Genomic DNA, 113,942 nt, shown 5'->3' with positions numbered 1-113,942 from the left:
CGACCCGACGGCCACGTCGGCGCCCGCTGGCACGATCGCCCACCGCACGACTCCACCCTCCGCGACGCGCTCGCCGCCGTCTCGGGGCATTGATCGGGAAGCCGTACGCCCTATATATTGAACGCGTTCAGTTGAACGCGTTCAGGTCCAGGGGGTTTCGGTGGGGGAGCGTCAGAGAGTGTCGGCCCGGCAGTGGGCGTGGGCCGTGGCGGGGGTGGTCGTCGCCGTGTGCGTGGCGGTGTACGCGCTGATGTTCCCGTGGCACCTGCCCGGGTTCTTCGTGGTCAGCGCGGTCGCGGCCGCCCCGCCGCTCTTCCTGCGGCACCGTCCGAAGGCATTCGCCCGCGTGTGTGTCGCCATGGGGGTGGGGCTGCTGGCCTGGGGCCTGATCGGTGCCCTCGTCGGCCTGTTCCTCTTCCACCCGGCGGCGTTGCTGCTCCTCGTCGCGGCCTTCGTGGACGCCGCCAACCGCCCCGGCGCGTGGTGGCCGGTGGGCACAGCGGTCACGGCCGCAGCAGCCGTCACCTTCGTCTTCCTGCCGAACCCGCACCTGGATCCGGACAACGAACCACCACCCAGCTTCAGCGCGACTCTGGACTCCGCCGGCCGTTCCCGCGACCCGGAATTCAACCAGCGCAAGGAACGGCTGCGAGACTTCGGCGCCACCCGGACAGAGGTGTGGGAGGTGTCCGGGCAGTTCCAACTCCACGTGGGGATGCCCAGGAACTTCGCGGAGGGGCAGAGCCGGGAGGCACTCAGGGAGCAGATCGCGAGACTGCCGGGGGTCGTCGACGTCCGCTTCTGTACGTTCCACACGTGCGGCGGGTGAGCCGCCGGCCGCGCTCACTCGCCTTCACGTCCCGAGGGAGCCCGCGCCCAGCCGCCGCACCATGAAGACGTCGACCGGGTCCTGAGACTCCACGGTGAACCCGTGACGCTCGTACAGCCGCCGGGCGCCGCTGCCCTGCAGAACGTTCAGCCGGACCGGCACGCCGTCGGAGTCGACCCGCTCCAGCAGCCTCCGCAGCACGGCCGATCCGAGCCCCCTGCCCTGGATCCCCGGGTCGAGATAGAAATGCTCCAGCCACCGCCCGTCCTCGGCCGGGCGCACCGTGACGCAGCCCGCGAAGGCGCCGTCGGCCACGATGACCGAGGTGTGGTGCGGGGAGAACGAATCCCGCAGCCGCTGCCGGACCCGATGCTCGTCGAACCGCCCCAACCGCTCCAGATCCGGCCGCAACACCACCGCCCGCAGCTCGGCGATCGCCTCGACATCCGCCGCCTCCGCGGCACGCAGCGCCCACTCCATGGCCCGGAGTATCTCAAGGCCCGCAGTGGTATGACTGGCCACATGGCACTGAGCTGGAAATTGGTCATCGACAGCACGAACGCACCCGCCCTCGCCAACTTCTGGGCCGAGGCCCTGGAGTACGAGGTGGAAGACCCCAGCGCGCTCGTCGAACAGCTGCTGGCCGCCGGCCACATCGGCGAGGAGGCGGTGGTCGAGCACCGCGGCCGCAAGACCTTCCGCGGCTACGCCGCGATCCGTCATCCCGAGGACCCGTACGACCCGACGAGCGGCGTCGGCCGCGGCCGACGCCTGCTCTTCCAGGACGTCCCCGAGGCCAAAGCGGGCAAGAACCGCCTGCACATCGACATCCACAGCGAACCCGGCGGTCTCGGCGAGCTGGTGACCCGCCTGGAAGGCCTGGGCGCAACCCGCGTCCGGGAGTTCGACAAGGGCCCTGCCGGACACTGGTGGATCATGCGGGACCCGGAGGGCAACGAGTTCTGCGCGGCGTAGCCCGGCCGTCTCAGGTGGGGGGCGCCTGGCGCTCGACCGCGAGGACGAGTCGGTCCTCGATACGGGCCAGGACGCGGAGCATGGCGTCCTGTTCGTCCTCGCCCAAGCCCGCGGCGACGCTGTCTTCGAGCTCCGTCCAGACCTGCTCGACGTCCTTGCGCAGCGCGAGGCTGGCCGCGGTGGGTTCGATGATGGTGGCGCGCTTGTCGGTTTCGCTGGGGCGCCGACGGACGAAGCCCGCGACTTCGAGCCGCTTGACCGTACGGGTCATGGTGGCCGCGTCCGAGCCGAGCAGGCGCACGAGGTCCGTCTGACGCTGCGGGCCGAGGTCCCACAGCTGCATCATCACGAGCTCCTGCCCGGTGTGCAGCCCCACTCGGCGAAGGAGCTGCCCGGCGAGCATCCGGTGGAGCCGGGCGACCCGGAAGATCGCGTGGGTCATGGCTCCCGCCCGGATCGAGGGCGGCATGGGAGGGCGGGCCACGTCCGCGGGGGTGCCCGCGGAGGGTGCGGCGTCTGAGTCCTTCGACATGTGCTCACGGTCCTTCGTGCTGATTCCTGCTCGGCCAGGAAGATTCTATCGCCGCCTCTCGATCTCCGGGTGAGTGGCGCCTGCACACGGCGCAGCGTAGTTGCAGTGGCGTAGGTCACATTGAATTGGGAATCGGTCGGCGCATTTACTTGTTCGGACAAGTAATGCGCCCTGCCGGTGCATGCACTGCAACCGAGTCCGAACAGGAACCCGATCATGACCACACCCTTCGCCCCCTACGACCTCGGCGCCGTCCGCATGTCCAACCGGATCGTGATGGCCCCCATGACCCGCAGCCGCGCCTACGGCCCCGGGCAGACCCCGACCGACCTGATGGCGACGTACTACGCACAGCGCGCGAGCGCCGGCCTGATCATCACCGAGGGCGCGCAGCCGTCCGTCGTCGGTCAGGGCTACCCGGACACTCCCGGCATCCACTCCACCGAGCAGGTCGCGGCCTGGCGCAGGGTGACCGACGCCGTGCACGCCGAGGGCGGCTCGATCTTCCTGCAGCTGATGCACACCGGCCGGGTCGGTCACCCGAGCCTCATGGGCCTCACCCCGGTCGGCCCCTCGGCGGTCACGGCCAAGGGGCAGGTGTACACCCACGAAGGACCGCAGGACTTCGTCACGCCGCACGAGCTGACCGAGGAGGAGATCGCGGAGACGATCGCCGACTTCGCCGCGGCGGCACGCCACGCCATCGAGGCCGGCTTCGACGGTGTGGAACTGCACGGCGCGAACGGCTACTTGATCCACCAGTTCCTCGCCCCGAACTCCAACCGGCGCACCGACGCCTGGGGCGGCAGCCCCGAGCGGCGGATCCGCTTCGCCGTCGAGACGGCGAAGGCCGTGGCCGAGGCCATCGGTGCGGACAAGGTCGGCCTCCGCATCTCGCCCGCGAACCCCTACAACGACATCGACGAGAGCGACCGGCCGGACGTGGAGGCCACCTACACCGCCCTCGTGGACGCGCTCGCCCCGCTCGGCCTGGCCTACCTGCACCAGCTGGAGGCCGCCGACGTCCGCGACCTGGTCCTGCGCCTGCGCAAGGCATGGCCGGGCACCTTCATCCTCAACCCGTTCACCGGCGCGGACCCGACCGGCCCCGAGGCCCTGGCGCTCATCGAGGACGGCACCGCCGACCTGATCGCCTACGGGGCGCTCTTCCTCGCCAACCCCGACCTGCCGGCCCGCCTCGTCGCCGGCGGCCCCTTCAACACCCCCGACCGGGCCACCTCCTTCGGCGGCGACCACCGCGGCTACACCGACTACCCCGTCCTGACCTGATCGCGCCGGGTGAGGGTGCTCGCCGCCCGGCGGCCACCCTCACCGGCCGGGGAGGCGGCAGAGGGCCGTGTCCACCATCGACCCCCGCGGTGTACGTACGGGTGCCGCCCTCACGGCCCTTGACGCTCGCCGGCGCGGCGGGCAGGCCATCGGAGCGCACCAGAGCGCCCAGACCCTGCTGGACGCCATCCGGCCCGGCGGCGGCGAACGCCGGCGTCGGCGCCAGGGCACCCACCGTCATGACACCCGCGGCCACCGCGGCCACGGCCCGCCCACAGGGCGAACGAGCGCGCTACCCGGCCTCGGTGGCCGGGTGGCGCTGTGCTCCGGGGGAGTGGTTACTGCGCCGCCGTTGCGGCGGGGATGTCGACGCGGGCGGCCCTGTGGGCCGGCCAGAGGGAGGCGAGCAGCGCGCCCGCCAGGGCGATGAGCACGCCGAGAGCCAGGCGTCCCCAGGGCAGGACCAACGTGTAGCCCACGACGTGCTCCTGGAGGGTGCGCCCGAGTGCCCAGCCCAGGAAGACTCCCATGACCGTGCCGAGGGTCGCGCCGAGCCCGCCGAGGAGCAGGGCCTCCAGGCGGATCATCCGGGTCACTCCGGCGCGATCCAGGCCGAGGGCGCGCAGCGTGCCGATCTCCTTGCGGCGTTCGAGTACGGACATTGCGAGGGTGTTGGCGATACCCAGCGCGGCGATCGCCAGGGCCATGCTGAGCAGGGCGTAGAAGACGTTGAGCTGGTTGCCGATGTCTCCGCTGTCCCGGTCCCGGATGCCCGCCTGGTCGAGGACGGCCAGGGCGGGGTTGTCGCCGAAGGCGTGGGTGACGCCGGCGAGCGCGGCCCGGCCGGGGCCGCCGTCCGTGGCGACGAGGATCGCGTCGGTGTGCGGGGCGGAGTCGTAGCGCGCGACCAGGGAGTCGGGGGCGGTGATGCTGGGCAGCAGGTTGCTCTGCGGGTCCGCCCGGTAGATGGCTCCGATGGTGACGCTGCCCTGCTGGTCGTTCTGGCGTTGCAGCGGGAGGGTCTGGCCGACGTGCCAGCCGGCCTCCTTGGCCTTGAAGTCGGCCACGGCGATCTGGCCCTTGGCGAGGCAGTCCAGGGAGCCCTCGACCACGTCGTACCGCAGCAGCCGCCCGATGGTGGCGGGGTCGACGCCGGTCAGCACGGAGGAGATGCCGGCCAGGCGGTATTCGGTGGACTGGTTGAGCGGGCTGAACGCCGCGCCGGGCAGCTTCCTGAGGGGCTCCGCGGTGGCCGGGGTCATCCCCGTGCCGCCCCCGGCGGGCTTCACCAGGTAGTCGGCGGTGAAGTCGTGGGTGGTCGCACGGTCGAGGTACTGGGCGGCGGAGGCCCCGAGGACGGACAGGCCCGAGGCCAGGGTGAGCGCGATGGCGAGCGCGGCGGCGGTGGCGCCGGTGCGGTGCGGGTCGCGCACGGTGTTGCGGGCGGCGAGGTTGCCGTGCACCGGGTGGAGGCGGGTCAGCAGCGGCCGGAGCAGCGCGACGAACGGCCGGGACAGCAGCGGGATGAAGCCGAGGGTCCCGGTCAGGGCGAGGGCCGCGCCGAGGCCGATGACCATCCGGGCGTCCTTCCCGGTGGTGAGGGCTCCGTACAGCACGCCGACGGTGCCGGTGAGTACGAGCGCGGCGCTGAGGCCGGTGCGCAGCGAGCCGGCGCGCGCGGGCGCCGCGGGCTCGGCCGCGCCGAGGGCGGCGACGGGCGGGATGGCCATGGCCCGGCGGATCGGAAGCCACGCGGCGACCATGGGCAGGGCGGTCCCGACCAGCATCGACGTGATCACGGTGCCCGGGGTGAGGACCAGCGCGGCGGCCGGGGTGTCGGCGGGGGCGAAGAGCGTCTGCAGCAGGGCCGCGACCCCGGTGCCGACGGCGAGGCCGGCCGCGGAGGCGATCGCGCCGACCAGGAGGGACTCGGTCAGCAGGACGCGCCGCACCTGCCGGCGCGAGGCGCCGACGGCGCGCATCAGGGCCAGTTCCCGGGTCCGGCGGGCGACCAGCATGGTGAAGGTGTTGGAGATGAGGAAGGTGGCGACGAACAGGGCGACCGCGGCGAAGCCCAGCAGGATCTGGCTCATGGTGTCGCTGTCGGTCGTGGCGAGGTTCGTCTTGATCTGCGCGAGCCGGGCCCCGGTCACCGCGCCGGTGCCCTGGGGCAGCACCGGTTCGACCCGGCTGAGGAGCTGCTGCGGGTCGGTGCCGGGGGCGGCCGTGAGCTCGGCGTGCTGGTAGCGGTCAGGCTGGAGGAAGAGCCGCTGGGCGGTGGCGTTGGTGAACAGCGCCAGACTGCCCCCGGAGGGGAGCCGCATCCCGTCGGTGCGGAAGACCCCGCTGAGGGTGTAGGAGGCGGCGCCCTCGTTCGTGCCGACGCGTACGGTGTCACCGACGCGGTAGCCGCCCTGCGCGGCGGTGTTCTCGTCGAGGGCGACCGTGTCGTTGCCGGTGGGGCCGGAACCGTGGGTGAAGCGGTACGCGGGGTCCGTGCCGTCCGCTCCCGGGGCGAAGTTGCCACCCTGGTGGGACGGGCCGTGACCGATCGGCCGGCCGTCGCGGTCGGCGACGGCGGCGAAGCCGTCGACCCGGCCCGCGGCGACGGCGACGCCCGGGATCTTGGCCAGGGCGGCCACCGTGCCGGCGTCTATGCCGGCCGGCCCGCCGCCGCCGGGAGGGCCGTCGGACGAGACGTTGACGGCGATGCGTTCGTAGCCTTCGGTCGCGTGGGCGGTGGCGGAGCGGCCCAGGCTGTCGCCGTATACGAGGCTGCCGGTGATGAAGGTGACGCCGAGCATGACCGCGAACGCGGTCATCAGGAGGCGGGCCTTGTGCGCGAACACGTTGCGCAGGGCGGTACGGAACATGGGGTGCGGATCCTGGGAGGAGGGCTCGGCGGAAGCGAGCGGGTGGCTGGTTCGGTGGCGGCGAGGGCGCTACGGCGGATCAGCTGGTGCGGGCGCGGGCGTCGAAGTCCTTCATCCGGTCCAGGACCCGGTCCGGAGTCGGCCGTGTCATCTCATCGACCAGGCGGCCGTCCGCGAGGAAGACCACGCGGTCGGCGTAGCCGGCGGCGACGGGGTCGTGGGTGACCATGACCACGCTCTGGCCCAGCGCGCGCACCGAGTCGCGCAGGAAGCCGAGGACCTCCGCCCCGGCGCGGGAGTCGAGGTTGCCGGTGGGTTCGTCGCCGAAGATGATCGCGGGGCGGGAGACCAGGGCCCGGGCCACCGCGACGCGCTGCTGCTGGCCGCCCGACAGCTGCCCGGGCCGGTGGCCGAGCCGCTCGGAGAGGCCGACCATCGAGACCACGCGGTCCAGCCACTGCCGGTCGGGCCGGCGGCCGGCGATGGTCAGCGGCAGGGTGATGTTCTCCAGGGCGGTCAGCGTCGGCAGCAGGTTGAACGCCTGGAAGATGAAGCCGATCCGGTCGCGGCGCAACCGGGTGAGCTGGCGGTCGTCCAGCGTGCCCAGTTCGGTGGTGCCGATGCGGACGGAGCCGGAGCTGAACGAGTCGAGCCCGGCGGCGCAGTGCATCAGGGTGGACTTGCCGCAGCCGGAGGGGCCCATGATCGCGGTGAACTCGCCCTCGCGGAACGCCATGCTGACGCCGTCCAGGGCGACGACCCGGGTGTCACCACTGCCGTAGACCTTCGTCAGGTCGGTGACGGCGGCGGCCGCGCTCCCGGTCCCGGTCCCGGTGGTCAGGTGCGGCGTGAACGTGTCGAGCGTGTCGAGCGGGTGACGGGGATCGGCGGTCACGGGGACTCCTCTTCGGGTGCCAAGGGGTGCACGTCGAAGAGTGCCGGGTGCACGTATCGGAGCCTGGGCCGCCGTGTATCGGCGTTCGCGCGCTGCGTATCGGTTCTGTAGCGGGGGGCGAAGGGTCAGGCCGGCAGGCGCAGCGTGGCGACGGCGCCGCCGTCCGGGGCGTTGTCCAGGCGCAGCTCGGCACCGAGGAGCCGCGCCTGGCCCAGGGCGATGGTCAGGCCCAGGCCGTGGCCCGAGCCGCGCTCCGCCGCGCCCGTGTGGAAGCGGCGCGGGCCCTCGCGCAGCAGGTCCGGGGGAAAGCCGGGGCCGTGATCGCGTACGACGACGGTACGGCCCTCGACGGTGACCTCCACGGGGGTCTCCCCGTGCCGGTGGGCGTTGATGACGAGGTTGCCGACGATCCGTTCGAGGCGCCGCGGATCGGTCTCCACCGTCTGCGGGGTCCGCGCACCCCGTGCATCGGCGACGGCGACGCCGACCCGTGTCTCGAGTCCGGTGCGCGCCACGGCCTCGGAGACGACCGCGCCGAGCGGTACATGGGACCGGACCGGCTGCTCGGCGCCCGCGTCCAGCCGGGAGATCTCCAGCAGGTCCTCGACCAGGCCGCGCAGATCACGCACCCGGGCCCGGAGCAGATCCTCCGTCTCACCGGGCGGCAGCAGGTCCGCTGCGGCCAGCAGACCGCCGACGGGGGTGCGCAGCTCGTGCGCCACGTCCGCGGTGAACTGGCGTTCGGTGCGCAGCCGTCGGCTGAGGCTGTCCGCCATGAGGTCTACGGTCGCGGCGATGTCGGCCACCTCGTCGCGGCCCTTGGTGGGGCCGGTACGGGCATCCAGGTCCCCGGCGGAGATCCGGCCCGCGGTCTCGGACACCTGCCGCAGCCGGCGCCCCAGCACCCCGGCCCCGTAGACCGCCAGGGGCGTGGCCGCCGCGAGTGCGACCAGCGAGGCCACCGCCATGACCATGTCGAGCCGGCGCAGCTCGTGCAGCTCCGGGCTCATGTTGACCCGGAAGGCCAGCACCGGGCTGCCCGGGCCGGCGACCCGCTGCGCTGCCCAGGCCCTCGGGCCGACGTTCCCGTCGACGCGCCCGTCGTAGGCCGTGTGCCGGAGGCCGTCAGCCGGGCGGCGCAGTGCGGCGGGCAGATCGGCCGGATCGAGCTCGGCACCGTCCGCGAGGGTTCCGGTGCGCCGGTAGACGTCCATGGCCGAGTACACACTGTTGAAGGCCTGGGCCTCGGCCCGGTTCCGGATGTCCTGCGCGGTCCACTCGTGCACCAGCACGCCCACCGCCGCCGCGACCAGGCACGCCGTGGACGCGGCCAGCGCGGCGATCTTCCAGCGCAGGGGCACGCGGCCCGACCGCGGCCGGTGGGAGGGGCGCACCGCTCTCAGCGCCGGAGCTTGTAGCCGAAGCCGCGGACCGTCTCGATCCGGTCCCGCCCCAGCTTGCCGCGCAGCCGCTGCACACACAGGTCCACGACCCGGCTGTCCCCGTCCCAGCCGTAGTCCCACACCTCCCGCAGCAGCGTGTGCCGCTCCAGCACGATGCCCGGGTGGGCGGCGAACTCCAGCAGCAGCTTCAGCTCGGTCGGGGTCAGCGCCACCGGCCTTCCGGAGACGGACACCTCAAGCCCACCGGTGTCGATGGCCAGATCCCCGAACACGAGCACCTCACCCGCGTCCGCCGACGGCGCGGCGCCCGCGCCCTGCCCGCGATCCGGCGCCGGCGCGTACGTCGCGCGCCGCAGCAGCGAACGGATGCGGGCCACGAGCACGTACGTGTCGACGGGCTTGACCACGTAGTCGTCCGCCCCGGCCTCCAGACCGGCGACGACATCGAGCCCGTCGCCGCGAGCGGACATCATCAACACCGGCACCAAACTGCTCTCCCGGACCCTGCGGCACAGGCCGATCCCGTCCAGTCCGGGCAGCATCACATCCAGGATCAGCAGGTCGAAGCCCTCCTCGCGGAAGAGCTCCAGCCCGGCCAGTCCGTCGGCCGCGGACCGCATCTCATATCCGTAGCGCTCGAGGGCGACGGTGAAGGACCGGCGCATCAGCTCGTCGTCCTCCACCAACAGCACGCGCACAGGTCGCGAAGAGGCCGGGGCCGGGACGGACGAGGACACGGGCGCATGACTCCTGTTCGGGGGGCGTGAGGCATCGCCACCCTATGGCAGATATCGGGCGTGGCGCGTGCGCCATGGCCCGGCGGACCGAGCCGATGGACAACCAAGCGCTCCCTGATACGCGACCGATACAAACCCGCCAGGGGCCCCGGCGGTGTGATTGGCTACGCCGTATGGGTTTCAGGCGAGAGTTCCCCGGGCGTGCGGCTGTGCCCCCCTTCGACCCCGAACTGGGCGCCGCACTGGCGGCCCTGGGCGCGGAGGCGACGGAACCGATCACTCCGGACAATCTTGAGGCCCGGCAGGAGCGCGATGCCACGAGCCGGCCCCGGCCCACCGTCGGGGACCTGCGCGCCGACGGCCGTTTCGACGTGGTGGAGTTCCAGGTACCGGGGCCGCCCGGCGGGCCGGACGTCACGCTCGTGAGCGCGCGGCCGGCCGGGCTCGGCGGGCCGCTGCCCCTGCTGTACTACATGCACGGCGGCGCCATGATCATGGGCAATGCCTGGTCCGTGCTCCCGCGGATCCTCAGCGAGTGGGTCCTCCCGCTGGAACTGGCCGTCATCTCGGTCGAGTACCGGCTCGCGCCGCGCGCGCAGTACCCGCTGCCGCTGGAGGACTGCTACGCCGGGCTAGCCTGGGCCGCCTCGCACGCGGCCGAACTGGACATCGACGCCGACCGCATCGTCATCGGCGGCAAGAGCGCCGGCGGCGGGCTCGCCGCCGCCCTCTCCCTGCTGGCCCGCGACCGCGGCGGTCCGGAGGCGCTGGGCCAACTGCTGCTGTCCCCGATGCTCGACGACCGCGGCAGCACCTTCTCCAGCCATCAGATGACGGGCCTCGGCGTGGGGGACCTGACCTCCAACACGACCGCGTGGCAGGCACTGCTGGGAGAGCGCCACGGCGCCGAGGACCTGCCTCCCTACGCGGCCCCCTCCCGCGCCACGGATCTCGCCGGACTTCCCCCCGCCTACATCGAGGTCGGCTCGGCCGAGATGTTCCGGGACGAGGGGGTGGCGTACGCGAACGCCATCTGGCAGGCCGGCGGTCAGGCCGAACTGCACGTATGGCCCGGTGCCTACCACGGCTTCGACGGCATCGCCCCGAAGGCGACGCTCACCCAGGACGCCCGCAACGCCCGCACCCGGTGGCTCCGGCGCCTCCTCGCGCAGTCCCGTGCGGGGGACCGGCCGTCCTGACGGCCAACCGGGTACGGGGGCGTCACTTGTGCCAGATCTTCCGGTACGCCTCGCGGTAACCCGACGGATCCCAGGACGTGGCGCCGCCGCTGTTGTCGGCCGTGGCGATGTGGACCGGGGCGACGTAGCCGCTGGCCGGCCGGCCGGCGAACGCGCGGTTGAACTCGTCGACGATCTGCCAGCCCTGCTCGGCCAGCGGCTCGGGGACGGTGGCGGCCTGGAACTGCCCGCTGTCGATGCGCTGGAAGGCGGAGGGGTCGCCGTCGCCCGCGCCGATGTTGAAGGGCGGTCCGGAGCCCGGCTTGCCGGCGGCGCGGAGGGCCGGGGCGGCGTCGGCGAAGTAGAGGTCGTTGATGGCGACGGAGTACGTCCACTTGTCCTGGAAGCGGGACAGGAGGGAGGAGACCGCCTGGGGGGTGCGACTGCTCGCGTCCGGGATCGGGATGTTCTCGTACGTCAGCAGCCGCACGCCGGAGCAGGTGGCGAGCTCCTTCTTGATCAGGTCGGCCTTGTTCTTGGCGAAGGGGATCGAGTCGTCCGTGAAGAGGACGACTCCGGCGTCGCCGTGGGACCGGGCGATGATCCAGTCCGCGCTGATCCTCGCCACGTCCTCCACCTTCGTGGTGATGTTGGTGAAGAGCTCGGGGTCCTCGCTCGGGCCGGGGGAGTCCACCGCGTGCCACCCGATGAGCGGGATCCGCGCCGCCCGGGCCTGGGCCACCTGCTGCGAGGTCAGCCGGGGATCGAAACCGCCGATGACGATGCCCGCGGGTTTGAGGGTGACCGCCTGGCTGAGCGCGGCCTGGATGCCGGCGGGGGTGCCCTCGCCGTCGATCACCCGGAGGTCCCAGCCGATGACCTTCGCGGCTTCCTCGACGCCCTTGGCCACGCCCGCGACGCCGGGGTTGGTCATGGTCTGCGCGACGTAGACGAGGGTCCGGCTGGGCACCGCCGCGGGGCCGCTGGTCGGGCCGGTCCACGACGCGTCGGTGTTCTCGGCCCGTCGAACGGCCGTCTCGGCCTTCGCGAGTGTGGTGGGGCAGTCGGCGCTCGACGGCCCGGTGCCGGTCGATGGGCCGCTCCCGCAGCCGGCGGTCAGGGCGGCGGCTGCCGCGAGCAGGGCCGCGGCGGTGACGGTGGTCTTGCGGTTCGAGTACACGGTGCTCCTGGCGCGGGTGCGCGTACGAGGTGTTCCGGAGGCGTTCTAGCGGGGGCCGCGCAGGCGACGGCGGGCGGAGTAGCCGGCCAGGCCGACGGCGATGAGCAGGGTGCCGCCGTTGAAGAGCGGCGTGGCCCAGAACTGGGCGCCGAGCTGGCCGATGCCCGCGAGTCCGATGGCGAGGACGGAGACGGCCACAAGGGTGCCGAGCGCGTTGGCACGGCCGGGCCTGATCGTGGTGGACCCGAGCAGGGCGCCCACGAAGGCGGGCAGCAGGTAGTCCAGCCCGACGCTCGGGTTGCCGATCTGCTGCTGGGCGGCGAGCAGCACACCGGCGAAGCCGACGACCAGCCCCGATCCGGCGAAGGCGTAGACGGAGTAGGTACGGGTGGGGATGCCGATGATGCCGGCGGCGCGCGGGTTGGAGCCGATGACGTACAGGTACCGGCCGAGCGGGAGCCGCTCCAGCACCACCCAGAGGAGGGCCGCGACGGCGAGGACGTAGAAGGCGGGGACGGGCAGGCCGAGGAACCGGGAGACGTAGAGGTCGGTGAAGGAGGCCGGCAGGCCCCGCGGTCCCGGGACGATGCGGGTGCCCTCGGTGATCCAGCCGGTGCAGGCGTACATCATGCTGCCGGTGCCGAGCGTGGCGATGAAGGAGTCGATCTGCCCGAACTCGACGATGACGCCGTTGAGAGCGCCGACCGCCAACCCTCCGAAGACCACGGCGAGGCAGGCGAGGGGCCAGGGCCAGCCCGCGTTGACGATGAGCTGCATGACCATGACGTGCGCGAGGCCCAGCCCGTAGCCGATGGACAGGTCGAACTTGCCGGTCGCGATGGGGATCGTCGCACCGAGGGCCAGGATGGCGGGGATCGACTGGTTGGAGAGGATCGAGGAGATGTTGTCCCGGGTGGGGAAGGTGCCCGGCAGGGTGAGGGAGAAGACCAGGAAGAGCAGGGCGGCGAGCGCCAGGAGGCCGTACGTGCCGAGGGCGTGCCCGTGCAGGCGATCGACCAGGGACCGGGGCGAGGAAGGAAGGGTCATCGGCTCGTCGCGGGTCCGGTGACGGGGGGCATGGCCGAGGCGGTTCGGGTGAGTTCGGTGACGGTGAGGGCCGCGCCGGCCAGCTCGGCGCCCACGCCCCCGCGGACGAACACCAGAGCGCGGTGGCACACCCGGGCGACCTCTTCGAAATCGGTGGAGATGAGCAGAACCGCCAGCCCGGAGGCCAGCGCGTCGTCGAGCAGCCGGTAGATCGTCGTCTTGGCGCCGACGTCCACGCTGGCGGTGGGCTCTTCGAGGACGAGCAGCCGCAGGTTCCCGCGGAGCCACCGGCCGACCATGACCTTCTGCTGGTTGCCGCCGGACAGGGTGGCGATGGGCACCTCGCTGTCGCGGGGGTGCACCGAGAACCTGTCGATCAGGGCGGCGGCCTCGGCGCGCTCCCGCCGGGGACCGATCCAGTGCAGCGCCGGTACACGGGCTGCCCGGGGGTTCGCCAGGAAGTTCTCCCGTACGGTCAGTTCGGCGGCGCAGCCTTCCTCCTGACGGTTGGCCGCCACGAAGCCGACGCCGGAGTCGAGAGCGGCGCAGACCGTACGAGGGCGGTACGGGCGCCCGTCGAGAAGCACCCGCCCGCCGAGGATCGGCCGGGCGCCGGCGAGGGCGCGGCCCAGCTCCCTGTGGCCGGCGCCGGTCAGGCCCACCATGCCGAGGATCTCACCGGCCCGCAGGTCGAGGCTGACCCGGCCGGTGGACGCGGTCCGCACACCGTCGAGACTCAGGAGGGGCGGGCCGGCGGCGGGGCGGGCGGCGGGCGCGTAACCGGCCGGTTCGCGGCCCACGATGGAGCGCACCAGACGGGCGGGGCTGTGGCCGGTGAGCGGACCCCGGTCGACCACCCGGCCGTCGCGCAGGACGGCGAACGTGTCGGCGACCTCGTACACCTCGTCGAGCCGGTGGCTGACGTAGAGGATGCCGTGCCCCCGGTCCCGCAGGGCGTGCAGTACGTCGAACAGCCGCGCGCAGTCGGCGGCGGGGAGGGTGGCGGTCGGCTCGTCGAGGACGATGAGCTCGGCCCGTGTCGCCAGGGCGCGGGCGATGGCGACCAGCGAGCGCTCGGCCGGGGCGAGGTCGGCGATCCGGGCGTCGGGGTCCAGGTGCCCGGCGACGATCCGCAGGGCGTCGGTGCAGCGCTCCCGGGTCCGCCGCCAGGAGACCAGTCCGCGGCGGCGCGGGTATCCGGTGCCCAGGGCGATGTTCTCGGCCACGGTCATCCACTCGACGAGACCGAGGTCCTGGTGGATGAAGGACATGTTCCGCGTGGCGGCGTGCGTGCCGAGGGGGTGTCCGGCGACCGTCACCTCGCCCTCATCGGCGTGGTGCACGCCGGCCAGCACCTTGATGAGGGTGGATTTCCCGGCACCGTTGGGACCGAGCAGGGCGAGGACGCTGCCCCGGTGGATGTCGAGGTCGACCGCGGCCAGCGCGTGGGTGCCGCCGAACCGCTTGCCGAGGCCGCGCACGCGCACGAGCGGGTCTCCACCGAAGCGTGCGGGTGGGCTCATCGAGGTGTCGGGAGCGTCATGCACAGGCTTCTCCGGGGGTCGGCCTCCGAGTTCTTCCCGACTGCATGGGGGATTCTATGCCGATCTGCCCGCATAAGTACGGTATTACCTCGCCCGAACGCGCCGGTGACGGGTCACGCCGCTTCCAGTGCGCACTCGGCCCAGATCACCTTGCCGTCGGTGGTGTAGCGGGTGCCCCAGGCCTGGGCGAGTTGCGCGACGAGGAACAGGCCGCGGCCGCCCTCGTCGGTGGTGGCGGCATGGCGCATGCGCGGGGCGGTGCTGCTGCCGTCGTACACCTCGCAGATCAGGGCGCGGTCGTGGATGAGGCGTACCCGCAGGGGCCCGCTGCCGTAGCGCACCGCGTTCGTGACCAGCTCGCTGAGCAGCAGTTCCGTGGCGAAGGCGGACTCTTCCAGCCCCCACTGGCTCAGCCGGCCCACCGCGGCGGTACGGACGGCGGAGACGAGGGCCGGGTCGGCGGGCAGGTCCCAGGTGGCGATCCGCTCGGGGGGTACGGCGTTGGTACGGGCGACCAGCAGTGCGATGTCGTCGCCGGGGTGCTCGGGCGCCATGGCGTCGAGGACCGCTCGGCAGGTGTCCTCGGGGTCGCGGTCCGGGTGGGTCAGCGCGCGCCGCAGGTCGGCGAGGGCCACGTCGATGTCGCGGTGCCGGTCTTCGATGAGCCCGTCGGTGTACAGGACCAACTGGCTGTGTTCCGGGACGTCGATCTCCGCTGATTCGAACGGCAGGCCGCCCAGGCCGAGAGGGGGGCCGATGGGCAGGTCGGGGAAGGTGACGCTGCCGTCGGACCGGACCAGGGCGGGCGGAGGGTGGCCGGCGCTGGCCATCGTGCACCGCTGTGAGGTGGGGTCGTAGACGGCGTACAGGCAGGTGGCGCCGACGATGCCGGTGCTGCCGAAGGCCGGGTTGTCCCCGTCCTCCTCGCGGTCGAGGCGCACCAGGAGGTTGTCCAGGTGGGTGAGGAGTTCGTCGGGGGCGAGCTCCAGTTCGGCGAAGGTACGGGCGGCGGTGCGCAGTCGGCCCATGGTGGCGGCGGCGTGCAGTCCGTGGCCGACGACATCGCCGACGAGGAGGGCGACGCGGGTGCCGGAGAGGGGGATGACGTCGAACCAGTCGCCGCCCACTCCGGACTCGGCGGGCAGATAGCGGTGGGCGACCTCGACGGCGCCCTGTTCGGGCAGTCCGCGCGGCAGCAGGCTGCGCTGCAGGGCGAGGGCCAGGGTGTGTTCGCGGGTGTAGCGGCGGGCGTTGTCGATGCACAGGGCGGCGCGGGCGGCGAGTTCCTGGGCCAGGGAGCGGTCGTCGTCGCCGTAGGGGGCGGGGTCCTGCGAACGGTAGAAGCCGGCGATGCCCAGGAGGACGCCGCGGGCGAACAGGGGGACGGTGATGAGGGAGTGGATGTTGTGGGCGAGGAGCCGTTCGGCGTGCTCGGGGTCCTGGGCGATCCAGCCGAAGGCGGCCCTCAGGTCGGGTTCGAGAACGGGCTGTCCGGTGGCCACACTGCGCGCGTGGGGCGTGGTCGGGCTCAGGGTCACCTGTTCGCCGACCGGATAGAAGGGGCAGTCCTCGCGGATGCCGTGGACCACCGTGCGGTGCATTTCGGTGGGGTGGGCGGACTCCTCGCCGCGCAGCACCTCCTCGGGCAGGTCGATGGTGACGAAGTCGGCCAGGCGCGGGACCGCCGTCTCGGCCAGTTCCCAGGCGGTGCGGCCCACGTCCAGGGTGGTGCCGATGCGGTTGCTGGCCTCGGCCAGCAGCTCCAGGCGGCGTCGTGCGGCGACGGCGTACTTCCCGACCTCCGGCTCGCCCACCAGCACCAGCCCTCTGACCGTGCCTTTGGCGGAGGCGGCGGAGGCGGCGGAGGCGGTGGTGCCGGGTGCGGCGCGGGGGAGGCGGCCCGGCGGCGGGGCGCCGGGGGCCGGGGCGTGGGAGGGGGCCGGGGCGTGCCGCTCCGAGTCGTCGGGGAGCAGCGCCTCGATGACGACGCCCTCCACCCCGGAGGTGCTGGTCACGGGACGGCTCACGAGGGTGACCCGCCGGTCGTGGGACAGGGACACCTCGGCGGCGGCCCGCTGGGCGGCGGACATCAGCTCCGTGGCCTTCTGCTTGAGGACCATCTGGTCGTTCTGGTCCAGGTCGCTCTGGAGCAGGTCGTCCATCCCGAGGGCGTAGCCGTTGCGTGCGTCACCGCTGGTCCGGACATGGCTCCCCGCGTCGAGGTACGCCTGCAGCAGCCCGCGCTCGCGCGCCGAACTCTGCTCCATCAGCCGTCGTTCGATGGCTTCGGCCGCCCTGCGTACCAGGGGGACCAGCGCCGGATCCGCATCGGTGTAGGGATAGCCGAGGCACAGGACGCCCTCGATGTGCCCGCTGAGCTGGTCGCGAAGGGGGATGGCGGTACAGGCGCTCGACTGGGACCGCTCGGCGAAGTGTTCGGCGCCGTAGACCTGACACAGCCGCCTTTCCGCGAGCGTGAGACCGATGCCGTTCGTCCCCGCGAACTGTTCGGCGAAGACGAAACCGGGGACGCTCTGGATCGCGGCGAGACGGCTGACCATGGACTTCTCGCCGAAACGCCGTTCCAGCACCGTGCCGTGCCCGTCGGCGAGGCAGATGTTCATCTGACTGCCGGCGAACAGGGACGCCAGCCGGTCGAGCACGGGCCCGGCGGCGCGTACGATCCGGCCGTCCGGGTCGAAGTCCTCGGTGAAGGGGAGGTCGGATTGGTCCGGGGACAGCCCCAGCAGCCGGCTGCGCTGCCACGAGCTCAGGATCGGACTTCTCACGCTCCCCTCGACGGACTCGACCGATTCGCCGTGCAGGAATCGGTCACGGGAACGTACGGGGCCGATGCGGTCTCCCACGACCCCCATCTGCACCACTTCCCTCGCCGGAACCGCCCCGATCGACCGATTTGAGTATATTCCTCCCATTTTCTCGGTGGATATCCGAACGGGTGATCGGCCTGGCCGTTGATCACAGGATCGCGACCGGATTGACGGGCGAGCCCGTCCCGCCGGGGACGTTCAGTGGCGTCACGACGAGCATGAACTCGTAACGGCCCGCCTCGGCGCAGGCGGCGGAGAGCGGTTCGAGGTCGAGGTTGTCCAGCAGCGGCACCCCCATCGCGGTGACGGCGAGCACGTGGACGGGGGAGTGCAGCCCCTCGACGGGCGACGGCCGTACGTCGCTGTCCCCGTCCGCGCCGAGCAGGGCTACGGCCCGCTCGGCCAGCAGCGGCATGGCGTCCACGTGCCAGCCCGCACCGGCCGCGTCGGGATCCCAGGGGCCGAGGTCCCGGCGGCGGCGGAAGCGGCCGGAGCGCAGCAGCACCGCATCGCCGTCCCCGATCGCCACGTCGAGGGCCCTCTCCGCGGCGACGACGTCCTGCGCGCGCACCGCGTGCCCCGGTTCCAGCCAGGGCACCCCGAGGGCGGCGGGCAGGTCGAGGAGCACGCCCCGGGTGACCAGGGGGCCGAGCGCCGACACGGCGCCGAAGCGGGCGCCCCCGGCATCGATCACCTCGCGCGCCGGGTGGCCGTCGTAGAGTCGCCCTCGGTAGGCGACGTGCGACAGCGCGTCGAGATGGCTCACGCCCTTGCCGTGGTAGTCCACGGCGAGGAAGTCCTTGTAGACGGCCGGTTCGGGGGCCTCCACGTCGCCGAGGTCGGACATGTAGTGCAACGCGGGCTTCGCGTTGTCCGGCCCGGGCCGGGTGTCCCAGGGCAGCCCCATCGGCACGACCGTGCCGGACCGGATCAGGGCGGCGGCGCGCCGCACGTGGTCCGCCGTCACCCTGTTCCAGGCGCCGCGGTCGGCCGCCGCCCACCGGCCCCATGCGCGGACCGCCTCGAACAGCGCGTCGAACTCCGCGCGGGAGACCGGGGCGGGATCGGTGCTCATGTGCGCTCCGCGCCGTCGTTCAAGCGGACGGGGCCTCGCCGACCGGGCGGATGACCACCGGATACTCGGGCGACCCGTCCGGCACCGGGCACTGGGTGATCCGGGCCGCGATCTCGGTGACGCGGTCGAGGCCGGAGCACTCCAGCAGCCAGTAGCCCGCGGTCAGCAGGTCGCCGTCCGCGTACGGGTGGTCGGTGACCACCGGTTCGCGGCCGGGGGAGCCGGTGACGAACCGGGCCTCGGCCGGTGCGGTGAACCCCTGGGCGTCCAGCAGTTCCCCGGAGGCGGTGAGTTCCGAGTTGAGCTCGCCCATGAAGGCGACCATGGCCGTGATCTCGTCAGGGCTCCACCGGGGGGAAGCGGGCGAGGCCTTCCCCTCCATCGCGTCGTAGTCCGCCTGGCACGCCTGGACCGTCACGAAGTACTTCATCGGCACAGCCAACCACCTCGGAGTCGGCGCCGCCGGTCCCGAACCGGGCCCGATCGGTGTTTTCCCCCGAGAGGAGGGACCGCTTCAGGCTTGCAGTAAGTAATACGAAATCGTATAGTCCGAAATCATGAAGTCCGAATCCGTGTCATCTGAATCATCCGATTCATCCGAATGGTCGGCCCTGCTCGCGCTGCAGCGAGCCACCCACGCCACCCTGCAGGTGCTCGGGGCAGAGCTCGTCGACCTGGACCTGACCGCGTCCGAGATCAACGCGCTGGCCAACCTGGCCGACGGCCGCGGGCGGACCGTGTCCGAACTCGGCGCGGCCGTCGGAACCCGCCCCACCACGCTGACCAGCGTGCTGGACCGGCTGGAGCGGCGCGGCCACATCACCCGCGGCACTCGCCCGGGAGACCGCCGGGCGGTGCTCATCGAGCTCACCGCCTCCGGACGGCTGACCGCCACCACGATCCGGCAGGCCGTCACCGACCTGGAGCGCCGGGCGCTCGACGGCCTCCCGGCCGAGGCGATCGACAGCCTGCGCGCTGCCCTGCAAGCCCTGACGGAGGTGTCGGCATGACCCAAGGCGCCGCCGACTTCGAAGCGCTGATGGCCGAGGCGATGGCGGCCGCCGAGCGGTTCGGCCACCGGGAGCACGTCCACCTGACATGGCTGGCCGTGCGCCGGTTCGGCGTGCCGGCGGCCATCGAGCTCGTCAGCGACGGAATCCAGCGCACCGCCCGCTACGCGGGTGCGCCGCAGAAGTACCACGCGACCGTCAGCCGGGCCTGGGTGGAACTGGTCGGCCACCACACGGGCGAACACGACGAGGACGACTTCGCCTCGTTCGCCGACCACCACCCCGCCCTGTTCGACAAGCGCCTCCTGACCCGCTTCTACCGCCCGTCGACGCTCGCCGGCGCGCAGGCGAGGACCGGCTGGGTGGAGCCCGACCTCGCCCCGTTCCCGTGGCGTGGCCGGATATCCTGAGCAGCCCACGACCGAGCAAGGACAGAAGAACAGATGACGGCGAGCCTGCCCCCGTGCCCGAAGTGCTCCAGCGAGTACACCTACGAGATGAACGCCCTGATGGTCTGCCCCGAGTGCGCCCACGAGTGGGTTCCCGCCGCGGCCGGGTCGGACGACGCGGGCGCCTCTGGAGAGCGCGTGGTCAAGGACGCCGTCGGAAACGTGCTGAACGACGGCGACACCGTGACCGTCGTCAAGGCCCTCAAGGTCAAGGGCAGCCCGTCGGGGATCAAGGCGGGCACCAAGGTGCGCAACATCCGCCTGGTCGACGGGGTCGACGGCCACGACATCGACTGCAAGATCGACGGATTCGGCGCGATGCAGCTCAAGTCGAGCGTGGTCAAGAAGGCCTGACCTGCTCAGGCGGGGGTGAAGGCGTCCTCGGGTGCGCCGTCGAGGATGAATCCGTTGTCGAAACGGACGCGCACGGTGACGCGGAGCCCGTGCTCCTGGTAGGCGATCCAGTCGGGCCTGAGGCCACTGATCTCCTCTTCCAGCCGCTTCCTGCTCTCCGGCGGCATCGCCTGCCCGAAGGACTCCAGAAGTGACGCGAGCCGCTCGTACTCGCGTACCTCGTGACTCGGCCGGCCCTCGACGACCCGATCGACGGTGCCCTCGATCCCCGCCGCCAGCGCCAGCGACAGGGCCCCGGCCTCCGCCATCGCAGCGCTACCGATCACGAGGGTGTCCGCGGCCAACCTCACCCGCTGGCCTTCCTTCAAGGTCATGCTCCTTCTTCTCTCGGATGGATGCCGCTGTCCGCCCGGTGGGGCAGCGACCGTCGGCACGCGCGGGCGACAGCCCGCGTTGGTGCCATTGTCCGTGTTGACCTCGCCACTCATCGCCGACGGCTCGCGCGGCAGGTGCCCTCGGGCCACGGCCCCTGGCACGGCCCGGGATCAACGGGATCGGCCCCGCGGGCAATGGTGCGGTCACACCAGTCACACCGCACGGTCACCCGGGCGCCCGCGTCCTCAAGGCGCCCGGCGACCTCCTGCGCGACTTCGAACCACTCCGGCTCCATCACCGCTGCCGGCAGCTGGTCCAGCAGAACCCTGCTGTTCCAGAGACTGAGGCCCGTCACCGCTCGGACCGCACGGACCAGATCCAGCCGCCTGTCACCGACGTCCGTCAGCAGCACACGGAAGCCAGGCTCCTCCACACACCCTCCCCACCCGACCGAGCCGTCGGCCAAGTGAATCATTCGCCGGGTGTGCGCCACAGCGCGGCGGTCCGGCTGGTCGCCTTCCACAGGTCCGGGGTTACCGGTGGGGCGGGCCACACCTGGATCAGGTACTCCTCGACCGGGTCGCCCGCATCGCGCGGGTCGCCGTCGTCGCGGTTCCTGCCGTGGACGCGGATGCGGTAATCGCCCGGGCCGGGGAGGGTGAGACGGCCGGCCGGGTCCACCGCCGTGCCGGTCGTGGCGAAGTCGATGAACGCGGAGTGCCATGACACGGGCACCTCGGCCACGTCCTGCCACCCGTCCGGCTCAAGGGGCGGGGCCCCGTCCCAGAGTTGGGCCGTCACCGCGATGCGGCCGATCTCCTGCCCGCACAGGATGCGGGCGCTGCCGTCGTTCGGGTCGGCCTCGACCAGGCCGTTCAGCGTCCACTCGGGTTCGAACTCGGCCACGAGCTCCTCCTCCGTGAGGTCGATCGTGCCGGCGTCGACGTGGACGGTACGGGTGGTGGTGTGCTGCGGGGTGGGCATGCGGGGCCTTCCCTCGGTCTCGAATCGGAACGGGGCCGCACCCATGGTGGGTGCGGCCCCTGCTCCCGGTGTGCCGGTTCGGCGAAGTACCGGCGTACGGCCGCGTCAGTCGCTGCCGCAGCCCACCGGACCCATCGCCTGAGGCAGCGCCACCGCGCCCGCGGCCTTGAGGACGCGGACGTAGAACGCGTCGCCCTCCAGGACCCGCTGCCCGTTCAGCGACGCCTTGCGCAGGCTGCCCTCGCGGGAGTTGTCGCCCCCGTCGAGGAAGTGGCAGGAGTAGTCCGGGTTCCGGCTGGCCCCCTCCAGCGACTGGGCGAACGGGTACTCGTCACAAGCCAGCCCGCTGCCCGGCGGAGGCCGCGGCACGCCGCGGCCGCAGGCCACGTCACGGTTGGCGTCGATGATCGTGTCGTCGAAGGTGCGGTGCAGCGCGTACCGGGTGCCCGGTTTCCCCCACGGCTGGTCGAGGTTGCGCTGCGCCCAGTCGACGTGCCAGGCCACCGCGTCGACCCGCGGGTTGGCGGTGTCGAGCACCCACACGGCCGCGACGTCGGGATACACGCAGCCGCCCTTCGTGACGGGCGTGATGCGGGGCGTGCTGTCGCAGCGCGGCCGGAACGTTTCCCCGATGAGCGCGCTGCCCTCGTCGTGCCGGGGCGCGTCCAGGGTGGCGTACGGGCGGATGCTGTCCTTGGCCAGGGCCCGGCCCGGCGAGGACACGGTGAACTCGTACGTCCGCGTCTGGTTCGGGAACAGGAACTGCTCGCCCGACTCCTTCACGTCGCAGTAGTTGCACTCGAAGCCGACCCGGCCGTTGGTCAGCCAACCCGCCCACGAGGACGGGTCGGTCAGCCGCAGCTCGACCTTGTACTTCGACTCGTAGCGGTTGCGGGGGTCGAGGGTGGACGTGACCTTGGAATGCAGGGTCGCCCTCCCCGCGGGTGTTCCGTTGATCGTGTAGATCACCGGGATTTTCAGGTTCGAGCACGACTCGGTCCGGGTGAGCCGGATGAACCCTTCGGCACAGTCGATGGCCTGGGCGCTCGCGCCGCCCTCGCCGTCACCGTCGCCATCGGTGTCGGTGAGGGTGGTCGCCTTCTCCGGAGTACCCAGCGTGATGGCGAGCCGACCGGATCCGGAGTCGCTCGGTTCGGGCGCGGCGCCCGCCGGCGTGGCCACTGCCAGTGAGATCAGTACGGCCGTGCCGATGGCCGCGATGGCCGCGCGTGTCCTGCGTAACGGTCCTTTACCCATGCGGGTGAGTCCTTCGTCAGTCGAACGGATGGACCCGTGCATGCTCAAACGTTCAACAGTCGTAGGTCAACACGATGTTGAGATCTACCGGACCTCCTCACGCAAACCCCCCGAGGCGTACGCATATCCCGCACTTCGGCAGCTCGTGCCGGCGGCTGTTCGCGAATGCATCGGTAAGTGACGTGTATGTGTGGGTGGTTCGAAGAGTGTGGTCATTCCGAGGGGCCGGTGCGGAGGTCTCTTTGAGAAAGGTTGTTGAATAACGCTGACGCCCGGGGCGGCCTTGAACCAACTCCCGTAATCGGTCAGGGTTTCGAGCTGACCCCCGGAGATCTTTCGGCTCCAGCGGGGTTGCGCAGCACGCTTTGACGCCCCACACGTCAACACGAGGAGCACCCTCTTCATGTCAACTCATACGCACGCACGCACCCGTTCACGCGGCTTCCGGGTCCTTGCAGTGGCCACGGGAGTCGCCACTGCAACCGGTGTCTGCATGCTGTTGTCCCCCCTCGCCGGCGCGAACACCCCGGCCGAGGGAACGGTGTACGGGCTCGGCGCACCCGGTGCGCTCAGCGGCAGCTACATCGTCATCCTCGACAAGGACGCCGACAAACAGGCTCTCGCCAAGAAGTACGGCGGCGAGCTGCAGCGCACCTACACCTCCGCGGTCAACGGCTTCTCCGCAACCGGGCTTTCGGAGACCGACGCCAAGCGCCTCGCCGCCGACCCGGCCGTGGGCAAGGTGGTCCAGAACAAGAAGTTCTCCATCAACACCACCCAGGACAACCCTCCGTCCTGGGGCCTCGACCGCATCGACCAGACGGCGACCAAGGGGGACAAGAAGTACACGTATCCCGACGCGGGCGGCGAGGGCGTCACGGCCTACGTGATCGACACCGGCGTACGGATCAGCCACAAGGACTTCGGCGGCCGGGCCGCGTTCGGCTTCGACGCCGTGGACAACGACCAGACCGCCGACGACGGCAATGGACACGGCACGCACGTCGCCGGGACCATCGCGGGCACCTCCCACGGGGTGGCCAAGAAGGCCAAGGTCGTCGCCGTCCGGGTGCTCGACGACAACGGGTCGGGCACCACCGAGCAGGTCGTGGCGGGCATCGACTGGGTGACGCAGCATCACACCGGGCCCTCGGTGGCCAACATGAGCCTCGGCGGCGGCGCCGACGAGGCGCTCGACGAGGCGGTGCGCCGGTCGATAGCCGCCGGCGTCACCTTCGCCGTCGCGGCGGGCAACGAATCCTCCGATGCCGGGCAGGGCTCTCCCTCACGGGTCCCCGAGGCCATCACGGTGGCCTCCAGCACGGCCGACGACTCCCAGTCCTCGTTCTCCAACTTCGGCTCGGTCGTGGACCTCTACGCACCGGGCTCGGACATCACCTCCGACTGGAACGACAGTGACAGCGGTACGAAGACCATCTCGGGCACGTCGATGGCGACCCCGCACGTGGTCGGCGGGGCGGCCCTCTACCTGGCCGGGCACAAGGACGCGACGCCCGCGCAGGTCGCCCAGGCCCTGACCGCGGGGGCGACCCCCGGGAAGATCACCAACCCGAGCGCCGGAACCCCGAACAAGCTGCTGAAGGTGGACGAGAAGTAGTCGGACGCCCGTGAACGCGCCGGGGCCGTCGCACCTGAGGGGGATGCGGCGGCCCCGGCGTCATCGGCGGAGGGTCAGCGCACCCAGGGCCGCCACACCTGCTCGTTGTGCTCCACCCACTTCTTCGCCGCCTGCTCCGGGGACAGCTTCTCCTCGGCGATCATCAGCGCCACCTCGTTCTGCTCCTCGACGCTCCAGCGGAACCGCTTCAGGAACTCCGCCGCCTTCCCGCCGGCCTCCGCGAACCGCGTGTTCAGGTACTTCTGCAGCGGCGTGTGGGGATAGGCGCAGGCGACCGCCTTCGGATCGGCGTCACAACCCTCCTTGTACTCGGGCAGCTTCACCTCCGTCATCGGGACCCGCTCGAACAGCCACTGCGGCTTGTACCAGTACGTGAGGAACGGCTTGCGCTCCTTCGCGAACTGCCGGATCTGGGTGATCTGCGCGGCCTCGGAGCCGGCGAACACCACCTCGAAGTCCAGGCCCAGGTTCTTCACCAGCGCCTTGTCGTTGGTGACGTACGACGGGGAGCCGTCCATCAGCTGGCCCTTGCCGCGGCTCTCGGCGGTGCCCAGCTGGTCGGCGTACTTGTTCAGGTTCTTCCAGTCGGTGACGTCCGGATGGGCCTCGGCGAAGTACGTCGGGACGAACCAGCCGATGTGGCCGGTCACGCCCAGCTCGCCGCCCGCGGTGATGGTCTTCTTGTCCTGGACGTACCGCTTCTCCTGCTCCGGATGGCCCCAGTCCTCCAGGATCGCGTCGACCCGGCCCTGGCTCAGCGCGTCCCACGCGGGGACCTCGTCCACCTGGACGGTGTCGACGCGATACCCCAGCTCGTGTTCGAGCAGATAGGCGGCGACGGCGGTGTTCGCCTGGGCGCCGACCCAGGACTGGATGGAGAGGGTGACGGTCTTCGCGCCCTCCGCGGCGGCGTACGGAGAGGCCTGGCGGGTCATGTCGGCCGCGCCGCAGCCGGTGAGCACGGCGAGAGCGGTCACGGCGGCGAACGCGCCGAGGCGGCGACGGCCGCGCTGCTGATTGCGCCCGTTCATGTCAGGCCTCCTTCGCGGGCTGGGTAACCCGGTCGAGCATCAGACCGAGACAGACGATCGCGGCGCCGGCCACCAGGCCGGTCGCCAGGTCGCCCTGGGCGAGGCCGAGCACCACGTCGTAGCCGAGCGCGCCGCCCCCGACGAGGCCGCCGATGATGACGACGGCGAGTACGAGCACCACCGCCTGGTTGAGTGCCAGCAGCAACGCGGGCCGTGCCAGGGGAAGTTGGACCTGGCGCAGCTGCTGTGACCCGGTGGCGCCCAGGGAGCGGGCCGACTCCAGGGCCGCCGGGCTCACCCCGCGCAGGCCCTCGGCCGTGATGCGTACGACGGCGGGCAGTGCGTACACCACGGCGGCGGCCGCGGCCGGAGCCCGGCCCACGCCGAACAGCGCGACCACCGGGATGAGGTAGACGAACTGCGGCATCGTCTGGCACACGTCGAGCACCGGACGCAGCAGACGCCGCGCGCGGTCGCGGCGGGCGGCCGCGACGCCGATCGCGAAACCGAGGACGAGGGTGACGGCGACGGCGGCCAGCACCTGCGAGAGGGTGTCGAGGGAGGGCTCCCACACGCCGAGTACACCGATGGCGGCCAGGGCGAGGACGGCGGTCAGCGCGGTGCGCCACGTGCCGACGAGGAGGCCGAGCGCGCCGACCGCGAGCAGGAGCAGCCACCACGGCGTGGCCTGCAGCCCGGAGCGCAGGGGGTCGAGGACCCAGCTGGTGAACCGGGCCGCCCAGTCGGCGGTGCCGCCGACCACCGGCACTCCCGAGTAGAGGTGATCGGTCATCCAGCCGACCGCCCGGTTGACCGGCTCCGCGATCGGCACGGTCCATGACTCGGGCCACAGCGAGGTGCCCGCCATACGTCCCGCGACGGAGGCGGCGACGGCCGTGAGGACGGTGAGCAGCCGCCCGTACCAGCCCGCGAACACCCGTCGCAGCAGGGGCTGTTGATACGAGGGCACCGGCCTGGCGCCCAGCCGGGTGCCCGCCGCGTCGGCCGTGCGGTCGAGGACCACCGCGAGCAGGACGATGGGGAGGCCGGCGGCGAGCGCCGCACCGACGTCGACCGAGGCGAGGGCCTGGTAGACCCGGTCGCCGAGGCCGCCCGCGCCGATCACGGAGGCGATGACGGCCATCGACAGCGCCATCATGATGGCCTGGTTGACGCCGAGCAGGATCTGCCGGCGGGCCAGCGGGAGCCGCGCGGTCAGCAGGCGCTGGCGCCCGGTCGCGCCGAGCGAGGCCGCGGCCTCCAGTACCCCGGCGTCGGCCTCGCGCAGGCCGAGCGCCGTGAGCCGGGCCATCGGCGGAGCCGCGTACACCACGGTGGCCAGTACGGCGGCGGGGACGCCGATCCCGAAGACCATCACCATCGGCAGCAGATACGCGAACGCGGGCAGCACCTGCATGGTGTCGAGTACGGGGCGCAGCGCGCGGTCGGCCCGCGGCGACATCCCGGCGGCCAGGCCGAGGAGGGCGCCGACCACGACGGAAGCGGCGACGGCCACGACCATCAGCGCGAGGGTCTGCATCGTCGGGACCCACATGCCGAGCAGCCCGCACGCGGCGAAGGCGGCCGAGCAGGTGACGGCGAGCCGCAGGCCCGCCAGCCGCAGGGCGATGAGGCCGGCGAGGGCGGTGACGCCGATCCAGCCCGCGGCGAGCAGGACGACGTACACCGCGCGGACGGAGACCACCACGGCGTTGCTGACGTGCCCGAAGAAGTAGAGGAAGAGCGGGTGGCCGTCGCGGTTGTCGATGATCCAGTCACCGGCCCGGCCGAGCGGGCCGGAGGCGTCGACGACGAGGGCGGCGGGCCAGCTCCCGGCACCCGGGAAGGCCATCGCGAGCGGGAGCAGCACCACCGCGGCGACGGCGAGGGGCAGGACCCTGCGGCCGACGCGGTGGTCGAGCAGCAGGGCTTTCACGCGTCGGCCCGGCGCTCCGGCGGCGGACCGCCCGGGAGCTGCCTGTCCGCCCCCGGACGGCCGCCGCGGCTGTTCGGATCGGCCGCCCTGCCCGGGGTCCCGTACGGGTGTGGTGGTCGTGGTCATCGGCGCCACCTCCCCGGGCCGGGGACGGGGGCCGCGCAGCGGGTACGGCGCCTCATGCTGCCACCCCCCGCCCGGACGGGGCCGGCAGACCGGCGACCACCGCGAGCAGCCCCGCGTCGTCGACTACACCCAGGCAGCGGCCGTCGTCGACGACCCGCGCCGGGCCACCGCTGCGGGCGACGGCCTCGATGGCCTCCACCACCGTGGTCGCCGGCGTCAGTGCCGGGCCCTGACCGGCCTCGCCGTCCGTCGCGGGGCGCATCGCGCTGCGCACGGTGAGCACCTGCTCCCGTGGCACGTCGGCGACGAAGTCCCGTACGTAGTCGTCGGCGGGCGAGCCCACGATCTCCTCCGGGGTGCCGAGTTGCACGATCCGGCCGTCGCGCATCAGCGCGATCCGGTCGCCGAGGCGGAGCGCTTCGGACAGGTCGTGGGTGATGAAGACCATCGTGCGGCCCTCCTCGTGGTGGAGCCGGGCCACCTCGCCCTGCATCTCGCGGCGGATCAGCGGGTCGAGTGCGCTGAACGGCTCGTCGAACAACAGCACTTCGGGATCGGCGGCGAGGGCGCGCGCGAGGCCGACCCGCTGCTGCTGGCCGCCGGACAGCTGACCGGGCCGGCGGTTCTCGAGGCCTTCGAGACCGACCTTGCCGACCATCTCGGCCGCCTTGGCGCGCCGGTCGGGACGGCTCATGCCCTGGATCTCCAGTCCGTAGGCAACGTTGTCCAGGACGGTGCGGTGCGGCAGGAGGCCGAAGTGCTGGAAGACCATGGAGGCGCGGTGGCGGCGCAGTTCGCGCAGCCGGGCCGGGTCCATGGCGAGGACGTCCTCACCGTCTATGGCGAGGGATCCGGCCGTGGGCTCGATCAGCCGGGTCAGGCAGCGCACGAGGGTGGACTTGCCCGAATCGGACAGGCCCATGACGACGAAGACCTCGCCCTTGCGCACGTCGAAGGTGACGTCGCGGACGGCGGCGGTGCAGCCCGTGCGCTCGCGCAGTTCGGCGGCGGGCAGCGCGGCGTCCTCGGAGCCCGGCACCAGGGCGGCCTTGCGCCGGGGGCCGAAGACCTTCCACAGGCCCTGTACGGAGAACACGGGCGCGGCGGCGGTGTCCGGCACGGCGGGGGTGGTAGGGGAGGCGGTCACCGGACCTCACCGCCCAGCAGCTCGGCGGCCTTCTCGCCGACCATGAGTACTCCGATCATCGGGTTGACCGCGGGCATCGTCGGGAAGACGGAGGCGTCCGCGATGCGTATGCCGTCGAGGCCCCGCACCTTCAAGTCCGGCCCCACCACGGCGGTTCGGTCGTCGGCGGCGCCCATCCTGCAGGTGCCGGCCGGGTGGTAGACGGTGTGCGCCACCGAGCGGGCGTACGCGCTCAGCGCCTCGTCGTCGGTGATCTCCGGGCCCGGGCACACCTCGCGCTTCAGCCATCCGGCCAGCGGCTCGGCCGCGGCGATCTCGCGGGCCAGCTTGATGCCGTCCACCAGCGTCCGGGCGTCGTAGTCCTCCTCGTCCGTGAAGTAGCGGAAATCGAGGGCGGGTTTGACCTCGGGGTCGGCGCTGGTGAGGTAGAGGCGGCCGCGGCTGCGCGGCTTGGGGATGTTGGGGGTCAACGAGACGCCGTGCGCGGGGCGTTCGTAGCCGATCCGCTCCGGGTTGTCGGTGAAGGGGACCTGGTAGAAGTGGAACATCAGGTCGGGACCGGGGGAGTCCGGGTCACGCCGGACGAACAGGCCCGCGTCGCTGTCCATCGCCGAGTTCTCGGGGATCGGGCCGTTCGTCTCCCAGACGATCACGGATTCCGGATGGTCGAGGAGGTTCTCGCCGACACCGGGCAGATCGTGGACCGGGGGAATGCCGAGGGCCTCCAGGTCCTCGCGGGGGCCGATGCCGGAGTGCAGCAGCAGGCGCGGGGTGTCCACGGCGCCCGCGCACACCACCACCTCGCGGCGGGCGGTGATCAGCGACTTCGTACCGTCCGCGGCACGGACGTGGACGCCGCGCGCCCGGGTGCCCTCCAGCTCCAGGCGGTGGGCCCAGGTCTCCAGCAGGATCCGCAGGTTGGGGCGGTCGTCCATTACCGGGTGGAGGTACGCCACCGAGGCCGACGAGCGCTTGTTCGTCTCCGGGTGGTAGGCGAGGTCGAAGAACCCGGCGCCCTCGTGGAACGGCTTCCGGTTGAAGCCCTCGACGCGCGGCACCCCCAGCGCGCCCCGGGCGGCGTCGACGAAGTCGCGGGCGATGGCGTTACGGTCCGCCTCGCCGACCGGCACGATGTTGTTGAGGAGCCGGTCGAAGTAGGGGTCCATGGCGGCCGCGTGCCACCCCTCGGCGCCCGCGTCCGACCACTCGTCCCAGTCGGAGGGGAGCGGCTTGAAGGCGATGAGGGTGTTGTGCGAGGAACAGCCGCCCAGCACGCGGGCCCGGCTGTGCCGGATGTGCGAGTTGCCGCGCGGCTGCTCGGTGGTGGGGTAGTCGTAGTCGAGTTCGCCGCCGAGCAGCCCCATCCATCGGCGCAGGGTGAGCACGTCGGGGCGGTCGACGTCGCTCGGTCCGCCCTCGATCACGGCGACGGTGACGTCCGGGTCCTCGGTCAGCCGCGAGGCGATCACCGACCCGGCGGTCCCGCCGCCGACGACGACGTAGTCGTACTCGTACGCGTCCTCGTGGTGCATGGTGGTGTTGTTGCTGTTCATGTCTCTCCTGCGCTTCAGCCCGCGAACCAGCGCACGGGGCGCGGAGCGAGGTTCTGGTACACGTGCTTGGTCTCGCGGTACTCGGCCAGGCCGGACGGGCCGAGCTCGCGTCCGATCCCGGACTTGCCGAAGCCGCCCCATTCGGCCTGCGGCAGGTACGGGTGGAAGTCGTTGATCCAGACGGTGCCGTGGCGCAGCCGGCCCGCCACCCGGCGGGCGCGGTCCGGGTCGGTGGTCCAGACGCCGCCGGCGAGCCCGTACTCGGTGTCGTTGGCGAGCGCCACGGCCTCGTCCTCGGTGCGGAAGGTCTCGACGGTCAGGACCGGTCCGAAGACTTCCTCGCGCACCACGCGCATGCGGCGGTGACAGCGGTCGAGGACGGTCGGGCGGTAGAAGAAGCCGGGGCCCGGGGGCCGTTCGCCCCCGGCGCGCAGCACGGCGCCCTCGGCGAGCGCGGAGGCGACATACGACTCGGTGCGCTCCAACTGGGCGGCGGAGACCAGCGGTCCGCATTCGACGCCGGGATCGGTGCCGCGGCCGATGCGGATCTTCTCGGTGCGGCGGGCGAGTTCGGCGACGAAGCGCTCGCGCAGTGATTCCTCGACGATCAGGCGGGAGCCGGCCGAGCACACCTGGCCGCTGTGCATGAACGCGGCGTTGAGGGCCTGGTCGACGGCCGTGTCGAAACCGTCCTCGGAGGCGCAGGCGTCGGCGAAGACGACATTGGGGTTCTTGCCGCCGAGTTCGAGGGCGACCTTCTTGACCGTGTCGGCGGCCGCGCGCATGACCTTCGTACCGCTGGCGAGTCCGCCGGTGAAGGAGACCAGGTCCACATCGGGGTGGGAGGCGAGGCGGGCGCCGACCGGATCACCGGCTCCGGTGACCAGATTGGCGACTCCGGCGGGCAGGCCCGCCTCCGCCAGCAGCTCGACCAGGGCGACGGTGGTCAGCGGGGTGATCTCGCTGGGCTTGATCACGAAGGTGTTGCCCGCCGCCAGGGCCGGGGCGATCTTCCAGCTGGCCTGGAGCAACGGGTAGTTCCACGGGGTGATCAGGGCGCACACCCCGACCGGCTCGTGGACGACGACGCTGCGGATGTCGGGGGATCCGGCGTCCACGACCCGGCCCGCCGCCTCACCGGTGACGAGGTCGGCGAAATAGCGGAAGGCGTCGACGACGCAGTCCACGTCCACGCGGCCCTCTTCGAGCGTCTTGCCGGCGTCCAGGCTCTCCAGCAGGCCGATGCGCTCGCGGTCGCGCTGCAGCAGGTCGGCCGTGCGCCGCAGCAGCGCCGCCCGCTCGGCGACGGGGGTTCCCGGCCACTCCCCGCCGTCGAAAGCGGCCCGTGCGGCGCTCACGGCCGCGTCCGTGTCGGCGGTGTCACCCTGGGCGACCACGGCGAGGACGAAGGCGTCCACCGGGTCCAGGATCTCCCTGGAGGCTCCCGAGGCCGCGGACCGCCACGTTCCGGCTGTGTAGATGGTCTTCTGCTCCGACACGACGATCTGTACCTCCGGGTTCCGTCAACGCGGCGGACCCGCGGTGACCTGGCGAACACCGCGCATGCCTCCTGCCCCGGAACTCATGTCCCATCCGTCACCGGAAGTGACTGGAGTCACGCGGGAGGAGGGGGTGGCGTGAGCTCAGGCGCGACGGAACAGGTCGTCGTCGGTCACCGGCCGCGGGCCCGCCCACGACAGGCCCGGGCGGCGGGGCACCTCACGGCCCTGGGCGAGCCACTGCCGCTCCACGGCGTCGTAGATCGGTGCGTCGGATGCCTGCCAGAACTCCTGGGCCGGCCGGGTGAATCCGGCACACTCCGGAGGAGAAACGGTTTTCCGGTCCATGCTCGGATTCAACGAATCGGACCGCCCTGCGTGACGGCACGTAACCGTTCCGTCATGTAATAGAGTCGAGTGGGTGAATCGCGACAACTCCCCTGAATCCAGGGGCATACCCGACCCCCGTGTACCGTGGTCGAGCCTCGGCGGTGAGAGCGCCGAGGAACTGCTCCGCGGGACCAGTGCCCGGCTGCTGCCCGTCGAATCGCTCACCCCGGAGATGGCCGGCAACCTGCGGTACGCGCGCGTCGTGGCCGACGGGCTCGTCTTCGCCTACGCCCTCGACGGACCCACCAGCGTCCGCGTCCTCACCGACGACGACGTGGCGCGCGTCGGGCTCCAGGAGCTGGGGCAGGCGGCGTACGGGAACCTGATGCGCGTTCCCGTCACGCACGAGGACGTGCCCATCGAGGGACGCGCGACGCTGCACTCCGTCTACGGCGACTCCCACTTCGTCGCCGCCAAGGCGCTGTACCTGTCGGAACTGGCCCGACGGGTCACCGGCGAGCCCCTCCCGGCCGCCGGCGCCCTCGTCGTCGTCCCCACCCGGCACCTGCTGGCCTACCACCCGATCGCCGACGGCTCGGTGGTCGATGCCCTCAACGACCTGGCCTCGTACGCCCTGGGCGCCTACGAGGACGGCCCGGGGCCCCTGTCACCGCGGGTCTACTGGTGGCACCGGGGCGGCCTGACCTCCCTCACGGTCATCGACGACGACACCCGTACCTTCTCGCTCCAGCCGCCGCCGCAACTGCTCGGCCTGATGAAGGGTCTGGTCCGCCTCGACCTCGCCGGCCGGATCGCCACCCCCGCCGCTGACCGGGCCCCCGACGTCACCGAACTCACCCGTACCACGGCCGAGTCCACAGCCCGACTCGCGCAGGACCCCTCGGGGCTGGGCGACGCCTTCGCCTCCGCCCTGGCACTCGCCCACGCCCACTGCGCCACCGACCCCAAGGCGTCGCACATCGACACGTGGGACGCGTGGGCCACCGCCGTGCAGCTGGGCTCCGCGCTGTTCACCGGATCCGCTCCCATGCCGTGCCACCTGGGCGAGGACCACGTCACGCAGCTGCCCGCCACGCCCGCCGACCCGCCCGCGGACGCCCGCGCCTGGCTCGACGCCCTCTACCTCGCCGTGGTGTGCCGCGAGCACGACCGGGTCGCCCGGCTGTGCCGGGTTCCGCTGGAGACGCTGCGACAGGACGACTCCGTCGACACCTACGTCCTGCACTGGATCGACACCCTGCGGACCTACTTCTCCGCCGAGGGCTCCATGGACGCGGTCGTCGAGCAGCTGCTCGCCACCATGCGGACGTCCATGCCCGAGAACCTGACCCACGCGCCGGACGACTTCGTGAACCGGATCGACTTCCAGCCGGTCGCGCTCTTCCACCGCCTCGTCGCGCGGGACCACGACGCCTTCGCGAAGGCACTCGCCGGGGCCGTCGAGGAACACGGCGGGTACTGGGGCGATTCGTCGGCGCCGCGCGCCCGCCTGGCACTCGGCCCCCTCGCCATGGCCTGCCTGGCCCACGACGCCGGCTTCCCCGTCGACCTGACACACCGGTACCTGCCCACGTACCTCCTCAACCGGCAACGCATCGAACAGATCCCCTGACGGCATAGACCCGCGCGGGCGCGCCCGGCGGCCGATCGGGGGACAATGGGGACATGGCTGGCGCGGGTCTGCCGTCGGACGGCACCCGGCTCCCGGGCGAGGGGCGCTACGGTGAGCGGGTCTTCCGTCCCGACGAGGGAGGCGAGGGCGACCGTATCGACCTCGGAGCCCTCACCTACGACGAAACGACCATGGCCCGACTGCGACAGCTCGGAGCCGGCCCCGGCTGGACCTGCCTGGACGTGGGCGCGGGAACCGGAACGGTGGCGCGAAGACTGCTGGCCGAGGCGGGCGTCGCGGCGGTCCTCGCGGTGGACCGCGGCGTACGGTTCCTCGCGGCGCACCCCGTACCGGGACTGACGGTGCGACAGGAGGACATCACCTCCGACGACTTCGCCCCGGGGCTCTTCCACCTGGTCCACGCCCGGTTCGTCCTCATGCACCTGCCGTCCCCGCAGCGCATGGTCGCCAAGCTGAGCGGGCTGCTCGCCCCCGGCGGAGTACTGGTCATCAGTGACGCGGTCGACCTGACGACGGAGTCCGCGCCCGTCACCCCGTACACCCGCGCCATGCGCGCCATGTGGCAGGGGCTGCGCGACACCATCGGGACCGACGTCTCGCGGGTTCCCCGTCACCCGGAGCTGCTGCGCGCGGCGGGGCTGGAATCCGTGGCGGCCGAGATCCTCGTACCGCCGCTCGAACCGGGCAGCGCCATCAGCAGGTTCTGGGCCGATACCTGGGACCGGGCCGGGGAGGCCATGGTGGGAACGGGCCTCGTCGACCGCGCGCAGATCGACGAGGCCGTGCGCTACCTGGATTCCCCCCGGTGCACCGGGCTGTCACCGGGCATGCTCACGGCCTGGGGCCGCAAGGGCTCAGTGTGAGGCAGCCGGTACGACCGCAACGCCGGTCAGGCGCTTGAAGTCCCCGCCCGAGGCGAGTACCTGCTGCGCCCCGGTCGCGGGGTCCACCCGGAACAGGGTGCCCACGCCGTTCAGGGCCTCGTTGTCGGTGATCAGGAGGCTGCCGTCGGCCTCGATCGCGAGGGCCTGAGGGGCGACGAACCCGCCGCCCGAGGCCACGGTGGTCTGAGCCCCGCTCACCGGATCCACCTTGATCACACCACCGCCGAAGCCGGCGAAGGCGTTCGCGTCGGCCACCAGGATGCTGCCGTCGCCGTCGACCGCCACCCCGATCGGGCTGCGCAGCTCACCGCCCGAGGTCACCGTCGTACGGGCTCCGCCGGCCGGGTCGACGCGGACCACCCGGGCCGAGTGGTCGCCACCGCCCGCCATGGCCTGCTCGACGACGAGAATGCCGCCGTCCGGAGCCGTGCACAGCTTCACGGGCCGCGGCGGAGGATCGCCGCCTTCCCCCGTGCCCAGGGACACCACGGTCTGCTCACCCGTGGCGGGATGGACCCGGATCACGGCGCCGAATCCGGCGGCGAAGCTGTCGGCGACCAGGATGTGCCCGTCGGCCTCGACGGCCACGTCCACCGGGGCGGCGAACTTCCCGCCGGACGACACCTCCGTCTGAGTCCCGCCCCCGCCGGGCAGCCGCAGCAGCGCGCCGGTACCGGGGAAGAACCGGTCCTTGCTGATCAGGACGCTGCCATCGGCCTCGATGGTGAGCCCGGTCGCCCCCTGGAGGTCACCGCCCATGGCGACCAGCCGCGGCTCACCGCCGGCCGGGTCGACGCGGAACACCGCACCGGCGCAGCCGAAGGCCTGGGAATCGCAGAGCAGGATCGTGCCGGCGGGAAGACGTTCCTGGACGGCCATGGCAGCTCCTCGGAAGTAGGGACGGCCCGGCCACTCAACCCCACCACCCACCGCCGCCGGGCGGACCGGCACTCGCCACGCCGCCGCGCGGGCGGTGAACCGCCCGTTCGAAGCACCCGCCCGCTCCTACGGGGCCTTCTCGCTCACGGGCGCCCAGGGAGGTCGCCGCCGGAGCCGTGAACGCGAGCCCCTGATCGGTGACCAGCCGCAGGTCACAGCCCTCGGCGCCGGTCACGGACAGCCGTACGAGGACCTCCGCGGCCGGATCGGCGACCCGCAGCCGATGCGGTCCGGGTCTGGGTGGTAGTCGCTGTGGGCCAGGGCGGGGAGGGCGGTCGCCGTCCGCGCCGCGCAGGGTGGCGTCCCAGGAGGCCAGGGACACCTCGTCGTCGGGGGTCCAGGGGCCGTTCCACACCTCCACCGCGTCCACCTCCTCGTAGCCGAACTTCCAGGCGCAGCCGATGCAGGTGGCGTGCGGGTGGGCGGGTACGACGAGTCCGCCGGCCTGCCGGACGGCGCGGGCGAAGCGCCCGAACCGGCCGTCGCGGGCCCGGTAGCGCCAGTCGACGAAGGTGCCCGGATCGGTGCCGACGGCCAGGACGTGGCCGGTACGGGTGGTGACCTCCTCCCCGGTGAGCACGAGCAGGCCCTCGGCGGCGGCGCCCGCCCAGGCGCCGTGGGAGCTGTGGGTGTTGTGCTCGGAGGTGTTGATGAAGTCCAGTCCGGCGGCCCGGGGGCGAGCGCGACGTGCCGGCGGCCGGGCTCCAGCGGGCCCGGCAGATATCCGGGGGTGGCGTCGTCGCCGCGGAGGAAGAACTCGCCGCGGGCGCCGCCCGACCAGCCGCGGAAGCCCCGGCCGCCGAGCGCGGTGCCGTGCTGGTCGAACAGGCCCATGTCGAGGGCGTTGCCCGGGGTGCCGGGCGGGGTGGGCGGCTTCTCGTAGCGGTAGGAGACGCGTAACTCGCGTATCCCCGGGGGTACTTCGAGCGGTACGTACACGAAGTCCGGCGAGCCCGGCGGGATCGTGCCGCGCAGCGTCGTGGTGGTGGTCGGCTCGGAGGCGGCGGCCGGGGCCGAAACGGAGGAAGTGGCGGCGGTGGCCGCCGCGGTTGCCTGTGCGAGCAGTGCTCGTCGACTGAGGACCATGGCGCCCACGGTGACCGGGCGAGGTGAATCGGGCGTGAACCGAGTGCGCGCCGGCTCCGCCGCCCGGCAGGCGGACTGTCAGGGGCATGCGTCACAGTTGAGAGGAATGACGGCGCTTCCGGTACGGCAGCCGTGACTCACGGCTTCCCCGACGTGACCGCGAGTGGCGGCGGGCGGATACGAGGTGATCCCATGAGGCACGCGATCCGAGCCGAAGGCCTGGCCAAGCGGTTCAAGGAGACGCGCGCGCTGGCCGGGGTGGATCTTCAGGTTCCGGCGGGGACCGTGTGCGGCCTGCTGGGTCCCAACGGCGCCGGGAAGACCACCGCGGTCCGCATCTTCGCCACCCTCCTGCTCCCGGACGGCGGTCGGGCGGAGGTCGGCGGCCACGACGTCGTACGCGAGGCGGGGCGCGTCCGCTCCCTGATCGGGCTCACCGGACAGTACGCCGCCGTGGACGAGAACCTGACCGGCACGGAGAACCTGCTGATGATCGGCCGACTGCTCGGCATGCCGCGCGCCGACGCCCGGGCCCGGGCGGCCGAGCTGCTCGAGCGGTTTCATCTGGCCGACGCCGCGGGACGGGCCGCCAAGGCGTACTCGGGGGGCATGAGGCGACGCCTCGACCTCGCGGCCAGCCTCGTCGGGCGGCCGCGGATCCTCTTCCTGGACGAGCCGACCACCGGACTCGATCCGCACAGCCGCGGCGAGGTGTGGGACATGCTGCGCGCCCTGGTCTCGGAGGGCATGACCACCCTGCTGACCACGCAGTACCTGGACGAGGCCGACCGGCTCGCCGACAACATCGTGGTGATCGACAAGGGCACGGTGATCGCCGACGGCACCCCCGACGAGCTGAAGTCGCAGGTCGGCGGACAGGTCCTGGAACTGCGCCCCGCCCACCCGGCCGACCTCGGCGCGGCGCACGCACTGATCACGGAGGCGGCCGGGCCACAGACCAAGATCGAAAGCGACGGGATCACCGCGCCCGTCAACGACCCGGCGCTCATGCCGAGCGTCGTGCGGCGGCTGGACCAGGCGGGCATCGAAGTCGGCGAACTCACCCTGCGGCGCTCGTCCCTCGACGAGGTGTTCATGGTGCTGACCGGGCACCACGCGGCGCCGGACGGTGCCCCGGCCGATGCGGAAGCCGACGACGCCGACGACCAGCACGTGAACGCCGGGACTTCGTCATGACGGCCACGACGATCACCGAAGGCCTCGGTCGCGGCGGCCATGTGCGCCCCCTGGCGGCTCTGCGGCAAACCGCCACCATGGCATGGCGCAGCCTGGTCTCGGTGAAGCACAACCCCCTGGAGCTCGTCGACTACAGCATCACGCCGATCATGTTCGTGTTCCTGTTCACCTACGTCTTCGGCGGCCAGATGGCCGGTTCTCCCCGCGAGTACCTCCAGTACGCGCTCGCGGGGATCATCGTCCAGAACACCCTCTTCATGAGCATGTACACCGCCATGTCGTTGAACTCCGACCTCACGAAGGGCGTCTTCGACCGACTGCGGAGTCTGCCCATCGCCCGATCGGCGCCGCTCTTCGGACGCATCACGGCCGACCTGGCCAAACAGCTGTGGGCCATGCTCCTCATGATCGCGCTCGGCACGCTGCTGGGCTTCCGGATCACCGGAGGCGTCGGAGGCTTCCTCGGCGCGACCCTACTGCTGCTGACCTTCGCCGCCGCCGTCTCGTGGACGGCGGTACTCATCGGGATGGTGGCCGGGGACGTGGAGAAGGTGCAGGTCTACGCCTTCACGTTCATCTTCCCGATCACGTTCACCAGCAGCGCCTTCGCCAAGGTCGACACCATGCCCGGCTGGCTCCGTGCCTGGGTGGAGGTCAACCCAGTCACGCACCTGTCGGACGCCTTCCGCGGACTCCTGCTCGGCACCCCCGCGGGCCGGCCGATCCTGTGGTCCCTGGTCTGGGCGGCGGGCATCGCGGCCGTCTTCATGCCGCTGGCGATGCGCGCCTACCGATCCCAGGACCGCTGAGACATGCGCGACGTGGCGATCATCGAAGCGCCGTCCGTACTCGGGCTGCGCCCGACCGGCGTCCAGGACCTGCCGGGCGCCCTGCTCGACGCCGGTCTCCTGGACCACCCGGGGGCGGTGCGCGCCGACCGGGTCGAACCACCGGCCTACGACCCGCGGCGGGACGCCGACACCGGGATCCTCAACCCAGCCGCCATCGCGCGGTACTCCGTCCGACTGGCCGACGCGGTCGGAGCCGCTCTCGACGCCGGCCGCTTCCCCCTGGTCCTCGGCGGCGACTGCAGCATCCTGCTCGGCAACCTCCTCGCCCTGCGCCGCCGCGGACCCCACGGGCTGCTGTTCCTCGACGGCCACACCGACTTCTACCAGCCGTCGGCGGAGCCGACCGGCGAGGCGGCGTCGATGGAGCTCGCCCTGGCCACGGGCCGCGGCCCCCGGCTGCTCGCCGACGTCGAAGGCCGCGGGCCGCTGCTCCGCGACGAGGACGTGGTCGCCTTCGGCTTCCGCGACACCGCCGAGTCGGAGGCGGCCGGAATGCAACCGCTGCCGCCACGGCTCCACGCCGTCGACCTCGACGGCGTCCGTGCGGCCGGCGCCGCGGCGGCCGCGCGTGACGCGATCCGCCGGCTCACGGACGGCGCGTGCGCCGGCTACTGGGTCCACCTCGACGTGGACGTCCTGGACGACGCGGTCATGCCCGCCGTCGACTACCGCATCCCCGGCGGGCTGACCTGGTCGGAACTGGAGACGGTGCTGTCGGCGGCACTGTCCGACGAACGGGCCGTCGGCCTCGACGTCACCATCTTCAACCCCCGCCTCGATCCCGACGGAACCATCGCGGCCCGGCTCACAGCCTGCCTGCGTCGAGGCCTGTCGGCGTGAATCCTCGGCTCTGCGCCTGCCGGAGGGGGAGATCTGCTGGGCGATCAGGGCGGGCGGGAAGGCGGGTACGTCGAGGCCGTTGACCGACAGTTTGGTGAACGTGGCACCTTGGCTCTCGTAGGAGCGGCAGGTGCGCAGCCCCTCGGTGACCTGCCTGAACGCTTCCTGCGCGCCGGTGGCCCCGTACGAGGCGAGGCTGGAGTGGCCGCCGTGGATGTCGTCCTTCCAGTTGAACGTCTCCTCGGCCACGGTCGCGCTCGGGCGGGAGGCATCCCGGGCTCGGGCGGCCGCGCACCGCCGTCACGACGGGGTTCCACCTGATGGGCACCCCTACGCCCGGCTAGCCGATGGTCACCACGCGGGCCCACTCGGGCGGCGTGTCCGGCACGTAGTCGGGGTCGTCCTCGTCCCACGCACCGGCTGTCTGCCGGGGGAAGAGGCCGACCACCGTCCGGCACGGCGGCCGCGTGTCCGGCCAGGCGGTCTGCCCGTCCGTCAGGACCACGATCACGTCCGGCCGGGGGCCCGACCGGAGCGCCTTGGCGAAGCCCGTACGGAGATCCGTACCTCCGCCACCCAGCAGCGGGATGCCTTCGCCGCGGCACAGCGGGTACGCGATGCGGGCCGCCGCGTCGCACGGCACCACGGAGACCAGATCGCGGCGGCCGCCCACGGCGCGGGAGATCGCGGCGACCTCCAGCAGCGCGCTGCCCAGTTCGGCATCGCTGACGGACGCGGAGGTGTCGATGACCACGGAGACCCGCGGCGGCCGGCGCCGCAGGCTGGGCAGGACGATGCCGGGCAGCCCGGCCGAGCGCCGCGAGGGCCGGCCGTAGCTGTAGTCCTGGCCCGCCCCCGAACCGGAGGTGGCCGAGCGGACCGCTGCTCCGAGCAACTCCCGCCACGGCTGCGGCGGATGGAACACCTCCTCCGCCCACCGCTGCCACCCCTTCGAGGCGCTGCCCGGACGGCCCGTGATGCCCTGCGCGACGCGGAACCGCACCGCGTCCCGTTCCTGCGGGCTCAGTCCGTGCGCGCCGTCCGCCCCCAGGTCCCACTCCCGCTCCAGTCCGTCGGCGCCGCTGCCGCAGTCCAGCCAGACCAGGTCCTGGGTGCTCGGGCCGAGGCTGAACCGGCGCAGGTAGTCCTCCATGAGCTCCCCTTCCGGCAGCCCCAGAGACCCCGGCATCACGGCGCCTTCGGGGCGGATCAGCCCGTCGCCGAAGGCGTCGTCGTTGATCTCGCAGTCGGCGGCGATGTTCATCCGCAGCCGTTCTCCCGGGCCGGTCAGACCGCGCTCGCGCGCGACCCGGTCGCCGCGCCCGTGGTGGTCGCGCAGCAGGTGCGACACCTCGTGCACCCACACCCCGGCGAGTTCCTCCACCGGCGTGCGGTCCACGAACGCCGGTGAGACGTAACACCGCCAGTGCCGGTCGACGGCCATCGTCGGTACCCGCCGCGACTCCACGGGGTGCAGGGCGAACAGCGCCGTCGCCAGGTAGGGGCGGACCCGGGCGGCGTGCAGGCGGGCGCTGAACAGCTTGTCGCGGTCCAGGGCCGGCTGCCCCGGTGCGGACGGGCTCACCGGCCGGCCCTCACGGGGACCCCGGCGCGGGCCGCCGTACGGTTCGCCACGTCGTCCGCGCGCCGGGACAGGGTCACCACCCCGGCGAGCCGCTCGATGGACGCCGGGACCTCCCAGTCCGCCCGGCGCAGCGAGGCGAGCGTCGTCGCCGGGACGACCACCAGGTCCGGTGCCCCGGTCTCCACCGCCCGCACCAGGAGGGCCCACGCCGCCTCCCAGCGGGACTTCTCCGGCCGCTCGCGGACCGCCGACACCACCGCGTCCAGTACGGCCTGCCGCAGATCACCGCGCTCGGGCAGGACGGCGCCCGCCGGGTCGGCGAGGAGCTCCTCGGGGTCCGGGAGGTCCAACCGGTCCAGGCCGGCCAGGAGTTCCAGCCCGGGGCCGTCGCCCACGGTGCCCCGGACCAGTAGGGAGAGAACTTCCTTGGCGGAGCCGGCCGCGGTCGCGAAGGCGATCAGGGACAGCGTCATGTCCCAGCTGCGCGGCGAGGGCCAAGCGCCGCCGCGGCGGGTCTCGTTGCCCGGTAGCTGGTGCACGAGCTTGGGGCGGGCGGTGAGGAACGCGCACACCGCGCGGCGGGCGAAGGCCACGGCCTGCGGCAGCCGCTCCGGATCGAGCCGAGGCAGGGTCGCCCGGGGCCAGGTCCCGCCGAGGCCCCGTACGACGACCTCGTGGTCGTGGGTCCACTGGAGGTGGACGAACCGGTTGGCGAGCGGCGGGCTCAGCTCCCAGCCGTCGGCCGCCGAGGCGCGCGGGTTGGCCGCGGCCACGATCCGTACGCCGGGCGGCAGTTGGAGGGCGCCGATCCTGCGCTCCAGGACGAGGCGGAGCAGGGCGGCCTGGACGGCCGGGGGCGCGGTGGACAGTTCGTCCAGGAAGAGCAGCCCGCGGCCGGCCCGGACCAGTCGCACGGCCCAGTCCGGCGGGGCCATCGGGACGCCCTGCTCCGCGGGATCGTCCCCGACGACGGGCAGGCCCGAGAAGTCGGACGGCTCGTGGACGCTGGCGATGACCGTGGTCAGCGGCAGGTCGAGGGACTCGGCGAGCTGGGTCAGGGCCGCGGTCTTGCCGATGCCCGGCTCACCCCACAGCAGTACGGGCAGGTCGGCGGCCACGGCCAGGGTCAGCGCCTCCAGCTGTGTGTCGGGGCGGAGTTCGGTGGTGGTGTCGCGGAGCAGGGCCGTCAGCTCGCCGGCGACGTCGAGCTGGGAACGGTCGGCCGGGGCGAGGGATCGGGCGGAAGGGGCGTACGCGGGCAAGTGTGATCACCTTTGGGGTTCGTGAAAGGTCGGCGAGCGGGTACGGGGCAAGGAGCCCCGGTCGGCGGGTGGTTCCCCGGGGGTCAGGCGGAGGTCGCCTGGCGCGGGTGCGGGCGGTGGTGTCGCGGGCGGACCGCCCCCGGGCGGATGCGGTCGGGCCCGGGTCCGGCCAGGCCCGCCCGGAACAGGCCGTAGGTGACCCGCCGCAGCGCGGCCGCCTCCAGCGCGTCCCGCAGAGCCCCGTCGCGCAACACTGCGTCAGGGCCGAGCAGATCCTCTACGACGGCCAGCGCACCGGCGGTGTCACCGTGGGCCAGGCGTTCGCGGACGCCGGTCAGGCAGTCCGGCTGACGGTGCGCCGTGTCGATGGCCTGCAGACAGGGCATCGGGGTACCGCTCAGCGCGGCGAGGAACTCCTCACGGCGGATCTCGGCCGGGTCGTGGTCCAGCGCCGCCAGTACCCCGTCGACCAGGCCGATCCGGTGCAGGGCTCCCCGGCACTCCACGAGGTGCGGAGCGCCCGGCCGGTCCGGGTGGCGGGAGGGGCCGGCCGGCGGTCCGTCCGGTACCAGTGCGGAGGCGACCAGCGGGTGCAGCCGGTCGGCCGTGATCGCACCGGCGCGGAGCAGGTCCAGGTCGGGCAGCACCCAGGTCGCGGCGTCGGGCAGCACGGGCAGCGCGGAGACGCTGCCGGCCGTGGGGGCCGGCGCGGTACGCAGGGTGGGCGGCCCGAGGCCGTCGCCGGGCGCGACCAGGTCCAGGACCAGCCGGTGCCGGGCCCCGAGCCGCACGGTGACGGCGCCGGTGGACCGTTCCTCGGCGGCGAGCAGGATCTGCGCCTCGGCGGCCCACCGGTCGGTGGCGCGGCCGTCGTCGGAGGGTGGCCCTGCGGCCGCCCCGTGACGGATGCGCAGCTCGTCGGTCCTGCGCGCGTCCCACAGGTGGCGGTGCAGGTCGAGGCGGAACCGCCGGTCGGGACGCGGACGGGGATGACGGCAGGCGCCGGCCCCGGAGCGGGACCCGTCCCACAGTGCGAGGCTGATCCGCTGACCCCCGTCCGCCCACTGGGGCGCGGTACGGGCCACGAGGTGCACCGGGCGTGCGCCGTCGCCGGGCCCGGGGGCGTCGTAGCGGGCCAGAGCGACCGTCAGGCCCGGGCGCAGCAGCCCGTCGGGAGCGATCCTCGGCATGTGCCAGCGCAGCAGGTCCGGCGCCAGATGGCGCAGGTCGGCCCGGATGCGGGACGCGAGGTCGCGCCCGTGGCCGCGTGCCACGGAACGCAGGTTGAGATCGACATCGATGCCCGCGGCGGCGCACGCCCCCGCCCAGTCGCCGGCGTGCCGGCGGGCGGTCGCAGTCTCGATCATGGAGGGCGGCACGGCGAACTCGCGCACGCGCGGCCAGAAGGAAGGACGGGAATCCCCATCGGCGGTTCGAGTGAGCATCAGCACTCACCTTGCGCGGTGGGGACCCCCCATCTGAAAGCAGAATGAGTGGTCATCGGGAGGGAGCGTAGCCCGCCCCCTCCCGACCTGCCACGTATTTCCGGGCCGAGCTCAGCGGGCCGCGTCCGCCCTCCCGTACCGCACCTGCAGTTCGACCAGGCCGCGGGCGCGCAGGGACGGACGCCAACGTACGTCGCCGTCCGCCAGGGCGAGCGTGTCGAAGCGGTCGAGGAGTGCGGCCAGGGCGATCTCGGTCTCCGCCCTGGCCAACGGCGCGCCGAGGCAGTAGTGGATGCCGTGGCCGAGCGCCAGGTGGCCGGCCGTGTCGCGGTAGACGTCGAAGAGGTCCGGGTGGGAGAAGCGGTCCGGGTCCCGGTTGGCCGCGGACAGGGACAGCAGGACCGTCTCGCCGGCGGGGATGGTGACGCCCCCGACGGTCACGTCCTCGGTGGGGAAGCGCCGGATGGCGAGCAGGGCGGGACCTTCGTACCGGGCGGCTTCCTCGACGGCGGCCCGGAGTCGGGACGGGTCCTTGCGCAGCACGGCGAGCTGGTACGGGTTCTGCAGGAGGGCCAGCACCGCGTTGCCGATGAGCTGCACCGTGTTCTCGTAGCCGGCGAAGAGGATGAGGAAGGCGAGGGAGAGGAGCTCGTCCTCGGTGAGGCGGTCGCCGTCGGCGTCGCGGACCGCGATCAGGTCGGAGAGGAGGTCGGCGCCGGGGTGTCGGCGCTTGTGCGCGACCAGTTCGAGAAAGAAGCCGAGCATGGCCGCCACGGCTTCCTTCGCGGCCTGCGGGCGGGTCGGATCGGGGGCGATGAGCGCGTCGGTCCAGGTACGGAAGTCCCGGCGGTGCTCCTCCGGGACGCCGAGGAGGTCACAGATCACGATGATCGGCAGAGGCGCGGCGTAGGAGCCGATGAGGTCGGCGGTCCCGTCCGGGCCCAGGGCGTCGAGGAGCCGGTCGGCAGTCTCGCGCATCGGCGTACGGAGCTGCTCGATGCGGCGCGAGGTGAAGGCACGGGCCACGAAACCGCGAATGCGGGTGTGGTCGGGAGGGTCCATGTTGAGCAGGTTGGCGTCGAGAGCCGGCGGAAGCGACAGCCCCCGGTAACTCCCCTCCTTCGCATGCCTCTTGTCCAGGGAGAGCCGTGGATCGGCCAGGGCCGCGCGTACGTCGTCGTAGCGTGTGACGAGCCAGGCCGGATTGCCGTCCGTCCCCGCGATCCGATGCACGGGCGCGCTCTCGCGCAGCCGCCGGTAGACGTCGTACGGGTGGTCCATGAGCTCTTGCTGGAGATCCATGCCCCCACCCTAGACACCCGGTGCCTCGCCCCCGTCCCCGGCCGAGCGCCTGGGGCGGGGCGGACGAGGGGCTGCCGCCAAGTGGTCACCGGCCAACATCCAAGGCGGCCCGGACGGGGCCGCGGTGGCGACAAGGGCGACAGGGGCGGGGCCCGCGTCCCGCGTGCCGTCCGGTTCGGCGGACCGGATGAATCGGGAGCGGGCTCCCGGTGCCTTTCCCCGAAGGTGGGGGAGCGCTGTAGCGGGCAGCCACTGTGACCAGCAAGGATGCCTGCCATGGCCACCGACAGCGACCTCACTCCCGTACGTTCGGCGCATGCGACGCCCGTGGTGTTCGCCGCGGGAGCGGTCATCGGCGTTCTGGGCGGGATGATCGGATTGGGCGGTGCGGAGTTCCGCCTGCCGCTGTTGATCAGCCTGTTCGGGTTCGCCGCGCTCTCCGCGGCCATCCTGAACAAGGCGATGAGCCTGGTCGTCGTACTGGTCGCGCTACCCGCCCGTCTGGCGGCGGTCCCGGCCGCCGAGGTGGCCGCACACTGGCCGGTCGCGATCAACCTGCTGGCCGGGAGCCTGCTCGGCGCCTGGGCCGGAGCGACCTGGGCGGTGCGCATGCGCAGCTCCACGCTCTACAAGGTGCTGGCGGCGCTGATGGTGCTCATGGCCGCGGCCCTGCTGGTCACGCACACCACCACCCTGGGAACACTCGCCCTGCCGCTGTGGGCCCAGGTGCCCTGCGGCGTCGTGGCCGGCTTCGGCATCGGGGTGGTCGCGGCGATCATGGGCGTGGCCGGGGGCGAGCTGCTGATCCCGACGATCGCGCTGCTGTTCGCGGTGGACATCAAGACCGCGGGGAGCCTCTCCCTGCTGGTGTCGCTGCCGACCATGCTGGTGGCCTTCGCCCGCTACAGCCGCGACGGCAGCTTCGCGGTGCTCGGCGCCAACCTCCGCTTCGCCATGATCATGGCCGCGGGCTCGATCGCCGGCGCCGTGCTCGGCGGGCTGCTCCTCGGTGTGTTCTCGGACCTGGTGCTCATCCCCGCGCTCGCGGTGATCCTTCTCGTCTCCGCGGTCAAACTCGCCCGGCACGACTGATCAGTCGGCACGATCCGCGCCGGTGTGTCCGAGGATCGCGGGGACGACGGTCGCCCAGTCGACTCGCTCGACGCCGTGACCCGCGTCCTCCAGAACCAGGAGCCTCCCCTCGGGGATCTGCTCCGCGAGCGCCTCACCGTACTGGAGCGGGAACAACGGATCGGCGGCCCCGTGGATCACCAGCGTGGGCACGGCGATCGACGACAAGGGCGCTGGTGGGAGCTCGCCCTCCGCAAGCGAGTCGTGGTTGCGGGCAGCGGCGAAATCGTGCGCGCGCTCGACGTCACGACGGACGAGGCCGCGGGCGGCGGCCTCGTCGAACGGGCGCCGGCCCCCGGCCAGCACACGCGCGTAGGCGACCTGGTACCCGATCACCGAGTCGGCATCCGACCAATCTACCTGCGCGGCCGAGACGAACCGCGTGAACTCCTCGGTCGGCGGCGGAAGCGCCCGACCACCGGGCACGGCGGAGGACGTGCTGATCAGGACGAGTGACAGGACGCGATCGGCGTGATCGAGCGCGAGCAGCTGCGCGAGTGCCCCTCCGGCCGAGACGCCCACGACGTGCGCGGCCGGGATCCCGTAGGCGTCGAGCACACGGGCGGCGTCACCGACCAAGTCCGCGCCGGTGTATCCCGGACGGCCCGGCTCGTAGGTGACCGATCGCCCGGTGTCGCGGTGGTCGTAACGGATCACGAAGCGCCCACCCTCGGCGAGCATCCGGCAAAAGCCCTCCTCCCACCAGAGCATCGAAGCCCCGGTGCCCATGATGAGCAGCACGGGCGGATCCGACGGCTCCCCGAAGGACTCGGTGCACAGCTCGATGCCCTCCACCTCGACAACGCGCTCGGCCATCGCCGCCTCCCCTCTCCCGTCCCACGGAGCCCAAGCACGTCCTCAAGGGTCGCCCGCGCGATTTCCATTGGCACGGACAGCCTCCCAGCGACAACACTGCTCCGGTGAACACCCTGCCACCGCCGCCCGACCCGCTCCTCCTGCCGGTACGGGACCCACGGGCACGCGACCTCGGTCTCGACCCTGCGGACATGCACGCCCTGGTCGCCGAGCTGGTCCTGCCCGGCAACGCATCGATGTACGTCATGAGCGCGATGGAAACCTCCCGCGAGCTCATCCGGCACTCCTACTACCGGTACGAGTTCGCCACCGTCGCCGTCACGCATTCCCTGTTCGCCCTGGAACACGTCCTCGCCCAGCGTCTGGCCGCGAACGAACCGCTCCACGACCTGATCGAGCGGGCCGCCGACGCAGGGCTCATCACGGCCGAACTCGCCGCCGAACTCGACCGCAGCCGACTGCTGCGCGACCAGCTCACACAGGGCGTCGCGTCAAGTGCCGCCCTCCGTCCGATCCGGGCCGTCGTCATGGTGCGCGCCGTCTTCGACGCCGTTTCCCTGCTCCTTCGCCCACCGTCCGCGGCAGAGCCGGAAGACGGACTCGCCCGGCTGTGGGGGGACCACCTGCGCGCCTTGTTCCCCGACGGCTGGCGCGGCGTGGGCTTCGACGGCGTCGACCTGGTCCTCCTGGACGCCGGCGTCGCGGGCCTCGTGCAGAGCGAGCTGAGGCGTGGACTCGACGACAGCGGCGTAGCCATCCTCCGGGCGTGCATCGCCGACCTCGACAAGATCGTGCCCCTGATCAACGAGGAGTACTGCGCCTCCTACTTCGCCAAACTCCGGGCGATGGCCCAGACCGTAGCGGTGCGCTACACCCCCACCACGAGCTGATTCCAGGGGGGTTCAGCGTGGCCGCAGCCCGTCGAAGACGACCGCGAAGACCCGCTCCCGCGGTGCCGGATCCGAGCCGAGCTGTTCCATCGCCCTGCCGGTGCCGGCCAAGAGGGCGATGAACTCCGGCAGGCCCAGTTCCGGGCGGACCGCCCCGGCCTGCTGTGCCCCGGTCAGCAGGTCGGCCAGCCGGGCCTGGATCTCCGTGGTCGGCCCCTGCAGGGACGCGTGCACGTCCACCCCGGCCGCGGCGAGAGCCTGCGCGAACTCGCTCTTGCCCGCGGACTGTTCCACCACCAGGCGGAAGCAGGCGAAGAAGGCCTCGGCGGGCCCGGCCTCGGCGGCCAACTGCGCGGTCTGGGCCGCCATGGCCTCCAGTCTGCGCACCATCACCGCCTCCAGCAGCGCCTCCTTGGTCGGGAAGTGCCGGAAGAGCGTGCCGACTCCGACCCCGGCGATCCGGGCGATCTCCTCGGTCGGCACGTTGACGCCGCGGGTGGTGAACACCTCCGTGGCGACATCCAGCAGCCTGGCCCGGTTGCGGGCCGCGTCCGCCCGCAGCGGGCGCTCCTGAGCGCCACCCATCCGTCTCCCACCTTTCGCCGTCGACGGCACACCACCCTGGACAACCGGAGTTGCCAGTCCGTATCGTAGAAACGGAGTCGCTAGTCCGATTCTATACAGGGATCCCACCGGAGGTTCGTCATGCCTGAAACGCTGTCACCGCGCGAGGTCTTCCAGAAGCTGATCGAGGGCATCGGCGCGGGACGGTTCACGGAGCTGGCCGAGCTCTACGCCGAGGACGCCGTGGTCGAGACCGTCTTCGAACCGGTCGGCCCGCGCCGGCTCGAAGGGCGGGCCGCACTCAAGGAGCGGTTCGCACAGGTCGCCGCAAGTTCGCCCGTGGAACTGACTCCGGCGAACGTGGTCGTCCGGGAAACCGACGACGCGGAGGTGGTCGTCGCCGAGTTCGACTACATGGTGCACCACCGGGCGACCGGGCGGACCTTCGAGGCCGCCAACATCCAGGTGCTGCGGGTCCGCGACGGCCTCATCGTCAGCAGCCGGGACTACCACGACCACCTCGCCCTCATCGTGGCCGGCGGCAACCTCCCCCAGCTGGTGGCGGCACTGGACGGCGAATAGCACCACTGCCGTGATCAGCGCCCACCGCCGGTGCCCACCCGCCGCACCACCGCACCCGCGAGGAGGGACCCCAGCAGGAAGGCCCCCGCCGCGATCAGCGCCGACACGTGCAGACCCGGGAGCCGGCCCGCGGCGCCGATGAGCGCACCGAACAGCGCCACGCCGAACGCATGGCCCGCCTGGCGCGCCACGTTGAAGACGGCCGAGGCCACGCCGACGCGGCCGTCCGGTTACGGACACGACCGCGACTACCGGCTCACCGCGGCCGGCCGGGACGCCTTGAGCCGTTTCGGCATCGATGTGGCCGGCCTGCCGGGACGCCGGCCGCTCGTCCGCTACTGCGTGGACTGGAGCGAACAGCAGCACCACCTGGCCGGGGGTGTGGGGGCGGCCATCACCGCGAGACTGTTCCAACTCGAGTGGCTGCGCTACGGCGTGAGCCCGCGCGTCGTCCACCTCACCGACGCCGGTGCGGCCGGTTTCGCCGCCTGGCTCGGACTCCGACTGGAAGACTGACCCGGAGCAGGCTCGTCAACTGTTTGGTCATTGCGTTAACCGTAGTTGCCGTGATCTAGTATCCCCGCAGGTCGCGGGCGACGCACCGACACCTGCACCCGCCCCTTAGCTTGCCTGGAGTGTTGATGAGCGATGGTGACGACCAGCTCGCAAGAACCCTGGAAGCCCTCGACTTGCTGCTGTCCGACATGGGCATGGAGCGCAGTGCGGTTCTCGACCTGAGGAAGCTCTCCTACGAAGCCTGCCTGTCCGAAGCGACGGTGAAGGACCTGCTCGCCGGGAAGCGGCTCCCGGAGGTCGATTTCCGCGAAGTGGTGTTCGGGAAGATCGTGTTCCTGATGGACACGCGGCGGAAGACGACCACGGACGCGAGCGGAGCAGAGCGCGAGCAGCCCTACACCGCCGCGGAGATCGCCAAGGGCGTCGGGAGGACGTCCGCCTGGCTCAGCAAACTGCTGAAGACCAAGAGCACGCCCGGCCTGGAGACCGCGAGCATGCTGTGCAGGTTCTTCAACGTGCCGTCGAGCCTGTTGATGGAGTGGCCCGAGGAGACGCTGGCACGCGTGTTGAGGGAACAGGTGCTCGTGGACCTCGAGACCCGCCGCTGCCGGCCCAACCACGCGGACGTTCCTTCACAGGCGATGAAGCTCGCGGTCCGGCTCGGAGACACCCGGCTGGCCCGCGATCAGGAAGACGCCCTGAACGTCTTCATCGACAGCATCAAGGCCAGCCTTTCGTAGTCGACCACCCGGTCCGTGCCGGGGCTGTGGCGGCTCCGCTGCCGTCCGAGCTTTCCTGTGGGGGTTTACATGATCAAAATGGCCAGGCTGCGCGGGCTGTTCGGGGGCGGGAAGCGCCCCATGTCCCAACTGTGTGACGAGATCCTCGCGGGGCTCGAACGCCCCGTCCCCTCCGATCCCGACAGCCTCTTCGAGGCCCTGCGGGTCTACGTCGAGCGGCGGCTCGCGGAGAAGGACGCCGCGGACGGCATGCCCCCGCGTCCGCTCCACCTGCTGTTCCGGGAGTTCCCCGAGGGTACGGCCAGCGGCCTGTCCCTCGACCTGGAGGACAAATGGGTGATCGTCGTGGAGAGCAACACGAGCCCCATCCACCAGCTGGTGATCCTGGCCCACGAGTTCTGGCACGTCCTCAACGGGCACTGTACGGAGCACGGCTCCCACCCCGTCCACGTCAGCGTCGCGGCCCGCTCGCTGGGCGGCTCGCTCGGCGACGCGGAGGTCCAGGCCCTGGCTGCCCGCGCCCACTTCAACGATCAGAAGGAGGAGGAGGCCGAGTCGTTCGGCCTGGTGATGGGCAATGCCTTCCGCGGCTACCTCGAGCCGGGTGACGGCCTCGCACCGCAGGGCAGCATCGCCGGCCGGATCCAGGCGAGTCTGGGGATCCGCTCGTCATGACCGGGATGGACTACTACATACCCGCGGCGCTCATGACCATGGCGATGCTGGTGAAGCTCCCGGGCCTCTGGCGCGACCGCGGCTCGCCGACGACCCCGGCGTTCCTCGTCATCCTCGCCACGTCCGCGGCCGGATTCGCCCTCGCGGCACCCCCCACCGTACAAGCCGTCAATCGGGCCACGGGCGTGCCCAACATCTCCGCGCTCATCGTCTACTGCATCCTGTCGATCTTCTCGTGCGCCTCGCTGGTGCTGCTGATGCACTGGAGGGGCGGGCCCCCGGGGGTGGTCCGGCGGCACACCCGCATGTGGATGGCGGCCACTGCCGGCACCATGGTGGTCTTCTGCGTCCTCTTCGCCTTCAGCGACACACCGGTCGAACGGGCCCGCGACCTCGACACCTACTACGCGAACACCCCGTACATCCGGGAAATGATCGTCCTCTACCTCTCGGCGCACACGGCCACGACCCTGACCGTGATCACGATGTGCCGGGGCTGGCTTCGGGAACTCGCGGCCGGCTGGACCCGATACGTCCTGCTGGCCCTCATGGCCGGATACGCCATGAGCCTGACCTTCTCCATCCTCAAAGGCATCGCCGTGAGCGCCCGCTGGGCGGGCACGGACCGCTGGGACTGGCTGAGCACGGACGCGGCACCGCCCTTCACCGGCCTCGGCGCCCTCATCACCACGGTGGCCTGCCTGCTCTCGGAATACGGTCCACCGATCGGTGCCCGGTGGAGGGCCTGGCGCTCGTACCGGCGCATGGAGCCGTTGTGGCGCGCCCTCGAGCCCTGGGGAAGTACGGGCGCACCGATGCGGATGCCCTGGTTCACGGGGATCGAGGTGCTGGAGATGCAGCGCGCCACCGACATCAGGGACCGTCTCCTGCGCCTGTCCCCCCACCTGAACACCGCCCAGCTGAAGGCAGCCCAGCGGCTGGTGGCAGCGGAAGGTCCGGCACGGGAGACCGCCCTGATCGAGGCGGAGGCCGCGGAGATCCACTCCGCCCTGGCCAAGGCTCCGGTCACCACCGGCTGGAGTGTCCAGAGCCTCCAGGACACCGCTACGCCCCAGCCGTCGGGCGCCGTGGCCCTGGCCGGCGCCAACCGGCTCGCCGAGCTCAGCCAGGCCTTCTCGGCCCTGTGCAAGACCCGGCCGTCGACCGCCGCTTCGGAGAGCCTGCGGGGAATCCGATGAGCGCAGGGGTGGGGTACCTCTGCTCGTCCACGGCGCTGTTCATCGCGATGTTCCTCAAGCTCCGGGCGCTGCGGAAGAATCCCAAGGACAACCTGCTCCGAGCCGTGTGCGCCCTGCTGGGCATCGCGGGACTGCTGTTCGCAACGTCCGCGCCCCCGACGCTCGGCCTGGTCAACGACGTGACAGGCATCCCGAACTTCGCCGCGCCGCTGACCTACTGCATCCTCACGGCCTGTGACTGCGCCATCATCGTGCTGCTGATCCACTGGCGTGGTGGGGAGGACCCGACCCGGATCCGCCGTGCGACCCGGTGGTGTGTCCTCGCGTACGGTGCGGTGATGGTCGCCATCGTGGCCCTGTTCGCCATGGGTGACGCACCGGTGGAGCGGCTCCGGGACCTGGACACCTACTACGTGACCACCCCGTGGATCCGCGAGATGATCATCCTCTACCTGGCCGCGCACTCCTTCGCCGCCGTCACCATGATGGTGCTGTGCTGGCGATGGTCACGTCAGGTTCCGGGCATCCACCGCGTGAGCCTGCTCATCATCGCGACCGGCGACGCCATCGCCGTCGCCTACGACCTCCTGAAGTACACGGCGATCGCCGCACGCTGGGCCGGCCACGACTGGGACTGGCTCTCCACCCAACTCGCCTTCACCCTCGCCGGCTTCAGCGCCCTCTTCATAGCCGTCGGATTCCTGCTGCCCTCGGTCGGCCAGGAGGCGACGTGCCGGTGGAAGAACTTCCAGCGGTTCCAGCTGCTGAGGCCCCTCTGGGAAGAGATCCAGCCCGAGATCCCGGCCACGAGCAGGCCGGCCCTGCACTGGTGGAATCCGATGGGCCTGCGCCTCATGCAGCGCGAGCGGGACATCCACGACGCCGTCCTGCGGCTGAGCCCCTACTTCGACGCGGCCACCGGCCGCGCGGTGTACCGGCAAGCCGTCGCGCAGAACGCCGAGGAGCGCCACGCGGCGAGCCAGGCCGACGCGGCCGTCATCGCGCACGCCGTCAGGACGAAGAGATCCGCACCGGTGCCGCTCCCGGTCGCGCGCAGGTGGACGGTCAGCTCCACCGACCGCACCGACGACCTCCTTTGCGTATCGAGCGCTCTGGCCTCCTCCGCATTGGTCCGGGCCGCGCGGCATGCGTGTCCGCCCGCCGCCGAATGACGCAGAAGGACGATCCACGCGCCCAACAGGGCGCCGCGGAATCCCTTTTGGGACGTGGGGCCACCCCCACGCCGGAGACCAGTCCCCGAGCAGGCACCATGGAAACCGGCTCGAGCGTGCAATCCGCACCGCCGGAGCCTCCCGCGGGCAGACACACCCTGATCTGCCCGCCGCGGCTCCGCTCACCACGCTCCGCCACCTGAAGGGGCCCGCTGTCGCACATCCGCGACCCGGCCCGCACCGGCTCCAGGTACCGAGACCACGCCCGCACGATCACCTCCGGGGAGACCCACCCATGAACCTGTTCACGCCACTTGAACTGCCCTGCGGGGCGATCCTGCCCAACCGCGTGGCCAAGGCGGCCATGGAGGAGAGCCTCGCCGTGCAGCCCGGGCAGCTGCCCGGGCGCGAGATCTTCGACCTGTACCGGCGATGGGCGATGGGCGGAAGCGGGCTGCTGATCACGGGCAACGTCATGGTGGACCGAAGAGCGCTGACGTCCGCGGGCACCGTGGTCCTGGACGGAAGTACCCCCCTTGAGCCGTTCCGGCGATGGGCGGCGGCCGCGAACTCCGCGGGCGCCGCGATCTGGATGCAGATCAACCATCCGGGCAGACAGGTCTCCAGCGCCATGCCCGGAATCGCCTGGGCACCCTCCGACATCGGCATCAGCCTCGGCAGGCACAGCAAGCTGTTCGCCCGCCCGACCGCGATGACCGAGGACGACATCGCCGCGACCATCGGCCGGTTCGCCGTCACCGCGGCCAGGGCCGAGGAAGCCGGCTTCGACGGCGTGCAGATCCACGCCGCCCATGGCTACCTCTTCTCCACGTTCCTCTCCCCGCTCGTCAACCGGCGCTCCGACCGCTGGGGCGGCAGCCTGGTCAACCGCGCGCGGATCCTGACCGAGACCGTCCGCGCGGTCAGGAAGGCGGTGGCACCCGGCTTCGCGGTCGCGGTCAAGCTGAACGCGGCCGACTTCCAGCGGGGCGGCTTCGACGTCGAGGAAGCCGCCGAGGTGCTCGACCTGTTCGACGGGCTGGGAGTGGACCTCGTCGAACTCTCGGGGGGCACCGTGGAGAGCGCGGCCACCATGGGACGGACCGCCGATCGGCGCAAGCTCGACCGGGAGGCCTACTTCCTGACACTGGCGGGCAAGCTCGCCGAGCACTCGCCGGTCCCGCTCATGCTCACCGGCGGAATCGGCCGTATCGGTACGGCGGAGAAGGTACTGGACCGCGGATTCGCCGTAGCAGGCCTGGCGCGGGCACTGGCCTTCCGGCCGGAGCTGCCCGCCCGCTGGAAGGAGGGGGAAGACCTTCGCGTCACGGCCCCCCGACTGGCCTGGAAGGACCAGGACCTCGCCGCGGCCGGGGCGCTGGCGTTCACTCGTGCGCAGCTGAAGCGGCTGGCCGACGGCAAGGGGCCGCGCTCCGGCGGTTCTCCGCGGCTGGTCTTCGGCGCCGACATGGTCCGTCAACGCGCCCAGATCCGCCGCTACAAGACCTGGCTCGCCGCACATCCCCTCGGCTAGGTACGGTCAACCCCGCATTGGGGTCACCTCGCTTCCCGATCCCACGTCCCAGCCGGCGACTTCGGCCGACGCCTTGCGCCCGCTCCCGAAGTCGGCGACCGGCCACCTTGACCGTTCGTCGTTCGGAGGCGGCCTCAGGGCTGACCCGCCCGGCCACCAGAGAGAAGGGCCCATGACCTCCCACTCCGACAGCCGCAGCCGAGTGCTCGTCATGGGCGGCGGTCTCGCCGGCACACTCGCGGCCGCGGCCGTCGCCTCCCACTGCGACGAGGTCGTCATCGTCGAACGGCACACGCTCCCCGACACCCCGGTGCCCCGGCGGGGCCTGCCCCAGGCCCGCCACGCGCACATGCTGTGGTCCGGCGGAGCCGACGCGATCGAGGACCTTCTGCCCGGCACGCTCGGACTCTGGCTGGACGCGGGCGCCCACAGGATCCCGCTCCCGAGCGGCATGCTGTCGTACTCGCCCTGCGGCTGGTACCGCCGGTGGCACGAGCCCCGGTACGCCGTCGACGACCTCTACCTGATCGGCGCGAGCCGCGACCTGATCGACTGGGGCGTACGCACCCGGCTCCAGGCCGACCCCCGCATCCGGATCCTCACCGCCGAGCCCCTGCGCCTGCTCGGCGACCGCACCCGGATCACGGGCGCCGTCGTCCAGCACGGGCCGGGGCGGCAAGAGCGCCTCCACGCCGACCTCGTCATCGACGCCATGGGCCGATCCTCGCGCGCCACCGGCTGGCTGGGGGACATCGGCGTGCCCGCGATCCCCGAAACCACCCTCGACGCCGGCGTCACCTACGCCAGCCGCCGCTACAAGGCCCCGGCGGGTGCGTCCGGCGACTGGCCGGCCGTCACCATCCAACCCGACGCCAGGATCCCGGTCCCTGGCACCGCCGGTTCGATCATCCCCATCGAAGGCGGAACCTGGCAGGTCGCCCTCTGCGGCACCCGCGGCGGCGAACCCACGGGTGATCCCGAGCGGTTCGAAGAGTACGCGCGCCACATGCGCCACAGCCTCGTCGCTGACTTCCTGGCCGCCGCCGAGCCGGACTCCCCGGTCAGCCTCACCCGCGACACCGCCAGCCGCCACAGGCACTACGGGAAGATCCGCATGCCCGCGGGCTTCCTCGCCATCGGAGACGCCGCGACCGCCCTCAACCCCTTGTACGGGCACGGCATGTCGGTCGCTGCCCTCGGCGCCCGGGGCCTGCGCGACGTCGCGTCCGCCATGGGCGGAATCACCGGCCCCCGTTTCACCCGCCGAGCTCAGCGCGAGATGGGCCGGCCGGCGGCCGCCGCCTGGCGCCTGGCCGCGGGGCAGGACACGTTCTTCACCGGTACGCGCGGCCGGAGGCCCACCCTCGCGGACCGCGTGAGCCGTGCGTACACCCATCGGCTCATCCGGACGGCCGCCTCGAACTTCACGGTCGCCGAGGCCCTGACCCGGGTCATGAGCCTGCAGGCCGGAGCGGGGGTACTCGCGCACCCCCGCGTCCTCCTCGGGGCGATCCGCGGTCCCCTCCTCCCACCCCTCACCGGCCCCCCTCTCACGGCCGAAGAGGACGCGGTCAAGCAGAGCCCTTCTATCTCCAACCTGCGTTGTTCCTAGAATGGCGATGTGAAGGATATCGATGCGATCGCGGTGTTGCAGGATCCGGTGCGCCGCCGCCTGTACGAGTACGTGGCGGCTCAGGGCCGTGAGGTCGGCCGCAACGAGGCCGCCGAGGCGGCCGGGGTGGCGCGCACGCTCGCGGCACACCATCTCGACAAGCTGACCGAGGCCGGACTGCTGGAGAGCGGCAGCCGCCGCCTGACGGGCCGCTCGGGGCCGGGGGCGGGCCGTCCCGCCAAGGTGTACACGCGGGCCGAGGTCGAGCGGTCGGTGTCACTGCCCGCCCGCGACTACCGCACCGCCGCCGAACTGCTCGCCGAGGCCGCCGAGGAGGCCGGGCTGGACGCCGGCCTCTGCGCGGCCGCGCGCCGCCGGGGTGAGGCCCTGCGCGGCTCGGCGGAGCCCTGCGGCGACCTCGAAGGGGCGATGGAGATGCTGGCAGCCCGCGGCTACGAACCGCACCTGGAAGCCGCGGACGGGGCGACCGGGGGAGCCGCACCCCTCATCCGTATGCGCAACTGCCCCTTCCATGCCGTCGCCGAACGCTTCCCGCCACTGGTCTGCGGCATGAATCTCGCGCTACTGGAAGGTCTGCTCGGTACGAACGGTGCCCTCCGCGCCCGCATGGACGCCCGACCGGGGGAGTGCTGCGTGGTGGTCCAGACTTCTAAAAACGACGGTGATTGACATAGAAAGCGCGGCCGTGCTGGGATGAGGCCATGACCGCATCCACGCGCGCCGCCCACCTTGCCCAACTCAACGTCTCCACACTCCGCCACCCCCTCGACGACCCGCGCATCGCTCCGTTCGTCGAGCTGCTCGATCCGGTCAACGCCGCCGCCGACGGCGCGCCCGGCTTCGTGTGGCGACTCGTGGGGGAGGGGGAGGGTGACGCCACCGCCCTGCGCCCGTTGGGTGAGGCGGTCATCGTCAACATGTCGGTGTGGGAATCCCAAGACGCGCTATGGGACTTCGCCTACCGCAGCGGGCACCTGGAGGCGATGCGCCGGCGCCGCGAATGGTTCGAACGGCACGTCGAGGCCCACCTGGTGCTCTGGTGGGTCCCCGCCGGTCACGTCCCGACCATCGCCGAGGCCCTGGAACGGCTGGCGGACCTGCGCTCGCACGGCCCGTCCCCCCGAGCGTTCACCTTCGCCGCCTCGTACACCGCCGCCGAGGCGGCGACCCCGAGCGAGATCCCGACACCGGCCGCTAACCCGGCGCCCTCGCAGGTGAGTGAGGCCGTCGGGTAGAGGGTCGGTTCGCGTGACGGCGGAGTGGGCGCGGGAGTCTCCTGGGGGATGCCGCCGCTGGGGTTCGTTCAGTGCTATTCGCAACCGACGCCGTCGCCGTCGCGGTCGAGGTGGGGGCCGTAGCCGGGCTCCCCGCGGTGGACGGGGCGGCGCCGGCTGCCCGTGCGGCCGCGCAGTTCTTGTAGTAGGGGCTGCCGCCTCCGCCGGAGGTGCTGGAGGAGCCGCCACTCGAAGAGGGGCCGCCGGAGGACGAACTGCCGGAGTCGTCACCGCCTCCCGTACTCGGAGGCGTGGGCTTGGGGCGGAGCTCGGTGTGCGGGGCCGCGGGGCACGCGGTACCCGGAGAAGCGAGCTTGAGGTACGCCGTCGCGTACTGCGGGCTCTGGACCTCCTTGTTCGCTTCGGGCTCCTGGAAGCACACCCTCCAGTCGTCCACGGCGCCGGGCAGGGTGACGTCCGTGTACGCGCTCTGCGGCTCGATCGTCTTGAAGCCGATCGGCTTGAGGGTCTCGGACGCCTTGGCGAAGGTCATGCCGGTGACGCTCGGCATCTTCGGCCACGGGATCGGATCGCCGTCCTTGGCCGGGCAGGGGGCTTCACCGCGCACCACGCCGAAGTCCAGGGTGGGCAGTTTGCCGACCTGCTTCGCCGCAGGCGCCTGGAAGCAGACTTTCCAGTTCTTGTCGGACCACTGGCCGGCGTCCCCGTCGGAGGCGTCGTGCGAGATCGAGTCGTACCCGGCCTTGAGTGCCGCCGCGCTCGCGGCTTCGAGGTTCTGTCCGACGAAGCTGGGCGGCCCGCTCGGGCTCGGACTCGGGCTCGTGGAAGGCGTGGGAGACGCCGTGGCGGTCTGGCCGGCGACTGCTCGGGGGTTGGCGTCGGCCGCGGGCTTCTTCGGCGGGTCGGACAGGAGCGGTATCAGGAACCAGACGCCCGAGAGGACGGTGGCGACGACCTTCCCTACGCACCACCGCCCGAGCGGCCTCGCCCGCACCGTCCGTGTCGTCAGCCGACCCGCATGGCCAGCACCTGTCCCGGCCACGCGTCGGAGAGGAAACGATCGGTGGGAGTGAAACCGCTGCGCTCGTAGAACGCGACCAGTTCGCCCCCGCCGCCCGCCCAGCAGTCCACCCGCAGCAGCTCCACCCCGGCCCGCCGGGTCTCTTCCGCCGCATGGGCCAGCAGGGCCGTTCCGATACCCAGACCGGCGTGCCGCCGGTCGGAGACCAGCAGCCGGACGTACCGCTCGGGTTCTCCGGCCGACGCGATCGGCATCTGGGGGCTGGGCCCGGAGTCCAACACCAGGACTCCGACAGGTGTTCCGTCCAACTCCGCGATGTGCGGGGCGTTCTCGGTCATGTACCGCTCGACCCGCACTACCCCGCCCGGCTTCTGCGAATACGGTGTCGTGCCCCACTGCTCGGTATTGCCGCGGCCGTTCATCCAGACCACGGCGGAGTCGAGCATGTCGAGCACGGCCGGTGCGTCGGCCAGGTTGCCCGGTCTGATCCGTAGGCCATGTGCGGTGTCGTTCACGGCGGAAGTCTATACAGCGTCGGCCACGCCCGCGCTACTCGGTGCTTCCTTGCTGCTGCGGCCCCGCCGGGGCCGGCGTCCGGGGAGCTGTCCCTGGGCAACGCGCGCTACGAGGAGGCCCTTCCCGCCGTCCGGCGGCGAGAAGCCGAACTCGAAGCGGGGCTGACTCCGGAACAGCGGGAGGCCGCCCTCGTCTGGATGTCGACGGTCTCGGCCGCCTGTCAGGCGTGAATCGGGCTGTTGGGCCGCAGGGCCGGATCAGGAAGTACGAAGCGGTCTGCGTGCGTACTCCGCCGGCCGGCATGGCGCTGACCGCAGTCCCTGCGGGCGGCACAACGTCCGTGGCCGTGTCGGGACGGTTCCGTCGTCTACTTGAGCAGCCGACCGAGGCCCACGGCATGGGCCGGAGCCGGCGACAGCCCGGATGCGAGGCCGGTGACCTGGCGCTTGGCGTCTCGGACCGTCGGAGTGAGGAATCGGAGCGACAAGAGGTTGTCCAGGCTGAGCGGACCGGCCAAGGCTCCGCCGATACCGCCGCCCGGGCGCTCGGCGGCCTGGGCGGCGGGCACGGAGACGACTCCGATGAGGACGGTGAGGGCAGCCCCCGCGATGATGCGGGCAGCGGTGTGGTTGGTCATGACCCCGTAACACCATCGACAGCGGCGGAGTAACTGGAGCACGGTCGGGCCGGGGTGCCTCTTCCCCCGAATGGGCTCTGCCGCCCCCGCACGCGCAACCTTCGGACTGCTACCGGGCCGGGGGTGCCGCCCCGTCAGCCCAACGCGTCCGCCAACAGCCCCGCGGCCTTGGCCACCAGCTCGTTGTCACGCGGCGCGGCCGCCTCCGCCCTGGTAGTGAGCACCGACAGCACGATCGGCGGCCGACCCGGCGGCCAGGCGATCCCCGCGTTGTTGTTGGTCCCGTACGAGCCTGCGCCGGTCTTGTCCGCGATGGCCCAATCCCTGGGAAGGCCCTTCCGGAACCGCTCCCCACTCGTCGTGTTGGCCAGCATCCATCCAGTCAGCAGCTCTCGGTGCCGAGGGGCGAGCGAGTCGCCGAGTACGAGCCGCGCGTACGTCCGCCCGATGGCGCGCGGGCTCGTGGTGTCCGTGGCCCGCGCCGGCTCGGCCGAGTTCAGCTCCGGCTCCCACCGGTCCAACCGCGTCGTGGAGTCGCCCAGGGAACGGCAGATCCGGGTGATCGCCGTGGGCCCGCCCAGTTCGCGGAGCAGCAGGTTCCCGGCCGTGTTGTCGCTCTGGGCGATCGCCGCGGAACACAGCTCCGCCACCGTCAGGCCCCGCGCGATGTTCTCGTCCCGCTGCGTGATCTCACCCCCGCCCGCCCTCCTGACGTCCTCCCGCGTGTAGAACACGCGCTTCGCGAGGTACTCGCCGTCCCGGTCGAACTCCCGCATCACGGCCGCCGCGGCCACCGTCTTGAACAGCGAACACATGGGGAACAGCTCGTCGGCCCGGTACACCACCGTCCTGCCGTCGGCCATGTCCCGCGCGTACACCCCCAGACGCGCGGAGTGCTCCCGCTCCAGCTCCCGTAACTGCCGTACGACACCGCGCTCCGCGGCATGGGCGCCACCGGCCGGCAGGGTGGCGGCCATCGCCGCCCCCGCCCCCAGAGTCAGTACTGCACGCCGTGTCTTCACGTCTGCCTCTCCTCGCCTCGGCGATCACATACACCCACCGAGACGCCAAAGACGATCAAAAGGGTTCCCGGTGGGCGCCACGGGGTGGGTGCGAGGCCAACGCAAAGACCAAGCGGCTGGGACACCACCTGACGCCTGTGACCAGCGCGGACGGGCTCAGTGGTCGTCGTCGAGGAGTGCGCAGGCGAAGTCCTCCTGGACCGTACGCAGCCGGGCCAGCAGGGCGGGTTTGTTGCCCTTGCTGGTCTGGGTGTTGATGGAGAACGTGAGGGAGCGGGTGCCGTCGGGGGTGGTGGCGGCGAGCTGGGTGTAGCCGGGGAAGTTGCCGGTGTGGCCGTGGAGTACGCCGCAGCGGGTGGTGTACTGGAAGATCGCGAGCCCGGCGGCGTTGGTGCCGGGGCCCTCCGGTTCGGAGGAGTCGCCGGGCCGGAAGGCGAGCTGCTTGGTGCGGGTCTTCTCCGACAGCAGGGCGGGGCCGCCGTACGCGCGGATGAACGCGCCCAGTTCCCTGGGGGTGGAGACGATGCCGCCGGAGGCCCAGACCCCCGAGGTGCCGATGGCCTCACTGATGTCCTCGGGCTCGGCGGGCGGGGTGACGTCGTAGCCGTGCAGGAACGGCTTCGGGAGCCGGTAGCCCGGCGGCAGGCTGGTCCGGCGCAGCCCTAGGGGCCGGTACACGAGGTCCTCGAGGAGGTCTTCGTAACGGCGGCCGGTGGCGGCTTCGGCCATGAGGGCGACGGCGATGTTGTCGGAGTTGGAGTACTCGTACAGGGCGCCCGGGCGGAAGAGCAGCGGCTCGTCCGCTACGAAGCCGAGGAGCGCGCGCGAGTCGAAGAGGTGGCGGGGGTCGGCCTGGAGGATGCGCACGAACTCGGGATCGGCCGAGAAGTCGGGCAGGCCGCTGGTGTGCTGCAGGAGCTGACGCAAGGTCACCGCGTGCCAGGTCGCGGGCTGGGCGGGAAGTCGGTCGCCGATGGTGTCGTCGAGGGAGAGGAGCCCCTGGTCGACGAGCCGGAGCGCGACGGCACCGCTGAACGCCTTGGCGATGCTGGCGATGCGCATGTGGTCGTCGAGGTCCGGGCGGCGGCCGGTGGCGATGTCCCCGACGCCGGCGGTGTACACCTGCGTCCGGTCGTCCCTGGTGAGCACGGCGATCACCCCGGGCGGACCGTCCTCCTGGGCGACGAGCCGTTCGAGCTGCCGCTGGAGGCGCTCGTCATGGTACGGGCGTCCGCCGCCGGGGCCGGGGTCTGCCCCGGCCGCCTGCGCGGGCGGGAGGAGCGCGCCGAGCGCGGCGGCCGTGAGGGCCGCGGCGGACAGTCCGGCGCGGAATTGGTGCACGGAGGTACGGGTGGGCACGGTGTCTCCCGGTGTACGGCGGGGCGGCCGGTGTGGGTCGGCCGGTACCGTCTGCCTAGCAGCAGGGTGGCAGTCACGGGCGCGCGGCGCGCGCGGCCGGGGCCGGTCAGCGCACACGGGAGTCCCCCGCGCCGGGCGTGTCGCGCGGCCCGGCCCGGCACGCGAGGTGCCGGGCCGGGCGGGCGTTCAGAAGTCCCAGCTCTGGCTCCGAGCGCCGTTGCAGCTCCAGCTCACCAGGAGCTGGCCGTTCTCCGGCCGGCCGCCCAGGATGTCCAGGCACTTGCCGTTCACCCGGTTACGGATCTCGCTGCCGTTGCGGAACCACTTCTGGTGGCGACCGCCGTTGCAGTCCCACGTGGCCACCGAGCCCTGGTCGCCCAGATGGGGACCGTAGATCTCCAGGCACTTCCCGTTCATGCTGGAGCGGATCTGCTCACCGTCCCAGTACCACTGCTGGTTGGTGTCACCGGTGCAGTCCCACGTCACGGTGGTGGCGCCGTTGTCCTGATGCCACATGAAGATGTCGGCACACCTGCCGTTCAGGTTGGACTTGAGCAGCGGTGCCGCGGCGAACGCGGGCGTGCCCGTCAAGGTACCGCCGGCCACCAGCCCGGTGACCGCCGCCAGCAGCATCAGTCGTCGCACAGACCTCATGATTTCTCCTTCGTGTCGCCGTTGCGCGGTTGCGCTGGCCCTTGTCTAGCCGCCGGTTGATGTCCGGCGCCGGAACGTGGATTCCGGACATCAAAAGCTGGACAAACACCACCCATCACGGCTGCGGAAACCCGCAGGAAGGAAGGCCATGCCACGCCCCGAACGCCCGCTCGACCCGGACACCGGTCCGCTGACACGATTCGCGGCCGACCTTCGGAAGCTGCGCGAGGCCGCGGGACGGCCGCCCTATCGGGCACTGGCCAAGAAGGCGCACTATTCGTCAACCACACTGTCGGACGCCGCCGGCGGGCACGCGTTTCCGAGTCTCGCCGTCACGCTCGCGTATGTTGAGGCCTGTCAGGGCGACCGCCGCGCATGGGAAGCCCGATGGCATGCGGCCGCCGCCGAGATCGCCGCGAGCGCACACGGTGAAGAGCCCGGGGAAGCCGGCGGGCAGAGCGCGCCGTATGCGGGGCTGTCGGCGTTCCAGCCGGAAGACGCCGACCGCTTCTTCGGGCGTGAGCGGCTGACCGCCGAGGTGCTCGCGAAGGTGCGTGACCACCGCTTCCTGACGGTCTTCGGGCCGTCCGGATCGGGGAAGTCCTCGCTGCTGCGGGCGGGGCTCGTGGCCCGGGTGCGGGCATCGGGGTGGCCGGTGATGCTGTTCACCCCGGGCCCCCATCCCGTGGAGGAGTGCGCGATCCACCTGGCCGCGGTGACGGGGGAGGCCCCCGGAGCGCTGGTGACCGAGCTGCAGGCCGATCCGGCGGCGCTGCACCTGCGGATCCGGCAGGCCGTGATCGACCGTACGCCGGACATCGACACGCTGATCGTGGTCGACCAGTTCGAGGAGGTTTTCACCCTCTGCGGGGACCGGGACGAACGAGAAGCGTTCATCGCCCTGTTGATCGCGGCCACCACGGCGCCGACCAGCCGGACCCGGGTGGTACTCGGCGTGCGCGCCGATTTCTACGGCCACTGCGTCCAGGATCCCCGGCTGGTCGAGGCGATGCGCGACGCGCAGATCGCGGTCGGTCCGATGAGCAGCCAGGAGCTGCGCGAGGCCATCACCCGGCCGGCCGTGCTCGCCGACTGCACGGTGACCGGCCCGCTGCTGGCGGCCGTGGTCGCGGACGCGACCGGTCAGCCGGGTGCGTTGCCCCTGGTCTCGCACGCGATGGTCGAGACCTGGCGCCGGCGCAGCGGCAGCCGCCTGACCCTGGACGGATATCTGGCGGCCGGCGGCATCCAGCACGCGCTCGCGCACACCGCCGAGGCCGCCTACCGGGCGTTGTCAGCGGTGCAGCAGGACCTCGCCGGATCGCTGTTCCTCCGGCTGACCGCGCTGGGCGACGGCACCGAGGACACCAGGCGCCGCATCACCAGGGACGAGCTGGACCCGAACCCGGACACCGCCTACGTGCTCGAATCCCTTGCCCGGCAACGGCTGGTGACGCTGGACGAAGGGTGCGTCGAGATCACCCACGAGGCGATCATCCGGTGCTGGCCGAGGCTGCGCGCCTGGCTGACCGAGGACCGGGACCGGCTGCACATGCACCGACAGCTCACCGACGCGACCGCCGCCTGGGAGGTGCAGGACCGCGATCCGCACGCCTTGTACCGGGGTGCCCGCCTGGCCGCGGCGCTGGACCTGGCCGCCGCGGACGGCAGCCGGCTGACCTCCAGGGAGCGGCGCTTCCTCGACGCGAGCCGGGAGGCGCAGGCCGACGAGACGGCGGCGGTCAGGCGACGGACCGTCCGCCTGCGGCAGCTGGTCACACTGCTCACCGTGCTGGTGGTCATCGCGGCGACCGCGGGCGGACTGGCCGTCGACTCACGGGACTCGGCCCTCCGGCAGCGCAACGTGGCCATCGCTCGGAAGGCCGCCGCGGACGCGGCCGCGGTGCGGCATCACAACCCCTCGCTCGCCGCGCAGCTGAACCTGGCCGCGTACCGGCTGGCAGCCACCGGCGACGTCCGCGACCAGCTCATGAGCGCGTACGCGACGCCGTACACGAGCGGCCTCACCGGCCACACCTCCGACGTGGTCTCGATCTCCTTCGCCCCGAAGAGCACGGTCCTGGCCACCGCGAGCTGGGACCGCACCGTCCGGCTGTGGGACATCGGGGACGCCCACCACCCCGTACAGCTGGCCGTCGTGAACCAGCCGGAGCGGCTGATGTCGGTGGCGTTCGGTGAGGGCGGCCGTGTCCTGGCCACGGCGAGCGAGCGCTCGGTGCGGCTGTGGGACGTGGCGAACCGGCGTGCGCCCGCCGAGCTGAGCACGCTGCCGGATCAGCGGTCCGCGCCGTCGTGGGTGGCGTACGGGCCCGGCGGCGTCATCGCCACCGGCCACACCGACGGCGCGGCGCGGCTGTGGAACGCGAACGACCCCCGCCACCCGCGGCTCCTGGCCACCTTGCCGGGCCACACCGGCACGGTCACCTCGGTGACGTTCAGCCCGGACGGGCGCACTGCCGCGACCACCGGCGACACCACCACCAGACTGTGGGACGTCACCGATCCCGAGCATCCGCTCCTCCTCGACGTCCTGCGCGGACACACCGACACGGTGACCTCGGCCGCCTTCAGCCCTGACGGCCGGACCGTGGCGACCGGCAGCTGGGACCGCACCGCTCGTATCTGGGACATCGGCAGCAGCCCGCGCACCCGGCCACCGGCCGTCCTGCCCGTCCATCCCGCGATCGTCTGGTCGGTGGCGTTCAGCCCGGACGGCGGTACGCTCGTGTCGGTAGGAGGGTCCACCCAGTTCTGGGATGTCGCCGCCCCGGCGAACCCGAAGCGGACCAGCACGATTCAGGGCGGGTTCTACCAGGCCGCGTTCAGCCCGGACGGCCGCGTGCTCGCCAACTCCGACCGGCTCCTGGACCTGCGGGACCTGTCACTCGCGACCCACGACGACGTGGTCACCTCCCTGGCGTTCGGCCCCGGCGGGCACCTGCTTGCCAGCGCCAGCTGGGACGGCACCGCACGGCTGTGGCAGGTCACCGGCGGCCGGGCCCTGTGGCCGCTGTCGGTCCTGCGCGGGCACACCAGGTTCGTCCGGTCCGTGGCGTTCAGCCCGGACGGGCGCACCCTCGTCACCGCCGGCGAGGACGCCACCGTCCGCGTCTGGGACGTGACCGATCCACGCAGACCGCGGCCGACGTCGGTCCTCACCCCCGGCTCCGGCGAGGTCGCCGGTGCCGCATTCGGCCCGGGCGGGCACCTGTTGGCCGTCTGGGCACTGGGTACCGCCGGACTGTGGGACCTGACCGACCCCGGCAATCCCCGGCCACTGAGCCGGATCGCCGAGGACGGACCGAACGTCACGATGGCCTCGTTCCGGCCGGACGGCCGCACACTGGTGACGAGCACCGGCGAGTCGGGTTCGCTGCGGTTCTGGGACATCAGCGATCCGCGCAACCCCCGCGAACTGCCGTCCCCGTTCCGCTCCGACCCTCTGACCGCCGGCGTGTTCAGCCCCGACAACCGGCGGATGGCCGCCTTCCACCGAACGGACAAAACGGTCTGGCTGATCGACGTCAACGACACCGGCCGCCCGGCGAAGACGACCCGGCTACCGGCGCCCGCCTCCTGGCTCTACACGCTGACCTTCTCCGCGGACGGCCGCCGACTAGCAGCCGGCGCCGCGGACAGCAAGGCCCTGCTCTGGGACCTGAACGGCGCGACCACCCCCACCGTCCTCACCGGCCACTCGAACCCCGTCCCGGCCGTGGCATTCAGCCCGGACGGCAACACCCTGGCCACCGGCGGCAACGACTTCACGATCCGGCTGTGGGACACCGCCCTGGACAGGGTCACCGCCCGCATCTGCGACAGCGCGTACCCCCGGATCACCAGAGCCCAATGGGCACAGCACTTCACGGCGATCGACTTCAACCCACCCTGCCCCGCCCCATGACGGTCAGTACGACGGTACGGCCGTCCGGGTCGGTCAGAGTGCGCCGACCGGACGCCGGCCCACCTGCGCCGCGCGCCGGCACGAGGTCGAGACGGAGTCCGGCGTAGAAGTCACGGCACGCCTCCAGCCGGGTCGTGTAGATCACGAGCAGATCCATGTTCACGGACGGGTCAGGACACCACGGGAGCGGCGTCGACTTCGGTCAGCCTGACCGTGCACAGCCCGCCGCGCTCGCTCTTCACGTCCGTCACCTTGAGCTGTGTGCCCGGCGTGAGAATGTACTCCTCCTCCCCGGTGAAGGCGGAGAAGCTCCTGATCCCGACCGCCTGGGCGGGCGTCACCTCGAAGAGGGTCCGCTTGCCGCGGCTGCCGAGGAAGGAGCGGGCCACGCTCAGCTCGGAGGTGCACGAGGAGACGCCCCACCAGGTAACCGTCCGACCCACCGGGTACTGCGCCCGCAGGTCCAGCGACACACCGCGCCACAGCGGCTGCGTGTGGGTGGGCAGCCCTGCGACCGCCGAGAACAGCAGCCGCAGGTACGGCAGATAGGGCGTGACCCTGGTGCGGTCCGGGGAGCGGAGGACGGCGTTGATCTCGCGGTAGAAGGCGGACTCGCAGGTGTAGAGATAGAGCGCGGCGATCGCGTCGGCGGACAGGCTGCCGGACATTTCGTCCGCCCGCCGCTTGCCGAAATCGCGTGACCGCTCGATGTGTCCGGTGAGCCCGGACAGCGTCTCGGTGACCGGTGCGACGGCGTCCTGGAAGTCCATCAGCGGGGTGTCGAACACGCCGGTGATCGCGGGGAGGACCAGGCCCTCGTCCTTGACGCTGGTGAGCCGTTCCAGGTACAGCTGGTGCAGGTTCATCGTCGACTCGATGAAGGCGCCCATGCGCGCCGAGACATCCGAACCTCCCGCACCGACGGCCCCCTGGTCCCACCCCCTGCTCGGCAGCCAGTCGATCCCCTCGGAACCCAGCGACGCGAGAGCTTCGTTCACCATGGCGAAGTGGTCGCCCTCGCAGAAGATGTCGCCCTGCGCCGCCGGGTTCGCGTGGTCGATGTGCCGGACCTCGACGTCCGGGTACTTCTTCTGGAGCCGCAGGACGACCCTTTTCAGGTTGCGGGCGTGCGCTCCCCACCAGGCGAACACGACCCCGCGGTCCTCCTCGTCGGCGTCCTGCTTGGCCTTGAGGATCTCCTCGACGATCCGTTCGGCGACGGGGCGCCAGAACGCCGTGTGCTGGTCGGCACCCATCGCTCCGTCGCCGCTCGCGGTGAGCGAGGCGTTCAGCAACAGCACGCCCTGCGTGAGCATCGCCTGGAACCACTCGGGCGGCTGGACCGTGTCCCGCTCCTTCAACAGCGCGCGAACGTCGGCGATGGGCGTCTTCTTGGCGATGCCGTACTTCCACATCGCCGCCGCCTTGATGATGCAGCGGATGCTGACGACCCTGCCGAACTGGCTGTCCTTCCAGTCGTTGAAGGTGTTGTCGAACATGGCTATGCCGGTCGCGCTCTCCGGCCGCGGGTAGGGATTCTGGCCGAAGGCGACGACCTTCCACTTGTGCGGCGGGTGGGGCTTGAGCGCTTGGAAGGTCAGCTCACGGACCGGGACGACCTCAGGGCTGCGGCCCTTCCCGATGAACCGGGCGGCATCCGGCAGCGCCTCGATGACGGGCTTCAGCAGCGGAAGCCAGGGCTCACCGCCGCCGTTGAAGAGCTCGGTGAGAGCCAGGGGGTCGTTCGCATCGGGCTGGGTCGGCGCCCCGCCGTTGATCGCGTCAGTCACGGGGGAGGGGCTTTCGCTCGTCGTGGTCGGGGGATGGACGTGGTCGGCAGGAACGGGCGCAACGGCCTTCGGCGGCACGATGCGTACCCGCTCCTCGACGGGGGCGTTCTCGATGCCGTGGAGCTGCGTGATGATCGTGGCGCGCAGCTCGTCGTCATCCTCGAACCAGTGGTCGTGGAAGAGCGTGTAGCCGGTCCACATGAGGTTGGCGCACACCCTGGCCGGCACCCGTCCGGTCTGTGCACCCATCCCGACCAGGGCCACGGAGCGGATGCTGCCCGGTGCCTGCCGGTTCTGCCGGTGTACGGCCTGGAACGCGGCGGCGCATGCCAGCGCCACGTTCAGTGTGGCGCTCACGTTCTGCGAGGACTGCACCATGGTCGGCGTCGATATCAGGTACCGGGGGACGGTCGCCCCCGACGGGACGCAGACCGCGCTGCCCACGGGGAGGGCTCCGGCGAACCGATCGCGGATCGCCCGCTGCACACGTAGCTGGATGCCGGATCCGAGGTGCCGCTTGATGACGGCGTCGACCCCGCCGTCCATCCGGCCCTTGGAGTTCGTCGGAGTGACCCAGGCATCGACGTCCTCGTCGAGGATCGAGCCCCGGCGGATCTCGATACCGGGGGTGTCCGCGAACGCGGCCCGCCACGCCTCCACCACCCGCTCGTTCACGTCTGTCAGCACCACCCTGAGTGCGGGCTGAGCACTGCTCTCGGTCATCGTCCACTCCTGTCGGGAAACGGCGCTTCCAACACCTCGAACGTAGCCGCCACCACTGACAACGCCGCTCCGGGCAGCCGAGGATGACCTGCCGTCACGACTCCGGCAACGCCCGCCGGAGCCACACTTCGTGAAGGACAGCGCGCTGCGAGGGCGGGTGGTGGTGGATCACCATCGAACCATCCAGTCAGCCCTCTTCCCGGGCTGGTCGCTCCCGGTCCCGCGGGAGGGCCGCGGCCAGACCGCGGCCCGTGGCGGAGGCGAAGCCCAGCCAGGTGTGGCGGTTGCCCCACCAGCACCAGCCGACCTTAGGGGCGTTACGCCGCTCGCGGCCGTCCCGCCCCGTGCCGTTGCTGATCCAGATCGCCGGGGTGCGGGCGTCCAGGGCGCCGTTCGCCTTGCGCAGCCGGGAGCCGATGGTCATGAAGCAGTGGCTGCGCTCGAGGACCGCCGGCTGCTGGAGCACCCAGTGGATGCCTTCGGTGAGCAGCAGCGGGGTGCGGTTCTCCTCGGTGAGGGCGGGCAGTGCCTCCTCCGGGCTCCAGTTGGCCATGCGGTCGCCGCGGTCGAGGCCGGTGACGAGGTAGAGGGGGGCGTCGGGCAGCTCGACGGCGCAGGGAGCGAAGCGGTCGACATCGGACATGTCGGTGACGACGAAGCCGGACTTGCCGTCATGGCGGAGCAGCGGTGCAAGGGCGCAGGCGGGGGCGCGTTCCGGGTGGATGGCGAGCAGGGCGTCACCGGCTCCGTTTTCGGCGTCCTCGGCGAAGGCGCGCAGCTCGGTGGCGGGCATCCCCGCGAGCTCGTGCACCCCAAGCCGGATCAGGTGATCTGCCTGGGTGGCGAGCGGCGGGAGAGGGGGCACGACGGCGGTGGACGAGGTGTCGGGCAAGGCACTCCTCGGTTTGGGGCAACAGACCTGGACCCAACGAAGCGGCCTGCCGGAATGTTCCCGGTGCGCCGACACCACGATGCGGTTGATCGCGACGCGCACCGACGCTGCGCCGCACCGCTGCCGATGGTGAACCTCCGACAAGTAGAAGTTGATCAACCGGCTCTTGAACATCGAGCAGAAGTGGCTGTTCGGCGGACTGACAGCCGCGAAGATGGGGCGCGGTCGGTCGGCAGGCGGCGACTCGGATCCGATACTCAGTGGCGGACCGAGTCGATGCGCACCACCATGCGCCCATGGACTCAGGCGATCGCGACAACGAAGCAGCGGTGACTCGGTGGACCCCCTCCAGCATCTACCCCGACATGTGGGTCGACCCGGCCGACGACCCGCGCGAGACGGAAGCGGAGACGGTCGACGAACGCGGCACGCTGCTGGAGAGTCTGCGCCACTTCCGCCTCACCATCGAGATGAAGTGTGCTGGCATGGACGCCGAGCAGATGGCCCAGCGCTCCGTGCCGCCGTCCACGATGTCCTTGCTCGGGCTGGTACGGCACATGGCCGAGGATGAACGGCACTTCCGCCGGATGGCCGGCGAGGACTCGCCCAGGATCTACCGAACCGCCGAAGACCGCGATGGCGACTGGAACGGCGCGATCGCCGACCCGGCGGTCGTGGAGGACGCATGGCGCAATTGGCGGGCGGAGATGGAGTTGACCGACCGTTTCATCGCCGGCTTCGCCGATCTCGGCACGCGCACCGGGGAGGCGCCGCTTCGCGAGATCCTCGTGGCGCAGATCGCCGAGTACGCGCGGCACTGCGGCCACGCCGACCTCCTGCGCGAGCGGATTGACGGTCGCGTTGGCCAGTGATCACTCCGCGGGGTCGGGCCCGTGTGCCGGCGAGGCGGTGGGCACCGATGCGGCGGGCGATGGCCGGCTGCGCAGGTGAGATGAAACTCGCTCACAAAGCCGCGATGGCCGACGTCGCGCTGGCGGCCCAGACGTGGGCCCGCTCACGTACTGCCATGAGGAAGGCGATGACGAGCTGGTCCCGGGCGGGGGCCGGAGGTACTACCGGAGGTGTGGCCCTCCGCATCGAAGCTGCTGGGTCGTCATGGGACGTCCCTCTCTTGGTACTTCGGTGCGGAGCCCGCATGCCGTGCAGGTCATGCGGAAACCGTAAGACCTCAAGCGTGGTTGAGGGCAAGCGGGTGATCTTCCGGACACCGTCGGCGCGAAAACCAGCAGTCCCACCCCTCGCCCCGAACGTGTTTGAGACGTTGGTCAGGACCCTGGATCGATCTCAGCGCCGGGACCGCAGCCGCCCCGGGTGACGGCGGACAGCCGATCGGAGCATTGGGCCGGGTCGCACAGGGCCGGCCCGGGGCGGGGTCAGCACAGTGGGACAGTGAACAGATCTTTGATGCTGCGCCCGGCCAAGCTCCTCGGTCCCGCCGCGGCCGCACTCTCCCTCGTCATGCTGGCGGCCGGTCCGGCGGCAGCGGCTCCCTCTCTCGCGCAGCGTGCGGGGTCGGAGGTGCACTGGACCGCGCTGCCCGCAACCTCCAACAAGGTCTTCGTCGTCGACTACCTTGACGAGGTCTCGATCTTCGACGAGGCCGGGATCATTCCCGGGTCCGGCTGCCGGACCAGCGGAAGCAACCAGGTCAACTGTGGGCGCATCGCCACCACGACGAGGCTCAGGATGTCGGCGGGCGACGGGGACGACTCCGTGAGCCTCGGGTTCTTCGTTCCGCTGCCGGTTCCGGGGGTCATCGACGGCGGGTCCGGGCAGGACCGGATCCGTGGCGGTTCCCGCGCCGACCAGCTGTCCGATCCCAACGGCTGGTCCACCCCGCAGTCGGATCCCACCTTCGTGGGAGAGGGCGGCAACGACATGATCCTCAGCCGGAACGGCGGCTACGACCGGATCGACTGCGGAGTCGGCTTCGACACAGTGTTCGCGGATTCGGGCGCCCGCGACGTGGTCGTGAATTGTGAGAACGTGGTCCGCTTCTAGACCGCCTGGCCACCGGGGACCGGTAACCGTGCACCCCCTGGCACAGACCGGGAGTGACCATAGGTCGCAAAGAAGTGATCTATCGTCACTTCCCGGTCTGGATGAGGTTTCTTGGATTCAAGAGCGCTTCTCAGCGGCGCCCGCCCTGCTAGCAGGCCAGGGTGCCTGGACGCCGTTCGGTCCATCCGCGACGAGACGGAACGCCCCCACCGCATACTGGCCTCTTCCAAGGCGCGCCCGCACCACCTCAGTGGAGGCCGGACCCCCGTCCGCCGCCCGACCAGCGCCAGTGGGGATCACTCGCCGGCTCTGCTCGCAAGCCCGCCGGGAACGGCAAGCTCAGGCCCGGCGCCTCACCGCGACCAGGGCGTCCTTAACCTCCTGCACCACACGGGCCGCGTCCTCGGGGTTGTTCACCACGTCGGTGCGGTTCATGTCGACGACGAGGACCTCACTGGCCGAGTAGTGCTTGTGCACCCAGTCGTCGTAGCCGGACCACAGTGTCCGGTAGTACTCGACGAGGCTCTCGTCCTGTTCGAAATCGCGGCCCCGCAGCCCGATGCGGTGCAGCACCGTCTCGAAGTCCGCCTTGAGATAGATCATGAGATCGGGTGCCTTGCGGTACGGCAGGCCGTCGATCTCGCGCATCATCTCGCCCAGCAGCCCCTCGTACACCTGCATCTCGAGGGAGCTGATCCGGCCCAGGTCGTGATTGACCTTGGCGAAGTACCAGTCCTCGTAGATGGACCGGTCGAGGACGTTGTCGCCCTGCTTGTACGCCTCCTTGATCGAGGCGAACCGCGTCTGCAGGAAGTAGAGCTGGAGCAGGAAGGGATAGCGCCGCGCCTGGATCTCCTCGGGGCTCGCCGTGTAGAAGAGCGGCAGGATCGGATTGTCTTCCACGCTCTCGTAGAAGACTTCGCTGCCCAGCTCCTTGGCGAGCAGTTCGGCCACACTCGTCTTGCCGATTCCGATCATGCCTCCGACGCAGATCACCGGCATACCTCACTTCTCCCTGGGGGTCTTCTGTTCGTGGGCGGGTGTGCCCGGCGCCCCACACCGCTGAGACGCACACCGGCGGTCACGCGACTCCCCGGGATCTTCACGATCAGCACCGTGCGGTCCGCATCCGGACCAAGGCCCTGACCCAGGCCGCTCTCCTCGACCGGCCGGCCTGACCGTTCCGCAGTCGCCGCGCACAGCGACGATCCGCAGCCCTGAGGCCGTCTTGAATCTTAAATGACGATTCTCCCCATGCTGGCCAGAGCACCGGTCGGCTCTCGTCCGTGAGGTTGTTCCCACCCGGAGAGAGCGCCGATCGCGGTTCCTTCGACGGGTCGGGCCCGATCCGCAGTCGTCCGACCCCTGGGGCATCGGCTACGGTCCTGGACTGTGAACCGTACCGAGCGTCTGTACGCCCTGGTGGAGGAGTTACGCGCGGTCTCGCCCCGGCCGCGCAGCGCCCGGTGGCTCGCCGAGCGCTTCGGCGTCAGCACCCGCACCATCGAGCGGGACCTCAGCGCGCTGCAGCAGTCCGGTGTGCCGCTGTACGCCGAACCGGGGCGCAGCGGCGGGTACGTGGTGGACAAGGACCACACCCTGCCGCCCCTGACCATCACCCCGGCCGAGGCGGCGGCTCTGGCGGTCGCCCTGCACGGGCTGTCCGGGACACCGTTCGCCGCGGACGCCCGCTCGGCGTTGTACAAGGTGTTCGCCGTCATGCCGCAGCGCGATCTTCAGGCCGCCCGCGAGCTCGCCGGTCGCGTGCGGGTCCCCGTGAACCCCGTCAAGCCGTCCGCGCTGCCGCACACGCTGCGCGAGGCGCTCTCGGCCCGCCGGCTGCTGCGTCTGTGCTACGCCGACGAGCAGGGTGAGGTCACCGACCGCACCGTCGACCCCCTGGGCTTCCTCGGAGGCGACCAGTGGCACCTCATCGGATGGTGCCGGCTGAGCTCCGCCGTGCGGGGTTTCCGCCTCGACCGAATCCGGGAGGCGCGGGCACTGGAGGAAACGGCGGAGCCGCGTCCGGTGGACCTGTCCGAACTGGACACCTGCGGAGGGGATTTCGTCTCACTCGAAGAGCTCTATGGTTTCGCTTGAGCCGCTGTCCGGAGGGCTAAACACCGACAGGGGGTTGTCGCCCCCCGCCCGGAGGCTGGGTGACCACGAACCGACCTCGGAAGGCGCCCATGTCTGTGACGACGACCCCCACCACCGACTCCGCACCGCTGACCCGGGAGGCCGGCACCCGGCTGGTGGATGGCTGGGCCGCGCTCTGGAACGGAGACGTCGCCCTCGCCGAGCAGATCCTCGCCCCCGGCTTCCGGCTGTACTTCGCGGACGACTTCGGAGGCTCCGGCTCCGCCGCGACCTTCGGCCAGGCCGAACTGACGGCCTTCATCTCGGCCAACAGCCATGCCCTCACCGGCCTGACGTTCGCCGCCGAGGCCGCACCGCTGGTCGACTCCGAGCGCGGCGAGATGGCCGTCCGGTGGTGCGAGAGCCAGGGCGATGGCGGAGACGTCGTCGTCAAGAGCGGCATCGACATGTTCGCGGTCACGGACGGCCGGATCTCCGCCGTGTGGTCGCTCACCGGCAACCGCCGCTTCGCCGCCTGACCGGGCACCATCCACTGCCTGCCGCCGGCCCTCGGTACGGGACCTCGGTGTCGGCGAGCTCGCTTGTCAGCTACGGTGCGCCGATGCCAGAGATCAAGAAGTTTCAAGTCACCTTTGACTGCGCGGAACCTGAGCGCCTGGCTCGCTTCTGGTGCGAGGTGTTGGGGTACGTCATACCGCCGCCACCGGAGGGGTTTGCCACTTGGGACGATTTCAAGCGCTCGCAGCCACCCGAGCAGCGGGATTCATGGTTCGCCTGCATAGATCCCTCAGGAGCGGGCCCGCGACTGTACTTCCAGCGAGTCCCCGAAGGGAAGGCCGCCAAGAACCGGGTGCATCTCGATGTGCGGGTCGGTACCGGTCTGGTGGGCAAAGAGCGCCTCGCCGCACTCGAGGCCGAATGCGCACGACTGGTCCCGCTCGGCGCGGTACATGTGCAAACGCTGTATGACGGCAAGTCCACGTGGTGCTGGAAACCGCCCAGCTCGCCGTCCGCGTACGGCGGAGTGCTCAACGGCAGGAGCCAGAACCCCAGCTTGGCCCACCACCAGCCGGGGTGGCCCTCGGAGTCGGGCCCCCAGCCGTCGAGGATCTGGAGGGCGATCATGATGGCGCCGAACAGCCACATCGGCGGCAGCAGTCGGCGCAGTCGGCCGCGGATCACGCCGAGAGCGGGACGGCTGAGCGAGCGGGCCATCAGCGAGCCGGCCAGCGCGAACATCACGCCCATCGACGGGAAGACGAGGGGCAGCCAGAACCAGCCGAAGTTGTGGTAGAGCACCACACGGCCCAGCGCCAGCGCGCGCAGCAGGTCGAGGTGGCGGTCCCGGCCGCCCTTGCGCGGGGCCGGCGCCTGCGGCTCCGGCTCCTGTCGCAGCACGGCGGGGACCCTCAACCGGAGGGTGTCGTGGGTACGCCCGAGGTCGATCGATGCGGTCACGGTCAGGCCTCCACGGGTGCAGCGACCTCGCCGGTGCGCCGGAGCTTCTGCCAGCGCAGCCGGCCACCGGTCATCGCCGTGATCGCGGACTGCAGCAGGACTATGTACATCAGCTGCCGGTAGACCAGTTGCTGGATCGGCAGGCTGATCAGGTGCCAGGGCTTCTCGCGGTCGAGCCGGAAGGCGTACCAGGACAGCGCGGCCTGGAGCAGGATGAAGCCGCCCCAGCTGGTGAGGGTGATCGGGGCGTCCGCGAACAGCACTCCGTACAGGAAGAACATGTCGACCAGAGGCGCCAGCAGCGGGGCGACCACACCGAACAGCACGACGAGCGGCAGCCCGAGCCGCCCGAAGCGCCCGGCCGGACCGCGCGAGGTCACGGCCCCGCGGTGCTTCCACATCGCCTGCATGCTGCCGTAGCTCCAGCGGTACCGCTGGGACCAGAGCTGCTGGAGGCTGGCGGGGGCCTCGGTCCAGGCGCGGGCGCGCTCGGCGTAGACGACCCGCCAGCCCTGGCAGAGCACCCCGATGGTGATGTCGGTGTCCTCGGCGAGGGTGTCGTCGCTCATCCCGCCGACCTGCTGCAGGGCCTCCTTGCGGAAGGCGCCGACCGCGCCGGGGATGGTCGGGATGACGCCCAGCATGTCGTACATCCGGCGGTCCAGGTTGTGGCCGAGGACGTACTCGATGTGCTGCCAGGCGCCGATCAGGCTGTCGCGGTTGCCGACCTTGGCGTTGCCCGCGACCGCGCCGATCGCCGGGTCGCCGAAGGGCTGGACCAGCTCGCGCACGGTGGACGGCTCGAAGACGGTGTCGCCGTCCATCATCACAATCATGTCGTGCGAGGCGGCCGCGACGCCGGTGTTGAGCGCGCTGGGCTTGCCGCCGTTGACCTGGCGGATCAGCCGGACGAACGGCAGGCCCATCTCCTCGACGATGTCCGCGGTGCCGTCCGTGGAGCCGTCGTCGATGACGATCACCTCGATCGGATGGTCACTCGCGGCGAGGGAGTTGAGGGTGTGGGCGATGCACTCGCGCTCGTTGTAGGCCGGGACCAGTACGGTGACGGGCTCGGTGACCGGCGCACCCAGGCGTCCCGCCGCTTGGAGCGGCGGGCGTGCATCGGTGCGAGGACGAGCATCAGCGCGAACCGGCCGAAGTTGAGGAAGCCGATGACGGCCAGCAGCCCGATCAGCACCGGCAGGGTGAGCACGGCGAACTGGGTGGCCCAGATGTATCCCTTGCCCGCCCACAGCTGGAAACCGTGCACCGGCGGGGTGGCGCTGGAGGCGCCGAGTGCCTCGGAGATGGTGGTGAAGCGGTAGCCCTGGGCCTGCAGCTTGTCGATGATCTGGACGAGCGCGGTGAGGGTTTGGCTGCGGTCGCCACCCGCGTCGTGCAGCAGGATCATCTCGCCCGCACCGGGCTGGGACGGCATCGCCGCCTTGACGATCTCCTCGACGCCGGGACGCTTCCAGTCGTCGGCGTCCTTGTCGATGAACGCGGTGAGGTAGCCGCGCGCGCCCACGTACTTGATCGCCGGATAGTTCCAGTCGTCCAGCGCGGCCGCGTTGGAGGAGTACGGCGGGCGGAACAGCGCGCTGTGGACGCCCGCGACGCCGGCCAGCGCCAGCTGCGTCTGCGCCAGCTCCCAGCTGATCCGGGTGCGGGACTGGTACACGAGATCGGGGTGGGTGAAGGTGTGCACGCCGAGTTCGTGGCCGCTCGCGACGATCTGCCGGATCAGCTCGGGATGGCGTGCGGTCATGCCGCCGGTCACGAAGAAGGACGCGCGGATGTTGCGGGCCTCCAGCAGCTCCAGGATCTTCGGGGTCCACTCCGGCGAGGGACCGTCGTCGAAGCTCAGCACCACGGTGCGGTCGGGGATGCGATAGCTCACGGGGTGCTCGTTCTTGTCACCGCGTGCGTCGATGACCGGGCCGCCCTTGAGCAGGTTCTGCGGCACGGTGTGCTTGTCGACCGACTCCGCGACCCGGGAGTCGTGGAACGCCTCGTTGGGGGCGAGGCCGCGCAGGACGAGGAGCGCGAGCAGGCAGGCCAGCAGGGACAGCGGCATGAAGAAGCGCAGCGGCGGGGAAGTACCGTGACAGGCGGCGGTCCGCGGCCTGGTGTGCCGTGAGTGCTTCCCGCACTGCTGGGGCGAGGCGGCCGTGGCGGGTGAGTGCGCATCCGGGTCCCGGCCTCGGCGAGAGCGGCCACGAACGAGGTCGCCACCGCGGTGTCGGGCTCCAGCAGTTGCACGACCCGGGCTGCGACGTCGTTGCGCTCGTACGTCGGCGTCCGTCGAACTGGTCGGGGGCGGTCCGGTTGGAGATCAGCTGCAGCGCGGCCCGCCGCACCACGGGATCCCGGTCGTCGAACAGCGACCGCAAGCGGGGCCACTGCCGCCTCCGACCCGCGCCGGTCCACCGCGTCCAGCCCCTCCAGCATGTCCATCCCCCTCCGGGGCGTCCTGCCACTGCGGTGGACGGTGCAGCGCGGCAATTCCGAGCAGCACGGAACGGCTGCGTCAGCTGCCGGGAGGGTCGGGCAGCCGACGGAGTTCGAGCAGGGCCACCGCGATCTTCACTGCGGTCGAAATCGTCAGGGCCTGCAGAAACGGCATACCCATGAGCCACAGGGCCAGCATCATGACCGTGAGCACCAAGAATGCCGGTAGCAGATTGGTTCGCCGGATCGCAGTGCGCAGGTGTCCGGCTCTGTTCCGACGATGATCCACCGTGCTGATCGGGCGTGCGGTGACGCCTTCCTCCTCGGCTTGCGGCATTGGCTGCTGCCCTTCCCTCGCGTTCGTCTCCGGCATCGAGTCTTCGGTGCGACCCGGCGGACTGCCACTGCTCCACTCGCGCCCGCCGCCATCCGAGGTACGGGTTCACCTCACCGGAGCCGATATGGAAGCGGGCCGGCACAGCCGGTCGGCGCCCAAGTGGCCGTTGCCCCGGCTGGTCATCGCGCAGAGCAGTCGGGCGGCGTCGCCGACCCTGGTGGACCGCATCGGCCGCCGCGCCCTGATCCTCGCGGGCGCCGCCGGCGGAGACCTCACCCTCCCCAACACCCGTGAGGAAGGACCGGGTGGGGGGAGGCGGTCTGGCGGGTGGGTGGAGGGCTGGGGCAGCATCTTCCTGCTCGACCGGAGCTCTGGGCTCCACCCGCACCGCCATCCCACCGTCTCGGTCATCAGCAGGAGGAATTTCCCCGATGAAGATCCGCACGGTCCTCAGCGCACTGGTCCTCGTGCTGGGTGTGCTCTTCACCCCCGGCGTCGGCATCCTCGGACGCGCCACCGAGGCCCACGCAGCCACCAAGATCAGCCACGCGACGGCGACTTCGATGTTCCGGAGCTCCGGCATCACCTGGTCCTCCTCCGGTGGCTGTTCCGACCGCTACAACCCCAGCTGTACCTCCTTCGAGCAGCTCAACCTCGCCACCGCGCAGGGTGCCCAGACCCTCAGGAGCGCCAGTGGGTGCGCACTGAACATCACCGGCGGCACCGAGACCGGGCACGCCGGCGGCACGTACTCCCACTGGAACGGCTACAAGCTCGACCTCAGCAAGTACGCCTGTCTCGGCACCTACATCAAGAACACCTTCACCTACATAGGGCTGCGCGGCGACGGCGCTCCGCAGTGGAAGTCCGGTGCCGGCAACGTCTACGCCGACGAGGGCAGCCACTGGGACGTGACCTACTACAACTGCGGCGGCTGCTGATCCCGTCACCGCGCCAGGCAAAGGCGTGCGCCCGGGAGCACCCGGGCGCACGCCTCCCGCTGATCAGTTCCGGTACCGGTACAGGATTCGACCGCGGGTCAGGTCATACGGGCTGACTTCCACGAGCACCCGGTCGAACGGGAGGATCCTGATGTAGTTCTTCCGGATCTTTCCGCTGATGTGCGCGAGGACGTGATGCCCGTTCTGGAGCTCCACCTTGAAAGTGGCGTTGCGCAGGCATTCGACTACGGTGCCCTCGATTTCCAGGCCGTTCGCTGTTCTTGCCAATGTTTCCCGTTTCTCGAATCTGATGGGTTGGTGTCGGATGGGTGGGGCGGCGATGCGTCAGCGACGCACCAGTTCCACGTTGCTGCCGGTCCGCCGGGCGCCGATGTCCTCGATCAGCGCCATCGCGGCGGTGTTGGATTCGTCCACCTCGGCCCAGGCCGAGTCGATCCCGGCGTCGCGGTGCAGCGAGCCCAGCGCGTGGGCCAGCAGCGCCCGCCCGATGCCTTGGCGTTGCCGGTCGGCGCGTACCGCGATCAGTCCGATCCGCGCTCGGCGGCGGACCGGCGCCACCCGGACCAGCCCCACGTACGCGCCGTTCCGCACGGCCACCGTGTACTTCGACGGGTCCACCGGCCTCGTCCCGGCAGGGCGGGGCAGAACCTCGGCCGGCATGGTCTGCCATCCGACGGTGGCCTCGACCTCCTCGCGAATCGCGCGGTCCAGCGCAACCAGCAGTCTTTCGTCCACCTGCTCGTCGGGCAGGATCGTCACGCCCGCCGGCAGCCCGGTTTCGCGCGGGCCGCTGGGCAGGACGTACTCCCACTCGCGGCGTGCGAGGGTGAAGCCGAGTTGCTCCCAACGGGCCTTCTGGTCGATGTCGGCTTCGCCGACCAGAGTGTGGAGGGGACTCGGCAGGTCCGCCAGTATCGCGGCGCCGAGCCGGCCGAAGGCCGCGTCCTGCCACACGTCGATGCTGACGAAGAGCCGCCCGTCGGGCCGCCGCGAGACGTCGCCGTGGCCGACGATCCGATCGTCCTCCACGGCCTGCCACTGGGTCTCGGCCACCCGGGTGACCATCACGGAGTTCATGGCTGTCGCCTTTCAGGAGTGCCTGGTTGTAGAGGCGCTCCCGACGACACCTGGGTCAGTCGCACACCGTGACGGAAGGAGGGAGCACCCACTTCGATACAGCGTTCATGGGTCGCACCTCCTGGTGTCGTGTCACGGCGCTCCGCACGTTAGCAACCGGCAAGTTCCCGTCCAAGTCGTTTTCTTCCCCGTCGGAGCGTGGCCCGACGGCCTCGCGGTCACGCTGCCCCCTGGCGGGTTACTTACCAGTAAGGGATGATGGCCGCAGACCATCCACACGGCCGGGGGCTGAGGTAACGGTGTCGACTTTCGAGAAAGCAACCACGGTGCACGCCTTCCGGGATGACGCCCTCGGGGAGCACGACGCCGTCGGTCTCGCCGAGGCGATACGGCGGGGCGAGGTCAGCGCCGCCGAGGTGGCCCGGGACGCGGCGGAGCGGGTCCGTACGGTTGAGGCGCGGCTCCACGCGATCCAGGTGCACATCGACGTCCCGGCGCACGCCACCGGGACGGGCGGCGCCATCGCCGGGGTGCCGACCTTCGTCAAGGACAACACCGACTACACCGGACTGCCCACCGGCCACGGCAGTGCCGCCTTCAACCCGCGGCCCGCGCGGCGGCACGCGCCGTTCACCCGGCAGTTCCTCAGCAGCGGGGTCACGGTGCTGGGCAAGACCCGGCTGCCCGAGTTCGGCTTCAGCCCGACCACGGAGTACGAGGGCGCCGAGCCGGTCCGCAACCCGTGGAACACGGGCTACTCGGCCGGTGGTTCCTCGGGCGGCAGCGCGGCGCTCGTCGCTTCGGGCGCGGTACCGATCGCACACGCCAACGACGGCGGCGGCTCCATCCGGATCCCCGCCGCCTGCTGCGGGCTCGTCGGGCTCAAGCCGACGCGCAGCCGGGTCGTGGCGAACGCCCAGAGTCGTCAACTGCCGCTCGACCTCGTCTCCGACGGCATCGTGAGCCGCTCGGTGCGCGATACCGCCGCGTTCCTCGCCGCCGCCGAGACGTACTGGCGCAACCCCAAACTGCCGCCGCTGGGCCTGGTCGAAGGGCCCTCGGAGCGTCGGCTGCGCGTCGGGTTCCTGCTGGACTCGCCGAACGGCGTTCCCTGCGACGAGGTCACCCGGGATGCCGTGACGGACACCGTGGCCACGCTCGAACGGCTCGGCCACACGGTGGAGCCGGTGGAGCTCGCCATCGACCCCCGGTTCACGGAGGACTTCCTCACCTACTGGGGGATGCTGTCGTTCCTCCTCGGCGTCACCGGTCGGACCCTCGGCGCGGACTTCGACCGCCGCGGCATGGACGCCCTCAGCCGGGGGCTGCGCGAGACGTATCTCGAGAGCTGGCGCAGCACGCCCGGCGTGCTGCGCAGACTGAGGCGCACGAGGGAGGCGTACGCGGCGGGGTTCCGCGGACTCGACCTCGTCCTTTCCCCCGTGCTCGCCCACACCACACCGCCGATCGGCCACCTCAGCCCGGCCGTTCCCTACCCGACGCTGATCGAACGGATCCTCGCGTACGTGGCGTTCACGCCGCTCAACAACGTCGTCGGTACCCCCTCGATCTCGGTACCCGCCACGGGCGCGACGGAGCACGGCCTGCCCATCGGCGTCATGTTCTCGGGCCGCCCCGGCAGTGAACGCAAGCTCCTGGAAATCGCCTTCGAGCTGGAAGCGGACCGCCCTTTCCGCCGGATCCAGGACGCGTGACGTCCCGGGCGCACAGCACCCGCGCCGCGGGCGGCGCCCGGTCAGAGCTCCGGGAAGGTCTCGGCGATGCCGAGCGTCGGGGCGATCGTGCGCCAGATCGTCGCACGGGCCGTGGGGAGGTCCACCCGGGGGTCGTCGAGCATCAGGCGGATGCCGAAGCCGTCGCACAGGGCCAGCACCAGGGTGCTGAGCGCCGGCACGTCGCAGTCGGCGAACTCCCCGCTCTCGATGCCCCGCTCCAGTGCCCCGCCGACCCATGCGTGCAGCTGGTCGTAGAGGTCGACCGCCAGATGGCGGGCCGCCGGGTCGCGCTGGGCGCGCACCCACAGCTCCTGCCAGAGCTTCCAGTCCTGGCGCAGTTCCGCGTCCGTCGGCAGCATGCTCCGCAGGACGCGGGCCAGGGCGACGGAGGCCGAGGCCGTGCCCGCGTCGGCCTCGGTGTCGATGCCCGTGCCGGTCTGGGCGAAGGAATGCGTCATCGCCTCGGCGAAGAGCTTCTCCCGCGTGTCGAAGTGGTAGTGGAGCAGGGCCTTGGAGACGCCGGCGTGTTCGGCGACCTTGCGCATGCTCACGTTCTCGAATCCGATGTCCGCGATGACTTCGCACGCGGCCGTGAGGATCCGCTCGCGTGTCTCGAGTGCGCGCTCGGCCTTGGTCACGTTGCCTGCTCCCCGTGTCGACGCCCGTGGGCCGGGCGGGCTGGCCCGGCTGCCGTGGCCACCACGCCCCCATCCTCGCTCATCACGCCACCCCCCCCAGGGCCGGCGTAGGTGTGGAAGCCCCTGCCTGTCTTGCGGCCCAGCCGGTTCGTGGTGTGGGGGAGCGGTCGTCAGGAGACGGGCAGGTCGAGGGCCCGGGTGCCGCGGTTGATCAGTTCGCCCGCGATGATCAGGCGCTGGATCTCGGAGGTGCCCGTACGCACCGGTCGCGCCGCCGCCAGGGAGGCACTGAGCCGTGGCTGACACCGCGCACAACCACATCGCGGGCGAGGACCGGCCCGCGGCCTCGGGCGAGACGACGGATCTGATCGACCCCACCACCGGCCTGGCGCACCGCAGCGCTCCGCGTTCCGGCAGGGCCGACGTCGACGCCGCCTGCGCCTCGGCCGCCGCGGCGCACGGGCACTGGTCCACGACCACCCCGGCTGTACGCCAGCGCGCCCTGCTCGGCATCGCCGACGCCATCGAGCGGCACGCGGACGCCTTCGTGGCCGCCGAGACCGGCGAGACCGGTAAGCCCGCCGACCAGTTCAGGAACGAGGAACTGCCCGCGATCGTCGACACTGTCCGCTTCTTCGCCGGAGCCGCGCGGAACCTGCCGGGCCTCGCGGCCGCCGAGTACACCGAGGGCCGGACCTCGGTGCTGCGCCGCGAACCGGTCGGGGTCTGCGCCCAGATCACCCCGTGGAACTACCCGCTGATGATGGCGGTCCGGAAGATTGCAACCCGCTCTTGCGGCCGGTAACACCACCGTCCTGAAACCCGCCGACACCACCCCCACCTCGACCGCACTGCCGGCCCGCCTCGCTGCCGCGCACCTGCCGCCGGGCGTGCTCAACGTGGTCTGCGGCGACCGCGACACGGGCCACGCGCTCACCGCCCACCCCGACGTCGCCCTCGTCGCGGTCACCGGAAGCGCGCGGGCGGGCCGGGAGATCGCGACCGCCGCGGCCGTCGACCTCAAACGCGTCCACCTGGAGCTCGGCGGCAACGCCCCCGTCATCGTCCACGACGACGCGGACGTCGAGGCGACCGCCACCACCCTCGCCGCGGTCGCCTACCACAACGCCGGCCAGGATTGCACCGCACCCACCCGCTTCCTCGTCCACCACCGGATCCACGACGCGTTCCTGACCGCCTTCGCGACCGCCGCGGCCAAGCTGCGCACGGGGACGGACTTCGGGCCCCTCAACAACGCCGCCCAGCTCGCGTCGGTGCGCGATCTGCTCGAACGACTCCCACAGCACGACCGGGCGATGCGCGCCACCCGCGCCCTGCGCACCGGCATCGTCTGGGTGAACACCCACGGCACCACCGTGTCCGAGATGCCGCACGGCGGGGTCACACACTCGGGCTACGGCAGCGACCTCTCCATGGCGGGGCTCCTGGACTCCACCCAGGTCAAGCACGTCATGCTGTGAGCCCCACGAGAACGTCCGATTATCGACCCTGCCAGGGGAACGGAATGCACGTTCCCGGTAGTTCTCCAAGAGAACGTGGCGAGTTCGTGCGAATCGCCACGACCGGCACACCACTTGGCAGGGAGAAATCGTGCGCGTCCTCTTCACCGGACCGGCTGCGGCCGGCCACCTCTTCCCGATGATCCCGACTGCCCAGGCCCTGCGCGCGGCGGGTCACGAGGTGCTGTTCGCCAACGCGCAGCCGCTGAAGCAGCTCCGCGAGACCGGTTTCCCCATCGTGGAGATAGGTGACGGCAGCACCCTGTGGGAGGCGTTCGAGCGGTCCACCGGCGGAGACACGCGCTACGTCGCCCCGGACATGACCCAGGACGAGATCCGCGACAGGGCGGCCCGCGCTTTCGCGTTCGCTTCCCGCCCCACCGTGGAGGGCCTGCTGAAGGCCGCCGAAAGCTGGGGCGCCGACCTGCTGGTCCACGATGCCTTCCAGGCCTCCGCTCCGCTGGTCGCGGCCAAACTCAAGATCCCGTCGGTGATCCAGAACTTCGGCGTCAGCTCCGGCCTCGACATGGTCGGCCGGCTCGCCGCCAACTTCACCGACGTGTACGAGACGTACAAGGTGGACGGCCCGGCCGAGCCCACCGCGCTGAACGTCGTCCCCGCCTCGCTCGGCGGCGACCCGGGCGGCCTGCGGATGCGCTACATCCCCTACAACGGCGGCGGCACCGTCCCCGTCGAGCTGCTCCGCCGCGGCACACGCCCGCGCGTCACCGTCACGTTGGGCACCGTGCTCACCCAGCTGGACGGTGTCCGCGCCATCGTCCGCGTGATCGAGGCCGCCGCCGAGGTGGACGCCGAGTTCCTGTTGGCCGTCGGCGACGCCGACCTCACGCCGCTCGGCACCCTTCCGGACAACGTCCGCCCACTGCCCTGGATCCCGCTCGCCGAGCTGCTGACCGCCTCCGACGCACTGATCCACCACGGGGGCTCGGGCACCCTGCTCACCGCCCTGCAGGCCGGCCTGCCCCAGCTCCTGCTGCCACAGGGCGCCGACCACTTCACCAATGCCGACGCCCTCACCGCGACCGGTGCCGCCCTGCGCTCCGCCTCTGACGACGTCGACGCCCCGCTCCTGACCCGCCTCATCACCGACCCGGCCCTGGCCGAGGCCGCCGCCCGCCTTCGCGCGGAGAACGCCGCCCTGCCGAGCCCGGCCGAAACGGTCCCCGCCCTGGAGGCCCTGGCCGCCTCCTAGTTCGAGCCGACCGGAGGGGGCCGCCGGGCGAGCGCCCGGCGGCGAGCACCAGCAGACCGCTCGCGATCAGGGGCTTCGCTCCGAAACGGCCGAGCAGGCGTCCGGTGAGCGTGGTCATGACCACCATCAGCAGCGCGGTCATCGGCAGCAGGGCCGCGCCGCTGAACCATGTACCCCTGGAGGGTATTCCTGGCAGGGGGAGGTCGTCTTCGTGCGGCACGTCAGCCGGCGGTGGGCTCGCCCTGCCGTACGGCGTCGTGGGCGGCCAGCGCGCCGTGCAGCGTCAGCAGGTCCGCGCCCCGCGCCGCGTCCAGTCTGGTGAGCTCCGTCGCCTTGCGCAGGCGGTAGTCCACCGTGTTGGGGTGGACCTGGAGTCGGGCGGCGGCCCGGCGCCGGTCGAGGCCGCAGGCGAGGAAGGTGCGCAGCGTGTCGAGCAGTTCCGGGCGCCCGTCCAGCGGGCCGAGCAGCGCCGCGAGCCCGTCCCTGGCCGGGCTCGGGCGGCTCAGCTGGTACTCCAGAAGCACATCGTCGAGCAGGTAGAGCCCGGGCCCCCGGCCGGATGCCTCCGCCACCCTCCGCACCTCGCCGACCATCCGGGCGGCGTCCGCGACGCCGTCCGGTGCGGCGGCGGCCGCCGCCACCAACAGCTCGGCGCCGCACATCCGACCGAGCTGCTCGACGAGCCGGGTGAGCCGCTCCCGGTCCGCGGCGGCGAAGTCGGCGGCCGCCGTCTCGCGCGGGATCAGCACCAGCCCGCCGTCGCCGGACAGTACGGACAGTGGGACACCCGGTGTGTGGCGCAGCAGTTCGTTGCGCAGCCGCCGGAGTTTACGGCGACCGGCGACCGAGTGGTTCACACCGGGCCGCAGTTCATCCGGGTGCGGTCCCATGGTGATGCCCAGGACGAGGTAGGACGGAGGCAGCCGGATGCCGGCGCGGTCGGCCGCGGCCTGCGGGCTGCCGCCCTCCAGCAGCCGGGACATCAGGGACTGCCGGGCGACCTGTTCGTCACCGAGGGCCGCCTGTCGCTCCTGTACGTACCCTGCCGCGACCGCGCAGCTCACCAGGCGGAGGTAGTCGAGCAACCGGCGCTGGACCAGCAGCACATCCGGCAGGTCGCCCGGCTCGGCCGCCGAAAGGACCTGGGCCGCGCACTCCTGCGCACCGAAGTGGTAGGCGCCGACCACGGCCTCCAGCGGCACGCCCTCGTCGGCGCGCCGGGCCGACGACTCGCTGATCCTCGCCAGCTCGGCCTCCTCCGGCAGCCCGCCGCCGCGCAGCACCTGGATGAAGGCCCGGATCCCGCGGTCCACCTCCTTGGTGATCTCGCCCTGGAGCTGTTCCGAGGGCAGTGCGCCGTAGGCGGGCAACTGCTCCACGAGCCGGGCCATCACCGCGGGCGCCAGGGCCGGCGCGGCGGCCAGGAGCCGCTTGTGCACCGGGATGCCGCCGAACCGCGGCTCCACGGAGCCTTCCGCGGGTTTGGACGCGGTCACAATCCACCTCACGAATTTCTGTTGTCCCACCCGGAGACACGCCCCCGTAACACCCCCATGCTGGTTTACGGGACGTTACTTACTAGTTGGTAACACGTCAGCCCGGTGGATGGCCAGAAGCGTTCGAACCCCGACGGCATCCTCCACCGGATCCCCACGCCCCCACCCGTACCGGAGGACCGCCGTGCCCGCACAACAGGCCCGCCGCGTTCCGCACCGAGGTACGGAAGTGCCGCTGACACCTTCCATCTCCGACAAGTCGAGCGATCCCATTCCACGATTCGGGGGAGTCATGTCCAGAAACGCTGTTCGTCTCCTGGCCACCGGCCTCGTCGCCGCGCTGGCCGTGACCGCCGCTCCGGTGGCCACGGCCGCCGCGGTCACGCCGTCGAGTGCCACCGCGAGCGACCCGTTCTACACCTACTCGGGCAGCGAGCCCCTGGCTTCGTTCGCACCGGGCACCGTGCTGAAGACGCGGACGCTGCAGTACCACCTCGTGGGCCTTCCCACGCCGGTCACGGCGATCCAACTGCTGTATCGCACGACCGATGCCCAGGGCCGTCCGTCCGCCAACGTGACCACGGTGGTGCGCAGCCTGACGGGCGACGGCGGCAAGGCCGTTTCCTACCAGTCGTTCTACGACTCGCTCAGCCCCGAGGACGGCCCCTCCCGGGCCATCGCCGGTGACCTCACCCTGGGCGGCGCCATCCCGAACGCCGAGGCCGTCTTCCTGGTGCCGCTCCTGCTGCAGGGCTACAACCTCGTCATCCCGGACACGGAGGGACAGACCGCCAACTTCGCGGCCGGCCCGGAGTACGCGACCAACACGCTGGACTCGATCCGCGCCGCGACCAGGTCCGCGGAGACCGGCATGAACGCCGACACCAGGTTCGGTCTGATGGGATACTCCGGCGGCGCCATCGCGACCAACTGGGCGGCCGCGCTCGCACCGGCCTACGCGCCCGAGGTCAACAGCAAGCTGGTGGGTTTCGCCGAGGGCGGTCTGCTCGTGGACCCGGCGCACAACCTCAAGTACGTGGACGGCTCCCTCGTGTGGACGGGCGTCATCCCCATGGCGATCATCGGCGTCTCCCGGTCGTACGGCATCGACCTCAAGCCCTACCTGAGCAGCTACGGCCTGGAGGTGTACCAGAAGCTGGAGCACGGTTCGATCGTCGACGCGCTGGGTCACTACCCCGGGCTGACCTGGAAGAAGCTGGCGAAGCCGCAGTACGCCGACCCGAACTCGGTGCCCGTCTTCGTCGAGGCGGTGAACAGGATCAACCTCGGCTCGGCGGCCACCCCGGCCATCCCGGGGTTCATCGCGCAGGGCAACGGGGGAGTCCTGGAAGGAACCTTCAGCAACCGCCCGGGCATCGGCACCGGAGACGGGGTCATGGTCGCCGGAGACGTGCGGGCACTCGCCCGCCAGTACTGCGCGACCGGCAACGGATCGATCAAGTACCAGCAGTTCGACCTGCTCAGCCACGTCGGCGTGCCCGTCGTCTGGGCGCCCGTCGCGATGAGCTGGCTGGCCGACCGGTTCGAGGGCAGGAACGCCCCGTCCGACTGCGGCAACATCCCCGCGGGCAACTCGCTGGCGCCGGAAGTTCCGGTGCCGACGTCCTGAAGCCCCACGCATCCCGGCCCCGCCGCACCCGATCCCGCGGCGGGGCCGCGGCCCGCGATGCCGCGGGACGGATCACATGGCCAGGTGCCCGAAGATGCCGGCGATCACGATTCCGGCGGCGAAGAAGAGGAAGCTGACCACCGTCATGACGGCGAGTCGGCGGCGGCCTACCCCGGGCTTCATCGTGTGGTGGCCATGCCCCTCGGCGGTTGCGGGGCCCTGCCGGCCGGCGAGGGCCGCGCCGGCGAGGGCCACTCCCGCGGCGAGGGGAACCGGCTTCATGTGGCGGACGGTCATCATGCCGTGCTTGAGCCCACGGTCCACCAGCCACCAGTTCATCGGCAGCGCCACGAGGAAGCCGGCGCACAGGGAGATGGACATGATGAACCAGAAGGTGGGTCCTGTGGGGCTGGGGTGAGGCATGGTGTTGGTCATCCAGGGGTTCATGACCGCCGTCATGCCGCCCATGACCGCGTTCATGGACAGCAGCTCCGCGATGAACGTCTTCTTCATCGACTCGCGGTAGCCGCCGAACATGTCCTTCATGAAGAGGGCCTGGAAGACCATCCAGCCGAACAGGAAGCCCAGGACGTACTCGCACAGCAGCTCCGCCCACGGCTGGAGCCCCAGGTTGTATGTGATCACCGCGGCGGCGAGGATGCCGATGCCGTCGCCGGCCACGCAGTGCATGGTCGATCCGACGACCTGTCGCCACTTCGCCGCCACGTACTGCTCGTGCGTCCCGGGCAGCGGCTCGCGGCAGCTCAGCACGTACATCAGGGCGCCGAACAGGCCGCTGAAGGCGGTGATGACGACGAAGCCCCACTTCATCACCGTCGCTTCCGGCGTTCTGCGGATGTCGACGGCGACGAAGACCACCGAGATGGCCACTTGCAGGAACCACAGCAGCATCACGCCTTCGAGCAGCACCGACGCCTCCCGGTGATCGCTTCCAACAGCCTGGCAGGCCTCCTGGCAACCGGCTACTCGAAGGCCCGTTCAGTCAACGAGCACCCCGGGGTTGAGGATGCCCAGCGGATCGAGCGCCCCCTTGACGGCCCGCAGTGCGAGCGCGAAGGGCTCGGGGCGCTGGCGGTCGTAGCCCGGGCGGTGGTCGCGGCCGACGGCGTGGTGGTGGGTGATCGTGGCCCGGTGGCGGTGCAGAACCTCGACCGCGACGGCCTTGAGGTCGTCCCAGAGGGCGTCCTCGTCACCGGCCCGACCGGCTGCGAGGACGGTGAAGTAGGGCGCCGCGCCGTCCGGATAGACATGGGTCAGGCGGCAGTTGACGGTCGCGGGGTGTCCGGTGGCCTTGAGCGCCGCCGCACCGACCTCGGTTCGTACCGCGTCGATCAGGCCGGGGATCCGGTCCCAGGTGGCTGCCGTCTCGAAGGTCTCCGCGACCGCGCCCATCCTGGCCAGACCATCGCGGAGGTAGGGCATCCGCAGGAAGGCTGAGCGCCATGCGCCCACGGCGGCGTCACCGCCGGATCCCTCGTTCGTACCGGCCGTTCCGCCGTGTGAGCGGGCCAGGTCGAGGGCCCGCCCGAGCCGGGCGGCCACCGGTTCGTCGGCCGACTCGAACCCAAGGACCAGCACGGCGGAGCCGTCGTGTGCGGCGCCCGACAGTGCGGCCTCGCCGGCGTCCAGCAGACGGCAGTTGGCGGGGGAGAGGTCGGACTGCGCGATGGCGCGTACCGCGCGGAGCGCGTCGGCGAAGCGGGTGAAGGAGACTGCCGCGGACGCCTTGTGGAGGGGGCGTTCCTGGAGGCGGACCCAGGCCTCGGTGATGACGCCGAGAGCCCCTTCGGAGCCCAGGAACAGCCGGTCGGGGGAGGGGCCCGCGCCGGAGGCGGGCAGCCGCCAGGAGCTGCTCGTGCCGGCCGGGGTGACCACGCGCAGCGACTGTACGAAGTCGTCGATGTGCGTGCGGCCGGTGGCGTAGTGACCGCCGGCACGGGTGGCGAGCCAACCGCCGAGGGTGGAGAACTCGAAGCTCTGCGGGAAGTGCCGCAGGGTGAGGCCGTGGGGCCGTAGTTGGTCCTCCAGGCTCGGCCCGAGCGTGCCGGCCTGGATGCGCGCGGCCCGGCCCTCGGTGTCGACCTCCAGGACGCGTCCCAGGGCGGTCAGGTCGAGGGACAGCACCGCCCGGTGGGCGTCGCCGCGGTACTCCACGCCCCCGGTGACCGAAGAGCCCCCGCCGTACGGGACGACGGCGATCCGTCGGTCGCCCGCCCACTCCAACAGGTCTGCCACGCCCCGGTCGTCCGTAGGGCGGGCGACGAGATCGGGGATGCGGCCTGGCCGCCCGCGCAGGGCGCGCACCACGTCGCGGTACGCCTTGCCCATGGCGTGGGCGGCGCGGTCCCCGGGGTCGGAGGTGACCAGGTGGGCGAGGCTCTGCGGGGGTTCCACGGTGGGGCCGCCGATGCCCAGGTCGCGGACGCGGGGCACGGGGAGCGGGCGGGCGAGGGTGCCGGGGAGCAGGGCGCCCATCGCGGCGCATTCCGCGTCGTCGGGATGCGCGTCCGCCCAGCCCCAGCCCCACCAGGAGCGGGTGCGGGACGTCGGCTGCGTGATGGTGCCGGCCATGGATGCGCTCCAGAGGTCGCAGGAATTTACCGAGAGGTAAATTACCTACTGATAATATCGGCGCATGGCAACCCCGATGGCAGTCCCACCTTCGAAAGCCGGCACCAAGGGAGTCCCGAGGGAACACCGCCGGCAACAGATGCTGGAGGCTGCCACGGAGGAGTTCGGGACCCGCGGCTACGCGGCCGCGTCGCTCCCCGCGATCGCCGCGCGCGTGGGCGTCACCAAGACGCTGCTGCACCAGTACCTCGGCACCAAGGAGGACTTGTACCTCGCCTGCCTGGTCCCCGTCGGGGACCGGCTCCTGGATGCCATCCGGACGGCGATGGGCCCCGACGGGACCGCCCCGCACACGCCGCTGCGCGTGCTCCACGGCATCTTCACCGCGCTGGAGGGGCGACGGGAGGCGTGGTTCGTGCTCTACGACACCACCCTGCCGCCCGGCGGCGAGGCCGCGCGCCGGGCATCGGAGTACTGGTCGGCCATCGACCGGCTCGCCGCGGGCGGCACCGCCGAACTGCTGCGCGCGGCCGGATCCACCGACCCGCTGGACGCGGACGCGCTCAAGTACGTCTGGCGGGACCTGGTCGCCACCCTCGTCCGCTGGTGGGTCAAGCACCCGGAGCAGACCCCGGAGGCCATGACTCAGCGCTGCGCGCGCCTCTTCGCGGCCGCCGCGACCCTCACCTCCGACGGCGCTCGAGGGTCTTCTCGCTAGCCCTTCTCGGCCTTGAGCTTGCGCCACACGGTTCCCAGCGCCTCCAGGTCCCGCTGGTCGAGCAGATCGGTGAAGACCGGTGCCAGGGCTTCGCGACGGGTGGCGTCGGCCTCGGCGAAGGCCGTACGTCCCGCCTCCGTGAGGGAGACCTCCACCGACCGGGCGTCGCGAGCCGAGGGTGTACGGGTCACCAGGCCCCGGGACTGCAGGGCATCCACGACCCGGGATACCTGGCTGCGGCTGAGCAGGGTGCTGTTGCCGAGGACGGAAGCGGGTACGGGTTCGGGGCTGGAAGCCAGCCACAGCATGACCTCGAACCAGGAGACGGGGAGGTCGTGGCCCTTCATGAGCGCCCGGTCGACGCGGTCGGTCATCACGGTGCCGGCCCAGACGAGCCCGTAGAACGCGTAGTCGGCCGCCGGCATCTCGGCTTCGGTGAGCTTCTTCGCCATGTCGGCATTCTAGGTGTTGCGTGCACACGCACACAATTTTATAGTGTGTGTGCACGCACATAAATCACGTTCCGTGAAAGGCCCCGCCATGTCCTCGTTCCCCGCCGCTCCCGGCACCTCCGCCCGCACCGTCCTGATCACGGGAACCTCCTCCGGCATCGGCCTCGCGGCCGCCGTGGCCGCCGCCCGGGCCGGATGGCGCACGATCGCCACGCTGCGCGACACCAGCCGGGCCGACGCCCTCCGCAAGGCCGCCGCCGAGGCGGGCGTCGAGCTGGACATCCGGCAGCTCGACGTCGTCGACGAGCGCTCCGTCGCAGCCGCCGTGGACGGTGTGATCGCCGACTACGGCCGTCTGGACGCCGTCGTGAACAACGCCGGCGCCGGGCATGTCGGCACCCTCGAACTCGAATCCGTCGGCGATGTCCGCGATGTCATGGAGGTCAACTTCTTCGGCGTGCTGAACGTCTCCAAGGCCGCGCTGCCGCACCTGCGGGCCACCGGAGGCCGCCTGATCACGGTCACCAGCGTCGGCGGCGTCATCGGTCAGCCCTTCAACGAGGCCTACTGCGCCGCGAAGTTCGCCGTGGAGGGGTACATGGAGAGCCTGGCCCCCGTCGCGGCCGCCGTCGGAGTGGGCGTGTCCGTCATCGAACCGGGCGCCGTGGCCACGGAGTTCGTCAACAACATCGGACTCGACATCGAAGCCCGCATCGCCGCGGCCGGACCCTACGCCGACGCACTGCGCCACTACATCGACCGTACGGTCGGCCAGTTCCTGGACGGCGCCCAGACCCCCGCCGGCGCGGCCGAGGCGGTGATGGAGGCGCTGACGGCCGAAAAGCCCGCGTTCCGCATCCAGACATCCCAGTGGGCCCGCGAGTTCACCGGCACCAAGCTGGCCGACCGGGACGGCGCGGCAGTCCTCGGCATGACCGGAGCCTGGGTCTCCTGATCGACCCGGCGTGGCGACCTGTGCGCCACGGGAAACCAGGTCATCATGGTTGGAGGTCGCCGGACCTGCACGTGGCGGGAGGTCCGAGTCGGGAGGTGACTCGTGGACATGGACGAATCACGCAGAGCCTGGGTCGTGATCGGCGTCGTCGTCGCCGTCATCCTCCTGAACCTCACGGCCATCGTCCTGATGAACGCCCTCGGACTGTGACCGTGCGGGACGCTCATTTCTGACATTCCGTCATCTCTCCTGGTGTGAAACGTAGTCAGTCGACATCCGGGCAGGAAAGGGGCTGCCCGGACCCTTGCCGTGCCGCCCGGGTTCGCGAATGATGCTCCCGGCGTGTCGGTCGACGGTGTTGCGATCCGCCCGCCCCCGCGCACCCGACCGGCCAGGAGGCACGCTGTGCGGACGAACCGTCACATCCGGAGATCCTTAGCGGTCTTCGGCGCCGCCCTCGCGCTGGTGGTCGGCGTTCCTCAGGCGGCCTTCGCGGCGCCACCCCCGGCCCTGCCCAGCCAGGCCGACGCGATCGAGCTGGCCTTCCAGCCGGCCTACGACTACGACACCGACGGCTGCTACCCGACTCCCGCCATAGGCCCGACCGGAGTTCTCAACGGCGGGCTCAACCCCACCGGCGCCCTCAACGGCAACTGCCGGGACGCCTCGGACCTCGACAACACCAACGGCTACTCCCGTTGGACCTGCAACAACGGCTGGTGCGCCGTGATCTACGCGCTGTACTTCGAGAAGGACCAGGCCATCCCCGGTATCAGTGTCGGCGGCCACCGCCACGACTGGGAACACGTGGTGGTGTGGATCCAGGGCAACGAGGCCAAGTACGTCGCGACGTCCGCCCACGGCGACTTCGCCGTCCACGCGCGCGACCAGATCCGCTGGGACGGCACCCACCCCAAGATCGTCTACCACAAGGACGGCGTCGGCACGCACTGCTTCCGCGCGGCGAACACCAATGACGAACCGCCTGAGAACCACCGCCGCACCTGGCAGTTCCCCGCGCTCGTCGGGTGGTCCGGCTACCCCGCGACACTCCGCGACAAGCTCAGCCAGGCCGATTTCGGCAGCGCACACTTCGGCCTGAAGGACGGCGCCCTCGCGTCCCACCTGGCGAAAGCCAAGCCGGCGGGCATCCCCTTCGACCCGTACCTGTAGCCGGACACGCACCCGGCCCACGGGCCCGTTCATTCCTCCGGGTGAGGACGGGGGGCCTGGTTGGGATACGGCGTCCGGAATTGTCTAACGTGAGCCCGAGGCGGCGGGGAGCCGCCGCCGTGGGCGCGTGGTCTCAGGCTCGGGAGCTTTCAATGGCGGGGCAGCACAGGACGTCCCTCCGGCTGCGCCTGCGATACAGGTTCGACCATCTGGTGGCCGGGGGAACCACCGCGCTGGTCGGCTGGCTGGCACTGGCCTGCCTGAGCGTCGTGGTCCCGGCGAGCATGGTGCTCGTCTGGGCCGATCGTACGGGGCCGACGACACTCTCCGGTCGGCTGACGGCGGTGTGGGTCAGCGTGGGCCAGACGCTCAAGATCGGGGGCGCGGTCGGGCCTCCCCTGTACGTACTGGCCTCCGTGACCCTGGCCCTGGTGGCCCTGCTGTTCGTGTCGACGCTGGTCAGTCTGATCACCACGGGCATCAACCGGCGCATCATGGCCCTTCGCCTGGGCCACTCCACGGTGCTCGAGACACGGCACACCGTCATCCTGGGCTGGTCCGACCAGATCTTCCCCGTGATCGGGGAGTTGGTGGAGGCCAACGCCAACCAACGCCGGTCCGCCCTCGCCGTGCTCGCTCCGAAGGACAAGACGGAGATGGAAGAGGAGATCTCCACCCACATCACCGACACCGGCAGGACCCGCATCATCTGTCGCAGCGGCCGCACCACCGACCCCACGGAGCTGGCCAGGGTGAGTCCGCGGACGGCGAAGGCCGTACTCGTCCTGCCGCCCGACGGGGAAACCGGTGACGCCCACGTGGTGAAAACCCTGCTGGCTCTCGGCGCGGCGGTCCCGGGTGCCGGGAAAGAGGCGGTGGTCGTCGCCGCGGTCCGTGACACCCGCAACCTCGTCACGGCGCGACTGGCAGCCGGGCCGGGAGGGCAGGTCCTGTGCGTCGACGACATCGTCGCCCGGCTCCTCGTCCAGACCGCCCGCCGGCCCGGCCTCTCGCTCGTGTACCAGGAACTGCTCGACTTCAAGGGCGACGAGTTCTACACGACGCCCGCCCTGGATCTCGCAGGGCGGACCTACGGGGACGCTCTGCTCTCGTTCGCCACGTCCTCGGTGGCCGGTCTGCTCGGCGCCGACGGAAGCGTCGCACTCAACCCGGACCCCGGCACCCTGATCGGTACGGGAGACGAGATCATCGTGGTCTGCCAGGACGACGACACGGCCGTGCCGGCGGACGCGGCCCCCTGGGTCGACGAGGACGCGATCGTGAGGAAGGACGCGCGGCCGCCCGGCGCCGAACGCCTGCTGCTCCTCGGCTGGAACCGCCGGGCTCCCCTCATCGTGGAACAGCTCGACGAGTACGTGAGTCCCGGAACCATCCTGGACGTCGTGGCCCTCGACCCGGCCGTCGTGATGGGCCGGCGCCATCTCGAAGTGGCCTTGCACAACGGGGACATCACCGACCCCGGCGTCCTGGCCAAGCTCGACGTCCCGTCGTACGACGGTGTGATCGTCATCGGCGAGACGGCTCGCCCGGCCACCGACGCCACCGATCCGCGGACGGAGGCCGAGCTGGAGGCGGAGGCGGACGACAGAACGCTCGTCACCCTGCTGCACCTGCGGGCGATCGGGGAGGCCGCGCACCGGGAACTCGCGCTCACCACCGAGATGGCCGACGACGGGAACCGGCTGCTCGCGCCTGCCCGGGAGGGCGCCGACTTCATCGTCAGCGGTCGGCTGATCAGCCTCCTCATGACCCAGATCTCCGAGAGCCCCTACCTCGCCGCCGTCTTCGAGGAGTTGTTCCGGGCGGAGGGGAGTGAGCTCTACCTGAAGCCGGTCACGCACTACGTCGCGGCGGGCCGCGAGGTCACGTTCGCCACCGTCGTCGAGTCGGCGCGGCGGCGACGTGAGAGCGCCATCGGATACCGGCTGCGCGCGGAGGCCGCCACCGCCCCCGCCTACGGCGTGCGGATCAATCCCGACAAGCGGCAGCGCGTCCGGTTCGCCGAAGGCGACTGGCTCATCGTGCTCGCCGAGAACTGACGCAACCCGGCACGTGGGCGGGGCCGACGGGAACGGGAGCCCGGGCGCGGCGGCCTCGCGGCCCCCGGCCCGGCTCCCGTGCGGCTCCGCCTACGGCGCCGAGTTGACCTCCAGCGCGGTGCGTACCGCGGATTCCAGGGCCCCCTCGATCCAGGCGGGCTTGACGGAGGTGTGGCACCCGCCGAAGTGCAGGTTCCCTTCGGCCTTGCGGACGTGCGGGAAGAGCTCGGTGTGCTGGCCGGGCAGCAGTACGGAGGCCTCACCGTAGGCGTAGGGGTCGCGCATCCAGGACTGGGTGCGTCCGACGCCGGTGTAGAACACCTCGATCCGCTGCCCGAACACCTCCTGCACCCCGGCGAGCGCGCGGGGATAGCGCTCCGCGTCGTCGAGGGAATCCCACTTCAGGGCGTCGTCCGACCAGCTGTAGGAGGCGAGGACCACTCCGCCGGGGCTTCCCTCGACGGGGTAGGAGGGCTGGAACATGAAGCGGTTGGGGTTGTCGGTCGCCGAGCCGCCACCGATGACGTGGGCGGCCTGGGGCTGATCGCGGGTGACGGGGCGGCAGGCGGCGTAGTGGGCGCGCTGCGCACCGGAGACCAGGCCCCTGGGCACGGAGGAGTGTGCGCCCATCAGGCTCCCGTCCTCCGGGGTCTGGCCGAGCTGGTACTTCCGGTAGAGACCGGGCCGTACGGCTTCCAGCTCGCGCTTCCAGTCGGCCTCGTCGAACTCCCACCAGCGGCGGCTGAATTCCAGCAGCACCTTGGTGGCGGCGTCGTAGTGCAGTTCGGTGACCGCGCGCCGCTTGCCGTAGGAGAGGGCGGGGGTCACCGGGATGTGGCGCAGTCCGGAGAACGGGACGGTGATGATCGCGGCGTCGCCGGTGAAGGTCTCGCGCCGCACGGGGGCGCCGTCGCGGCCCTCGGAGACGGTGTCGACGGTGACCTTGCCCTCGCCGTGCGTGATGCGGGTGGCGCGGCGATCGAGCCTGACCAGGTCCTTGACCCTGGCGTAGAGCGCGTCGGCCAGGGTGGCGGTGCCGCCGGGGAGTTCGAAGAAGGCCGTGTCGGGGCTGATCAGCGAAGCCCCGATGAAGCTGTGGACGAAAGCGAGGTGCAGGCGGGAGGTGAGGTTCTCGACCGTGCCGATGAGGTCGATGGTCCGCTCGTCGAGCCCCGCCTCCTCGGTCAGGAAGCGGTACATCGACATGTGGCCGTAACGCTGGATCACGCGGGCCCAGCCCTCGACGAGTTCCTTGTCCTTCTTGCCCTCGATCTCCTTGCGTACGGGGGCGAAGGCATTGCGCACGATCTGCGCGGCGGGCAGGGACTCGTAGGCCGCCGGGACTCCGAAGGAGCGGTTGAGCTCCTGCGGGCCGCGCGCGTAGTCGGCCCGGCGTACGCGGATGCCGTTGACGTAGATCCACGTACGGTAGGCGGGGCGGCCGGCCCCGTCGACGTCGACCAGGTGGAAGCGCCTGCGCTTGAGGCCGAGGCTGTCGATCAGCCCGGTCACCAGCGGGTGACTGTCGGGGATGCGCATGGCCCCGGCCTCGGCGTACTGCTTCGGGTCGGCGAAGGGTGCGGGGGAGTTCTCGTGGCCGCCGGTACGGAAGGTCTTGATCCGGCCGCCCACGCGATTGCCGTTGGCCTCGATGACGGTGACCTGGTGCCCGGCTTCGCGCAACAGGTGGGCGGCGGTGAGCCCGGCGGGCCCGGCGCCGACGATCAGCACCTTCTTGCGGGCGCGGGACCGGGGCAGACCGCTCTTCAGGAGGACGTCCGAGTAGCGGGGCACCAGGGGCTGATCGTCCTCATCCCGTACGAGGATGGCGCGGGCGATGGTGAGGCAGGTCTCCCAATCGGGGCGAGCGCCGGCCGGCGTCTGCGGGGTCTCCGCGGACGCGGCCGCGACGGTCAGCGCACCGGCTCCCGCGATGGCGGCCGCACCGGCGATGACGGTACGACGGGAGGGCCTGTTGCGCGCGTGCGCCGGTGCGGGCTCGTCGGAGGAATCGGGGGCGGAAGACGGATCGGTGATCATGCGGCAACTCTCGCGGCCGGTGTCGGCCGACAGCGCCGAAAAGCGTTCGGGCGGGAAAGATCCACCCGGACGTGCGATCCGCGCCCCGGGCCGCTGACGAACTGGGTTGCGTAGATCGCCAAGTAGTCTAAAAATCTATTCTAGAATTTCGGCGTCCGGGACAGACTCTCCCCATGACCGGTCGCACCTCTGGTGAACAGCCAACCCCTGGCGGACAGTTGCCGTCGGCGCCCGTCGGATTCGGGCCCCCGATCGACCCCGCCGTCCACGGCGCCTTCGGGCCGCAGCCGCGGCCGGAGGACCCCGCGACGCCCGCCCCGTCCCGCGACCTGTTCGCCGACCGGCCGGGCACGGTGGTGCTCGCGGTGCTGGTCGCGGTCCTGCTCGCCATCGGAGGCGGCGTCTTCGTCACGGTCCGCACCGACGGCGGCCACCGGCTCGCGCAGCACGGCACGACGGCGCCCGCGCCGTCGGGTTCGGCCTCGGTCGATCAGGGCGACGGCAAGGGCCCCGGTGTCGGACGGGATGTCTACGATCCCAACGTCGACATCAAGCCAGGTGAGGCCCGCGTCTGGTTCCGCGACAACCAGACCGACGTGGCGGGCGGGGGAGTCTCGCAGTTCGGCCCGTGGCGGGTGGGCGACGTGGTGGTCAGGGCGATGTTCAAGGAGGTCGCCGGATACGCGGTGGCCGACGGGCAGGAGAAGTGGAAGATCCCGCTCCCGACGCCGATCTGTGGAGCTCCGCGGGCTCCGTCCGCTGACGGCAAGCTGGTCCTCGGTCTCCAGGAGAAGGACTCGGGTTCCTCGAACTGTACGGATCTCCAGCAGATCGACCTGACCACGGGCAAGGCCGGGTGGAAGGCGCCGGTGCCCCAGGAGAACCGGTACGACTTCACGGGGACGTTCGAGCTGGCGATCACCGGCGATACCGTCGCCGTCGGCCGGACGGGCAGTGCGAGCGCCTTCTCGGTCGCCGACGGTCACAAGCTCTTCGCCACGGCGACCGAGAGCGGCTGCTACGTGAACATGTTCGCCGGTGGCCCGCGCCTGCTCGCCGCGCGCACCTGTCTCGACCAGGACCAGGTTGTGCTCCAGGAACTGGACCCGGCGACGGGCACCGCCAGGTGGAGCCACATGTTCGACAAGGGATGGAAGCTCGGCCGGGTACTGTCGGCGGACCCGATCGTGGTAGCCGCGTACCACAAGGAGCGCAACATCTGGCACATCATCGCCTTCACCCCGGACGGCAAGGTCCGCTCGCAGGGCGAAGCGACGTTCGGGGTGAGCGGCCGGTGCAACGGCTGGGGCAACTCCGGCGGCTTCCAGGATTGCTACGCCGCAGTGGCCGACGCCGACACGCTGTACATCGGCGCGGGCAAGCAGGGCAAGGAACTCGGCATCGACGCGACCAACCAGGTCGTCGCCGTCGACCTGAACACCGGCAAGGAGAAGTGGCGCACCGCCGGGCAGCCCAAGGGCCGCACCGTATGGCCGCTCGCCATCGAGAACGGCAGGGTCGTCGTGTACGTCTCGCCCGGCAGCGGGGAATCGGCCTCGGTCGTCTCCCTGGCCCCGGCCGACGGCTCCACACAGCCCGTCCTGCAGAGCCCGGCCGCGGCCGCCGGTGCCGAGAGCGTCTTCTACACCACCAGCCTGCGCGTCGCCTGGGCGGGCGGACGGCTGTTCCTGCTCAACGGCAGGGTCTACACCTCGGAGCCCAAGAAGGCGAGCCGCGCGCTCCTGTCCTTCGGCAAGTAGTCACGTACACGACCAGGCATGCAAGGAGGAGGGGCAGGGTGCGCAATCCGCAGGACGCCGCGAGGTGGAGGATCGTCATCGGGATCTACGCGGTGACGGCGCTGGCCGCGACCGCGGCCGCCGCCGGGGCCGTTGCGATGTACCACCGGGCCGAGGACGCCGCCACAGCCGCCTCGACCGAGGGGTGGAAGACGGTGGTCAACCCCGAACACGGCACCGCCTTCGACGTCCCGCAGGGCTGGGAGGTCGCCGAGTCCAGCGTGTTCGCGGGCTACTCGGACAGCAAGGACCCGGACAAGGTCCTCATCGGGCACTCGGCGCCCGCGTTCTACAAGCACAAGTGGTGCAGCATCGACGGAAACGGCGACGGAGTGGTCAGCGACCACGCCCTCGCCACCGCCGGAACCAAAGGCGCCGACGGCGCCAGATCCACCGAGGACGTGGCCGAGAAGACCGCACCGACCTGGGTGTACGCCGCCTTCACCCAGCCGGACAAGTCCGTCGTCAAGTGGGACGAGCCGGTGGAGTACACCACGAAGTACGGAGTGAAGGGGACCTACATCAAAGCCCACTCGGAGGGCGCCCAGCAGTCCACCCGCTGCGACGGTGACGGCAAGGCCGTCTCCTTCGGCTTCAAGAACTCCAAAGGGGACTTCGTCGCCTGGGACTTCCACGGACGTACGGGCGTGCCGGGCGCCGTCAGTGACGAGTTGGTCATGCGGATCCTGAGCACGGTCCGCCTGGCGGGCGATCCGAAGCCCGTGACCCCGCCGTGAGTGCCCCTCGGTAGGCAACTGCGAGTCTCTGCCCCGTCCGCAACGATCGGGCGTTTCGCGCACGCCGCGCGTCCGCCGCTGCGATGCTTCCGCCGGTATCACCTGGCCGTCGCTCCAGCCGCCGGGCGGAGCCGAGAGGGGGAGACTTCGATGTCATCGACTGCCGTGTTGCGCGGGCCAAGACCCTGGTGGCACAACCGCCTGCTGGTGGTGGCCGCGTCGTCCGTGCTGGCCGCGGGCGGCCTGACGGTTCTGGCGGTTCCGGCGGCGGCGGAAGGGGTGTGCGCCGCCCCGGTCGTGGTGGATGCCGTCACCACGATCACCTGCACGGCGGGTGGTTCCGGAAGCCTCACCGTGCCCGACGGCGCGTCCAGCGCCGTGATCACCCTCGAAGGCGCCGGAGGCGGGAACGCCTACGACGGCACGCCGGGCGGCAAGGGTGCGCACCTCGTGGCGACCGTCCCCGCGACTCCCGGGCAGACGTTCAACGTCACCGTCGGCAGACGTGGCGCCAACGCCTCCGCGAACTCGCAGTTCGGCGCGCCCGGGTCCGGCGGTGCCCTCGTCGCGGTGACCACGGCCTCCAACACCCCATTGCTGACGGCGGGTTCGGGCGGCGGCGCGGGCGGACCGGGCATCGGCTCCCCGGCCTTCCCGGGAGCCGCCGGCGGTGACAGCGGCAGCGCGGGCGCCGACGGCAACGGTCTGGTCCCCGACGCGCAGGGCGGTACGGGCGGAGGCCCGGGCACCGACACCGCCGGCGGGGCGGCAGGGAGCGGAGGGCCCGGCACGGACAACGAGGGCGCGAACGGCTCCCCGGGCGCCTACCCGAACGGCTCCGGCGGCTCCGCCGCGCAGGGAGTGTTCAGCCCGACCGGCGCCGGCGGACGCGGCGGAGCCGGGTACGGCGGCGGAGGCCGGGGCGGAGCCGGCGGCCGGTACGGAACCACGGGCGGCGCGGGCGGTGGCGGAGGCGGCGGATCCAGCCTCGTCTCCGGCACGGTGCCCGGCTCGCCGGTCACCCTGACCAACGGGGCCAACGCCGGGGACGGCCGGATCGTGTTCGCCTTCCACCGCGACGCGCCCACGGTCACCGCCATCAGCCCGGACACCGGACTGGCGGCGGGCGGCACGGCGGTGACGGTCACCGGCACGAACCTGGCGGGCGCCGCCATCACCTTCGGCGCGGGCAACCCCGCCACCGGAGTCTCCTGCACCTCGACCTCCTGCACCGCCACCGCACCGGCCGGGACCGGAACGGTCGACGTACAGGCCACCACGCCCGGCGGCACCAGTGCCCCGTCCCCGGCCGACCGTTACACCTACATCCCCGTACCCGTGGTGACCTCACTCAGCCCGTCCGCGGGCACGACGGACGGCGGTACGGTCGTCACGGTGGGCGGCACCGGCCTGAGCGGCGCCACCTCCCTCACCTTCGGCCCCGGCAACCCGGCCGGCGCTCTGTCCTGCACCGCCACCACGTGCACGGCCACCGCACCCGCGCATGCCGCGGGTCCCGTCGACGTGCAGGTCACCACGCCCGGCGGCACCAGCGCCGTGGCCGGCGCGGGCCGGTACACGTACCAGCTCCCGCCCGCCGACATCGACGTGGACCTGACCGCGCAGCCGGGCCTGAGCCTCCTCGTCCCGTACCTCACCTACACCCTGACCGCCCGTAACACCGGCCCCGGTACGGTCACTTCGGCCACGCTCACCGCGACACTGCCGCCGGGCTCGTCCGCCACCGCCGTGTCCCCGGGGTGCACCGCCGTGGGGACCACCGTGACCTGCCTCTACGGCACCATCGCCAGTGGCACTGCTTCCGCCAGGACGTTCCGGGTACCGCTGAGCCTGCTCTCGCTCGGCCGCGTCTCGGTCACCGCCACCCGGACGGCGTCCGCTCCGGCCGACCCCAACGCGCTCAACGACAGCGCGACCGCCACCTGCACGGTCGTCTCCGTCCTCCTGGCCACCTGTCCCTGACCCCTCGGACAGGCCGCGGCCCGGCAAGCCCACCGGCTCGCGGGGCCGCGGCCGTTGCGGGCCTTCGTGAGGGATCCCTTGACTTCGTCCGGCGGCTGCCTGACCCTCAGGGGCCCCACAGTGCGGAGGACGTATGGGACAGCTCGACGGCAAGGTCGCGGTGGTCACCGGCGGTTCGTCCGGCATCGGCCTGGCGATAGCCGCCCGTTTCGTCCAGGAGGGCGCCCGGGTCTTCCTCACCGGCCGACGAGAGGCGGAACTCGCCGCGGCCGCCGACGCATTGGGCAGCTCGGTGATCGCCGTCCCGGGTGACGTGACCCGGGAGGCCGACCTCGCCCGCCTCTACACGGCGGTGGAGGCGGCGGGCAGCCCCGTGGACATCCTGGTGGCCAACGCCGGAGGCAGCCGGCCGGCCGGACTCGCCGACCTCACGCAGGAACAGTTCGACCTGACATCGGACCTCAACTTCAAGGCGACCTTCTTCACCGTCCAGCGCGCCCTCCCCCTCTTCCAGGACGGTGGCTCGATCATCCTGCTCGGCTCGGCAGCCGCCTCCGCCGGGTCCAGGCGCTTCGGCGTGTACGCCGCGACGAAGGCCGCCGTCCGTTCGATGGCCCGCAGCATGGCCCTGGAACTGGCCGGCCGCGGAATCCGCGTCAACACGCTCAGCCCCGGCCCGATCGCCACCGCCTCCCTGGCGCAGGCCCCCGCCGAGGTCGTCCAGGAGGCGACGGCACGCGTTCCCCTCGGCCGCCCCGGCCGCCCCGAGGAGGTCGCCGCCGCCGCACTGTTCCTCGCCTCACAAGAGAGCAGCTACATCACCGGGATCGAACTCTTCGTGGACGGCGGCGCCCGCCAGGTCTGACGGGGCGTCAGCAGTCGGTGGACCAGGTGTGGGAGCTGCCCCGGTCGTTCGCACCCGCGTGGTAGCCGACCTCCTGGCCGGGGGCCAGGCAGAGGGTGACAGCGCCGGTCAGCTCACGGCCGTCGTACACCTTGACGTGGTCTGGCACGCCGGGGCCGGAGACGCCGTGGTTCGCCCAGGAGGAGTCGACATTGGACATGTCGCCCTCCCACCAGCGGTCGTCGCCGCTGTGTTCGATCTTCAGCCCGTCGAAGTTGGCGTCCGTCCAGACGCAGAAGTAGCCGCTCCGGCACTCCGCCGCCTCTGCGGCGGCCGAGGTGGACAGGATCGCGGCGGCGGATACCACGGCGGTCGCGAGGAGGGTGGTGAAGCGCTTCATGCGGGTGGGTTTCCTTACGTTGTGGGTGGGGTCTTGAGAACGGTGGTGGCCTCGGTGAGGGCGTGGGCGCGCAGCCGCTGCCAGTCGGCGATCTCGGCGCGGTGGCGGGCCCTGACCTCGGCGATGTCCCGGTGGGTGTGGGCGGCCTCGGGCCGGAGGTTGTTGACGACGACCGAGGCGCGGAACCAGCCGGGCTGGTCCCCGTACAGCCGCTGCTGGGCGGCGGCCAGGCACCCGTCGGTGTGGGCGCGGACGACGTAACCGGTGGGCAGGGCAACCGACAGCTCGGTCGGACCCGCCCCGAACAGGGCCGCGCTGACCCGCGCGTCGTCGGTACCGGGCTGCCGCCCCGGCCCGCCGCGGGGCGGAACGAGGCCCTGGCGGATCAGGCACGCGTCGGTGAGGCGTTGCGCGGCGGCCTTGATCAGCTCGTCCGGGCCGCTGGCCGGCCCCGCACCTCGGGCGGCGCAGCCCGTCAGGAGCACGCAGGCCAGGGCCAGGGCGGTCGGCAGCCGTCCGGCCCGGCACAAGCGGCGGCGCGTCCGGGCCCCGGGCAGTTCCTTGATCACAGGCATGCTGTCTAGCCGCCGGAGCCGGGCGCGCGACAGGGCGGGGGCGCGGGATCACCCGACCGGGTGCGCGTTTCACCCGGAGAAACGATGCGGCGCGCCCGGCCCTGGCCTCGTAGGTTGGCCACTTGTCGATGGGGGAGGCGCATGACCGTGGAGGACGAGGTCGACATGGCACGCAGCCAGGTGTTCGGCGAGGTGGCCGAGCTCTACGATGCCGCTCGCCCGGGATATTCGGACGCTCTGGTCGCGGAGGTACTGGCGTACGCGGCCCTGGGCGACCGTATACGGCGGTGGAGGTCGGCGCGGGGACCGGCAAGGCCACGGTGCCGTTCGCAGCGGCGGGCACGCCGCTGGTGTGCATCGAGCCCGACCCGCGCATGGCGGAGGCGCTGCGCCGCAACACCGTGAACCATCCGCAGGTGCGGGTTCACGTCGGCGCCTTCGAGGACTGGCAGCCGGACGGCCCCCGCTTCAGGCTGGTCTTCGCCGCCACGTCCTGGCATGGGACGGATCCGGAGCGGCGTTGGGATCTGGCACACGCTGCCCTTGCGCCGGGCGGCGCGGTGGCGTTGTTCTGGAACCCGCAGGGCGTCCGTGACGGGGAATTGCACGCTGCCCTGGCCGGGGTCGACAGCCGCCACGGGATCGCCGGCGCACCGCACGTGAGCCGGCGTCTTCTTACGGCGACCTACGCGGCTGCTGGGCCGGTCAGCCGGGCCGGCCCGAGGACGAGTGCCGCCGCGACGGCCGCTTCACGGATCTGCGTGCGGTCCGGTACCGGCAGGACCAGTACTACGACACCGACCGCTACGTGGGACATCTGGCCTCGCTCTCCCGCTATCGCGTCCTGCCCTCCGACCGGCGCGCACAGGTCCTCGCCGAAACCGCGCAGGTCCTGGATGCCCACGGCGGCGGCATCGCGATGACCCTGTTCAGCGACCTCTTCCTCGCCCGGGTGCGGTGACTAGGCGGACCTGCGGCGCAGGGCCCGGCGGACCCCGTACAGGACCAGGAGCAGCACGATCACGACGATCGCGATGATGACGAGCTTCCCGAAGAACCCGCCCTTCTTCTTGCTCTTCTTGCCCTTCTTGGTGCCGGTGGTTGCCCGGGCCTGGGACGACATCGGCGCGCGCAGCCCGGTTGCCGCGTCGGCACTGACCGCGAGGGCGTCGTGCGGGAGCGCCGCCGCTGCGGGCGCCTGCCGCGCGGCCGGAGTGGCTGCCGCGGTGGTCGCCGCGGGGCCCAGCAGCAGCCCGGCGAGCACGAAGAGCGGTACGAGTGCTGCCGCCGCCGCGGAGCGCTTGCTTGGACTGCTGTTCTTCGTCACTGTCTCTCCTGTTGTCCGATGCCCGGCCGGGCAGGTGGGGTGCCGGGGCGGCCGGGGTCGTGGAGCATCGTCGACGAGTTCGACTGCCCCGGCAAGGGCACGGACTGTTTTTGCCGTCAGCCCGCCACGCGGGCCATCCACGCCTCGACCTCGTCCGACGAGCGCGGCAGACCCGCCGACAGGTTCTCGTGGCCGTCTGCCGTCACCAGCAGGTCGTCCTCGATCCGGACTCCGATGCCGCGCCATTCCCCGGGCACCGTGAGGTCGTCCGGCTGGAAGTACAGGCCGGGCTCCACCGTGAGCACCATGCCCGGCTCCAGCACGCCGTCGACGTACTCCTCGTTGCGGGCCTCGGCGCAGTCGTGGACGTCCAGGCCGAGCATGTGGCCGGTGCCGGCCATGGTGAAGCGGCGCTGCAGACCGAGTTCGTACGCGCGGTCCGCCGGGCCCTCGATGAAGCCCCACTCGACCAGCTTCTCCGCCAGGTACCGTTGCGCCGCCACATGGAAGTCGCGGTACGCGGCCCCCGGCTTCACGGCGGCCATGCCCGCCTCCTGGGCCTCGTACACCGCGTCGTACACCTGTCGCTGCACGGGCGTGAACGTGCCGCTGATCGGCAGGGTGCGGGTGACGTCGGCCGTGTAGAGGGTGTGCGTCTCCACGCCGGCGTCGAGCAGGAGCAGGTCGCCGGGGCGCACCGGTCCGTCGTTGTCGGTCCAGTGCATGATCGTGGCGTGGTCGCCCGCGGCGCAGATCGAGCCGTATCCGACGGAGTTGCCCTCCACCCGCGCGCGGCGGAAGAAGGTGCCCTCGATCCACCGCTCGGAGGACGCGACCGCCCGCGAGAGCTCGCCCATGCAGTCGGTGAAACCGCGAACGGTGGAGTCCACCGCCTTGCGCATCTCGCCGATCTCCCACGCGTCCTTGATGAGGCGGAGCTCGCTCAGAGCCTCCTCGAGTTCGGTGTCGCGCTCCCGGTCGGTGGTGACGGCGGCCTCCAGCGCCGGGTCGACGCCGCGGACGATGCGGGTGGGCGCGTCAGGGGCGGCGGTCAGGTCGCTTGCCGCGGCGCGGACGTCGCGACAGGTCAGTCCGAGCAGCCGCTCGGACTCGGCGAGGGAGGGCCGCCGGCCCATCCACAGCTCGGCGGTGTAGCCGAGCCAGAACTCGTCCGTGTCCCGGCCGTCCCGCGGCAGCTGGTAGCAGTACGCGTCGTGGCCGCCGTCCGGGCGGGGTTCGAGGACGAGCGCGCCGTCGCGGGCCTGGTCCCCGGTCATGTGGACGTAGCCGGAGTACGGGCGGAACGGGTAGGTGTCGTCGTTCGAGCGGGCCTTGAGGCTGCCGGACGGGATCACCAGCCGCTCGCCGGGGAAGCGCGCGGAGAGTGCGGCGCGGCGGCGGGCCGCGTACGGAGCCTGCTCGCCGAGCGGGAGGTCACGCCGCTCGGTGTCGGCCCAGCCCGTCTTCATCAGAGCGGACAGTTCTTCGGAGACCCCCGAGTAGAGGCCGTTCTTCCGACCCTTCGCCACGTCGTGCACCTTCTTCCGGATGGGTTCGACTGCCGCGCGAGGCCTCGGCGACTCCCGGACGGTACTGCGGAACGGCGCGACCAAGGGGCCGAGCCGTGCCAGTGGCACTGATCGGCCACTCCTGTCCCGCGGGCGTCGATAATGCGGTGCATGGCGAACACGAAACTGGGCGAGGCCCTACGGCTGCTGGGGATCGATCCGGTGGCGGGCCGCGTGTACCTGGCACTCCTGGAACTGGCCCCCGCTCCGCTCGGCGCGATCGGGGCGGCGGCCGGACTGGACAGCGCCGGGCTCGCCGCGGCGTACGGCGAGCTGGTCGATGCCGGGCTGGCGAGTGCCGCGGGGGAGGGAGCGGACGTGGTGGCGCCCGTGCCACCCGCCGCGGGCCTGGAGATCCTCGCCCGGCACCGGGCGGCGGAGCTGGAGGAGTCGCGTATCACCGTGGGCGGTGCGTTCGAGTCGTTCCGGCGCCAGCGGCTCGCGGCGTACAACGACAACCTCGTCGAGGTGGTGACCGGTGACGCCATCGGCCCGCGGATGCGCCACGCGTGGGCCAGCGCCCGCGAGCAGATCCGGCAGCTGGACTCGCCGCCGTACTTCCCGCTGGCCGGCGCCACCGACGACGCGCTGGCGACACTCGCCCGCGGCGTGACGCAGCGGGTCGTCTACTCGAAGGCCTCGCTGGAGGTGCCCGGGCAGCTGGAGACGGCCATCGAACCGTGCATCGAGGCGGGCGAGCAGGCCAAGGTGGCGCCGTCGGTGCCGGTCAAGCTGGTGATCATCGACGAGGCGTACGCGCTGGTGTCCCTGTCGATCAGGGAGGCGGACGTGCACAACACGATGCTGGTGGTACAGCCGTGCGGTCTGCTCTCCGCACTGATCGCCCTGTTCGAGCAGACCTGGCAGACGGCCCTGCCCCTGCACGGCCGCGCCACCCGCCCGGCCGGCCTGCCGCCGGCCGACCGCCGCCTGCTCCGCCTCCTCGCCGGAGGCGCGAGCGACGAGGCCATCGCCCGTGAACTGGGCGTCAGCCGCCGCACGTTCTTCCGCCGGCTCCAGATCCTGATGGCCCGCCTGGGCGCCGAGAACCGCTTCCAGATGGCCCTCCAGGCGCAGCGCTGCGGCTGGCTGTGAACGGGGGAGCGAAATGTAGTCATTTTTACCGAATGTCACATCTATGGCATATGCCTTGACTTGCCCCTTCAGGCTCCTGAATGATCAGTGGCGGAGTCGCGCGGGACCACGGGCTGCGAGGGTCGGTATGGCGGATGAGATCGTCGATCTGGTACTTCTTCCGCACTGCGATCTCCACGTCGCTCTCACGGGGGCGCCGCCGCTCACCCTGCGCGTGTTCAGGCGCACGGACAAACCCGGTGTCGTCGAGCCGTACACCCTCACCGAAGTACCGCGCGCCGACTGCACGTATGGGTTCATGGCGCCCTACCAGGACACCGGGCATCGGTTCGACGACGTGCCGACCGTCGATGAGAACGGCGTGGTGCAGCCCAAGGCTCCGGGTGTGTTCCTCTTCCAGCTCGGGGTCGGGGACCTCTACCTGGTCGGCCGGCTCCAGGTGCACCAGCGGCTGGAGAAGTGGTGGTTCGGGAACAACACCCTGACCACCGCCCTCGACCCCGTGTTCGGGCACGCGCTGCCGACCATCTACGCCCGGTTCAGTGACGACAACAACGCCGCGGACCTCATCGGCGACATCAGCGGGCACGGATACGTGACGCTGACCTCGGAGAACCCCCAGCGGGTGGAGATCACTCCGCACGGGCGGCTGCGCGGTCTGGTCGAGACGCCGAAGCCGCAACGGCCGGAGGATCCGCCCGACTTCGTATCCGTCAGCGGGCGGCTCGGCACGCTCCCGGAGCGGAAGGTGCAGGTCGACGTCGCCGACTACCGCAAGGAGCGGTTCGTCCTCAAGGAGCACCAGCTGTGGCAGCACTCGGACGTCGACGACATGCAGAACATCCTGATCCTGGCCGAGGGATTCGAGGGAAGCGCCGCCGACCAGGCCGTCTTCAACGAGGTGGCCCAGAAGACCAAGGCCCAGCTGTTCGGGCAACGCCGCCATGAGCCCTACGGCACCCTCAAGGAGCGGTTCAACGTCTTCAGCGCCTTCCAGGAGTCCTTCGAACGCGGCATCACCTGCGGGAACCGGGTCACCGACACCCTGGATCCGGCACTGCCGAGCGGAACGCTGATCCCGTTCGAGAACACGGTTGGGCCGGTCCGTCCCGGCACCCCGCCCGATCGGCGCCCTTACACCATGGACCAGCTGGTGAGGAGAGTCGGACTGCCGCCGCGCATCGACTCCCGGACCACCGACCCGGTGCACCTGTGGAGCGGCCAGCAACTGCATGACTTCAAACCCGAACGGGTCAGTGCCAAGCTGCTCAAGGCCTGGAAGACACACCGCTCCCTGGGCATCCTCCAGGCCAGGAACAGCTTCTTCGGCGTGATGATGGGCCGCCGGCCGGCGGACCGGATCGTCGGCGCCGAGGGGCCGGTACCGATTCCGGGTTTGGACTCGGTAAGCGACATCATGAAGGCCTTCGTCAAGCGCGTCTACGAGTTCTGGGACACCGGGTCCACCGGGCTCCTGACACTCGACCCGCGCCGGCACCCCCCGGAACTCTTCGGCCCCGGCCGCACCAGTCCGCTGAACTCCGTCCTCACCTACGCGCAGGGACTGGGCTACGTGAACGCGCACCTGCACGTCCACGGCAACATCGGCCACGTCTGGGAGCCGGAGGGCGAAGGACTGCGGCGCAGCAGGGCCCTGATCGCGCTCGTCGCGTACGACTACCAGGGCCGCCCCATCAACACCAACCGCCGCACCATGACCCTCAACACCCTCGGATGGGCCCCCAAGATCTTCTTCCAGTACGACACCACGTCCGACATCGACCCCGCGGTCATGCACCGCACCGTCCCCGCGCCCGACCCCAGGAAGTTCAAGGCCGGCCACATCGTCAACGTCCTCGCCCACGAGTTCGGCCACTCCTTCAACCTGGGGGACGAGTACGAGGAGTTCCCCGACGACGGCGAGGGCAACGAGCCCGGCGACCTGGTCCACGACAACCTCACCCGCCTCGGCCATGTCCGCCTGCACGCCCACCCCGGGCGGGACATCAACCTCGACCTCGTCAAATGGCTGACACTGCCGCGCATGAGGCACTCGGCACGGCTGCTCAAGGACAGCGAGCCCAGCGACAACCCGCCGGGGATCAAAGTGCAGGTCGACCCGGGCCAGCTCGCCGTGTGGCGTGCGCTCCAGAAGGGCGGGCCCCGTGCGAGCAAGGTGTCCCTGCGGGCGTTCAGGATCACCCGGTACGGCGAGCAGCTTCCGCTCTCCGGGGCACTGTTGGAAGGCCTGGACATCGAACCCGTCCAGGGCGACAGCGGAGTCCTCGTCCTGACCGGCCAGGCCGGCGCCCCTGACCTGTTCGGCGCCGGATCAGTGCTCTACGTCCCGCTCAAGGACGGTTCCGGCACGCCCCTCACCGTCGCGGACAACCGTGTCCTGGCGTTCCTGCGGCAGCACCCCGATCCGCTCAACAACAACCTCGACCACAGCGCCCCGAGGGACGATCCCGACACCCCGAAGCGGATCACCGGCCTCGCCGCGAACGAACTCCGCCGTACCCTGGTCGGCATCTTCGAAGGCGGGAACCGCTACGCGGGTGCCCATTACCGGCCCGCCGGAGCCTGCAAGATGCGCAACGGCGGACGCGTCGGGGACGCCGGGTCCTTCTGCTTCGTCTGCATGTGGCTGATCGTCAACCGCATCGACCCGAGCCACCACGCCACGATCAGCCGCAGGTTCTACCCCGGGCGGGGCCGATGAGCCGGCCGGGCACGTTCGAAGTCATGCTCGCCGAGATCGGCCTGGCGCTGGTCCCGCTGAGCTCGGCGCTCACCTCGCCGCAGAGCTGCACCGGGCTGCTGCGGGAGCTCGGCTGGTACGCCCCGGAGATCCCGCAGCCCCTGGCGGCCCTGCGTACCGGCGTGGACACCCTCACCGAGACCCTGCGCGGGCTGGTCGACGGAGGCTTCGGCGCCGACGACGTACCCCGTGTGCTCGGTGCGGTCCAAGCCCTGGTCGGCGGGATCCGGGCCATTGCTTCGGCTCCCGACGAGGCGGTCCCCGAGCACCTGCGCGCGGACGGCTTCAGGGAGCACTTCCCGAAGCAGCTGATCGACCACCTGGTGATCGGCCACCTCCAGCGTCACCGCCCCGCCCTCGGGTTCGCGCTGCGCGCCCTCGGCGTGGTCAAGTCCCGGTACGTGCCCCCCGCCGGGAACCGCCCCGAACACACCCGCCTCACCCTCGACCTGACCGATCTGCCCCGGGTGCTCACCGATCCGGCGGCGGTCCTGAAGGACGCCCACGGCTGGGGTGGGCCCGACTTCGACTACGCGGAGTTCGCCGACCAGATCGACAACCTGCTGCACTCGCTCGGCGCGCACACCGCCAGCGGCTACGCCGAGGACTGGACCGTCCAGTCCGTCCACGGCACCGAGCTCCAGCCGGCCGAGCCGCCGGTGCCCTTCCTGCGCGCCGCCCTGCTGGAGCAGCCCGACGAGAGCGGGGAGGACAGCCACACCGCCGAGATCCGGCTGCTGGAGCTGCCGCCCGACGGCGACCGCCCCGGCGGTCTGGCCCTGCTGCCCTCGTACGAGGGCCGGCTCGGCGTACGGATCCCGCTCGGAGACGACATCGCGCTGACCGTCCGTACCGAGCTCGACCTCCAGGGAGGGGTGGCCCTGCGGTTCCGGCCGGGGCAGCCGATCGAGACCGTGGCAGGGTTCGAAGCCGGGGACGGCACGCCGGTACGGCTCGACGGCGCCCTCGAAGCCGTCGTGGAACGCGCGCGGGCCGACGGCGACCCCGTCCTCCTCGTCGGGTCGGCCGACGGCACCCGGCTCCAGTTCCGCGGCCTCGCCGGCGGCGGCGGAGTGCGCCTGGACTCCGGCGGCACCGACGTCTACGCCGAATTCCATCTGAACGGACTGGAGTTCGTCCTCAGCCCGGGCGACGCCGACGGGTTCGTCGCGAGCGTCCTGCCCCGTGAGGGATTCACCCTCGGCGCGGACCTCACTCTCGCGGTCTCCCACCGCGACGGTTTCTCCTTCCGCGGCAACGCCGCCCTGGAGATCCGGATCCCGACCCGGCTGGAGCTCGGACCCGTCCGTATCCAGGCCCTCAGCATCTGCGCCACGCCCTCCGGCGACGCCCTGCCGGTGGCGCTCGGAGCGACCTTCCGGGCCGCGCTCGGGCCGGTCCAGGCGGTGGTCGAGGACATCGGTCTCACCGCCCGGCTGGCGTTCCGGCCGGACAACGACGGCAACCTCGGCCCGGTCGAAGTGGGCCTCGGGTTCAAACCGCCCAAGGGTGCCGGGCTCTCGGTGGACGCGGGCATCGTCAAGGGCGGCGGCTACCTGTCCTTCGACCCTGACCGCGGCGAGTACGCGGGCGCCCTGGAACTCGACTTCGCCGGGATCGTCGCCCTCAAGGCCGTCGGCCTCATCAGTACCCGGATGCCGGACGGCAGCCGCGGCTTCTCCCTGCTGATGGTCATCGCCGCCGAGTTCGGTGGTGGCGGGATCCAGCTCGGCTTCGGCTTCTCGCTGCTCGCGGTGGGCGGACTGATCGGCCTCAATCGCGGCATGGACCTTCAGGCGCTGGTCGCCGGCGTCCGCTCCGGCGCCATCGAATCGGTGATGTTCCCCAAGGACGTCGTCGCCAACGCGCCACG

General features: G+C 71.5%; 101 protein-coding genes and 7 pseudogenes (2 of these 108 cut by a window edge). 50 read left to right on the top strand and 58 right to left on the bottom strand.

All coding sequences use genetic code 11. From position 1 onward, the window contains the following. Positions 1-93, top strand: the 3' end of a protein-coding gene (locus tag ACGFYU_RS06520; protein ID WP_393826135.1) for an FAD-dependent monooxygenase. 663 nt of this gene lie to the left of the window's left edge; the window shows 93 of its 756 coding nt (coding positions 664-756); the start codon falls outside the window, past its left edge; it ends in the stop codon at positions 91-93. An 85-nt stretch (positions 94-178) separates the two neighbouring features. Continuing rightward, positions 179-829 carry a hypothetical protein gene (locus tag ACGFYU_RS06515; protein ID WP_393826134.1) on the top strand — a complete coding sequence of 217 codons (651 nt, stop codon included), beginning with the start codon at positions 179-181 and terminating at the stop codon, positions 827-829. A gap of 24 nt (positions 830-853) precedes the next feature. On the opposite strand, the gene ACGFYU_RS06510 is transcribed toward ACGFYU_RS06515, so the two are convergent. Further along, positions 854-1,309, bottom strand: a complete 456-nt coding sequence (locus tag ACGFYU_RS06510) for a GNAT family N-acetyltransferase (RefSeq protein ID WP_393826133.1) — start codon at positions 1,307-1,309, stop codon at positions 854-856. Positions 1,310-1,351: 42 nt separating this feature from the next. On the opposite strand from ACGFYU_RS06510, the gene ACGFYU_RS06505 reads away from it, so the two are divergent. Continuing rightward, positions 1,352-1,804, top strand: coding sequence for a VOC family protein (locus ACGFYU_RS06505; protein ID WP_393826132.1), 453 nt, complete (start codon positions 1,352-1,354; stop codon positions 1,802-1,804). A gap of 10 nt (positions 1,805-1,814) precedes the next feature. On the opposite strand, the gene ACGFYU_RS06500 is transcribed toward ACGFYU_RS06505, so the two are convergent. Beyond that, positions 1,815-2,336: a MarR family winged helix-turn-helix transcriptional regulator gene (locus ACGFYU_RS06500; RefSeq protein WP_393826131.1), complete on the bottom strand. Its 522-nt coding sequence runs from the start codon at positions 2,334-2,336 to the stop codon at positions 1,815-1,817. Positions 2,337-2,552: 216 nt separating this feature from the next. Between ACGFYU_RS06500 and ACGFYU_RS06495 the strand changes: the two genes are divergently transcribed. Then, entirely contained in the window at positions 2,553-3,626 is a 1,074-nt protein-coding gene (locus ACGFYU_RS06495; protein ID WP_393826130.1) for an alkene reductase, read from the top strand. A 338-nt stretch (positions 3,627-3,964) separates the two neighbouring features. Here ACGFYU_RS06495 and ACGFYU_RS06490 read toward each other — a convergent pair whose 3' ends face one another. From ACGFYU_RS06490 to cseB, 4 genes are all read right to left on the bottom strand, one after another. After that, positions 3,965-6,499, bottom strand: coding sequence for an ABC transporter permease (locus tag ACGFYU_RS06490; protein WP_393826129.1), 2,535 nt, complete (start codon positions 6,497-6,499; stop codon positions 3,965-3,967). Between the two features lie 79 nt (positions 6,500-6,578). Next, positions 6,579-7,340 carry an ABC transporter ATP-binding protein gene (locus tag ACGFYU_RS06485; protein ID WP_393826407.1) on the bottom strand — a complete coding sequence of 254 codons (762 nt, stop codon included), beginning with the start codon at positions 7,338-7,340 and terminating at the stop codon, positions 6,579-6,581. Between the two features lie 179 nt (positions 7,341-7,519). After that, positions 7,520-8,755: a sensor histidine kinase gene (locus tag ACGFYU_RS06480; RefSeq protein WP_393826128.1), complete on the bottom strand. Its 1,236-nt coding sequence runs from the start codon at positions 8,753-8,755 to the stop codon at positions 7,520-7,522. A 38-nt stretch (positions 8,756-8,793) separates the two neighbouring features. After that, positions 8,794-9,534 (bottom strand): two-component system response regulator CseB, encoded by a 741-nt coding sequence (gene cseB / locus ACGFYU_RS06475; RefSeq protein ID WP_393826127.1) that lies wholly within the window; start codon positions 9,532-9,534, stop codon positions 8,794-8,796. A gap of 173 nt (positions 9,535-9,707) precedes the next feature. Between cseB and ACGFYU_RS06470 the strand changes: the two genes are divergently transcribed. Then, positions 9,708-10,733 carry an alpha/beta hydrolase gene (locus ACGFYU_RS06470; protein ID WP_393826126.1) on the top strand — a complete coding sequence of 342 codons (1,026 nt, stop codon included), beginning with the start codon at positions 9,708-9,710 and terminating at the stop codon, positions 10,731-10,733. 22 nt (positions 10,734-10,755) lie between these two features. Here the strand turns inward: ACGFYU_RS06470 and ACGFYU_RS06465 are convergent, their stop codons facing one another. From ACGFYU_RS06465 to ACGFYU_RS06440, 6 genes are all read right to left on the bottom strand, one after another. Further along, a complete protein-coding gene (locus ACGFYU_RS06465) occupies positions 10,756-11,892 on the bottom strand; it encodes a substrate-binding domain-containing protein (RefSeq protein WP_393826125.1) in 1,137 nt (378 codons plus the stop codon). A 45-nt stretch (positions 11,893-11,937) separates the two neighbouring features. Beyond that, positions 11,938-12,939, bottom strand: a complete 1,002-nt coding sequence (locus ACGFYU_RS06460) for an ABC transporter permease (RefSeq protein WP_393826124.1) — start codon at positions 12,937-12,939, stop codon at positions 11,938-11,940. Then, entirely contained in the window at positions 12,936-14,486 is a 1,551-nt protein-coding gene (locus ACGFYU_RS06455) for a sugar ABC transporter ATP-binding protein (RefSeq protein WP_393826123.1), read from the bottom strand. Before ACGFYU_RS06455 ends, ACGFYU_RS06460 begins: the two co-directional genes overlap by 4 nt. Positions 14,487-14,596: 110 nt before the next feature. Then, a complete protein-coding gene (locus tag ACGFYU_RS06450; RefSeq protein WP_393826122.1) occupies positions 14,597-17,359 on the bottom strand; it encodes a SpoIIE family protein phosphatase in 2,763 nt (920 codons plus the stop codon). Between the two features lie 103 nt (positions 17,360-17,462). Further along, positions 17,463-18,389, bottom strand: a complete 927-nt coding sequence (locus ACGFYU_RS06445) for a cyclase family protein (protein ID WP_393826121.1) — start codon at positions 18,387-18,389, stop codon at positions 17,463-17,465. 19 nt (positions 18,390-18,408) lie between these two features. Then, positions 18,409-18,819 (bottom strand): YciI family protein, encoded by a 411-nt coding sequence (locus ACGFYU_RS06440; protein WP_393826120.1) that lies wholly within the window; start codon positions 18,817-18,819, stop codon positions 18,409-18,411. Between the two features lie 142 nt (positions 18,820-18,961). Between ACGFYU_RS06440 and ACGFYU_RS06435 the strand changes: the two genes are divergently transcribed. Genes ACGFYU_RS06435 through ACGFYU_RS06425 form a run of 3 tightly spaced genes read left to right on the top strand, consistent with a single transcriptional unit; the run spans position 18,962 to position 20,202 of the window. Beyond that, positions 18,962-19,399, top strand: coding sequence for a MarR family winged helix-turn-helix transcriptional regulator (locus ACGFYU_RS06435; RefSeq protein ID WP_393826119.1), 438 nt, complete (start codon positions 18,962-18,964; stop codon positions 19,397-19,399). Then, positions 19,396-19,809: a hypothetical protein gene (locus ACGFYU_RS06430; RefSeq protein WP_393826118.1), complete on the top strand. Its 414-nt coding sequence runs from the start codon at positions 19,396-19,398 to the stop codon at positions 19,807-19,809. Before ACGFYU_RS06435 ends, ACGFYU_RS06430 begins: the two co-directional genes overlap by 4 nt. Positions 19,810-19,842: 33 nt before the next feature. Next, positions 19,843-20,202, top strand: a complete 360-nt coding sequence (locus tag ACGFYU_RS06425) for a zinc ribbon domain-containing protein YjdM (RefSeq protein WP_393826117.1) — start codon at positions 19,843-19,845, stop codon at positions 20,200-20,202. 5 nt (positions 20,203-20,207) lie between these two features. Here ACGFYU_RS06425 and ACGFYU_RS06420 read toward each other — a convergent pair whose 3' ends face one another. The 4 genes from ACGFYU_RS06420 to ACGFYU_RS06405 form a co-directional block, all read right to left on the bottom strand. Then, positions 20,208-20,576 (bottom strand): hypothetical protein, encoded by a 369-nt coding sequence (locus ACGFYU_RS06420; RefSeq protein WP_393826116.1) that lies wholly within the window; start codon positions 20,574-20,576, stop codon positions 20,208-20,210. Positions 20,577-20,686: 110 nt separating this feature from the next. Further along, a complete protein-coding gene (locus tag ACGFYU_RS06415; RefSeq protein WP_393826115.1) occupies positions 20,687-20,989 on the bottom strand; it encodes a ribosomal protein L7/L12 in 303 nt (100 codons plus the stop codon). A 59-nt stretch (positions 20,990-21,048) separates the two neighbouring features. Then, entirely contained in the window at positions 21,049-21,561 is a 513-nt protein-coding gene (locus ACGFYU_RS06410) for a hypothetical protein (protein WP_393826114.1), read from the bottom strand. 105 nt (positions 21,562-21,666) lie between these two features. Next, positions 21,667-22,818: a hypothetical protein gene (locus ACGFYU_RS06405; protein WP_393826113.1), complete on the bottom strand. Its 1,152-nt coding sequence runs from the start codon at positions 22,816-22,818 to the stop codon at positions 21,667-21,669. Between the two features lie 403 nt (positions 22,819-23,221). Between ACGFYU_RS06405 and ACGFYU_RS06400 the strand changes: the two genes are divergently transcribed. Beyond that, a complete protein-coding gene (locus ACGFYU_RS06400; RefSeq protein WP_393826112.1) occupies positions 23,222-24,436 on the top strand; it encodes a S8 family serine peptidase in 1,215 nt (404 codons plus the stop codon). 74 nt (positions 24,437-24,510) lie between these two features. On the opposite strand, the gene ACGFYU_RS06395 is transcribed toward ACGFYU_RS06400, so the two are convergent. The 6 genes from ACGFYU_RS06395 to ACGFYU_RS06370 form a co-directional block, all read right to left on the bottom strand. After that, positions 24,511-25,488: an ABC transporter substrate-binding protein gene (locus ACGFYU_RS06395; protein ID WP_393826111.1), complete on the bottom strand. Its 978-nt coding sequence runs from the start codon at positions 25,486-25,488 to the stop codon at positions 24,511-24,513. A gap of 1 nt (position 25,489) precedes the next feature. Beyond that, a complete protein-coding gene (locus tag ACGFYU_RS06390; protein WP_393826110.1) occupies positions 25,490-27,550 on the bottom strand; it encodes an ABC transporter permease subunit in 2,061 nt (686 codons plus the stop codon). A 52-nt stretch (positions 27,551-27,602) separates the two neighbouring features. Beyond that, positions 27,603-28,697 (bottom strand): glycine betaine/L-proline ABC transporter ATP-binding protein, encoded by a 1,095-nt coding sequence (locus ACGFYU_RS06385; protein WP_393826109.1) that lies wholly within the window; start codon positions 28,695-28,697, stop codon positions 27,603-27,605. Further along, positions 28,694-30,250, bottom strand: a complete 1,557-nt coding sequence (locus ACGFYU_RS06380; protein ID WP_393826108.1) for a GMC family oxidoreductase — start codon at positions 30,248-30,250, stop codon at positions 28,694-28,696. Before ACGFYU_RS06380 ends, ACGFYU_RS06385 begins: the two co-directional genes overlap by 4 nt. Before the next feature lie 14 nt (positions 30,251-30,264). Beyond that, positions 30,265-31,749 carry an aldehyde dehydrogenase family protein gene (locus ACGFYU_RS06375; RefSeq protein ID WP_393826107.1) on the bottom strand — a complete coding sequence of 495 codons (1,485 nt, stop codon included), beginning with the start codon at positions 31,747-31,749 and terminating at the stop codon, positions 30,265-30,267. 144 nt (positions 31,750-31,893) lie between these two features. After that, entirely contained in the window at positions 31,894-32,097 is a 204-nt protein-coding gene (locus tag ACGFYU_RS06370) for a hypothetical protein (RefSeq protein WP_393826106.1), read from the bottom strand. Positions 32,098-32,170: 73 nt separating this feature from the next. Between ACGFYU_RS06370 and ACGFYU_RS06365 the strand changes: the two genes are divergently transcribed. Together ACGFYU_RS06365 and ACGFYU_RS06360 are read left to right on the top strand one after the other, a co-directional pair. Next, on the top strand, positions 32,171-33,712 hold the full coding sequence (locus tag ACGFYU_RS06365) for an immunity 49 family protein (RefSeq protein ID WP_393826105.1): 1,542 nt from the start codon (positions 32,171-32,173) through the stop codon (positions 33,710-33,712). Positions 33,713-33,765: 53 nt separating this feature from the next. Then, positions 33,766-34,596, top strand: coding sequence for a class I SAM-dependent methyltransferase (locus tag ACGFYU_RS06360; protein WP_393826104.1), 831 nt, complete (start codon positions 33,766-33,768; stop codon positions 34,594-34,596). Here the strand turns inward: ACGFYU_RS06360 and ACGFYU_RS06355 are convergent. Both ACGFYU_RS06355 and ACGFYU_RS06350 read right to left on the bottom strand, forming a co-directional pair. Next, positions 34,588-35,496 carry a hypothetical protein gene (locus tag ACGFYU_RS06355; protein ID WP_393826103.1) on the bottom strand — a complete coding sequence of 303 codons (909 nt, stop codon included), beginning with the start codon at positions 35,494-35,496 and terminating at the stop codon, positions 34,588-34,590. The genes ACGFYU_RS06360 and ACGFYU_RS06355 overlap by 9 nt on opposite strands. A 34-nt stretch (positions 35,497-35,530) precedes the next feature. Next, a pseudogene (locus tag ACGFYU_RS06350) lies at positions 35,531-36,642 on the bottom strand (CehA/McbA family metallohydrolase). Between the two features lie 192 nt (positions 36,643-36,834). Between ACGFYU_RS06350 and ACGFYU_RS06345 the strand changes: the two are divergent. The 3 genes from ACGFYU_RS06345 to ACGFYU_RS06335 are packed head-to-tail and all read left to right on the top strand — an operon-like array spanning position 36,835 to position 39,530. Next, positions 36,835-37,839, top strand: coding sequence for an ATP-binding cassette domain-containing protein (locus tag ACGFYU_RS06345; RefSeq protein ID WP_393826102.1), 1,005 nt, complete (start codon positions 36,835-36,837; stop codon positions 37,837-37,839). Further along, positions 37,836-38,648: an ABC transporter permease gene (locus tag ACGFYU_RS06340; RefSeq protein ID WP_393826101.1), complete on the top strand. Its 813-nt coding sequence runs from the start codon at positions 37,836-37,838 to the stop codon at positions 38,646-38,648. The genes ACGFYU_RS06345 and ACGFYU_RS06340 overlap by 4 nt, the downstream gene beginning before the upstream one ends. 3 nt (positions 38,649-38,651) lie before the next feature. Then, positions 38,652-39,530, top strand: coding sequence for an arginase family protein (locus tag ACGFYU_RS06335; RefSeq protein ID WP_393826100.1), 879 nt, complete (start codon positions 38,652-38,654; stop codon positions 39,528-39,530). Between the two features lie 340 nt (positions 39,531-39,870). Here ACGFYU_RS06335 and ACGFYU_RS06330 read toward each other — a convergent pair whose 3' ends face one another. From ACGFYU_RS06330 to ACGFYU_RS06315, 4 genes are all read right to left on the bottom strand, one after another. After that, a complete protein-coding gene (locus ACGFYU_RS06330) occupies positions 39,871-41,115 on the bottom strand; it encodes a VWA-like domain-containing protein (RefSeq protein WP_393826099.1) in 1,245 nt (414 codons plus the stop codon). After that, positions 41,112-42,377: an AAA family ATPase gene (locus ACGFYU_RS06325; RefSeq protein ID WP_393826098.1), complete on the bottom strand. Its 1,266-nt coding sequence runs from the start codon at positions 42,375-42,377 to the stop codon at positions 41,112-41,114. The genes ACGFYU_RS06330 and ACGFYU_RS06325 overlap by 4 nt, the downstream gene beginning before the upstream one ends. Before the next feature lie 83 nt (positions 42,378-42,460). Continuing rightward, the gene (locus ACGFYU_RS06320; protein ID WP_393826097.1) at positions 42,461-43,822 is read right to left on the bottom strand and encodes a hypothetical protein; all 1,362 of its coding nucleotides are present in this window, start codon (positions 43,820-43,822) and stop codon (positions 42,461-42,463) included. Between the two features lie 111 nt (positions 43,823-43,933). Beyond that, on the bottom strand, positions 43,934-45,124 hold the full coding sequence (locus ACGFYU_RS06315) for a cytochrome P450 (RefSeq protein WP_393826096.1): 1,191 nt from the start codon (positions 45,122-45,124) through the stop codon (positions 43,934-43,936). Positions 45,125-45,400: 276 nt separating this feature from the next. Here ACGFYU_RS06315 and ACGFYU_RS06310 point away from each other — a divergent pair, with 276 nt between their 5' ends. Next, positions 45,401-46,216 (top strand): sulfite exporter TauE/SafE family protein, encoded by an 816-nt coding sequence (locus ACGFYU_RS06310; RefSeq protein WP_393826095.1) that lies wholly within the window; start codon positions 45,401-45,403, stop codon positions 46,214-46,216. Here the strand turns inward: ACGFYU_RS06310 and ACGFYU_RS06305 are convergent, their stop codons facing one another. Continuing rightward, positions 46,217-47,071, bottom strand: coding sequence for an alpha/beta fold hydrolase (locus tag ACGFYU_RS06305; protein ID WP_393826094.1), 855 nt, complete (start codon positions 47,069-47,071; stop codon positions 46,217-46,219). 104 nt (positions 47,072-47,175) lie between these two features. Here ACGFYU_RS06305 and ACGFYU_RS06300 point away from each other — a divergent pair, with 104 nt between their 5' ends. Further along, positions 47,176-47,961 (top strand): hypothetical protein, encoded by a 786-nt coding sequence (locus ACGFYU_RS06300; RefSeq protein ID WP_393826093.1) that lies wholly within the window; start codon positions 47,176-47,178, stop codon positions 47,959-47,961. A gap of 12 nt (positions 47,962-47,973) precedes the next feature. Here the strand turns inward: ACGFYU_RS06300 and ACGFYU_RS06295 are convergent, their stop codons facing one another. Then, the gene (locus tag ACGFYU_RS06295) at positions 47,974-48,546 is read right to left on the bottom strand and encodes a TetR/AcrR family transcriptional regulator (protein ID WP_393826092.1); all 573 of its coding nucleotides are present in this window, start codon (positions 48,544-48,546) and stop codon (positions 47,974-47,976) included. A 120-nt stretch (positions 48,547-48,666) separates the two neighbouring features. On the opposite strand from ACGFYU_RS06295, the gene ACGFYU_RS06290 reads away from it, so the two are divergent. Beyond that, positions 48,667-49,107 (top strand): nuclear transport factor 2 family protein, encoded by a 441-nt coding sequence (locus tag ACGFYU_RS06290; RefSeq protein ID WP_393826091.1) that lies wholly within the window; start codon positions 48,667-48,669, stop codon positions 49,105-49,107. A gap of 14 nt (positions 49,108-49,121) precedes the next feature. Here the strand turns inward: ACGFYU_RS06290 and ACGFYU_RS06285 are convergent, their stop codons facing one another. Next, positions 49,122-49,298, bottom strand: a complete 177-nt coding sequence (locus tag ACGFYU_RS06285; protein ID WP_393826090.1) for a hypothetical protein — start codon at positions 49,296-49,298, stop codon at positions 49,122-49,124. 1 nt (position 49,299) lies between these two features. Between ACGFYU_RS06285 and ACGFYU_RS06280 the strand changes: the two genes are divergently transcribed. The 9 genes from ACGFYU_RS06280 to ACGFYU_RS06240 all read left to right on the top strand — a co-directional run bounded on the left by ACGFYU_RS06280 (position 49,300) and on the right by ACGFYU_RS06240 (position 57,811). Next, positions 49,300-49,623 carry a hypothetical protein gene (locus tag ACGFYU_RS06280; RefSeq protein WP_393826089.1) on the top strand — a complete coding sequence of 108 codons (324 nt, stop codon included), beginning with the start codon at positions 49,300-49,302 and terminating at the stop codon, positions 49,621-49,623. Between the two features lie 125 nt (positions 49,624-49,748). Then, positions 49,749-50,363 carry a hypothetical protein gene (locus ACGFYU_RS06275; protein WP_393826088.1) on the top strand — a complete coding sequence of 205 codons (615 nt, stop codon included), beginning with the start codon at positions 49,749-49,751 and terminating at the stop codon, positions 50,361-50,363. A 120-nt stretch (positions 50,364-50,483) separates the two neighbouring features. Next, a complete protein-coding gene (locus ACGFYU_RS06270; protein WP_393826087.1) occupies positions 50,484-51,038 on the top strand; it encodes an ImmA/IrrE family metallo-endopeptidase in 555 nt (184 codons plus the stop codon). Next, positions 51,035-52,237: an MAB_1171c family putative transporter gene (locus ACGFYU_RS06265; protein ID WP_393826086.1), complete on the top strand. Its 1,203-nt coding sequence runs from the start codon at positions 51,035-51,037 to the stop codon at positions 52,235-52,237. Before ACGFYU_RS06270 ends, ACGFYU_RS06265 begins: the two co-directional genes overlap by 4 nt. Continuing rightward, positions 52,234-53,409 carry an MAB_1171c family putative transporter gene (locus ACGFYU_RS06260; RefSeq protein WP_393826085.1) on the top strand — a complete coding sequence of 392 codons (1,176 nt, stop codon included), beginning with the start codon at positions 52,234-52,236 and terminating at the stop codon, positions 53,407-53,409. Before ACGFYU_RS06265 ends, ACGFYU_RS06260 begins: the two co-directional genes overlap by 4 nt. A 295-nt stretch (positions 53,410-53,704) precedes the next feature. Continuing rightward, positions 53,705-54,943, top strand: coding sequence for a 2,4-dienoyl-CoA reductase (locus ACGFYU_RS06255; protein WP_393826084.1), 1,239 nt, complete (start codon positions 53,705-53,707; stop codon positions 54,941-54,943). Positions 54,944-55,115: 172 nt separating this feature from the next. Beyond that, the gene (locus ACGFYU_RS06250) at positions 55,116-56,555 is read left to right on the top strand and encodes an NAD(P)/FAD-dependent oxidoreductase (protein ID WP_393826083.1); all 1,440 of its coding nucleotides are present in this window, start codon (positions 55,116-55,118) and stop codon (positions 56,553-56,555) included. 9 nt (positions 56,556-56,564) lie between these two features. Then, positions 56,565-57,245 carry a helix-turn-helix transcriptional regulator gene (locus ACGFYU_RS06245; protein ID WP_393826082.1) on the top strand — a complete coding sequence of 227 codons (681 nt, stop codon included), beginning with the start codon at positions 56,565-56,567 and terminating at the stop codon, positions 57,243-57,245. A 32-nt stretch (positions 57,246-57,277) separates the two neighbouring features. Then, entirely contained in the window at positions 57,278-57,811 is a 534-nt protein-coding gene (locus tag ACGFYU_RS06240) for a DUF3291 domain-containing protein (protein WP_393826081.1), read from the top strand. A 74-nt stretch (positions 57,812-57,885) separates the two neighbouring features. Here ACGFYU_RS06240 and ACGFYU_RS06235 read toward each other — a convergent pair whose 3' ends face one another. The 7 genes and pseudogenes from ACGFYU_RS06235 to ACGFYU_RS06205 form a co-directional block, all read right to left on the bottom strand. After that, on the bottom strand, positions 57,886-57,987 hold the full coding sequence (locus tag ACGFYU_RS06235) for an excalibur calcium-binding domain-containing protein (RefSeq protein ID WP_393826406.1): 102 nt from the start codon (positions 57,985-57,987) through the stop codon (positions 57,886-57,888). A gap of 266 nt (positions 57,988-58,253) precedes the next feature. Next, positions 58,254-58,343: pseudogene (locus ACGFYU_RS06230) on the bottom strand (hypothetical protein); the annotation flags it as partial. Between the two features lie 473 nt (positions 58,344-58,816). Further along, positions 58,817-59,347 carry a GNAT family N-acetyltransferase gene (locus ACGFYU_RS06225; RefSeq protein WP_393826080.1) on the bottom strand — a complete coding sequence of 177 codons (531 nt, stop codon included), beginning with the start codon at positions 59,345-59,347 and terminating at the stop codon, positions 58,817-58,819. Between the two features lie 368 nt (positions 59,348-59,715). Beyond that, the gene (locus ACGFYU_RS06220) at positions 59,716-59,985 is read right to left on the bottom strand and encodes a hypothetical protein (RefSeq protein WP_393826079.1); all 270 of its coding nucleotides are present in this window, start codon (positions 59,983-59,985) and stop codon (positions 59,716-59,718) included. A 134-nt stretch (positions 59,986-60,119) separates the two neighbouring features. Beyond that, the gene (gene bla, locus ACGFYU_RS06215) at positions 60,120-60,962 is read right to left on the bottom strand and encodes a class A beta-lactamase (protein ID WP_393826405.1); all 843 of its coding nucleotides are present in this window, start codon (positions 60,960-60,962) and stop codon (positions 60,120-60,122) included. Positions 60,963-61,163: 201 nt separating this feature from the next. Further along, complete coding sequence (locus tag ACGFYU_RS06210; RefSeq protein ID WP_393826078.1) at positions 61,164-62,366, bottom strand: serine hydrolase domain-containing protein; 1,203 nt, start codon at positions 62,364-62,366, stop codon at positions 61,164-61,166. A 186-nt stretch (positions 62,367-62,552) separates the two neighbouring features. Continuing rightward, positions 62,553-63,020 carry an RICIN domain-containing protein gene (locus ACGFYU_RS06205; protein WP_393826077.1) on the bottom strand — a complete coding sequence of 156 codons (468 nt, stop codon included), beginning with the start codon at positions 63,018-63,020 and terminating at the stop codon, positions 62,553-62,555. 148 nt (positions 63,021-63,168) lie between these two features. Here ACGFYU_RS06205 and ACGFYU_RS06200 point away from each other — a divergent pair, with 148 nt between their 5' ends. Further along, positions 63,169-66,945, top strand: a complete 3,777-nt coding sequence (locus ACGFYU_RS06200) for a hypothetical protein (RefSeq protein ID WP_393826076.1) — start codon at positions 63,169-63,171, stop codon at positions 66,943-66,945. On the opposite strand, the gene ACGFYU_RS06195 is transcribed toward ACGFYU_RS06200, so the two are convergent. From ACGFYU_RS06195 to ACGFYU_RS06185, 3 genes are all read right to left on the bottom strand, one after another. Continuing rightward, the gene (locus ACGFYU_RS06195; protein WP_393826075.1) at positions 66,920-67,090 is read right to left on the bottom strand and encodes a hypothetical protein; all 171 of its coding nucleotides are present in this window, start codon (positions 67,088-67,090) and stop codon (positions 66,920-66,922) included. The genes ACGFYU_RS06200 and ACGFYU_RS06195 overlap by 26 nt on opposite strands. Before the next feature lie 25 nt (positions 67,091-67,115). Next, positions 67,116-69,458 (bottom strand): ADP-ribosyltransferase domain-containing protein, encoded by a 2,343-nt coding sequence (locus tag ACGFYU_RS06190; RefSeq protein ID WP_393826074.1) that lies wholly within the window; start codon positions 69,456-69,458, stop codon positions 67,116-67,118. 187 nt (positions 69,459-69,645) lie between these two features. Next, positions 69,646-70,350 (bottom strand): DUF5701 family protein, encoded by a 705-nt coding sequence (locus tag ACGFYU_RS06185; RefSeq protein WP_393826073.1) that lies wholly within the window; start codon positions 70,348-70,350, stop codon positions 69,646-69,648. 296 nt (positions 70,351-70,646) lie between these two features. Between ACGFYU_RS06185 and ACGFYU_RS06180 the strand changes: the two genes are divergently transcribed. Together ACGFYU_RS06180 and ACGFYU_RS06175 are read left to right on the top strand one after the other, a co-directional pair. After that, a complete protein-coding gene (locus ACGFYU_RS06180; RefSeq protein WP_393826072.1) occupies positions 70,647-71,222 on the top strand; it encodes a DinB family protein in 576 nt (191 codons plus the stop codon). A gap of 538 nt (positions 71,223-71,760) precedes the next feature. Beyond that, positions 71,761-72,372, top strand: a complete 612-nt coding sequence (locus tag ACGFYU_RS06175; RefSeq protein ID WP_393826071.1) for a hypothetical protein — start codon at positions 71,761-71,763, stop codon at positions 72,370-72,372. 339 nt (positions 72,373-72,711) lie between these two features. On the opposite strand, the gene ACGFYU_RS06170 is transcribed toward ACGFYU_RS06175, so the two are convergent. Continuing rightward, positions 72,712-73,374, bottom strand: coding sequence for a deoxynucleoside kinase (locus ACGFYU_RS06170; RefSeq protein WP_393826070.1), 663 nt, complete (start codon positions 73,372-73,374; stop codon positions 72,712-72,714). A gap of 390 nt (positions 73,375-73,764) precedes the next feature. Between ACGFYU_RS06170 and ACGFYU_RS06165 the strand changes: the two genes are divergently transcribed. From ACGFYU_RS06165 to ACGFYU_RS06155, 3 genes and pseudogenes are all read left to right on the top strand, one after another. After that, positions 73,765-74,472, top strand: a complete 708-nt coding sequence (locus ACGFYU_RS06165; protein ID WP_393826069.1) for a helix-turn-helix transcriptional regulator — start codon at positions 73,765-73,767, stop codon at positions 74,470-74,472. Positions 74,473-74,561: 89 nt separating this feature from the next. Continuing rightward, positions 74,562-74,990 carry a hypothetical protein gene (locus ACGFYU_RS06160; protein WP_393826068.1) on the top strand — a complete coding sequence of 143 codons (429 nt, stop codon included), beginning with the start codon at positions 74,562-74,564 and terminating at the stop codon, positions 74,988-74,990. 83 nt (positions 74,991-75,073) lie between these two features. Further along, positions 75,074-75,454 (top strand): annotated as a pseudogene (locus tag ACGFYU_RS06155) (VOC family protein); the annotation flags it as partial. A 23-nt stretch (positions 75,455-75,477) separates the two neighbouring features. Here ACGFYU_RS06155 and ACGFYU_RS06150 read toward each other — a convergent pair. From ACGFYU_RS06150 to ACGFYU_RS06140, 3 genes and pseudogenes are all read right to left on the bottom strand, one after another. Next, positions 75,478-75,885, bottom strand: a pseudogene (locus ACGFYU_RS06150) (acyltransferase family protein); the annotation flags it as partial. A gap of 47 nt (positions 75,886-75,932) precedes the next feature. Beyond that, positions 75,933-78,019, bottom strand: a pseudogene (locus tag ACGFYU_RS06145) (bifunctional polysaccharide deacetylase/glycosyltransferase family 2 protein). Between the two features lie 441 nt (positions 78,020-78,460). Continuing rightward, entirely contained in the window at positions 78,461-78,754 is a 294-nt protein-coding gene (locus tag ACGFYU_RS06140) for a hypothetical protein (protein ID WP_393826067.1), read from the bottom strand. A 395-nt stretch (positions 78,755-79,149) separates the two neighbouring features. Between ACGFYU_RS06140 and ACGFYU_RS06135 the strand changes: the two genes are divergently transcribed. Then, positions 79,150-79,659, top strand: coding sequence for a hypothetical protein (locus ACGFYU_RS06135; protein ID WP_393826066.1), 510 nt, complete (start codon positions 79,150-79,152; stop codon positions 79,657-79,659). Between the two features lie 63 nt (positions 79,660-79,722). Here the strand turns inward: ACGFYU_RS06135 and infA are convergent, their stop codons facing one another. Together infA and ACGFYU_RS06125 are read right to left on the bottom strand one after the other, a co-directional pair. Continuing rightward, entirely contained in the window at positions 79,723-79,947 is a 225-nt protein-coding gene (infA, locus tag ACGFYU_RS06130) for a translation initiation factor IF-1 (protein ID WP_393826065.1), read from the bottom strand. Between the two features lie 57 nt (positions 79,948-80,004). Then, complete coding sequence (locus tag ACGFYU_RS06125) at positions 80,005-80,757, bottom strand: GNAT family N-acetyltransferase (RefSeq protein WP_393826064.1); 753 nt, start codon at positions 80,755-80,757, stop codon at positions 80,005-80,007. 299 nt (positions 80,758-81,056) lie between these two features. On the opposite strand from ACGFYU_RS06125, the gene ACGFYU_RS06120 reads away from it, so the two are divergent. After that, entirely contained in the window at positions 81,057-82,472 is a 1,416-nt protein-coding gene (locus ACGFYU_RS06120) for an amidase (protein ID WP_393826063.1), read from the top strand. Between the two features lie 41 nt (positions 82,473-82,513). Here ACGFYU_RS06120 and ACGFYU_RS06115 read toward each other — a convergent pair whose 3' ends face one another. Next, complete coding sequence (locus ACGFYU_RS06115) at positions 82,514-83,131, bottom strand: TetR/AcrR family transcriptional regulator (RefSeq protein WP_393826062.1); 618 nt, start codon at positions 83,129-83,131, stop codon at positions 82,514-82,516. 295 nt (positions 83,132-83,426) lie between these two features. Between ACGFYU_RS06115 and ACGFYU_RS06110 the strand changes: the two are divergent. Beyond that, positions 83,427-84,612 (top strand): annotated as a pseudogene (locus ACGFYU_RS06110) (aldehyde dehydrogenase family protein). 130 nt (positions 84,613-84,742) lie between these two features. Beyond that, entirely contained in the window at positions 84,743-85,864 is a 1,122-nt protein-coding gene (locus ACGFYU_RS06105) for a nucleotide disphospho-sugar-binding domain-containing protein (RefSeq protein WP_393826061.1), read from the top strand. Between the two features lie 221 nt (positions 85,865-86,085). On the opposite strand, the gene ACGFYU_RS06100 is transcribed toward ACGFYU_RS06105, so the two are convergent. Further along, a complete protein-coding gene (locus ACGFYU_RS06100; protein ID WP_393826060.1) occupies positions 86,086-87,360 on the bottom strand; it encodes a PucR family transcriptional regulator in 1,275 nt (424 codons plus the stop codon). Positions 87,361-87,652: 292 nt separating this feature from the next. Here ACGFYU_RS06100 and ACGFYU_RS06095 point away from each other — a divergent pair, with 292 nt between their 5' ends. Continuing rightward, on the top strand, positions 87,653-88,990 hold the full coding sequence (locus ACGFYU_RS06095; RefSeq protein WP_393826059.1) for a lipase family protein: 1,338 nt from the start codon (positions 87,653-87,655) through the stop codon (positions 88,988-88,990). Between the two features lie 72 nt (positions 88,991-89,062). Here the strand turns inward: ACGFYU_RS06095 and ACGFYU_RS06090 are convergent, their stop codons facing one another. Together ACGFYU_RS06090 and ACGFYU_RS06085 are read right to left on the bottom strand one after the other, a co-directional pair. Next, positions 89,063-89,920 carry a DUF4396 domain-containing protein gene (locus tag ACGFYU_RS06090; protein ID WP_393826058.1) on the bottom strand — a complete coding sequence of 286 codons (858 nt, stop codon included), beginning with the start codon at positions 89,918-89,920 and terminating at the stop codon, positions 89,063-89,065. A gap of 69 nt (positions 89,921-89,989) precedes the next feature. Beyond that, positions 89,990-91,582 carry an FAD-binding oxidoreductase gene (locus ACGFYU_RS06085; protein ID WP_393826057.1) on the bottom strand — a complete coding sequence of 531 codons (1,593 nt, stop codon included), beginning with the start codon at positions 91,580-91,582 and terminating at the stop codon, positions 89,990-89,992. Between the two features lie 76 nt (positions 91,583-91,658). Between ACGFYU_RS06085 and ACGFYU_RS06080 the strand changes: the two genes are divergently transcribed. Further along, positions 91,659-92,300 (top strand): TetR/AcrR family transcriptional regulator, encoded by a 642-nt coding sequence (locus tag ACGFYU_RS06080; protein WP_393826056.1) that lies wholly within the window; start codon positions 91,659-91,661, stop codon positions 92,298-92,300. Here the strand turns inward: ACGFYU_RS06080 and ACGFYU_RS06075 are convergent. Beyond that, positions 92,297-92,752, bottom strand: a complete 456-nt coding sequence (locus tag ACGFYU_RS06075; protein ID WP_393826055.1) for a MarR family winged helix-turn-helix transcriptional regulator — start codon at positions 92,750-92,752, stop codon at positions 92,297-92,299. The two genes, ACGFYU_RS06080 and ACGFYU_RS06075, sit on opposite strands and share 4 nt — an antisense overlap. An 88-nt stretch (positions 92,753-92,840) precedes the next feature. Here ACGFYU_RS06075 and ACGFYU_RS06070 point away from each other — a divergent pair, with 88 nt between their 5' ends. The 3 genes from ACGFYU_RS06070 to ACGFYU_RS06060 all read left to right on the top strand — a co-directional run bounded on the left by ACGFYU_RS06070 (position 92,841) and on the right by ACGFYU_RS06060 (position 96,940). Next, a complete protein-coding gene (locus ACGFYU_RS06070) occupies positions 92,841-93,707 on the top strand; it encodes an SDR family oxidoreductase (protein ID WP_393826054.1) in 867 nt (288 codons plus the stop codon). Between the two features lie 405 nt (positions 93,708-94,112). Continuing rightward, positions 94,113-94,880, top strand: a complete 768-nt coding sequence (locus ACGFYU_RS06065; RefSeq protein ID WP_393826053.1) for an NPP1 family protein — start codon at positions 94,113-94,115, stop codon at positions 94,878-94,880. A gap of 152 nt (positions 94,881-95,032) precedes the next feature. Next, positions 95,033-96,940, top strand: coding sequence for an NAD-binding lipoprotein (locus ACGFYU_RS06060; RefSeq protein WP_393826052.1), 1,908 nt, complete (start codon positions 95,033-95,035; stop codon positions 96,938-96,940). A 90-nt stretch (positions 96,941-97,030) separates the two neighbouring features. Here ACGFYU_RS06060 and ACGFYU_RS06055 read toward each other — a convergent pair whose 3' ends face one another. Then, entirely contained in the window at positions 97,031-98,980 is a 1,950-nt protein-coding gene (locus tag ACGFYU_RS06055) for a flavin monoamine oxidase family protein (protein ID WP_393826051.1), read from the bottom strand. Positions 98,981-99,153: 173 nt separating this feature from the next. Here ACGFYU_RS06055 and ACGFYU_RS06050 point away from each other — a divergent pair, with 173 nt between their 5' ends. The 4 genes from ACGFYU_RS06050 (at position 99,154) to ACGFYU_RS06035 (ending at position 104,364) form a co-directional block, all read left to right on the top strand. Next, a complete protein-coding gene (locus tag ACGFYU_RS06050; RefSeq protein ID WP_393826050.1) occupies positions 99,154-100,740 on the top strand; it encodes a PQQ-binding-like beta-propeller repeat protein in 1,587 nt (528 codons plus the stop codon). Positions 100,741-100,778: 38 nt separating this feature from the next. After that, positions 100,779-101,516: a hypothetical protein gene (locus ACGFYU_RS06045; protein WP_393826049.1), complete on the top strand. Its 738-nt coding sequence runs from the start codon at positions 100,779-100,781 to the stop codon at positions 101,514-101,516. Between the two features lie 150 nt (positions 101,517-101,666). Further along, complete coding sequence (locus ACGFYU_RS06040) at positions 101,667-103,499, top strand: IPT/TIG domain-containing protein (protein WP_393826048.1); 1,833 nt, start codon at positions 101,667-101,669, stop codon at positions 103,497-103,499. A 133-nt stretch (positions 103,500-103,632) separates the two neighbouring features. Next, positions 103,633-104,364 carry an SDR family NAD(P)-dependent oxidoreductase gene (locus ACGFYU_RS06035; protein ID WP_393826047.1) on the top strand — a complete coding sequence of 244 codons (732 nt, stop codon included), beginning with the start codon at positions 103,633-103,635 and terminating at the stop codon, positions 104,362-104,364. Positions 104,365-104,371: 7 nt separating this feature from the next. Here the strand turns inward: ACGFYU_RS06035 and ACGFYU_RS06030 are convergent, their stop codons facing one another. Together ACGFYU_RS06030 and ACGFYU_RS06025 are read right to left on the bottom strand one after the other, a co-directional pair. Next, positions 104,372-104,743 (bottom strand): peptidase inhibitor family I36 protein, encoded by a 372-nt coding sequence (locus tag ACGFYU_RS06030; RefSeq protein WP_393826046.1) that lies wholly within the window; start codon positions 104,741-104,743, stop codon positions 104,372-104,374. A gap of 14 nt (positions 104,744-104,757) precedes the next feature. Further along, positions 104,758-105,318 carry a hypothetical protein gene (locus tag ACGFYU_RS06025; RefSeq protein WP_393826045.1) on the bottom strand — a complete coding sequence of 187 codons (561 nt, stop codon included), beginning with the start codon at positions 105,316-105,318 and terminating at the stop codon, positions 104,758-104,760. A 128-nt stretch (positions 105,319-105,446) separates the two neighbouring features. Here ACGFYU_RS06025 and ACGFYU_RS06020 point away from each other — a divergent pair. Further along, positions 105,447-105,872, top strand: a pseudogene (locus tag ACGFYU_RS06020) (class I SAM-dependent methyltransferase); the annotation flags it as partial. Positions 105,873-106,003: 131 nt separating this feature from the next. Here ACGFYU_RS06020 and ACGFYU_RS06015 read toward each other — a convergent pair. Next, positions 106,004-106,135 (bottom strand): hypothetical protein, encoded by a 132-nt coding sequence (locus ACGFYU_RS06015; RefSeq protein WP_393826421.1) that lies wholly within the window; start codon positions 106,133-106,135, stop codon positions 106,004-106,006. On the opposite strand from ACGFYU_RS06015, the gene ACGFYU_RS06010 reads away from it, so the two are divergent. Beyond that, positions 106,127-106,279 carry a hypothetical protein gene (locus tag ACGFYU_RS06010; RefSeq protein ID WP_393826420.1) on the top strand — a complete coding sequence of 51 codons (153 nt, stop codon included), beginning with the start codon at positions 106,127-106,129 and terminating at the stop codon, positions 106,277-106,279. The genes ACGFYU_RS06015 and ACGFYU_RS06010 overlap by 9 nt on opposite strands. Here ACGFYU_RS06010 and ACGFYU_RS06005 read toward each other — a convergent pair whose 3' ends face one another. Next, positions 106,280-106,645, bottom strand: coding sequence for a hypothetical protein (locus ACGFYU_RS06005; RefSeq protein WP_393826044.1), 366 nt, complete (start codon positions 106,643-106,645; stop codon positions 106,280-106,282). Positions 106,646-106,761: 116 nt separating this feature from the next. After that, complete coding sequence (locus tag ACGFYU_RS06000) at positions 106,762-108,174, bottom strand: aminopeptidase P family protein (RefSeq protein ID WP_393826043.1); 1,413 nt, start codon at positions 108,172-108,174, stop codon at positions 106,762-106,764. Positions 108,175-108,324: 150 nt separating this feature from the next. On the opposite strand from ACGFYU_RS06000, the gene ACGFYU_RS05995 reads away from it, so the two are divergent. The 3 genes from ACGFYU_RS05995 to ACGFYU_RS05985 all read left to right on the top strand — a co-directional run. Then, a complete protein-coding gene (locus ACGFYU_RS05995) occupies positions 108,325-109,308 on the top strand; it encodes a LuxR family transcriptional regulator (protein WP_393826042.1) in 984 nt (327 codons plus the stop codon). Between the two features lie 127 nt (positions 109,309-109,435). Continuing rightward, positions 109,436-112,030, top strand: coding sequence for a hypothetical protein (locus ACGFYU_RS05990; protein WP_393826041.1), 2,595 nt, complete (start codon positions 109,436-109,438; stop codon positions 112,028-112,030). A gap of 23 nt (positions 112,031-112,053) precedes the next feature. After that, positions 112,054-113,942, top strand: partial view of a DUF6603 domain-containing protein gene (locus ACGFYU_RS05985; protein ID WP_393826040.1) — the beginning only. It continues 2,758 nt past the right edge of the window; 1,889 of the gene's 4,647 nt are visible here — the first part of the coding sequence; it begins with the start codon at positions 112,054-112,056; the stop codon falls past the right edge of the window.

The sequence above is a fragment of the Streptomyces sp. NPDC048337 genome (assembly GCF_043201175.1).
Taxonomy (GTDB): Bacteria; Actinomycetota; Actinomycetes; order Streptomycetales; family Streptomycetaceae; genus Streptomyces.
Note: the sequence above shows the minus strand (reverse complement) of the source record. Positions and strands in the feature narration are given on the sequence as shown.

Bases quoted from the DNA above. Each gene is read 5' to 3' on its own strand.
- ACGFYU_RS06510 (WP_393826133.1), bottom strand. From the start codon at position 1,309: ATGGAGTGGGCGCTGCGTGCCGCGGAGGCGGCGGATGTCGAGGCGATC.
- ACGFYU_RS06505 (WP_393826132.1), top strand. From the start codon at position 1,352: ATGGCACTGAGCTGGAAATTGGTCATCGACAGCACGAACGCACCCGCC.
- ACGFYU_RS06500 (WP_393826131.1), bottom strand. From the start codon at position 2,336: ATGTCGAAGGACTCAGACGCCGCACCCTCCGCGGGCACCCCCGCGGAC.
- ACGFYU_RS06495 (WP_393826130.1), top strand. From the start codon at position 2,553: ATGACCACACCCTTCGCCCCCTACGACCTCGGCGCCGTCCGCATGTCC.
- ACGFYU_RS06490 (WP_393826129.1), bottom strand. From the start codon at position 6,499: ATGTTCCGTACCGCCCTGCGCAACGTGTTCGCGCACAAGGCCCGCCTC.
- ACGFYU_RS06470 (WP_393826126.1), top strand. From the start codon at position 9,708: ATGGGTTTCAGGCGAGAGTTCCCCGGGCGTGCGGCTGTGCCCCCCTTC.
- ACGFYU_RS06460 (WP_393826124.1), bottom strand. From the start codon at position 12,939: ATGACCCTTCCTTCCTCGCCCCGGTCCCTGGTCGATCGCCTGCACGGG.
- ACGFYU_RS06450 (WP_393826122.1), bottom strand. From the start codon at position 17,359: ATGGGGGTCGTGGGAGACCGCATCGGCCCCGTACGTTCCCGTGACCGA.
- ACGFYU_RS06445 (WP_393826121.1), bottom strand. From the start codon at position 18,389: ATGAGCACCGATCCCGCCCCGGTCTCCCGCGCGGAGTTCGACGCGCTG.
- ACGFYU_RS06440 (WP_393826120.1), bottom strand. From the start codon at position 18,819: ATGAAGTACTTCGTGACGGTCCAGGCGTGCCAGGCGGACTACGACGCG.
- ACGFYU_RS06430 (WP_393826118.1), top strand. From the start codon at position 19,396: ATGACCCAAGGCGCCGCCGACTTCGAAGCGCTGATGGCCGAGGCGATG.
- ACGFYU_RS06425 (WP_393826117.1), top strand. From the start codon at position 19,843: ATGACGGCGAGCCTGCCCCCGTGCCCGAAGTGCTCCAGCGAGTACACC.
- ACGFYU_RS06420 (WP_393826116.1), bottom strand. From the start codon at position 20,576: ATGACCTTGAAGGAAGGCCAGCGGGTGAGGTTGGCCGCGGACACCCTC.
- ACGFYU_RS06410 (WP_393826114.1), bottom strand. From the start codon at position 21,561: ATGCCCACCCCGCAGCACACCACCACCCGTACCGTCCACGTCGACGCC.
- ACGFYU_RS06405 (WP_393826113.1), bottom strand. From the start codon at position 22,818: ATGGGTAAAGGACCGTTACGCAGGACACGCGCGGCCATCGCGGCCATC.
- ACGFYU_RS06400 (WP_393826112.1), top strand. From the start codon at position 23,222: ATGTCAACTCATACGCACGCACGCACCCGTTCACGCGGCTTCCGGGTC.
- ACGFYU_RS06395 (WP_393826111.1), bottom strand. From the start codon at position 25,488: ATGAACGGGCGCAATCAGCAGCGCGGCCGTCGCCGCCTCGGCGCGTTC.
- ACGFYU_RS06390 (WP_393826110.1), bottom strand. From the start codon at position 27,550: ATGACCACGACCACCACACCCGTACGGGACCCCGGGCAGGGCGGCCGA.
- ACGFYU_RS06380 (WP_393826108.1), bottom strand. From the start codon at position 30,250: ATGAACAGCAACAACACCACCATGCACCACGAGGACGCGTACGAGTAC.
- ACGFYU_RS06370 (WP_393826106.1), bottom strand. From the start codon at position 32,097: ATGGACCGGAAAACCGTTTCTCCTCCGGAGTGTGCCGGATTCACCCGG.
- ACGFYU_RS06360 (WP_393826104.1), top strand. From the start codon at position 33,766: ATGGCTGGCGCGGGTCTGCCGTCGGACGGCACCCGGCTCCCGGGCGAG.
- ACGFYU_RS06355 (WP_393826103.1), bottom strand. From the start codon at position 35,496: ATGGCCGTCCAGGAACGTCTTCCCGCCGGCACGATCCTGCTCTGCGAT.
- ACGFYU_RS06345 (WP_393826102.1), top strand. From the start codon at position 36,835: ATGAGGCACGCGATCCGAGCCGAAGGCCTGGCCAAGCGGTTCAAGGAG.
- ACGFYU_RS06340 (WP_393826101.1), top strand. From the start codon at position 37,836: ATGACGGCCACGACGATCACCGAAGGCCTCGGTCGCGGCGGCCATGTG.
- ACGFYU_RS06335 (WP_393826100.1), top strand. From the start codon at position 38,652: ATGCGCGACGTGGCGATCATCGAAGCGCCGTCCGTACTCGGGCTGCGC.
- ACGFYU_RS06320 (WP_393826097.1), bottom strand. From the start codon at position 43,822: ATGCTCACTCGAACCGCCGATGGGGATTCCCGTCCTTCCTTCTGGCCG.
- ACGFYU_RS06315 (WP_393826096.1), bottom strand. From the start codon at position 45,124: ATGGATCTCCAGCAAGAGCTCATGGACCACCCGTACGACGTCTACCGG.
- ACGFYU_RS06310 (WP_393826095.1), top strand. From the start codon at position 45,401: ATGGCCACCGACAGCGACCTCACTCCCGTACGTTCGGCGCATGCGACG.
- ACGFYU_RS06305 (WP_393826094.1), bottom strand. From the start codon at position 47,071: ATGGCCGAGCGCGTTGTCGAGGTGGAGGGCATCGAGCTGTGCACCGAG.
- ACGFYU_RS06295 (WP_393826092.1), bottom strand. From the start codon at position 48,546: ATGGGTGGCGCTCAGGAGCGCCCGCTGCGGGCGGACGCGGCCCGCAAC.
- ACGFYU_RS06290 (WP_393826091.1), top strand. From the start codon at position 48,667: ATGCCTGAAACGCTGTCACCGCGCGAGGTCTTCCAGAAGCTGATCGAG.
- ACGFYU_RS06275 (WP_393826088.1), top strand. From the start codon at position 49,749: ATGAGCGATGGTGACGACCAGCTCGCAAGAACCCTGGAAGCCCTCGAC.
- ACGFYU_RS06270 (WP_393826087.1), top strand. From the start codon at position 50,484: ATGTCCCAACTGTGTGACGAGATCCTCGCGGGGCTCGAACGCCCCGTC.
- ACGFYU_RS06265 (WP_393826086.1), top strand. From the start codon at position 51,035: ATGACCGGGATGGACTACTACATACCCGCGGCGCTCATGACCATGGCG.
- ACGFYU_RS06260 (WP_393826085.1), top strand. From the start codon at position 52,234: ATGAGCGCAGGGGTGGGGTACCTCTGCTCGTCCACGGCGCTGTTCATC.
- ACGFYU_RS06255 (WP_393826084.1), top strand. From the start codon at position 53,705: ATGAACCTGTTCACGCCACTTGAACTGCCCTGCGGGGCGATCCTGCCC.
- ACGFYU_RS06250 (WP_393826083.1), top strand. From the start codon at position 55,116: ATGACCTCCCACTCCGACAGCCGCAGCCGAGTGCTCGTCATGGGCGGC.
- ACGFYU_RS06240 (WP_393826081.1), top strand. From the start codon at position 57,278: ATGACCGCATCCACGCGCGCCGCCCACCTTGCCCAACTCAACGTCTCC.
- ACGFYU_RS06220 (WP_393826079.1), bottom strand. From the start codon at position 59,985: ATGACCAACCACACCGCTGCCCGCATCATCGCGGGGGCTGCCCTCACC.
- bla (WP_393826405.1), bottom strand. From the start codon at position 60,962: ATGGCCGCCACCCTGCCGGCCGGTGGCGCCCATGCCGCGGAGCGCGGT.
- ACGFYU_RS06205 (WP_393826077.1), bottom strand. From the start codon at position 63,020: ATGAGGTCTGTGCGACGACTGATGCTGCTGGCGGCGGTCACCGGGCTG.
- ACGFYU_RS06200 (WP_393826076.1), top strand. From the start codon at position 63,169: ATGCCACGCCCCGAACGCCCGCTCGACCCGGACACCGGTCCGCTGACA.
- ACGFYU_RS06190 (WP_393826074.1), bottom strand. From the start codon at position 69,458: ATGACCGAGAGCAGTGCTCAGCCCGCACTCAGGGTGGTGCTGACAGAC.
- ACGFYU_RS06180 (WP_393826072.1), top strand. From the start codon at position 70,647: ATGGACTCAGGCGATCGCGACAACGAAGCAGCGGTGACTCGGTGGACC.
- ACGFYU_RS06170 (WP_393826070.1), bottom strand. From the start codon at position 73,374: ATGCCGGTGATCTGCGTCGGAGGCATGATCGGAATCGGCAAGACGAGT.
- ACGFYU_RS06160 (WP_393826068.1), top strand. From the start codon at position 74,562: ATGTCTGTGACGACGACCCCCACCACCGACTCCGCACCGCTGACCCGG.
- ACGFYU_RS06140 (WP_393826067.1), bottom strand. From the start codon at position 78,754: ATGCCGGAGACGAACGCGAGGGAAGGGCAGCAGCCAATGCCGCAAGCC.
- ACGFYU_RS06135 (WP_393826066.1), top strand. From the start codon at position 79,150: ATGAAGATCCGCACGGTCCTCAGCGCACTGGTCCTCGTGCTGGGTGTG.
- ACGFYU_RS06125 (WP_393826064.1), bottom strand. From the start codon at position 80,757: ATGAACTCCGTGATGGTCACCCGGGTGGCCGAGACCCAGTGGCAGGCC.
- ACGFYU_RS06095 (WP_393826059.1), top strand. From the start codon at position 87,653: ATGTCCAGAAACGCTGTTCGTCTCCTGGCCACCGGCCTCGTCGCCGCG.
- ACGFYU_RS06085 (WP_393826057.1), bottom strand. From the start codon at position 91,582: ATGGCCGGCACCATCACGCAGCCGACGTCCCGCACCCGCTCCTGGTGG.
- ACGFYU_RS06080 (WP_393826056.1), top strand. From the start codon at position 91,659: ATGGCAGTCCCACCTTCGAAAGCCGGCACCAAGGGAGTCCCGAGGGAA.
- ACGFYU_RS06075 (WP_393826055.1), bottom strand. From the start codon at position 92,752: ATGGCGAAGAAGCTCACCGAAGCCGAGATGCCGGCGGCCGACTACGCG.
- ACGFYU_RS06070 (WP_393826054.1), top strand. From the start codon at position 92,841: ATGTCCTCGTTCCCCGCCGCTCCCGGCACCTCCGCCCGCACCGTCCTG.
- ACGFYU_RS06060 (WP_393826052.1), top strand. From the start codon at position 95,033: ATGGCGGGGCAGCACAGGACGTCCCTCCGGCTGCGCCTGCGATACAGG.
- ACGFYU_RS06055 (WP_393826051.1), bottom strand. From the start codon at position 98,980: ATGATCACCGATCCGTCTTCCGCCCCCGATTCCTCCGACGAGCCCGCA.
- ACGFYU_RS06050 (WP_393826050.1), top strand. From the start codon at position 99,154: ATGACCGGTCGCACCTCTGGTGAACAGCCAACCCCTGGCGGACAGTTG.
- ACGFYU_RS06040 (WP_393826048.1), top strand. From the start codon at position 101,667: ATGTCATCGACTGCCGTGTTGCGCGGGCCAAGACCCTGGTGGCACAAC.
- ACGFYU_RS06035 (WP_393826047.1), top strand. From the start codon at position 103,633: ATGGGACAGCTCGACGGCAAGGTCGCGGTGGTCACCGGCGGTTCGTCC.
- ACGFYU_RS06030 (WP_393826046.1), bottom strand. From the start codon at position 104,743: ATGAAGCGCTTCACCACCCTCCTCGCGACCGCCGTGGTATCCGCCGCC.
- ACGFYU_RS06025 (WP_393826045.1), bottom strand. From the start codon at position 105,318: ATGCCTGTGATCAAGGAACTGCCCGGGGCCCGGACGCGCCGCCGCTTG.
- ACGFYU_RS06015 (WP_393826421.1), bottom strand. From the start codon at position 106,135: ATGTCCCACGTAGCGGTCGGTGTCGTAGTACTGGTCCTGCCGGTACCG.
- ACGFYU_RS05995 (WP_393826042.1), top strand. From the start codon at position 108,325: ATGGCGAACACGAAACTGGGCGAGGCCCTACGGCTGCTGGGGATCGAT.
- ACGFYU_RS05990 (WP_393826041.1), top strand. From the start codon at position 109,436: ATGGCGGATGAGATCGTCGATCTGGTACTTCTTCCGCACTGCGATCTC.